This window comes from Parachlamydia sp. AcF125 (assembly GCF_018342475.1).
Classification (GTDB): Bacteria; Chlamydiota; Chlamydiia; order Chlamydiales; family Parachlamydiaceae; genus Parachlamydia.
On record NZ_JAEMUD010000003.1, the window covers coordinates 57,672 to 173,014 of the forward strand.

Annotated in this window: 92 protein-coding genes, 2 tRNA genes and 2 pseudogenes (2 of these 96 cut by a window edge); 41 read left to right on the forward strand and 55 right to left on the reverse strand. The window is 40.4% G+C overall.

Features of this window, described 5'->3' with window-relative positions; genetic code table 11:
* The 6 genes from PARA125_RS06505 to PARA125_RS06530 form a co-directional block, all read left to right on the forward strand.
* Window positions 1-113: the end of a M24 family metallopeptidase gene (locus PARA125_RS06505; protein WP_213157972.1), read on the forward strand. Its footprint begins 1,093 nt before the window's first position; 113 of the gene's 1,206 nt are visible here — the last part of the coding sequence; its start codon lies beyond the left edge, outside the window; its stop codon occupies window positions 111-113.
* A gap of 76 nt (window positions 114-189) precedes the next feature.
* Window positions 190-1,467, forward strand: a complete 1,278-nt coding sequence (locus tag PARA125_RS06510; RefSeq protein ID WP_213157973.1) for an amino acid permease — start codon at window positions 190-192, stop codon at window positions 1,465-1,467.
* A 14-nt stretch (window positions 1,468-1,481) separates the two neighbouring features.
* Window positions 1,482-1,982 carry a DUF2760 domain-containing protein gene (locus PARA125_RS06515; RefSeq protein ID WP_213157974.1) on the forward strand — a complete coding sequence of 167 codons (501 nt, stop codon included), beginning with the start codon at window positions 1,482-1,484 and terminating at the stop codon, window positions 1,980-1,982.
* An 11-nt stretch (window positions 1,983-1,993) separates the two neighbouring features.
* A complete protein-coding gene (locus tag PARA125_RS06520; RefSeq protein WP_213157976.1) occupies window positions 1,994-3,820 on the forward strand; it encodes an Hsp70 family protein in 1,827 nt (608 codons plus the stop codon).
* 96 nt (window positions 3,821-3,916) lie between these two features.
* Window positions 3,917-4,492, forward strand: a complete 576-nt coding sequence (locus tag PARA125_RS06525) for a hypothetical protein (RefSeq protein WP_213157978.1) — start codon at window positions 3,917-3,919, stop codon at window positions 4,490-4,492.
* A 516-nt stretch (window positions 4,493-5,008) separates the two neighbouring features.
* The gene (locus PARA125_RS06530; protein ID WP_213157980.1) at window positions 5,009-7,036 is read left to right on the forward strand and encodes a serine/threonine protein kinase; all 2,028 of its coding nucleotides are present in this window, start codon (window positions 5,009-5,011) and stop codon (window positions 7,034-7,036) included.
* A 219-nt stretch (window positions 7,037-7,255) separates the two neighbouring features.
* On the opposite strand, the gene PARA125_RS06535 is transcribed toward PARA125_RS06530, so the two are convergent.
* Window positions 7,256-8,776 (reverse strand): ankyrin repeat domain-containing protein, encoded by a 1,521-nt coding sequence (locus tag PARA125_RS06535; RefSeq protein WP_213157982.1) that lies wholly within the window; start codon window positions 8,774-8,776, stop codon window positions 7,256-7,258.
* Between the two features lie 877 nt (window positions 8,777-9,653).
* Here PARA125_RS06535 and PARA125_RS06540 point away from each other — a divergent pair.
* Window positions 9,654-11,591 (forward strand): serine/threonine-protein kinase, encoded by a 1,938-nt coding sequence (locus PARA125_RS06540; protein ID WP_213157983.1) that lies wholly within the window; start codon window positions 9,654-9,656, stop codon window positions 11,589-11,591.
* A 219-nt stretch (window positions 11,592-11,810) separates the two neighbouring features.
* Here PARA125_RS06540 and PARA125_RS06545 read toward each other — a convergent pair whose 3' ends face one another.
* Entirely contained in the window at window positions 11,811-13,331 is a 1,521-nt protein-coding gene (locus PARA125_RS06545) for an ankyrin repeat domain-containing protein (RefSeq protein ID WP_213157985.1), read from the reverse strand.
* A 391-nt stretch (window positions 13,332-13,722) separates the two neighbouring features.
* Entirely contained in the window at window positions 13,723-14,763 is a 1,041-nt protein-coding gene (locus tag PARA125_RS06550) for an FAD-dependent oxidoreductase (RefSeq protein ID WP_213157987.1), read from the reverse strand.
* A 592-nt stretch (window positions 14,764-15,355) separates the two neighbouring features.
* On the opposite strand from PARA125_RS06550, the gene PARA125_RS06555 reads away from it, so the two are divergent.
* Together PARA125_RS06555 and PARA125_RS06560 are read left to right on the forward strand one after the other, a co-directional pair.
* Window positions 15,356-17,566 carry a hybrid sensor histidine kinase/response regulator gene (locus tag PARA125_RS06555; RefSeq protein ID WP_213157989.1) on the forward strand — a complete coding sequence of 737 codons (2,211 nt, stop codon included), beginning with the start codon at window positions 15,356-15,358 and terminating at the stop codon, window positions 17,564-17,566.
* Entirely contained in the window at window positions 17,563-18,798 is a 1,236-nt protein-coding gene (locus PARA125_RS06560) for an adenylate/guanylate cyclase domain-containing protein (RefSeq protein ID WP_213157991.1), read from the forward strand. The genes PARA125_RS06555 and PARA125_RS06560 overlap by 4 nt, the downstream gene beginning before the upstream one ends.
* A gap of 282 nt (window positions 18,799-19,080) precedes the next feature.
* On the opposite strand, the gene PARA125_RS06565 is transcribed toward PARA125_RS06560, so the two are convergent.
* From PARA125_RS06565 to PARA125_RS06580, 4 genes are read right to left on the reverse strand one after another with little or no spacing between them, the layout of a single operon-like run.
* Window positions 19,081-20,490 (reverse strand): efflux transporter outer membrane subunit, encoded by a 1,410-nt coding sequence (locus PARA125_RS06565; protein WP_213157993.1) that lies wholly within the window; start codon window positions 20,488-20,490, stop codon window positions 19,081-19,083.
* Window positions 20,480-21,385, reverse strand: coding sequence for an efflux RND transporter periplasmic adaptor subunit (locus PARA125_RS06570; RefSeq protein WP_213157995.1), 906 nt, complete (start codon window positions 21,383-21,385; stop codon window positions 20,480-20,482). The genes PARA125_RS06565 and PARA125_RS06570 overlap by 11 nt, the downstream gene beginning before the upstream one ends.
* Complete coding sequence (locus PARA125_RS06575; protein ID WP_213157997.1) at window positions 21,382-22,101, reverse strand: ABC transporter ATP-binding protein; 720 nt, start codon at window positions 22,099-22,101, stop codon at window positions 21,382-21,384. Before PARA125_RS06575 ends, PARA125_RS06570 begins: the two co-directional genes overlap by 4 nt.
* On the reverse strand, window positions 22,094-23,233 hold the full coding sequence (locus PARA125_RS06580; protein ID WP_213157999.1) for an ABC transporter permease: 1,140 nt from the start codon (window positions 23,231-23,233) through the stop codon (window positions 22,094-22,096). The genes PARA125_RS06575 and PARA125_RS06580 overlap by 8 nt, the downstream gene beginning before the upstream one ends.
* A 99-nt stretch (window positions 23,234-23,332) precedes the next feature.
* Between PARA125_RS06580 and PARA125_RS06585 the strand changes: the two genes are divergently transcribed.
* Window positions 23,333-24,397, forward strand: coding sequence for a cyclic nucleotide-binding domain-containing protein (locus tag PARA125_RS06585; RefSeq protein ID WP_249274241.1), 1,065 nt, complete (start codon window positions 23,333-23,335; stop codon window positions 24,395-24,397).
* A 346-nt stretch (window positions 24,398-24,743) separates the two neighbouring features.
* Here PARA125_RS06585 and PARA125_RS06590 read toward each other — a convergent pair whose 3' ends face one another.
* From PARA125_RS06590 to PARA125_RS06600, 3 genes are all read right to left on the reverse strand, one after another.
* A complete protein-coding gene (locus PARA125_RS06590; protein WP_213158002.1) occupies window positions 24,744-26,186 on the reverse strand; it encodes a leucine-rich repeat domain-containing protein in 1,443 nt (480 codons plus the stop codon).
* Between the two features lie 975 nt (window positions 26,187-27,161).
* The gene (locus PARA125_RS06595; protein WP_213158003.1) at window positions 27,162-28,673 is read right to left on the reverse strand and encodes a leucine-rich repeat domain-containing protein; all 1,512 of its coding nucleotides are present in this window, start codon (window positions 28,671-28,673) and stop codon (window positions 27,162-27,164) included.
* A 508-nt stretch (window positions 28,674-29,181) separates the two neighbouring features.
* Complete coding sequence (locus PARA125_RS06600; protein WP_213158004.1) at window positions 29,182-29,898, reverse strand: superoxide dismutase; 717 nt, start codon at window positions 29,896-29,898, stop codon at window positions 29,182-29,184.
* 92 nt (window positions 29,899-29,990) lie between these two features.
* Here PARA125_RS06600 and PARA125_RS06605 point away from each other — a divergent pair, with 92 nt between their 5' ends.
* From PARA125_RS06605 to PARA125_RS06615, 3 genes are all read left to right on the forward strand, one after another.
* Complete coding sequence (locus PARA125_RS06605) at window positions 29,991-31,061, forward strand: cytochrome-c peroxidase (protein WP_213158005.1); 1,071 nt, start codon at window positions 29,991-29,993, stop codon at window positions 31,059-31,061.
* Between the two features lie 802 nt (window positions 31,062-31,863).
* Complete coding sequence (locus tag PARA125_RS06610) at window positions 31,864-32,226, forward strand: peptide chain release factor family protein (RefSeq protein ID WP_213158006.1); 363 nt, start codon at window positions 31,864-31,866, stop codon at window positions 32,224-32,226.
* Window positions 32,227-32,288: 62 nt separating this feature from the next.
* On the forward strand, window positions 32,289-32,717 hold the full coding sequence (locus PARA125_RS06615; RefSeq protein ID WP_213158007.1) for a YkgJ family cysteine cluster protein: 429 nt from the start codon (window positions 32,289-32,291) through the stop codon (window positions 32,715-32,717).
* Between the two features lie 9 nt (window positions 32,718-32,726).
* Here PARA125_RS06615 and PARA125_RS06620 read toward each other — a convergent pair whose 3' ends face one another.
* The gene (locus tag PARA125_RS06620; RefSeq protein ID WP_213158009.1) at window positions 32,727-33,500 is read right to left on the reverse strand and encodes a hypothetical protein; all 774 of its coding nucleotides are present in this window, start codon (window positions 33,498-33,500) and stop codon (window positions 32,727-32,729) included.
* 144 nt (window positions 33,501-33,644) lie between these two features.
* Here PARA125_RS06620 and PARA125_RS06625 point away from each other — a divergent pair, with 144 nt between their 5' ends.
* Entirely contained in the window at window positions 33,645-34,460 is an 816-nt protein-coding gene (locus PARA125_RS06625; RefSeq protein WP_249274242.1) for a response regulator transcription factor, read from the forward strand.
* 299 nt (window positions 34,461-34,759) lie between these two features.
* On the opposite strand, the gene PARA125_RS06630 is transcribed toward PARA125_RS06625, so the two are convergent.
* The gene (locus tag PARA125_RS06630; protein WP_213158011.1) at window positions 34,760-35,125 is read right to left on the reverse strand and encodes a (2Fe-2S) ferredoxin domain-containing protein; all 366 of its coding nucleotides are present in this window, start codon (window positions 35,123-35,125) and stop codon (window positions 34,760-34,762) included.
* Between the two features lie 281 nt (window positions 35,126-35,406).
* Between PARA125_RS06630 and tsaA the strand changes: the two genes are divergently transcribed.
* The 7 genes and pseudogenes from tsaA to PARA125_RS06665 all read left to right on the forward strand — a co-directional run bounded on the left by tsaA (window position 35,407) and on the right by PARA125_RS06665 (window position 44,653).
* The gene (gene tsaA / locus PARA125_RS06635; protein ID WP_249274243.1) at window positions 35,407-36,195 is read left to right on the forward strand and encodes a tRNA (N6-threonylcarbamoyladenosine(37)-N6)-methyltransferase TrmO; all 789 of its coding nucleotides are present in this window, start codon (window positions 35,407-35,409) and stop codon (window positions 36,193-36,195) included.
* A gap of 263 nt (window positions 36,196-36,458) precedes the next feature.
* Window positions 36,459-37,285: pseudogene (locus PARA125_RS06640) on the forward strand (IS5 family transposase).
* Window positions 37,286-37,633: 348 nt separating this feature from the next.
* Entirely contained in the window at window positions 37,634-39,694 is a 2,061-nt protein-coding gene (locus PARA125_RS06645) for a leucine-rich repeat domain-containing protein (protein ID WP_213158012.1), read from the forward strand.
* Between the two features lie 355 nt (window positions 39,695-40,049).
* Window positions 40,050-42,110, forward strand: coding sequence for a leucine-rich repeat domain-containing protein (locus PARA125_RS06650; protein ID WP_213158014.1), 2,061 nt, complete (start codon window positions 40,050-40,052; stop codon window positions 42,108-42,110).
* 351 nt (window positions 42,111-42,461) lie between these two features.
* The gene (locus PARA125_RS06655) at window positions 42,462-42,953 is read left to right on the forward strand and encodes a hypothetical protein (protein WP_213158016.1); all 492 of its coding nucleotides are present in this window, start codon (window positions 42,462-42,464) and stop codon (window positions 42,951-42,953) included.
* The gene (locus PARA125_RS06660) at window positions 42,950-43,834 is read left to right on the forward strand and encodes a leucine-rich repeat domain-containing protein (protein ID WP_349305711.1); all 885 of its coding nucleotides are present in this window, start codon (window positions 42,950-42,952) and stop codon (window positions 43,832-43,834) included. Before PARA125_RS06655 ends, PARA125_RS06660 begins: the two co-directional genes overlap by 4 nt.
* A gap of 306 nt (window positions 43,835-44,140) precedes the next feature.
* Entirely contained in the window at window positions 44,141-44,653 is a 513-nt protein-coding gene (locus tag PARA125_RS06665; protein ID WP_213158019.1) for a leucine-rich repeat domain-containing protein, read from the forward strand.
* A gap of 935 nt (window positions 44,654-45,588) precedes the next feature.
* On the opposite strand, the gene PARA125_RS06670 is transcribed toward PARA125_RS06665, so the two are convergent.
* Together PARA125_RS06670 and PARA125_RS06675 are read right to left on the reverse strand one after the other, a co-directional pair.
* Window positions 45,589-46,062, reverse strand: a complete 474-nt coding sequence (locus tag PARA125_RS06670; RefSeq protein WP_213158020.1) for a nucleotide triphosphate diphosphatase NUDT15 — start codon at window positions 46,060-46,062, stop codon at window positions 45,589-45,591.
* 146 nt (window positions 46,063-46,208) lie between these two features.
* A complete protein-coding gene (locus PARA125_RS06675) occupies window positions 46,209-48,488 on the reverse strand; it encodes a bifunctional SulP family inorganic anion transporter/carbonic anhydrase (RefSeq protein ID WP_213158021.1) in 2,280 nt (759 codons plus the stop codon).
* Window positions 48,489-49,412: 924 nt separating this feature from the next.
* Here PARA125_RS06675 and PARA125_RS06680 point away from each other — a divergent pair.
* The 4 genes from PARA125_RS06680 to PARA125_RS09990 all read left to right on the forward strand — a co-directional run bounded on the left by PARA125_RS06680 (window position 49,413) and on the right by PARA125_RS09990 (window position 55,026).
* Complete coding sequence (locus PARA125_RS06680; protein ID WP_213158023.1) at window positions 49,413-49,907, forward strand: DUF2267 domain-containing protein; 495 nt, start codon at window positions 49,413-49,415, stop codon at window positions 49,905-49,907.
* Window positions 49,908-50,481: 574 nt separating this feature from the next.
* The gene (locus tag PARA125_RS06685) at window positions 50,482-51,300 is read left to right on the forward strand and encodes a hypothetical protein (RefSeq protein WP_213158024.1); all 819 of its coding nucleotides are present in this window, start codon (window positions 50,482-50,484) and stop codon (window positions 51,298-51,300) included.
* A 495-nt stretch (window positions 51,301-51,795) separates the two neighbouring features.
* Window positions 51,796-54,582 (forward strand): HEAT repeat domain-containing protein, encoded by a 2,787-nt coding sequence (locus PARA125_RS06690; RefSeq protein ID WP_213158026.1) that lies wholly within the window; start codon window positions 51,796-51,798, stop codon window positions 54,580-54,582.
* A 321-nt stretch (window positions 54,583-54,903) separates the two neighbouring features.
* Window positions 54,904-55,026: a hypothetical protein gene (locus tag PARA125_RS09990; protein ID WP_283248338.1), complete on the forward strand. Its 123-nt coding sequence runs from the start codon at window positions 54,904-54,906 to the stop codon at window positions 55,024-55,026.
* Between the two features lie 486 nt (window positions 55,027-55,512).
* Here the strand turns inward: PARA125_RS09990 and PARA125_RS06695 are convergent, their stop codons facing one another.
* The gene (locus tag PARA125_RS06695) at window positions 55,513-56,922 is read right to left on the reverse strand and encodes a hypothetical protein (protein ID WP_213158028.1); all 1,410 of its coding nucleotides are present in this window, start codon (window positions 56,920-56,922) and stop codon (window positions 55,513-55,515) included.
* A 1,090-nt stretch (window positions 56,923-58,012) separates the two neighbouring features.
* On the opposite strand from PARA125_RS06695, the gene PARA125_RS06700 reads away from it, so the two are divergent.
* From PARA125_RS06700 to PARA125_RS06710, 4 genes are all read left to right on the forward strand, one after another.
* Complete coding sequence (locus tag PARA125_RS06700) at window positions 58,013-58,513, forward strand: SRPBCC family protein (protein WP_213158030.1); 501 nt, start codon at window positions 58,013-58,015, stop codon at window positions 58,511-58,513.
* A 177-nt stretch (window positions 58,514-58,690) separates the two neighbouring features.
* Window positions 58,691-58,816 (forward strand): hypothetical protein, encoded by a 126-nt coding sequence (locus PARA125_RS09995; RefSeq protein ID WP_283248339.1) that lies wholly within the window; start codon window positions 58,691-58,693, stop codon window positions 58,814-58,816.
* A 292-nt stretch (window positions 58,817-59,108) separates the two neighbouring features.
* Entirely contained in the window at window positions 59,109-59,570 is a 462-nt protein-coding gene (locus PARA125_RS06705; protein WP_213158032.1) for a helix-turn-helix domain-containing protein, read from the forward strand.
* Window positions 59,570-59,887, forward strand: a complete 318-nt coding sequence (locus PARA125_RS06710) for an ankyrin repeat domain-containing protein (RefSeq protein WP_213158033.1) — start codon at window positions 59,570-59,572, stop codon at window positions 59,885-59,887. Before PARA125_RS06705 ends, PARA125_RS06710 begins: the two co-directional genes overlap by 1 nt.
* A gap of 556 nt (window positions 59,888-60,443) precedes the next feature.
* Here PARA125_RS06710 and PARA125_RS06715 read toward each other — a convergent pair.
* From PARA125_RS06715 to PARA125_RS06745, 7 genes are all read right to left on the reverse strand, one after another.
* Window positions 60,444-60,525, reverse strand: a tRNA-Tyr gene (locus PARA125_RS06715).
* A 7-nt stretch (window positions 60,526-60,532) separates the two neighbouring features.
* Window positions 60,533-60,605: transfer RNA gene (locus PARA125_RS06720), tRNA-Thr, on the reverse strand.
* Between the two features lie 94 nt (window positions 60,606-60,699).
* Entirely contained in the window at window positions 60,700-61,740 is a 1,041-nt protein-coding gene (locus PARA125_RS06725; RefSeq protein ID WP_213158034.1) for a phospholipase D-like domain-containing protein, read from the reverse strand.
* The gene (gene recD2 / locus PARA125_RS06730; RefSeq protein ID WP_213158035.1) at window positions 61,737-63,920 is read right to left on the reverse strand and encodes an SF1B family DNA helicase RecD2; all 2,184 of its coding nucleotides are present in this window, start codon (window positions 63,918-63,920) and stop codon (window positions 61,737-61,739) included. The genes PARA125_RS06725 and recD2 overlap by 4 nt, the downstream gene beginning before the upstream one ends.
* Window positions 63,921-64,087: 167 nt before the next feature.
* Window positions 64,088-64,924 carry a hypothetical protein gene (locus tag PARA125_RS06735; RefSeq protein WP_213158037.1) on the reverse strand — a complete coding sequence of 279 codons (837 nt, stop codon included), beginning with the start codon at window positions 64,922-64,924 and terminating at the stop codon, window positions 64,088-64,090.
* A gap of 305 nt (window positions 64,925-65,229) precedes the next feature.
* Entirely contained in the window at window positions 65,230-66,174 is a 945-nt protein-coding gene (locus PARA125_RS06740; protein WP_213158039.1) for a HEAT repeat domain-containing protein, read from the reverse strand.
* A gap of 767 nt (window positions 66,175-66,941) precedes the next feature.
* Window positions 66,942-68,156 carry a multidrug effflux MFS transporter gene (locus PARA125_RS06745; protein ID WP_213158041.1) on the reverse strand — a complete coding sequence of 405 codons (1,215 nt, stop codon included), beginning with the start codon at window positions 68,154-68,156 and terminating at the stop codon, window positions 66,942-66,944.
* A 102-nt stretch (window positions 68,157-68,258) separates the two neighbouring features.
* Here PARA125_RS06745 and PARA125_RS06750 point away from each other — a divergent pair, with 102 nt between their 5' ends.
* Window positions 68,259-69,164, forward strand: a complete 906-nt coding sequence (locus PARA125_RS06750; RefSeq protein ID WP_213158042.1) for a LysR family transcriptional regulator — start codon at window positions 68,259-68,261, stop codon at window positions 69,162-69,164.
* Between the two features lie 42 nt (window positions 69,165-69,206).
* Here the strand turns inward: PARA125_RS06750 and PARA125_RS06755 are convergent, their stop codons facing one another.
* The 5 genes from PARA125_RS06755 to tsaD form a co-directional block, all read right to left on the reverse strand.
* Window positions 69,207-70,268: a thioredoxin domain-containing protein gene (locus PARA125_RS06755; RefSeq protein ID WP_213158043.1), complete on the reverse strand. Its 1,062-nt coding sequence runs from the start codon at window positions 70,266-70,268 to the stop codon at window positions 69,207-69,209.
* Window positions 70,269-70,390: 122 nt separating this feature from the next.
* The gene (locus PARA125_RS06760; RefSeq protein WP_213158044.1) at window positions 70,391-71,098 is read right to left on the reverse strand and encodes an ABC transporter ATP-binding protein; all 708 of its coding nucleotides are present in this window, start codon (window positions 71,096-71,098) and stop codon (window positions 70,391-70,393) included.
* 12 nt (window positions 71,099-71,110) lie between these two features.
* On the reverse strand, window positions 71,111-73,267 hold the full coding sequence (locus PARA125_RS06765) for an ABC transporter permease (RefSeq protein WP_213158045.1): 2,157 nt from the start codon (window positions 73,265-73,267) through the stop codon (window positions 71,111-71,113).
* Window positions 73,268-73,351: 84 nt separating this feature from the next.
* Complete coding sequence (gene rpmG, locus PARA125_RS06770; protein ID WP_213158046.1) at window positions 73,352-73,507, reverse strand: 50S ribosomal protein L33; 156 nt, start codon at window positions 73,505-73,507, stop codon at window positions 73,352-73,354.
* A 337-nt stretch (window positions 73,508-73,844) separates the two neighbouring features.
* Window positions 73,845-74,873, reverse strand: coding sequence for a tRNA (adenosine(37)-N6)-threonylcarbamoyltransferase complex transferase subunit TsaD (gene tsaD, locus PARA125_RS06775; protein WP_213158048.1), 1,029 nt, complete (start codon window positions 74,871-74,873; stop codon window positions 73,845-73,847).
* Here tsaD and PARA125_RS06780 point away from each other — a divergent pair.
* From PARA125_RS06780 to truA, 4 genes are read left to right on the forward strand one after another with little or no spacing between them, the layout of a single operon-like run.
* On the forward strand, window positions 74,854-75,444 hold the full coding sequence (locus PARA125_RS06780; RefSeq protein ID WP_249274244.1) for a hypothetical protein: 591 nt from the start codon (window positions 74,854-74,856) through the stop codon (window positions 75,442-75,444). The genes tsaD and PARA125_RS06780 overlap by 20 nt on opposite strands.
* An 11-nt stretch (window positions 75,445-75,455) precedes the next feature.
* The gene (locus PARA125_RS06785) at window positions 75,456-76,058 is read left to right on the forward strand and encodes a MarC family protein (RefSeq protein WP_213158050.1); all 603 of its coding nucleotides are present in this window, start codon (window positions 75,456-75,458) and stop codon (window positions 76,056-76,058) included.
* 7 nt (window positions 76,059-76,065) lie between these two features.
* Complete coding sequence (locus PARA125_RS06790) at window positions 76,066-76,671, forward strand: MarC family protein (RefSeq protein ID WP_213158052.1); 606 nt, start codon at window positions 76,066-76,068, stop codon at window positions 76,669-76,671.
* The gene (gene truA, locus PARA125_RS06795) at window positions 76,668-77,417 is read left to right on the forward strand and encodes a tRNA pseudouridine(38-40) synthase TruA (protein ID WP_213158053.1); all 750 of its coding nucleotides are present in this window, start codon (window positions 76,668-76,670) and stop codon (window positions 77,415-77,417) included. Before PARA125_RS06790 ends, truA begins: the two co-directional genes overlap by 4 nt.
* Here the strand turns inward: truA and PARA125_RS06800 are convergent.
* Together PARA125_RS06800 and PARA125_RS06805 are read right to left on the reverse strand one after the other, a co-directional pair.
* Window positions 77,400-78,635: a DUF368 domain-containing protein gene (locus PARA125_RS06800; RefSeq protein WP_213158054.1), complete on the reverse strand. Its 1,236-nt coding sequence runs from the start codon at window positions 78,633-78,635 to the stop codon at window positions 77,400-77,402. The genes truA and PARA125_RS06800 overlap by 18 nt on opposite strands.
* Window positions 78,635-79,087, reverse strand: coding sequence for a helix-turn-helix domain-containing protein (locus PARA125_RS06805; protein ID WP_249274245.1), 453 nt, complete (start codon window positions 79,085-79,087; stop codon window positions 78,635-78,637). The genes PARA125_RS06800 and PARA125_RS06805 overlap by 1 nt, the downstream gene beginning before the upstream one ends.
* A gap of 183 nt (window positions 79,088-79,270) precedes the next feature.
* Here PARA125_RS06805 and rnhC point away from each other — a divergent pair, with 183 nt between their 5' ends.
* Genes rnhC through recN form a run of 3 tightly spaced genes read left to right on the forward strand, consistent with a single transcriptional unit; the run spans window position 79,271 to window position 82,318 of the window.
* Entirely contained in the window at window positions 79,271-80,185 is a 915-nt protein-coding gene (gene rnhC, locus PARA125_RS06810) for a ribonuclease HIII (protein ID WP_213158055.1), read from the forward strand.
* 40 nt (window positions 80,186-80,225) lie between these two features.
* A complete protein-coding gene (locus PARA125_RS06815) occupies window positions 80,226-80,666 on the forward strand; it encodes a hypothetical protein (protein ID WP_213158056.1) in 441 nt (146 codons plus the stop codon).
* Window positions 80,667-80,680: 14 nt separating this feature from the next.
* On the forward strand, window positions 80,681-82,318 hold the full coding sequence (gene recN / locus PARA125_RS06820; RefSeq protein WP_213158057.1) for a DNA repair protein RecN: 1,638 nt from the start codon (window positions 80,681-80,683) through the stop codon (window positions 82,316-82,318).
* A 5-nt stretch (window positions 82,319-82,323) separates the two neighbouring features.
* Here recN and PARA125_RS09820 read toward each other — a convergent pair whose 3' ends face one another.
* Together PARA125_RS09820 and PARA125_RS09825 are read right to left on the reverse strand one after the other, a co-directional pair.
* A complete protein-coding gene (locus PARA125_RS09820) occupies window positions 82,324-83,163 on the reverse strand; it encodes a hypothetical protein (protein ID WP_249274246.1) in 840 nt (279 codons plus the stop codon).
* A gap of 85 nt (window positions 83,164-83,248) precedes the next feature.
* Entirely contained in the window at window positions 83,249-83,752 is a 504-nt protein-coding gene (locus PARA125_RS09825) for a hypothetical protein (RefSeq protein WP_249274247.1), read from the reverse strand.
* Window positions 83,753-84,214: 462 nt separating this feature from the next.
* On the opposite strand from PARA125_RS09825, the gene PARA125_RS06830 reads away from it, so the two are divergent.
* Complete coding sequence (locus tag PARA125_RS06830) at window positions 84,215-85,141, forward strand: hypothetical protein (RefSeq protein WP_213158058.1); 927 nt, start codon at window positions 84,215-84,217, stop codon at window positions 85,139-85,141.
* Between the two features lie 224 nt (window positions 85,142-85,365).
* Here PARA125_RS06830 and PARA125_RS06835 read toward each other — a convergent pair whose 3' ends face one another.
* The 3 genes from PARA125_RS06835 to PARA125_RS06845 form a co-directional block, all read right to left on the reverse strand.
* Entirely contained in the window at window positions 85,366-86,322 is a 957-nt protein-coding gene (locus PARA125_RS06835; protein ID WP_213158060.1) for a potassium channel beta subunit family protein, read from the reverse strand.
* A 131-nt stretch (window positions 86,323-86,453) separates the two neighbouring features.
* Window positions 86,454-87,359: a TIGR01777 family oxidoreductase gene (locus PARA125_RS06840; protein WP_213158062.1), complete on the reverse strand. Its 906-nt coding sequence runs from the start codon at window positions 87,357-87,359 to the stop codon at window positions 86,454-86,456.
* Window positions 87,360-87,381: 22 nt separating this feature from the next.
* Entirely contained in the window at window positions 87,382-87,963 is a 582-nt protein-coding gene (locus PARA125_RS06845; protein ID WP_213158063.1) for a thioredoxin family protein, read from the reverse strand.
* Window positions 87,964-88,757: 794 nt separating this feature from the next.
* Here PARA125_RS06845 and PARA125_RS06850 point away from each other — a divergent pair.
* Window positions 88,758-90,014: an F-box protein gene (locus PARA125_RS06850; RefSeq protein WP_213158065.1), complete on the forward strand. Its 1,257-nt coding sequence runs from the start codon at window positions 88,758-88,760 to the stop codon at window positions 90,012-90,014.
* 349 nt (window positions 90,015-90,363) lie between these two features.
* Here the strand turns inward: PARA125_RS06850 and PARA125_RS06855 are convergent, their stop codons facing one another.
* Window positions 90,364-91,785: a cryptochrome/photolyase family protein gene (locus PARA125_RS06855; RefSeq protein WP_213158066.1), complete on the reverse strand. Its 1,422-nt coding sequence runs from the start codon at window positions 91,783-91,785 to the stop codon at window positions 90,364-90,366.
* Window positions 91,786-91,794: 9 nt separating this feature from the next.
* Window positions 91,795-93,633 carry a hypothetical protein gene (locus PARA125_RS06860; protein WP_213158067.1) on the reverse strand — a complete coding sequence of 613 codons (1,839 nt, stop codon included), beginning with the start codon at window positions 93,631-93,633 and terminating at the stop codon, window positions 91,795-91,797.
* A 179-nt stretch (window positions 93,634-93,812) separates the two neighbouring features.
* Between PARA125_RS06860 and PARA125_RS06865 the strand changes: the two genes are divergently transcribed.
* Entirely contained in the window at window positions 93,813-94,709 is an 897-nt protein-coding gene (locus PARA125_RS06865; RefSeq protein WP_213158068.1) for a methionyl aminopeptidase, read from the forward strand.
* Here the strand turns inward: PARA125_RS06865 and PARA125_RS06870 are convergent.
* Window positions 94,706-95,242 (reverse strand): hypothetical protein, encoded by a 537-nt coding sequence (locus PARA125_RS06870; protein WP_213158070.1) that lies wholly within the window; start codon window positions 95,240-95,242, stop codon window positions 94,706-94,708. The genes PARA125_RS06865 and PARA125_RS06870 overlap by 4 nt on opposite strands.
* Before the next feature lie 34 nt (window positions 95,243-95,276).
* The gene (gene sthA, locus PARA125_RS06875; protein ID WP_213158072.1) at window positions 95,277-96,680 is read right to left on the reverse strand and encodes a Si-specific NAD(P)(+) transhydrogenase; all 1,404 of its coding nucleotides are present in this window, start codon (window positions 96,678-96,680) and stop codon (window positions 95,277-95,279) included.
* 188 nt (window positions 96,681-96,868) lie between these two features.
* Here sthA and PARA125_RS06880 point away from each other — a divergent pair, with 188 nt between their 5' ends.
* Entirely contained in the window at window positions 96,869-97,300 is a 432-nt protein-coding gene (locus tag PARA125_RS06880; protein ID WP_213158074.1) for a hypothetical protein, read from the forward strand.
* Window positions 97,301-97,325: 25 nt separating this feature from the next.
* Here PARA125_RS06880 and rpmB read toward each other — a convergent pair whose 3' ends face one another.
* The 17 genes and pseudogenes from rpmB to PARA125_RS06965 all read right to left on the reverse strand — a co-directional run.
* Window positions 97,326-97,610, reverse strand: a complete 285-nt coding sequence (rpmB, locus tag PARA125_RS06885; RefSeq protein WP_213158076.1) for a 50S ribosomal protein L28 — start codon at window positions 97,608-97,610, stop codon at window positions 97,326-97,328.
* A gap of 781 nt (window positions 97,611-98,391) precedes the next feature.
* Entirely contained in the window at window positions 98,392-101,241 is a 2,850-nt protein-coding gene (locus PARA125_RS06890) for a hypothetical protein (protein WP_213158077.1), read from the reverse strand.
* Window positions 101,242-101,536: 295 nt separating this feature from the next.
* Window positions 101,537-103,579, reverse strand: a complete 2,043-nt coding sequence (gene metG / locus PARA125_RS06895) for a methionine--tRNA ligase (protein ID WP_213158079.1) — start codon at window positions 103,577-103,579, stop codon at window positions 101,537-101,539.
* A gap of 14 nt (window positions 103,580-103,593) precedes the next feature.
* Window positions 103,594-104,247, reverse strand: coding sequence for a hypothetical protein (locus tag PARA125_RS06900; protein ID WP_213158080.1), 654 nt, complete (start codon window positions 104,245-104,247; stop codon window positions 103,594-103,596).
* Between the two features lie 11 nt (window positions 104,248-104,258).
* Window positions 104,259-104,555 (reverse strand): hypothetical protein, encoded by a 297-nt coding sequence (locus tag PARA125_RS06905; RefSeq protein ID WP_213158081.1) that lies wholly within the window; start codon window positions 104,553-104,555, stop codon window positions 104,259-104,261.
* Between the two features lie 54 nt (window positions 104,556-104,609).
* Window positions 104,610-105,230 (reverse strand): guanylate kinase, encoded by a 621-nt coding sequence (gene gmk, locus PARA125_RS06910; protein ID WP_213158083.1) that lies wholly within the window; start codon window positions 105,228-105,230, stop codon window positions 104,610-104,612.
* A complete protein-coding gene (locus PARA125_RS06915) occupies window positions 105,220-106,092 on the reverse strand; it encodes a YicC/YloC family endoribonuclease (protein WP_249274248.1) in 873 nt (290 codons plus the stop codon). The genes gmk and PARA125_RS06915 overlap by 11 nt, the downstream gene beginning before the upstream one ends.
* A 467-nt stretch (window positions 106,093-106,559) precedes the next feature.
* Entirely contained in the window at window positions 106,560-108,110 is a 1,551-nt protein-coding gene (locus tag PARA125_RS06920; RefSeq protein WP_213158086.1) for an F-box-like domain-containing protein, read from the reverse strand.
* Window positions 108,111-108,890: 780 nt separating this feature from the next.
* Window positions 108,891-109,496, reverse strand: coding sequence for an NADPH-dependent FMN reductase (locus PARA125_RS06925; RefSeq protein ID WP_213158088.1), 606 nt, complete (start codon window positions 109,494-109,496; stop codon window positions 108,891-108,893).
* A gap of 156 nt (window positions 109,497-109,652) precedes the next feature.
* Window positions 109,653-110,369, reverse strand: coding sequence for a ribonuclease HII (gene rnhB, locus PARA125_RS06930; RefSeq protein ID WP_213158089.1), 717 nt, complete (start codon window positions 110,367-110,369; stop codon window positions 109,653-109,655).
* A complete protein-coding gene (rplS, locus tag PARA125_RS06935; protein WP_213158091.1) occupies window positions 110,329-110,763 on the reverse strand; it encodes a 50S ribosomal protein L19 in 435 nt (144 codons plus the stop codon). The genes rnhB and rplS overlap by 41 nt, the downstream gene beginning before the upstream one ends.
* 39 nt (window positions 110,764-110,802) lie before the next feature.
* Window positions 110,803-111,456, reverse strand: a pseudogene (gene trmD / locus PARA125_RS06940) (tRNA (guanosine(37)-N1)-methyltransferase TrmD); the annotation flags it as partial.
* A 17-nt stretch (window positions 111,457-111,473) separates the two neighbouring features.
* A complete protein-coding gene (rpsP, locus tag PARA125_RS06945; protein WP_213158095.1) occupies window positions 111,474-111,806 on the reverse strand; it encodes a 30S ribosomal protein S16 in 333 nt (110 codons plus the stop codon).
* A complete protein-coding gene (gene ffh / locus PARA125_RS06950) occupies window positions 111,797-113,125 on the reverse strand; it encodes a signal recognition particle protein (RefSeq protein WP_213158096.1) in 1,329 nt (442 codons plus the stop codon). Before ffh ends, rpsP begins: the two co-directional genes overlap by 10 nt.
* A 54-nt stretch (window positions 113,126-113,179) precedes the next feature.
* Window positions 113,180-114,037, reverse strand: a complete 858-nt coding sequence (gene prmC / locus PARA125_RS06955) for a peptide chain release factor N(5)-glutamine methyltransferase (protein ID WP_213158097.1) — start codon at window positions 114,035-114,037, stop codon at window positions 113,180-113,182.
* Between the two features lie 5 nt (window positions 114,038-114,042).
* Window positions 114,043-115,107, reverse strand: coding sequence for a peptide chain release factor 1 (gene prfA / locus PARA125_RS06960; protein WP_213158099.1), 1,065 nt, complete (start codon window positions 115,105-115,107; stop codon window positions 114,043-114,045).
* Between the two features lie 63 nt (window positions 115,108-115,170).
* Window positions 115,171-115,343 carry the 3' portion of a type B 50S ribosomal protein L31 gene (locus PARA125_RS06965; RefSeq protein WP_213158100.1) on the reverse strand. 97 nt of this gene lie beyond the right edge of the window, so the window shows 173 of its 270 coding nt (coding positions 98-270); its start codon lies beyond the right edge, outside the window — the gene reads right to left on this strand; its stop codon occupies window positions 115,171-115,173.

The following is a 115,343-nucleotide window of genomic DNA, read 5'->3' on the forward strand; positions in this document are numbered from 1 at the left end:
AATTTGGCCTTCGTTTGGAATACAATGTCTTTATCCATCCTCACCATAAAGTGGAAGTCACAGGAAATGTGCAAAATCACCTCATTTGCCTCGGTAACGCAAATAATTTTTGATATCCTTTTAACTTGCATACAATTGAGTTTAAGATTAAACTTTTGTCCTTTTAGATAATCAACATAAAGGATTTATGTGGAGCAACAACAGCCCATTTCAAGAGGAAGTATTTTTTCAGCTATGCTGTTAGTGGCTGGAACCTGTATTGGGGGTGGAATGCTTGCCTTACCTGTGGCCACGGGCGTCAGCGGATTCGTGCCGTCGCTTTGTATCATGGCGATTTGCTGGTTAGCCATGACCCTCACAGCTCTTTTTCTGGTGGAGGTCAGCCTTTGGTTCGACGAAGGAGCCCATGTCATTACCATGACCAACAAAATTTTAGGTCCCTTGGGAAAAGGCGTCAGCTGGTTCCTTTATCTTTTTATTTGCTATGCTTCTATCGTGGCTTATACAGCAGGAGGAGGCATTCAAATCGCTTCAGCCCTAGGATCTTATTTTAATCTTCAAGTAAGCAAAGAAATGGGAGCTTTAATTTTTGTGGCCCTCTTCAGCTCTGTGATTTATTTGGGGAATCGGTTTGTAGGAAAGGTTAATACGATTTTATTTATAGCCATGATTGCGGCGTATTTTGGACTGGTAGTCGTCGGGATTGATGAAATCCAATCGGTGCTGCTAAGCCATCAAAAATGGGGCGTTTCTCTTTTCGCTGTCCCCTTTTTATTGACTGCTTTTAGTTTTCAAACCATGGTCCCCAGTCTGACTCCTTACCTAAAAAGCCATCCAAACGCATTGCGCTGGGCCATTATGGGCGGCACATCTATCGCTTTTATTATTTACGCCATCTGGCAATCTCTTATCTTAGGGATTGTCCCTGTCGGAGGACACAATGGACTAGCGGCGGCCTTGATTAAAGGAGAACTTGCCACCCAATGTTTGCATCAGCATGCCTTCGGCAGCTGGTTTTGCAATGTGGCGGAATTTTTTGCTTTTTTTGCTATCGCCACCTCTTTTTTAGGGATGACCTTGGGATTGTTCGATTTTCTTGCAGATGGTCTTTCGATCAAAAAAGAAGGCATGGGGAAATTTTTGCTCAGCATTTTAATTGCCCTTCCCACCCTTCTGTTAGCTGTCAAATTTGACCGTATTTTTATCGTGGCCTTAGAAACTTCAGGCGGCTTTGGAGACTCTATTTTAAATGGAATGCTTCCTATCCTCATGGTTTGGATTGGCCGTTACTGGATGAATTTAAAGGGTTCTTTTAAAGTTCCTGGAGGCAAACCTCTCTTGGCCCTCCTCTTTTTATTCTTTACATGTACGCTTCTTTTGGAAATTCTCATTCAAGGAGGCTGGATCTCTTCTCCTTACGAAGCATTTCATTTGCCTGAACTTGAGACCTTAATCAACGAAGCCTAACAATAGGAATTTACATGGGACTACTTACAGCGTTTAAAGTTTTTTTTAAAGCGTTTAAAGACCCTCAAGGAGCCCAACAATTCTTGGAGGGGCAAACTCCTCATAAGCAACTGCCACAGCAAGAATCGGATCCTTCTCATCTGCGATTACTGGCCATCTTGCAAAGGACAGGGAGATTTGTGGACTTTATTCAAGAAGACATTTCTTCTTTCGATGATGCTCAAGTGGGCGCAGCAGTACGGCAAATTCACCAAGAGTGTCAAAAAACCCTTGCTGATTTGGTGGCGATACGCCCCCTCTTGGATGAAAGTGAAGGCTCTAAAATTCAAATAACGGCGGGGTACGATCCTTCCATGTACAAGCTTGTAGGACACTTACAGGGCACTCCCCCTTTCAGCGGCACCATCATCCACCGAGGATGGAAAGCTTATAAAAAATCTTTGCCTAAAAAGGGTGACGCCCACTTGGACGAAATTATTTGTCCTGCCGAAATTGACGTCACTAGTAAGTCATAAGGGAGTTTAAAATGAGTGAGAAAAAAAAGTGGAGCATTGGAATTGACCTTGGTACAACCAATTGTACACTGGCCTATGCCGAATTGGATCCGTCTTTTTCTCCAAACACTCAACCGGTCATTCATCAATTTTTTATCCCTCAAATTGTAGCAGCTGGAGAAGAGCAAGAACTTCCCTTTCTTCCTTCTTTTATGTATTTCCCGTTGGAAGAAGAGCTAAAAGCAAAAAGCGTCGCTTTAAGCTGGAACCCAGAACAAACATTTTGCACCGGCACATTTGGTAGAGATCGTGGGGGAGAGCTTCCCGACCGACTAATTTCATCTGCTAAATCATGGCTTTGCCATTCTGGCATTGACCGCCGCTCCCCTATTTTGCCTCCTCATAGCGATGAAAGCCCTAAAATGAGCCCGCTACAGGTTACCTCTCATTTACTCAGGCATTTGAAAGAAGCTTGGGATATAAAAATGCCCGAAACTCCCTTTGCCGAACAGCAGATTTTAGTGACAGTTCCTGCCTCTTTTGATCCAAGTGCCCGAGAGCTGGTTCAAGAAGCGGCCCGTTTAGCAAACTATCCAGAAACTATTTTATTAGAAGAGCCTCAAGCGGCATTTTACGCTTGGCTACATCACCATCATGATACCTGGAGAAACAATTTGCTACAGGTTGGAGATAGCATTCTGGTAGTGGATATCGGAGGAGGAACAACCGATTTTAGTTTGATTTCTCTTTTGGATGAAGCTGGTAATTTAACCCTTAAGAGGCAAGCTGTAGGCTCTCATCTGCTTCTGGGAGGAGATAACCTCGATCTTAGTTTAGCTTATCTTGCTCAAAATAAATTGGAAGAACAGGGGCATTCTCTCGATGAGAGACAATTTCAAGCTCTGATCCAAACATGCCGAAAAGCAAAAGAGCTGTTAATGTCTGCGAATCCTCCCAAACATGTGGACGTCGCTGTGATGGGACGAGGAAGCAAACTCATTGGCGGATCCCTAAAAACCAAGCTTACTCTAGAGGAAGCAAAAGCTATTCTAGTCGACGGTTTTTATCCCTTAATTACCCCTCAGGATCGCTCCCCTACCGAAAAACGTTTAGGATTGCAACAAATTGGGCTCCCTTATGCGCAAGATCCGCGCATTACCTCGCAACTCGCTAAATTTCTCTCCATGACTGGTGAAGGAGATGGCGGTAGCATGGATGAGTTCGTTTTACCCACTAAAATCTTGTTCAACGGCGGAACGATGAAAGCGCAAGCTTTCCAAGAACGTGTGGTCGAGCTGCTCAATAACTGGGCTACTATTTTAAAAAAAGCCCCTGTTCAGCCCCTTCCCCACCCCGATCTCGATTTCGCTGTTAGCCGCGGGGCTGTGTATTACGGCTTAGCGCGCGAAGGAAAAGGGATCCGCATTAAAAGCGGAACAAGCCGCAGTTATTATATTGGGGTGGAAGATGCCGTTCCCGCAATTCCTGGAATGCCAGCTCCTCTTAAAGCCATTTGCGTGGTCCCCTTCGGAATGGAAGAAGGCTCAGAAAGAGAACTCCCCAGCCAAGAGTTCTCCCTTGTCGTGGGGGAACCCACCACTTTCCGTTTTTTCAGCCATGCCACGCAAAAGTTTGCCGATGGGACAGAGGCAGAAATGGGCACTATTATTAAACAGTGGAAACAAGAATTAACAGAGCTTCCCCCCGTTGAAACGTTCATTGAAAAAATGGAAGGAGAGGGAAAAACGATTCGAGTCAAACTCAAATCGCGGGTAACTGAATTAGGCACACTTGAACTGTGGTGCGTTGCTTCCCCTGGCCAACAATGGAAGTTAGAGTTTGATTTAAGACAAAAATAAAGAAACATTTTTATTTTCTTAATAAATTCCTAACAATTATTTGATAAATTATACCTCAGAATTAATTAGTTAGTCCTAATCAAATAAGGAGGTAGTATGAGAATTACAGAACAAAATATCCATAGTTTTAGTTTAGAATCTCTTGAAAATTATCACGCCATTGCCTACAAAGGGAATGAGGTTCAAATATTTGCCAATAAACCGACGAAAGGTTTTAAAAAGCTACAGTCTATTCAGATTCTCTCCGATCTTAAAAAGATGGCTGAAAAAAGCCTTTCTGCACAAAATATGGATAAAATTAAGGCAATTATCCATCACATCAAAGTGGAAAAAGAAAAACAACAAGTCTCTTTTAAGCCCATTCAAAAAATTATCAATTTTATCAGTAAACTGAGCAATAAATTGCGTGGTTACGAATTTAAAACTTCTTTGCAACTCGCTACCGAGATGCTTCAAGACGAAAAACTTAGCATCCCTCTACCTCCGCCGCCCCCTCCTTCTTATTCCCAGGAAAAAAAGAGAGAAAATTCTCTTGACGCACAAGGTTCTAAAAAGAGTCTTCAAGGCCCCCAACAGGCTGAAAAAACTCTGCAAGAAATGCTGCTCGATGGGATAGAAGAGAGATCGAAACGGCGAAACAAAGCTGCCGCTGCAGAGCAGAAAGACGCTTAATCCAAAACAAAGAACAGCCTTATCAAATAGCCAATAATTTTTTAGGAAGCTCAATATTGAGCTTCCTAAAAAATTTACTCGTCAAATTCTCACCTTTTTTTAAATAAAAATCAACCAAAATTAATCAATTAATTGGCCAGTTGCTGCGCCATTTTTGATTAAAATGCACATGAGCATTCTCATGATAAGGCCCTTGTAAAAATTCCCCTTCTCGTACGGCTATTTGTAAAGGAGGGTGTCCCCTACCCATAAGAAAAACTCGCCGTTGCAGCTGCTTTGCCCAGCCCTTGTCCGTTTTTTCAATTAAAGAAAGTCTTTGCTTATTGAAAAGTCATTTGCACTTTAGAGGAGAGGTAGTTTTTCAGTTAAATGTTAAAAATTTCTACACCTAGCTAGCGTTAATTTTTAGAAGTTTACACCTCAGACTTGCGTGATTTTTAATAAAACCACCATATAATTATATTTTTAATTTTATTTTTCGTTTTATAATTAAATCATAGTTAAGGAGGGTTAATTATGAATTTTAATAATAATAATTATGAAAACCTTTTAAACTTCTGGAAGGAAAAGGAAACGTTACCGGCTGCAAAGGATAAAAAGAGATCCGAGCAAAGGACACCTTCGCAAGCCAAAATAACTGAAAAAGCCACAGAGGCTATCTCTCCTAAAAATACGCCTATCACTAGCTCTTCTAAAAAACAGAAGATGCAAGGTAAGAAAGAGAGCTTTCGCTCAACGCGTCCTCAAAAAGGGCAAAAATTTGAAAAGTTGAGAAATTTGTTTGAACAAGCAAGGCCTACGCAGCCATCTCCTGAGCGAAAAGCCTCCCCACGAAGAATCGAAATCCCCCAAGTTTTTCTACAAGAGGAAGCTCAAAAGGAGCAATCTGTGGGATCTTCCCAGCAGAAAGGAAAAGCTGTTATTCCGCAGGCTTCTAAAAAAGAAGCATCTGCTCCTTCCCCAATAGAGGCAGAAAAAGAAGCAAGGAGGAAACTTAAGGGAAAGGAAAAAGAATCCATTGAGGAAACAGAAGCAAGGCTGAGGGAAGAACAACCTGCGGAAGAGCAAATTCTCCAGACTTTAGAGCAAAAGATCGCTAGATTACACCAAAAATTAGATGAGGATCCGAATGAGGAAGAGTTTGAAGCAATTCAAGAGAAATATAATGTTTTAATCGAGCTTGTTGAGGAAAGAAACATTAAATTAGGAGATTTGGAATCTGTAGTTGCTTATTTAGGCGCCAGAATCGCTGCACCCAAAGAAAGCATAGCGAGGCCATCCCGCCAACCAGCTCCTTTAGAAGTTGAGAACCCGGCCCCTGATCTTGCAGCGAAAATCTCAGTTGAGACGGAGGTAATCGATAGAACCAATCAAAAAATCACCACGATTACCCTCGCTGAAGAACAAGCCTTATTTACTCTTCAATCGATTGCAGAAGATGTTGAAACATTGAAATCCTTTCTTAAAGAGAATCTCGAGGTGTTGAAATCCTTTGCAACAAATATCGAAAACTCGAAAACCTTTTTTAAAGAGAATTCTGAGATATTGAAATCCTTTCTCAAGGAGAATCTCATGATTAGGGGTAAATTTTCTAAGAAAGTAACTGGTTTGAGCCGTTCTTACACCGTCTCTCCCAGGGGGCGTATTTCCGTGCACCTTAAAACGGAGGAAAAGGTTCAAATTGGGAAACTTGTCAAAAAAGGAAAAATAGGCGGCGGAGCCTTTAAGAAAGCTAAATTAATGCAAGAGGTGGACAAAGGTACATTTGAGGTCAGGGGAATTTTAGCTGAGGCATTAGATCCTTCTACTAGAAGCCGAGTATTTAATTTTATAAGGGATATGAGAGGGGAAGAGCATATTTGCCAAATGGACTACGTGCAATGGTTTTCTAAGAGAAAAAAAACTTCTTCTATTATGGATGTGAATAAAAAGGGGGGGAGAAAAGAAGCTTTCATCTCAGAGTTTTATCCATTTACAGGAGAAGAAGTTATCTCTCTCATCCAAGAGAACCGTATCCCGTCAACATTATATATACCTATAGCCCTTCAACTTGCATACGGGGTTCAATCGATGCATCAAAAAGGGTGGGTGCATCGAGATTTGAAACCTGGCAATATCTTTTTCCAATGGGATCCCTCAAACCCTACCGAAATAAAGGTGGCCATTGGGGATTTTGATACCGTTCATAAAACTAATGACGCGAATAGTACAAACGAATCTACGGGAACACCCGGTTATATTCCCCCTGAGTATGGGATTGAAGAGCTGATCTCAGATGCAAAACCTGCAGATATCTATGCGTTAGGAGTGACTTTGTTAGAAATGTTTATGACGCATGGACCGGCTCCTTGGAAAAAAGGTGCAGAAAACGTTGCTCAGCTTATGTACTTACCAATAAAAGGCGAATATAAACAAACATTGGAAGAATTAAGGCAAAATGCAACCACTCCATTTGAACGTTTAATTTTAGAGATGTGTCAAAGTGATCCGCAGGCAAGGCCTTCGATAGAAGAGGTCATAAAAAGATTGGAGTCTATGCTTTAGCCTCAGTTTCACGTAAGCTGCCTTTTTGCTGTATTCTGAGTTAGTTTTATTAAAAAAGCCTCAGTATACAGCGGCAATTAAAGGCGCGTTTAGGCGAATCTCTTTTTGATAGCTGGATAAAAGCTCATGTAGAGAGGATAAAAAGCTTAGGCGCGCCTCTTAAGCCAACTATAAATTCCTTGGCACAGGGGGATGGAATATATTTTAGCAAATTTCGAACTAAGTGGCAGCCCCTCCATTAGTAGATTTTTTAGACCTTTCCTCTCTACGCTCTTTAAGACTTTCTTCATTGAGATGACGCAAAAAAGCAAAAAATTTCGATAAATTTTGATTAGCATCTTTCTCTATCAGTATTTTTTTAACTGCCTTCAGCCGAGATTCCATTTTGGGGTTTTGAAGATAATGAACTCCTTGAATGCTGAGATGGCAGTAAGCGCTAACTCCGTTTTTATCTATTTTATTAATTTCTGCGCCGTTTTTAAGAAGATAGTCGACCATCTCATAGCGCCCAAGGCAAGCGGCTATCATTAAGGGAGTGCGCCCTTGATGGTCCTCACAATTAATATCTCCTCCCTTAGTTAAGAGGTGCTTTACGGCTGGAATGTTATTGCTTTCAGCGGCCAGATGGAGAGGTGTTGAGTTTTCGTCCGTAATGTGGGTGGGCGTTGTTTTTAATTGACGCTCGAGAACTTGATTAAGTGCGCTATTTGTAGTTCGGCACCAGATAGAAGCCATGATTTGAGGGTTTGTATTTTCTCCCTTCAAATACTCTTGCGCAGCATGCAGGCGATCTGCCTGGCTCCACTTTTTAAATTGCTCTTTTTCGTCATTTCCGCTTTCTAAAAAAAGCATGCCGCGCAACACCAACTTAGCTAAAGCCCAAGCCCAAAATCCTCCTTTTTGAGGGGTAGTGGGAATATAGTGTTGAGGAGTAAGGCCGAGTTCTTTATCGACTACTTTTTCAAAATAATAGAGGGGAATGTAGCAGCCTAGCATCTCTTGGATAAATTCTGCTGTAAAAAGAGAAGGATCATTCAATTTATAAATATGTAAGCCTGTTGGTTGGGTTAATCGTACCCCTTTGTTGAGTTTGATTAGGCAATCTCCTTTAAGAAGAAAGCCGCATCGATACCCCTCTCTAACATCTTTATCCGGCTTGGCTCTTAAAGCTAAAAAAATTATTTTTCCCTGCTGGTATTCTTCTAAAAGAGTCTGCGCCTTTTTATAGGTATCCCGTTCCTCTTCCATTTTTAGGATAGCCTGCAGATTGGATAGTATGGTTTCTTTTAGAGGAGAATCGAGGTGCCTTTCAAGTGAATCATAAAGAGCCTGAAAGGCGTTCCTATGATCAAGATTGTCAAGGGCAAAAGTTTGTTCATTGAGCTGGCTAGTTCCGCACAGGCTAAATCGATGGGCAAGAAGCTTAATATTATTGATGGAAGCTAGCTGAGCGTTTAATCGATATGAGGCTTCAATAGCCCTCAATCTCTTAAGGGCTTTAGCACCTTTTCTCAGCATAATCTCTAAAGCAGCTGCTCTTTTCTGCACAGCCTCTAAATCGTTAGCGAGAAGCCCCCACCTTTCGCAATAATTTTTTACAAAAATTTTGTCTTGAGGATTTGTTGCTCGCAACATCACCCTTGTAAAAGGGTCTAAATTAACGTCTTGAGGATCATTTTGGCTGAGATCAAAAGAGGGCGTAGCAACATACGGAGCTGGGGATATAGGTTGAACATTCATTTTACTTATCCTTTTTATTAAATTTATACCCTAAACTTTAAGTTGATATTTTTGCAACTTAGATAAAGAGATACGAGCAAAACTTTTGCGTAAAAAAACCTCTTTATAGTTTAAAAGCTTTTAATAACGACTAACAAGCTAAACATGTAAAGTCAAAATAATAAAAGCTATTAAATTTTACTATGCTTTAGTTATTTTGTGAAAGTTTTTTTTTAAGTCATAATGAAAAAGCATCTAATGAAGGCGAGCCGGCCTAAGAGAAGACTTAGATCTAAAGGATCTATAGCTGAAATGATGGAGCTTGTGATTTTATTTCCCCAACTCAGGCTAGAACTTTTAAAAACTTTTACAGCTAAATTAAGACTTGCTTCCAAAAAGTATTTCCTAAAGTGAGTCGGTAAGACCCTGATTTGCCAACATTGAGCTTCCTAAAAAATTTATTCGGCAAAACCCGGCTCTTCTTCAAACAAAAATCGAGCAAAGTTAATCAATTGATCGGCAAGCTGCCTCATTTTTTGGTTAAAACGCGCATGAGCATTCTCATGATAAGGCCCTTGAAAAATTCCCCTTCTCGTACGGCTATTTGTAAAGGAGTGTGTCCCCCACCCATAAGAAAAACTCGCCGTTGCGGCTGCTTTGCCCAGCCCTTGTCCGTTTTTTCAACTAAAGTAAGTCTTTGCTTATTGAAAAGCCATTTGCTCTGCAGAGGAGGGGCAGTTTTTTCAGTTAAATGTTAAAAATTTCTACACCTAGCTAGCGTTAACTTTTAGAAGTTTACACCTCAGACTTGAGTCATTTTTAATAAAACTACTATATAATTATATTTTTAATTTTATTTTTCGTTTTATAATTAAATCATAGTTAAGGAGGGTTAATTATGAGCTTTGATTATAATAATTATAAAAACCTTTTAAACTTCTGGAAGGAAAAAGAAACATTATCTCATGCCAAAGATAAAAAGAGATCCGAGCAAAAGACACCTTCGCAAGCCAAAATAACTGAAAAAGCCACAGAGGCTATCTCTCCTAAAAATACGCCTATCACTAGCTCTTCTAAAAAACAGAAGGCGCAAGGTAAGAAAGAGAGCTTTCGCTCAACGCGTCCTCAAAAAGGGCAAAAATTTGAAAAGCTGAGAAATTTGTTTGAACAAGCAAGGCCTATGCAGCTATCTCCTGAGCGAAAAGCCTCCCCACGAAGAATCGAAATCCCCCAAGTTTTTCTACAAGAGGAAGCTCAAAAGGAGCAATCTGTGGGATCTTCCCAGCAGAAAGGAAAAGCTGTTATTCCACGGGATTTTAAGCAGGCTTTTAATAGAAAAAAATCTGTTTCTTCCCCCCTAGAGGCAGAAAAAGAGGCAAGAAGAAAATTGAAGGGAAAGGAAAAAGAATCAATCGAAGAAGCCGAAGTAAGAGAAGGAGAAGAAAATCTTAAAGGAGAGCAAATTCTCAAAACTTTAGAACAAACGATCGCTAGATTAGAGCAAAAATTAGATCAGCATCTGAATGAGGAAAAGTTAGAAGCGATTTGGGGGGAATATGATGATTTACTCAAGCTTGTTGATGAAGGAGACATTGAATTAGGAGATCTTCGTTCTTTAATTGTTCACTTAAAAACCAAAATTAATGAACAAGAAAAAAGAATAGCGCATGAACCTTCACAACCTGCTCCATTAGGAGTTGAGACCCCACACCCTAGACTTGCAGCTGACGAGGTCATGGACAAAACACCTGAAAGGATCACCACAATCATTGCAGCTGAAGAAGAAGCGTTATTTACTCTTAGATCGATTGAAGAAGATATTGAAAAATTGAAATCCTTTCTTAAAGAGAAACCCGAGATTAGGGGTAAGCTTTCTAAGAAAGTAACTGGCTTAACCCGTTCCTACACTGTCTCTCCAAATGGACGTATTTCCGTACATGTTAAAAAGGAAGAAAAGGTTCAAATTGGGGAACTTGTAAAAAAAGGAAAAATAGGAGGTGGAGCCTTTAAGAAAGCCAAATTAATGCAAGATGTGAAAACAGGGGCATTTGAGGTCAGAGGAATTTTAACTAAGTTATTAGACTCTTCTACAAGAAGCACAATATTTAATTTTATTAAGGACATGAGGGGGGAAGAGCATATTTGCCAAATGGGCCACGTGAAATGGACTTCTAGAAGAACGGAATCTTCTTCGTCTTCTTCTATTATGAATGCCCATAAAACGGGGGGATTAAAAGAAGCTTTCATCTCAGAGTTTTATCCATTTACCGGAGAAGCAATCATCTCTTTAATCAAAGAGAACCGCATCCCGCCCAAATTACGTCTCTCTATGGCCCTTCAACTTGCACAAGGGGTTCAATCGATGCATCAAAAAGGATGGGTACATAGAGATTTAAAACCCGGTAATGTTTTTTTTCACTGGAATCACTCAAATCCTACCATAATAAAAGCGGCCATTGGAGATTTTGATACCGTTCATAAAACTGATGACAAGCCAAGGACTATGGATGCTATGGGAACAGGCGGTTATATTCCCCCTGAGTATGTATCTGAAACGGATGTTTTAGATGCAAAACCTGCTGATATCTATGCATTAGGGGTGACTTTGTTAGAAATGTTTATGACCCATGGACTAGCTCCTTGGAAAGAAGGTGTAGAGGATCCTTTTCAGCTTATGTTCTTAATAACACAAGACGAGTATAAGCAAACATTGGAAGAATTAAGGCGAAATGCAACCACTCCATTTGAACATTTAATTTTAGACATGTGTCAAAGCGATCCGCAGGCAAGGCCTTCGATAGAAGAGGTCATAAAAAGATTGGAGTCTATGCTTTAGCCTTAGTTTCACGTAAGTTGCCTTCTTGCTGTATTCTGAGTCAGATTTATTAAAAAAGCCTCAGAATACAGCGGTAATTAAAGGCACGTTTAGGCGAAACTCTTTTTGATAGCTGGATAAAAGCTCATGCAGAGAGGATAAAAAGCTTAGGCGCGCCTCTTAAGCCAACCATAAATTCCCTGGCACGTGGGGATGGAATATATTTTAGCGAATCTTGAGCTAAGTGACAGCCCCTCCATTAGTAGATTTTTTAGACCTTTCTTCTCTAAATTCTTTAAGATTTTCCTCACCGCGATGACGCAAAAAAGCAAAAAATTTCGATAAATTTTTATTAGCGCCATTTTCTATTAGTATTTTTTTAACTACCTTCAACCGAGATTCCATTTTGGGGTTTTGAAGATAATGATATCCTTGAATGCTGAGATGGCAGTAGGCGCTAACGCCGTTTTTATCTATTTTATTAATCTCTGCGCCGTTTTTAAGAAGATAGTCGACCATCTCATAGCGCCCAAGGCAAGCGGCTATCATTAAGGGAGTACGCCCTTGATGGTCCTCACAATTAATATCTCCTCCCTTAGTTAAGAGGTGCTGTACGGCTGGAATGTTATTGCTTTCAGCGGCCAGATGGAGAGGTGTTGATTTTTCATCCGTAATGTGGGTGGGCGTTGCCTTTAATTGACGCTCGAGAATTTGATTAAGTGCGCTATTTGTAGTTCGGCACCAGACAGAAGCCATGATTTGAGGGTTTGTATTTTCTCCCTTCAAATACTCTTGCGCAGCATGCAGGCGATCTGTCTGGCTCCACTTTTTAAATTGCTCTTTTTCGTCATTTCCGCTTTCTAAAAAAAGCATGCCGCGCAACACCAGCTTAGCTAAAGCCCAAGCCCAAAATCCTCCTTTTTGAGGGGTAGTGGGGATATAGTGTTGGGGAGTAAGGCCGAGTTCTTCATCGACTGCTTCTTCAAAATAATAGAGGGGAATGCAGCAGCCTAGCATCTTTTGGATAAATTCTGCTGTAAGGAGAGAAGGATCATTCAATTTATAAATATGTAAACCTGCTGGTTGGCATAATCGTCCCCCTTTGTTGAGTTTGATTAGGCAATCTTCTTTGAGAAGAAAACCGCATCGGTGCCCTTCTTTAACATCTCTATCCGACTCGGCTCTTAAAGCTAAAAAAATTATTTTTCCCTGCTGGTATTCTTCTAAAAGAGTCTGCGCCTTTTTATAGGTATCCCGTTCCTCTTCCATTTTTAGGATAGCCTGCAGATTGGATAGGATGGTTTCTTTTAGAGGAGAATCGAGGTGCCTTTCAAGTGAATCATAAAGAGCCTGAAAGGCGTTCCTATGATCAAGATTGTCAAGGGCAAAAGTTTGTTCATTGAGCTGGCTAGTTCCGCACAGGCTAAATCGATGGGCAAGAAGCTTAATATTATTGATGGAAGCTAGCTGAGCATTTAATCGATATGAGGCTTCAATAGCCCTCAATCTCTTAAGCGCTTTAGCACCTTTTTTCAGCATAATCTCTAGATTAGCTGCTCTTTTTTGCACAGCCTCTAAATCGTTAGCGAGAAGCCCCCATCTTTCGCAATAATTTTTTACAAAAATTTTGTCTTGAGTATTTTTTGCTCGCAACATCACCCTTGTAAAAGGGTCTAAATGAACGTCTTGAGGATCATTTTGGCTGAGATCAGAAGAGGGCGTAGCAACATACGGGGCTGGGGATATAGGTTGAACATTCATTTTACTTATCCTTTTTATCAAATTTATACCCTAAACTTTAAGTTGATATTTTTGCAACTTAGATAAAGAGATACGAGCAAAACTTTTGCGTAAAAAAACACCTCTTTATAGTTTAAAAGCTTTTAATAACGACTAACAAGCTAAACATGTAAGGTCAAAATAATAAAAGCTATTAATTTTTACTATGCTTTAGTTATTTTGCGATTTTTTTTTAATTCAGAATGAAAAACATCTAAAGGAGGCGAGTCAATCTAAAAGAAGCCCTAGTACTAAAGGATCTATAGCTGAAATGATGGAGCTTGTAATTTTATTTTCCCAGCTCAAGCTAGAACTTTTAAAAACTTTTACAGCTAAATTAAGACTTGCTTCAGAAAAGTGCTTCCTAGAAAATTTATTCGGCAAAACCCGGCTCTTCTTCAAACAAAAATCGACCAAAGTTAATCAATTGATCGGCAAGCTGCCTCATTTTTTGGTTAAAACGCGCATGAGCATTCTCATGATAAGGCTCTTGAAAAAATTCCCCTGCTAACACGGCTGTTTGTAAAGAAGTGTTGACCCCCATCCCATGAAAAAAACTCGCCGTGGCAGCTGCATCGCCCAGCACTAGGATATTTTTTTCAGGTAAAGAAAAAGCCTTTGCTTTTTGAAAAGCAATTTGAACATTATCTGTAAAGATAATCGGCTCTGTTTCAAGCTTTTCGGCTTCTAAAAACCATTCGCAGGCTTCTACTTTCTTTTTTAAACTCTTCAAGGAAACTTTTGCAAATAAAGTCGTATCCCCTACAAAGCTTTGCAAGAAGATGATACTTCCCATGGGAATTGAGATGCGGCGAATAAAGTAATTTTCTCTCTTTAAAATAGGCGATATATCGATTTCTCGAAAATGATCGGAGAAGGGAACAAACATCCATACTCCCACGGCGCGTCCTAAACATTCACACTTTATGCCTGCCTTATCACGCACTTGGCTGTGAGCCCCATCGGCTGCAATAATAAAGTCATAAGGGATAAGAGTATGTTCTCCTTCAACTGCCACAAGGGCGTCTCGTTTGCCCTCCTCTAATGCCAAGAAATCTCCCCGAATTTTTTTTATTCCCCGGGCCTTGATTCTTTCATTCAATCCCCTCTCTAAATATTTAATGCGAACCACGCCCATCTTTTCTTCTCCGAAATCCATCACTTTTAGTTGGGGAACCACCACCTCCCATTTGTCGAGAAGATCTAAAGTGGACTCTAAAAGAAAAACGAACTGAGACCTGGAATATCCTTCTCTTTTTTCAACAATCGTGACGCTTGCTCCTTTGTAGTGAACTTCAATGGCTGTCGCAAGTCCGGTTGGCCCACCTCCCACAATCAGTACCTCAGTCGCTTTTGCGCTATTCCAAATAATCGCTGTAAAAAACAAGGAAAAGAGAAGAAAAAAACGTTTCATAGCTGGTTGGAGCCTTTGAGGGTAAAGCACGGGAGTGTATCAAAATTATTCTAAAATGTACAATCGCTTTATCCGTTCAAACTGTGAATTTTTCCTCTTAGTAATCCCTTACTTTTAACTTAACTAGCGGATCAATTTGCTTGCAAACAACCCTTTACTCTCGAGGTGATGGCCAAAACCTTTGAACTTTCCTCGGCCAAAAAATTAAAATACAGGTTATTAAACGCCTATGCCCTGAAAACGAAAGATCCATTTGCTATTTTTAAAATTAAAGGTATATATAAAAATTAAGAGAGATTAAATGACCCCTTTAACAAGAATAGGCATACGAGCGGCCTTTATGATAAGGGGAAAAGCGAGATTTTAAGAGAGAGGAGGTAAGCACTATTCGTTTTTTTTCTTCCTAATTACTTAAGGCTCTATCCAGGTTCCTCTCCCCTTGCTAGTCTTTATTTAATTTTCCAGGAAACACCCACACGCATTAAAACTGGTCTCCACTTTTATCCAGGCGAATTTGTACGCTCTTTTGCCGCAAGAATTCAATTTTATGTGTTTGTGAAACAGCTAACCGAGATGTACCGAATCAACTTTTATGATTGAAGATGAAGAACTCAGAGATTTATTCGAAGTAGAAAGCGAAGAAAAAATTCACTCGATCGAATCCAATTTAAAAAAAATTGAAGCCAATTTTCGAAATGAGGCTGTTTGGAATGAACTCCTGCGAGATGTACATACCATCAAAGGATCTGCTCGGATGCTTAAAATCAAGTCCATTGAGATCGTGGCTCATCGATTTGAAGGGATTTTACAACATTTTAAAGATTCCAAAGCTCAAATTTCCCCTAGCCAGATAAAATTGTGTTACGAAATTTTAGATGCCATTCATTTACTTACTCAAGAAGAAATTGGGGGGCCCTCTGCAAACATCCATGTGGCCGCACTATTACAGAAAATTTCTCAGACAATCCAAGAAGAGTTCATTTTTTCCTCTTTTCCTGCCGAGCCAAAACTTCAACCACCTTTACCTAGCCTCTCTGCCCATAAAATAGAAAGAACGCCTAAAAGAAAAGAGTTTTTTGAAAAAACATCCAACCATTCTCATCCCTTTCCGAACCCAGAAATGCACATCTCAACAATACGCGTGAATGTGGATCAAATTAATCAGTTGATGAATGAAGTTACCGAGCTAAGTATCGTAAAAACAGCCATTGAACAACTCCACACTCAAATTGATAGCTTGGTGAAACAATGGGAAGAAAAAAAAACGTTGAGAAGGAGTGCAGATTTACAGCCACTTGATCTAACCCTTGAAGAAAAGCTAAAAATTTTACAAGGTCAAGCGCATGAACCGATCCATAAACTGCAAGGGATCTCATCCAAGTTAATTCATCTTGTTCGTCACCTCACTTTATTCCCTATCTCTAAACTTTTTGATTTATTTCCGCCCATGGTGCGCGAAATTGCCAGCAGCTGTGGCAAAGATGTGGACTTTGTCATCACAAGTGAAGAGATAGGGGTAGATCGCAAAATCATGGATAATCTCAAAGATCCCCTCACCCACCTTCTCCGCAATGCAATTTCCCATGGAATAGAGGCGGTAGAAATCAGGCAAACACTTGGGAAAAATCGTAGAGGAAGAATTGAATTAAAAGCTTTTCAAGCCGAGCAATCGATTGTTATCGAAGTTTCCGACGATGGTTCGGGGCTAGATTTTGAGAAAATCAAACAAAGGGCTCAAGATTCAAAACTTTTTAGCCATGAAGAGCTTGAGCATCAAACTCCCCAAGAATTAATGGAACTGATTTTTCTTCCCGGCTTTTCTACTTCTAAAAATCCTTCCGATATTTCCGGAAGAGGGATTGGCCTAGACATTGTGAAAAAGATGGTGCAGGATTGTTCTGGGCATATAAGTGTACGCTCACAAGCTGGAAGCGGCTGTACCTTTTCCATTGAACTTCCGCTTGAATTTGTCACCAACCGAGTTCTCCTTATCTCCCAAAACAAAGAAATTTACGCCATTCCTAGTGAAATGATTGACGCCTCCTTGCAGATCAAAGGGGAACAGCTTTTTTCGGTGGAAGGTCAGGATATGATCCACCTTTCTCAAAACCCTTATCCTGTTTATTTTTTTACAAATTTTCTGTGCAAAATTAAACCTCCCCCTGAATTGCCCCTGCCTTTAAATGCCCCTATTCCTTGTCTCATGGTTCGAAAATTTGAAAAGCATATCGGTTTAATCGTCGACGAAATACTAGAAGAGCAGGAGCTTGTCATTTTTCCAAATAAAATGCCCCTTTTTGACCAGAAGGGCATTATTGGAACTACCATCTTAAAAAATGGAAATGTATGCATGGTGATTGATCCCTTTGAATTTATCCATCTAACAGACGGCTCCCATAGGCCTTCTCCCCCTACAGAAACCCTTCATTTAAATAAAAAGAAATCGATTTTATTGGTAGACGACTCTAGCATTTCCCGTTTGATTCTTAAAAATGCCTTAGAAGAAAAAAATTATCAGGTTACCCTTGCTACAGATGGGCTACAAGCTCTTGAGCACCTAAATAAAATGAAATTTGATGCCATGATTACAGATATCGAAATGCCCCACATGAATGGGCTCGAATTAACTTCGCAAATTCGCACTCAACACTACAATTACATTCTTCCCATTATTATGATTTCCAACCTGTCCTCAAGTAAAGATAGAGAAAAAGGGTTAAAGGCGGGGGCTAATGCTTATCTTCCTAAATCAGAGTTAAATCAGCAGACGATTGTGGCTACTCTAGAAGAGTTTTTAAAATGAATGATGAGCTAAACAGTAAAACAATCCTAGTCGTCGATGACACCCCCTTGCAAGCGATTATGTTGCGCCGGATATTGATACAGACCAATTATAATGTCTTGACTGTAAAAAATGGGGCGGAAGCCCTAGAGTTTTTAAAAAAACAAAAATTTGACTTAGTCATCACTGATGTCAATATGCCCGTAATGGACGGCTTTAAGTTATGCCACTTCATTAAAACTGACCCTGTCCTTAAATCCATTCCTGTAATTATTTGCACGATCCTCTCTGCTCCCGAAGATTTAATTAAAGGGATTGAGGCAGGCGCGGATAATTATATCACTAAACCGTGGAATAACGACCTTTTACTCTTACGGGTAAAAGAGTGCTTGGGAAGAACCTACCAGCCGCAAATATTTTCCCCTACCGAGGAGATTATTTTTGGCAACAAAACTTACAACATCAGCACAAGCCGCCAATATATTCTCAACTTTTTACTCTCCACTTATGAACACATCCATCAGCAAAACTTGGAGCTTCAAGAACTCAAAGAAGAAATCCAGCACAAAAACTCGGAATTAAACCAAGCCCAAAAAGAGCAGGAGCAAATGATGTTTAACGTTTTTCCTCCTCCTGTTGCTCAAGAATTGCTCGCCTACGGTTCGGTAAACCCACGACGTGTTGAAAACGCTACGGTCGGATTTGTGGATTTCTCAGGCTTTACTGAGAGTTCCTCTAAGTTAGATCCCCCTCTCCTTCTAGAAGTTCTCGAATTTTATTTTGAAAATTTTGACCGTATCATGGAATCCAGACAGATTGAACGGATCAAAACCATCGGGGATGGATATATGTTTGCAAGCGGCGTCCTAGAACCTAGAGATTCTTCTGCCTTCGATTGCGTCAGAGCGGCTTTAGACATACGCGAGTTCATGAAAAAGGCAGAACCCTTTATTCAACAAAAATATCAGCTTGAATGGAAAGCTCGCATGGGGATTCACTCAGGTCCCCTCATAGCTGGAGTGATTGGGAAACAAAAGCTTGCGTACGACATTTGGGGAGATACTGTTAATATTGCCAACCATTTGCAAGCCCAAAGTGAGGAAAGTAAGATTAATATCTCTCAAGAAACTTATGAAAGAATTAAAGATATCTTCAGATGCACTTATAGAGGTAAATTGCCTATTCAAACTCGTAAAAAAACAACCGGCATTCTTATGGACATGTATTTTGTAGAAGAGATTCACCAAAAATAACTTTTCCTTCAGAAACTAAGTCATTCAATCCTTATTCTTAAATGGAGTGCACATTTTTTTAAGCTCACTTCTTCGTAAAAATCAAAACAAAGAAAATTTCTTAATATCATAAGTGGATAAATCCATGGCGCGAAAGAGAAAGCTATGAGTAAAAGCGTTGAAAAAATTTTAAAAAGCAGGCGTCAGATAGAGCTTGCTGCGCCCCCTCGCAACAAAAAGAGGGATTTTACTCCTATAATCGCTATTTACCCATGAAAATTCCGCCATCTCTCCCTCAAATATTTACGGAAGAGCCCATAACCCCCCAAGAGCCTTAATGAGATGAATAGTTGAAATATATTGGCGGCCAATCCGATTTACAAGGTCTCTTTTTAACTCTAGCTCAGTTCTTTCGCTATCCACAACTTCCAGATAATTAATGACCCCGTCTCTATAGCGTTCAGTAGTAAGATATACTGCTTCCTGAGAAGCTTTTACCGCTTTTTCTAAGCTGCGAATTTCCTCATCCTGCATTTTCAGGTTTGCTAAAGCACTTTCCACCTCTTCTAAAGCAACCAAAACTTGTTGTTGGTAGTGGGCATCAGCTTCTCTAAATCTCGCCCATGCCAAACTCAACTGAGAACGATTTCGGCCCCCATCGAAAATGTTTTCACTTCCTCTTATATCGATGGCCCACAATCGACTTTTCCTAGACAAAAAGTCATGCAAATCAGGACTGGAAAAACCGAGGGTATTTGTGAGGCTAAAGGAGGGAAAAAATGAGGCATATGCAGCTCCAACTAACGCATGCTCAGCAGCTGATCGCCTTTCGGCCTCTCTTATATCGGGACGTTTAAGCAAAACCTCGGAAGGAACCCCAGAAGGCACTTTTGGAGGCATTTTCACAACCGGAGAATAAGCCATGGAGACTTCTGTGGGAGACACTCCAATTAATAATGCAATCCTATTTTCGCTTAATGCACGCTGCTTAAGGAGATCAAAATACTGCGCATAAGCATTCTGGTATTGCCTCTCTGCTTGCAAAACATCGACGTAGTTGATTAAGCCTGCATGATACCGCTCTTGATTAATATCGATATCCTCTTTGCAAATCCCAATAAATTCTTTTAAAATATCCAGTTGAGCATCTAAAGAGCGCACTTGAAAATAAATGCTTGCAAGTTCAGAGGTTAAAATCAGCACACTCGCTTGAAAAGCCATTTCTTGAGCTTCATGCCGTCTCAAAGAAGACCAGTATTGGCTTTTCAACTTTCCCCACAAATCCAGCTCGTATTTTAAATTAAAGGGGAGCGCATAAAGCATTTGGTGGGCACGTAGAATCGGGGGAAGAGTGGCGGGTAAGCCAAAAACTTCCATTAATCCATTCGTGCTGCTGTAGTCTGGATCTAAATTTACTTGGGGATATAAATCAGCTTTATGAATTCCCGCCAATGCTCGGGTCTGGTGTACCCGAAATAAGGCTGCAAAAAGGTTTTTGTTATTCCGCATAGCTTGTAGCTCTAGGCTATCTAGAACAGGGTCTTCAAAAATCTCCCACCAATTCTCTACATCGGGGTTTGGAACTTCTTCTTGCTCCTCATATTTCCAATGCTCAGGCACCGGAGTACAGGGGCGCTGATACTTAGGCCCTACCACGCAGCCGTTCAAAAATAGAAGGGCGATGCAAAAATAAAGATAGATTTTATTCTTCATGGGCCTCTATCTGTGAATTTTCAATGTAAACGTCTGCTTGCTGTCCCACATACATCGCGTAATCTTTTGGCTCCTCAAAGGCATAAATCACTTGCAAAACACGCGTATCCACCCGTTCTTCAGAAGCTCCCGTTAAAGATTTCTTAGGGATCACATAAGGCTCAATTCGCACAAAGGTAAGAGGAATGCTCACGTGGGAATTATTTTTTGGAAATGCCACAGCAGGGCTCTTCGGGTCAAAAAGGCCTGCATTTTGCTCATCTATGTCAACCCTAATCTGCAGATGTTTTAAATTCCCGACCATAAGCAAAGGCTTATTTCGGCTAACAAACTCCCCCTCTCTCACTTCTTGTTTAAGAAGAACTCCCTCGATTGGAGAGCAAACGACTAAACGGTTTAATAATTCTTTTGTTTCCTCGACCTCTGCCTTGGCCGCTTTTATTTTCATTTCTGCCACACGTCTTTCATTTTCTCGCCTATTGATATCTTCTTGGCTGACAGCTCGAGAATCTTTCACCCTTTTAACCCTTTCAAATTGATCAATAGCTTTTTTAAGCACAGCCTCAGCGACTTCCACCTTTGCTTTTTGCACTTCTAACTTGGCTTTCAAAGCTCGGGTGTCCAATTGTAAAAGGGCATCTCCTTTGCAAATAGGATCGCCTACTTTGAACCATAATTTTTCCACAATACTATCCTCGGGAACTCCAATTTCAATATTTTTATCTATGGCTTCCACAATTCCGGAAGAGGCAATCGCTTGCAAAAAAGGGCTTCTAGAAGGTTCTTTAAGAGAAACTGCTTCAGGAGGCTCTTGTTGAAAAAGTTGGGACATCACGACAGTTAAAAAAATCCCTAAAATAGCTAAATAAAAACTGATGGTGTTGAAAATACTCATGCATAAAATCCTTTAAGGGGACGGGGGTTCTTGTATCCCATCATCACCCCATCTTCCATCATAGCCAGACAATCTGCATACTCAAAAATGCGATGATCGTGTGTGACCACGACGACACTCCGGTCAGAAGTTTTTCCAATATCTGTCAGGATTTGCATGATGCGGGCCCCATTTTCTGCATCTAAAGCTGAGGTTGGCTCATCGCATATCAAAAGCTTAGGTTCATGCACAAGCGCGCGAGCAATGGCTATGCGCTGTTGCTCGCCCCCCGATAAATGCGCAATGTGCGCCTTTTCTTTTTCTTTCAACCCTAGTTGCTGCAATAATTCTCTCGATCTTTCTACTGCTTCTTTTGTTGGGACGTCGTTTAAAATCAAAGGGATCATCACATTTTGCAAGACATTCAATGTTTTGATTAAATGGAATTGCTGAAAGACAAACCCTACGTTGGTTTTTCTAAAATGGGTTAATTCATCTTCATCTAACTTCGTCAGAGTAGATCCTAGAACGTTCACTTCTCCTTCTGTGGGTCTAACTGTTCCCGCAATAATGCTTAAAAGGGTGGTTTTTCCACTTCCCGAAGGGCCTGTAATCATGAGCATTTCGTTTTTTTTCGCGACTAGATCTATTCCTTTTAAAATCTCCAGATAAATCTCTCCCGAAAAAATGCCTTTGGTTACATTCTTTAGCTCAATCGCATGAGGCGTATCAGACACGAAACACCTCAGAGGCTTCTAAAGTTTCAATCTTTCTAATACTTAAGAAAGCTGAAAAAAAAGAAATCAAAACAATCATGCAAAACGTCACAAGAGGGATATGCCAGGAAAAATAAAAAGGAATACTCCCCCACCTCACCAAAGTTACCCCATTGAGAATAGTGATCCCTAAACCAATCCCATATCCCACAAAACCTGCAGCAAAAGCCTGACAAAATACCATGCGCCTCAGCAAGCGGTTATCTGCTCCCATAGCTTTCAAGGCACTGAAGTTCCCTAAGTTTTCATTCACAAACGAGTAAAAAGTTTGACCCGCTACAGCTATTCCTATTACAAAACCTAAAATAATCGTGGCCCCAAATGAAACGGGAATACCGGTGTTAACAAAGAACCATCTCATCGTCTTCCAAAAGAAAGTTTCGCTGGTATAAGCGCGCAGCCCGGTTTTCGTTTCAATAGATTTCGCCATTTGGTCGGGTAAAACTCCCGGCTTCGGCTTTACTAAAACAAACGACAGATTTTTTCTCATTCTTGGGGCAATTTCAATCGCCCGTTCGTAAGTAGTGTAAATGAAGGGATAGCCAAAAAATGACTGTTCCGCTTTCACTATGCCTACGATTTTGACTTCATGGTCATTGATATCAAAAAAGTCCCCGATATCTAGGGGTTTTTCCAGAGTTTTGCTAAGTTTTTTCAGCCCCTCTTCATCCACAATTACAGCCCCTGCTTGCCAAAGATCCTCTAAGCGCCCTTTAACAAAAACAGGTGGAACCCCTGTTAAAGTTGAGGAATCTACCCCCATTAACTGCAACGTCATAAAAGAACCGTTGTAAATTTTTCCTTCTAGTAGGAAATAATAAAACGGAAGGGCCCAATCTACGCCAGGAACTGATCGGACGCGCATCAGATCCGTATCTCTTAAGGGTTTTATATCGGTAATCTGCTCGACGTGAGGATCTACTACCCACACAGGCACATTGGTATTGCGAAGCATGGTAGTTGTCCAACGCATCACTCCCCAAAAAATAGAGGATTGTTGCGTCATTAAGAGAGTGGAAAAAGCTAATCCACTGATTAAAACAAGGTATTTAACTTTATCTCCTAGCAGCATTTCTATGGCAATTTGAAGCATACTCGATTGAGCTCATTGTGGTAATAAAAAAACATAGCTTTTTATTCTCTGATGTCTATTTTAAAGATTAAATTTTGTCAAACTTATTCCCCGATTTTTATGGATATACAACAGCAAAAAGAATTGGAATTTCTTAAAGCACAATCCCTACTCAAGGGTTTGTCAGAAGAAAACTTAAGGGTATTGCAAAGATGTCTCTTAAAAGAAAGCTTTAAGCCTAACGATACCATTATTGAAGAAAATAGCACGGGAACGGAGCTTTATTTAATTCAAGAAGGTGAGGTCTCTGTTTTAAAGTGGGATGAAGAGCGCTTTTCTCAAGTTCTCTTAGGCAAGTTATCGAAGGGCGAAATGTTTGGTGAGATGTCATTTATGGATAACTCGCCCCGTTCTACTACTGTCAAAGCGATTAGGCCAACTGTGGTGTACAAGCTTTCTAAGAAAGCGTTATCCACTCATTCTACTCCTGAAATACAAAACAAGATTTTCGAAAACATCGCGGTTGCCAACATCCATCGATTACGCCACTCTAACCAATTATATGTCAAGAATGTGCAAGGATATCAGGCTCTCTTACATGAGAAACACTCAAAGGGACATTTTTTTATTTATGAAAGCTTGCTTCTTGCCTTTTCCGTGTTATTTGGTTGTTTTTCAACAGAGTCTCGCAATGATTTGCCTTGGATGATTGCTTTCATCCCTTCTTTGCTTCTTATGAGATTTTATCGCTATCCTTGGGAACATGTAGGCCTCCATTTTAAAGGTTGGAAGACCCATTTATTGAGTGCCTGCATAGCTTCACTCTTTGCCCTAGGAGGATTGTATCTTTCTAAAGAGTTTTTAAGTCTCAAGCTATTCCTTAATGTTCCTACGCTTTCACAACTTGCTTTTATCGCTGTTGCCACCTTTGCTCAGGAGCTCATCGGCAGAGGAATTTTTCAAACAGCCGTACAAGATTTTATGGACGATAAGAAAGGCTATCAAAGTGTCTTGATTACTGCATGCTTTATTTTGATTTTTTTCCTTCCATTGGGATGGCAAACGAGCCTGTTATTTTTTTGTGTCAGCTTTCCTATGGGGATATTGTTTAATCAGCAAAAAAGTGTATGGGGGATATTCCTCCTTCACTGGGTTTTAAGAGCAGGGGGAGTTATTTCTATGTAAATTTTTAGACGGAGCCAACTTGGATAAACTCCCGAAAAACAGAGGAAGATTGGCAAGGCGAATCCCTTGTCTATTGTTACGTAGATTAAACTGGGCTCAAATTTTGCATTCAAAAAAGGGGAAATATGAAGAATGCAAAAAGGGTCCCATAATAGAGCAGATATAGCAAACCACTTGCTTTCACTGCTCTGACCAGGCGACTACAACTTCGCCTAGACTATCTTCTTAGAAGGAATTAATTTAACTGGCTATGAATCCTTCCTTGGCACCCCTCTTTTTACTTAGCGGAAGCACTATTCCCAGCTCCCATACAAAAAAGCATGAAATGAATTTTATTCCGGATATTTCATAGAGGATTCCCCTCCCACTTAACCTTCTTTAACTTAGATGGGTGCTTTATTTTCTCGGAAAGGCTAGCAAGTGGGTTACAGCTTAAATCAAGCTTTTTTAGCTGGGGCAATTGCCCTATTTCTACCGGGAGGCTAGCGAGCTCGTTATCTTCCAAATCAAGCTCTTGCAACTGGAAAAGCTGGCCTATATTTTCAGGAAGATTAGTAAGCTGGTTTTGGTCTAAGTATAGCCATTTTAGTTGGGTCAATTGTCCTATCTCTTTAGGAAGGCTAGTGAGCTGGTTTCGGCTTAAGCCAAGGCGCCTTAGCTTGGACAGCCGGCGTATCTCTGTAGGGAGGCTAGTGAGCTCGTTATCTTCCAAATCAAGCTCTTGCAACTGGAACAGCTGGCCTATATTTTCAGGAAGATGGGAGACCTTATTATAGCTTAAGTTAAGCTTTTTTAACTGGGTCAATTGCCCTATCTCTATTGACAGGCTAGTGAGCTGGTTGTGTTGTAAGTTAAGATACCGCAGGCGCGATAGCTGGACTATCTCTTCAGGAAGGCTAGAGAGCTGATTGTGTTGTAAGTCAAGACGCCGCAGGCGCGATAGCTGGACTATCTCTTTAGGAAGGCTAGTGAGCTGATTGTGTTGTAAGTAAAGTTGGTAAAGCCACGATAGCTGGCCTATCTCTTTAGGAAGGCTAGAGAGCTGATTGTGTTCTAAGTTAAGATGCTGCAGGCGCGATAGCCGGCCTATTTCTTTAGGAAGGCTAGAAAGCTGATTTTTGCCTAAGCTCAGCCTTTCTAGCCGGGTTAATTGTCCTATATAAGCAGGAAGGGTAGCGAGCTTATTATATCTTAAGTCAAGCTCTTTTAACTGGGACAGTTGGCCTATTTCTGGCGGTAAATAGGTTAGGCCTGCTTGAAATAAAACTAGCTTGGCTAAGTGCTCGCAATTTTCTCCTATCCATTCTCGGAGAAGCCCTCCTTTTTTTTCCAAAGATAAAGTTTTAATTTCTTCGCGCCTCAAGTATTCCTCCCCGCCAGGAAGTTTTTTCCAAAGCAAAAGACGATTAATGTTTAGAAGATAAGAAGAATAGTTAGCCAGTGTTAAATCCCTTCTTTCTTCTATTGCCTGTCTAAATTCCTTAGAAGATAAAGAGCCTGCTAAACTAAAAACTTGCTTAAAAATTTGTTTCACTTTTTCTGCAGGGGTAAGCTCAGATTCTAGTTGGTAAATTTTATCCAATATAAGCGCTTTGGGTATGTCATTCTTTCCCTGGGGAATATGAAGAGCGGCTATTTTTTTATAAAGATTAGGCATGACAGCATTAGCTAGCAGAACGCGCCAACTTCTACAGACGTTAAATAAGGAAGGGGTTGCGCAAGCCTCTAAAATAGGATAAAGCAATTCATTGGGCAAGCTTTCTATGGATAAAAAAGAGTTAGAATTCATTTTTTACGTCATAGTTTGATAATTTTCAATCTTTTATGTTTTTAAAGTAGTCTAACAGACTATACAAGTAAAGTTAATTTCAACAAGCTTTGCCAGATTTTATAGAATCGTTGTGAGGATTTATTGCTAATTGCCTCTTAAATTGAGCCCGGATCCACCATCGGCTCATCCCTTTTTTAGCTGCTAATAAAAACATTTTTCCTTCTACACCATTTCTTCGCTAGCCTTTATCCAACTAGACAGCATCGAGTTGTCTATTGCGACTAGCTCTCCATTTGCTTAAATCTGCTTTCAAGTGTATGTCTTCTAGGGATTTTATAAACTGTTCTCCTTCCCAAAGTTAAATCCTCTTTTTTTCCAATCCTAGAGGTTTTACGGCCAAATTCCTTCTCTTTTGGAAGAATATGAGTGCACCGCCTTGATTACACAAAGCTTTAGCAGATAATTTCTTATCCGTTTGCCTTAAGGAAAACTTGTAAGCATTGATCATTCTACCAACTTAAAGAAAGTTGACGGGAATTAGCATGACGATCCCTTAGAGGTTAATTAAAAGATCACACCTATTGGTACTAAATTAATTCGAAATTTTGCATTCAAAAAAGATGGCAATATGAAGAACGCAAAAAAGACCTCATAATAGAACAGATGCAGCAGATCATTTGCTTGCTCCAATCTGAATAGGGCAGCTACAGCTATGTCTAGGCTATCTTTCTGAAAGGAATTTGTTTTAACCGACTATGAACCCTTAACGCAGTTTTCAAATCCTAACACCCCTCTTTTAACAAACCCAGATAACTCCTTGTTACTGTCTAACTCTATTTCACCTCTTTTATTCCGAAAAAAGCAAGATAGCAGATTGCTAAGCTAATTCACGCAAACACCTTTTTCAAGTTTAGAAATGGGGGCAAACTTAATAGGGAGCCCTATTCCATGCTCACGTGCAAAAAGCATTGGATGAATTTTATTCCGACTGTTTCATAGAGGAGGCTCCCCCCAACTAAGTTTTTTTAATTTAGGCAGCTGCTTTATCTCCTCTGGAAGAGCTGGTATCCGGTTTTCAGTTAAATCGAGCTTTTCTAGCTGGGACAACTGCGCTATCTCTGCAGGAAGGCTAACGAGCATGTTATCCTGTAAATTAAGTTCCTGCAGCCGAGACAGCCGCCCAATACTGCCAGGAAGATCGGTGAGCTGGTTGCTGTTTAAGTCAAGACTTTTAAGACAGTTCAGGTTTCCTATCTCTGCAGGAAGGCTAGTGAGCTTGTTACCTTGTAAATTAAGCATTTCCAGCTGGGACAGCTGCCCTATACTTTCAGGAAGATTGGTGAGCTGATTGGAGTTTAAGCAAAGCAGTTCAAGGCAGCGCAACTGCCCTATCTCAGCAGGAAGACTGGTGATCTGATTGAAAATTAAGTTGAGTGTTTTCAACCGCAACAGCTTTTCTAAGCTTTCAGGAAGGTTTTTGAGCTGATTCAAGCCTAAACGCAGACACTCAAGCAGGGGCAACTGCCCTATTTCTACAGGAAGGCTAATGAGCCTGTTATCTAGTAAATTAAGCTCCTGCAGCTGGGAAAACTGCCCAATACTTCCAGGAAGATCGGTGAGCTGGTTGCTGTGTAAATCAAGGCACTTAAGACAGTTGAGTTGTCCTATCTCTGCAGGAAGGCTAGTAAGCTCATTACATCCTAGCTCAAGCCCCTGCAACTGGGATAATCGCCCTATATTTTTAGGGAGATTAGTTAATCGGTTGCCATTGACGTCAAGCTTTTTTAAATGAGACAGCTGTCCTATACTTTCAGGGAGACTAGTGAGTTCGTTTGCGAATAAGCAAAGCCTTTTTAGCTGGATCAATTGTCCTATTTCTACGGGGAGGCTAGAAAGCTTATTTCTTTGTAATTCAAGAATTTGCAGATGGGAGAACAGGCCTATTTCGGGCGGTAAATAGGTTAAACCTACTTCAGATAAATCTAGTTTTGTTAAGTTTTCGCAATTTTCTTTTATCCATTCTCTAAGGAGACCTCCTTTTTCTTCCAATGATAAAGGTTTCATTCTTTCGCTGTTTAAGTATTCCTCCCCTCCGGGAAGTTTTTTCCAAAGTAAAAGGCGATTAATGTTAAGAAGGTAAGAAGAGTAGTTAGCGATTGTGAGATCTTTCTTTTTTTCTATTGCCAGCTGAAACTCCTGAGGAGATAAAGAGCGAGCTAAGCTAAAAACTCGCTTAAAAATTCGCTCTACCTTTTTTGCAGGGGCAAGCTTAGGTTTTAATTGGTAAATTCTGTCCAATATAAGCTCTTTGTGGATATCATTATTTCTCTGAAGAATATGAAAAGCGGCTATTTCTTTATAAAGATTAGGCATGACATCTTTAACTAGCAGAAAATGCCAGCGTTTGCAGACGCTAAATAAGGAAGGAGTTGCGCAAGCCGCTAAAATAGGATAGAGCAATTCATTGGGCAAGCTTTCTATGGACAAAGAAGAACTAGAATTCATTTTTACCTCATAGGTTGTTAATTTTCAATCCTTTATGTTTTTTAAGGTAGTCTAAAAAAACTATGAAAGTAAAGCTAATTCCAGCAAGCTTTAACAGATTTTATAGGGTCCCTGTGAGGATTTATTGCTAATCGCCTCTTAGATTGAGCCCGGATCCCCTATCGACTCATCCCCTTTTTAACTGCTAATAAAAACATTTTTCCTTCTACACCATTTCTTCGCTAGCCTTTATCCAACTAAGCGATACCCATTTGTCTGTTGCGGTTAGCCCCCGCGATTTGCTTAAAACTTCTTTCAAGCGCATATGTCGATTGTAGTGATTTACAAACTGCTCTCCTCCCTAAAGCTAAACCTTCTTTTGTCTCACCATCCTAAAAATTTTACAGCCAAATTTCTTCTCTTTTAGAGGAACGCAGGTGCACTGCCTTGAGTACACAAAGTTTTACCCAGATAATTTCTGGTCAGCTTGCTTTAAGGGAAATCTGTAGGTATTGACCATCCTAAGGCCCTAATTGGTTTGCCCACAAAGTGTAAGCCTAATCGCTTGAAGTGACTTTTGATAGCGTTGAAACACCACCTCCCAATCAATATTATCGAAAAAAATCTGAATGTATTTGGCCCTATCTAATCCAAACTGAGTAATATAGGCATGCTCAAATACATCCATGACTAGTAAAGGCTGCCCTCCCGAGAGATGCCCAACATCGTGTTCATTAATCCAAGTGTTCACTAATCTCCCCTGCTTCGGATCTATGTATGTGATCACCCAACCAATTCCCCTGATGGCCCCAGTGGCTTGAAAATCAGCTTTCCAGCTTGCATAACTTCCAAAATCTTGGACTATTTTTAAAAATAAGGGGTTATCTTGCTTGAGTTGATGGTTTTTTCCTCCCAGGTTTTCAAAATAATACTCATGCAGTATCATCCCATTAAATTCCCATCCTAACATATGTTTAAAACCCGCAACTTCAGGACTTTGGCTTTTACCTGCCTGGCTGAACTCCTCAATCTTTTGGAAGAGAGTATTGGCGTTATTAACGTAGCCTTGATATAGCTTAAAATGTAACCTCAATAACTCGTCATTTAATCCTTTTATTTTCCCCAGCAAATGATCAAAATTGCGCGCTTCATATTTTTTAATCGAGGATGCAGCAGGTTGATCACTTATCCCCACTTGCGCAAAACTCATCCATATACTCATCGCTAACAGCCAAATGTTTCTCATCTTAACCTCATCTTTTTTGATATCAATGCTAGCTTAATAAAAATAAATTTTTTATAAAAAGGTTTAGCTAAAAAAAAGAAAAAAAGAGGGCTATGAAAGGGTTTTTCTATCCAGTTGTCTGTATCCTGGCTTTTTTAAGTCTACTTTGGGGCACTTTTCAAGCTTTGCAATTTTTAAGACCAAAGCCATTACTCACTCAAGAGCAAGAAAGTTTTTCTGTGCCTTTAGGATTACCCCCGTTGCCTTGGCCTGCAAATAACCCCTATGATAAAGCAAAAGCTGAATTAGGACGCCTTCTTTATTTTGATAAACGTCTCTCTTCAGATGGAACTGTTTCCTGCGCGACTTGCCATTCTATTCAAGCTGCTTTTGCAGATCATCAAGCCGTTTCTCAAGGGATAGATGGTAGGCAAGGCAGCCGAAATTCTCCTACCGTCATTAATTCGGCTTATCACAATTTTCTATTTTGGGATGGGCGAGCCGATTCTCTAGAAGCTCAGTGCAAAGGCCCCTTGGCAAATCGTAAAGAAATGACGCTTGCACAAAGCCCTGATGATGCTCATCGAGAGTGTCAAGAGCGGATTCGAAAAATACCAGGCTACAAGAAATTATTTAAATCCGTATATGGCAATGACGACTGCAGTATCGACGATATAGCAAAAGCAATCGCCACTTTTGAAAGGACAATTCTTTCGGGAAACTCCCCTTATGACCGTTACATCGTCAATAAAGATAAATCTGCCATGTCAGCCGAAGCTATTCATGGCTTGACAGTTTTTAAGCGCAGCGGCTGTGCCAATTGCCATGTAGAACCCCTTTTTGCCGATGACCGCTTTACAAATATTGGAATTGGCATGGATGCTAAAGAACCGGATCTCGGGCGCTATGCGATCACGCATAATCAAGCGGATTGGGGAGCCTTCAAAATTCCTACCTTGCGCGATGTTGAGCATACATTTCCTTATATGCATGATGGAAGTCTCAAAACCTTAGAAGAAGTAGTGGAGTATTACAATCAAGGGGGCATTCCGAATTCCAATTTGCACCCTCTTATGCGGCCTCTCAATCTATCTGAAAGTGATAAGAAAGCGCTTGTAAAATTTCTACAATCTCTAAGTGGAGAAGGATGGCAAATTCAAGAACCGAGCAAATTTCCAGATTGAAGAGATCAATCATTTTAGCATCCAAGCTTATGAAGAAGCGGCTACGCTCGAAGCCGCTGAGTACCTCACCTATTTCTTTGCGAGCTTTGGTATGCCATGAGTATATAAATTCATTTTACCAAAATGGTTTTTCCCTAAGCCGATCTAAGCTCTCCATCGCCCTTCCAACAGGTTGGCCTCCTAAAAATTCAAGCGATGACAAAGCAATTTACACGCATACCTCCAAATGTTTGCAAAATCTCAGACGCAATTTTTTGGAAAATGTTTTTACTCCAGTATTTACTCCCAATGCAAGAAAGTCAACAACTTGCAAAACAAAATTGGGTTAAAGACTTTTAAAAGGTCGAAGTCTTCTCCTCCCCCTTAGCATTTGACTAGACGATAGGGAAGCTTTAAAGCCGTAGAAAAACTAGAAAGTGCCCACCCCCATCACAGCGCTCGCGTAAATTTAATTATCCAAAGATACAAAAAGACTGTACAAGAATGGTTATGAAAAGTTATACACCCCCATTTTAGATGAGCCTTTAAAAGGCTCCTATTATTGGAAACCTCTTTTAAAATTTACGAGGAAGTAAGAACTTATTAGAGTTAGGCAAAAGAGATTGAGCGGGTTTCCCAAAAATCAGCGGATGAATGACTTATTACCATTCAAGTTTTAAGCCATGCCCAATTAAAAAGGAAAGCCGTGTTTCATTTTTCTGGCCCAGCCGAGCTCGTTCGCAAGTTTCAAAACGAGAAATTAAAATAAACCAACAAGAAAAACTTATCCTTAATTACTTTTACCAAAATGGATCTTTGACGCATGACTAAGATTTTTCTTCCCCTCCTTGATGAAGACCTTTTAAATGAATGCAGTATTTCTGCCTACTACGCTCGAGGAAGCGAGAATAGACAGCAACCTAATACCCCAGCTAGCGCCATTCGCTTAACACACAATCCTTCTGGTATTGTGATTAAATGCCAAGTACACCCTAGTGAACATTTGAATAAAAAAGAATGTCTCTTGAAATTACGCGAAGAAGTAGACAGACGCAATTATCGAAAACCTAAACGGCCCGCTATAAGCCTCTTGCAGGCGGTGGTGGTGAAAAATAAGGCAAACAAAGCAAAAGGCTTTGATAAAACAACGTTGAGCACTTTTCCACCTGCACCAGAAAACAGATAATGCTTTTATCTTTTTGTAGTTATTTGGTAAAATTTTCTGCTTTTTAAAAAATTGAGGCACGTATGACAGATTCAAAACCTCTTCCGTGGTATAAAGAGGGCTTAAAATTCAAGTGCACAGAGTGTGGCCAATGCTGCACCGGGGCGCCAGGTTTCGTTTGGGTAACAATCGAGGAGATGGAAAGAATGGCCCAATTGCTCAAGATTACCTTAGCGCAATTCAAAAGAACTTTTGTGAGACAAAGAGATAATCGGTATGCTCTTATTGAGAAAAAAAGGGAGAACAACGCCTGCATTTTTTTAAAAGATAAGCGGTGCCAAGTTTACACTGCCAGGCCTTCTCAATGCCGAACATTTCCTTGGTGGAAAGAAAATCTCCATACAAAAGAAAGCTGGGCCCTTACCGCTAAGCAATGTGAAGGGATCAACGATAAGGCTCCGCGCGTTTCTTTTGATGAAATTCGAAAAATTCTAGCCGAGCAAGAAAGCTAAATAAAATACTCAAACTTCTACAGCTGAAAGGTTGTGCGGGATGATTGTCTTCTTTTCAATGGTAAGAAAAACATCTATCCAAGAAATGCGATTATCTTTAGGGACAAATATGCGGTTCACATACTCTGTAGATGCGCATGGCTTCCCTGGATAAAACTGAAATTTATACCCCTTATTAACCAACACTAATAAGCAAGCACACTGCTCGATTAAATCTTCTACGGCCTTTTCGATAAATAAGGATTTGTTAATAAAAGTTGTGCCACTACGCCGACTTTCCCCTTCATAGCTAATTTCCGCATCTTCATGCAGCAGCTTTCGAAAGATAAGATCGGTGGAATAAAGGCTTTCCAGACGATCTACAAATTTTTTAAAATAAGGATCCTGGCAGATGTAAGAATGCCAATAAACCACATTGCAGTTTTCAAAAAGGGGTTCATACCTTTGCACAAGCATATTTGCACTTTTTAAACATTCTTCAAAGGCTTTTTCAAAATTGTTGGAATATTTGAGGCTGAATGTTTTAATGTGTGCTTTTTCCGTTAATAAAATGGTAATCCTTCCTTTAACATGCCTTTTTATCGTTGAGATGAAAGCATTCATCTTAAAATCCCCTTGAATTCCCTCGTGGAAATTAGAATGGATACTAATCGGTAAAATTACAGGGGCACTTGTTTCTAACCAACTAATATCTTTTGTTTTAAAAGCAAGCTTTCCCCGGACAGTTTTCTCTTGATCGGTAAAGGTTGCCGTAAAGTTTTGTCGCCAAATGTAAGGATTCATATATAACCACTCGTTAAAAATAAGCTATTATAAATGCGGGCTCTACTATCTAAAAGAGTATTAAATCACACATTAGTAGAGTATAAAATGCTTATTAGCAAAATTTTTGTTGAAAAAATCAATTACCTTAAATAAAATCGGGCCATGAATTGTTATAATGAGATGCTCAAAAAGATTACTTCTTCTCCCTATCATCATAAGATGTTGCAGTTTGCAGCACCTTTAAATGACCATTTGGGAATTAACCATTTTTGGTATTATCGCATTACTTTTTCAGGTCATTATTGTTACGTTGGCACAAACAGTGCCTGGAACGAATTCTGCTTTGAAAACCAAATGTATATTCATTTTCCCTGCTTACGTCATCCCAAAACATTGCAAAACGGCCTCAGCTTGATGAAGGCCAGCGAAGACCCAAGCTATCAAGATGTTTTAAAAACAGCCTGGGAAAAATTTAACATTAATTTTAATATTAATCTTCAAAAAATTACGCCCTATGGAATCGAAGCATTTGGCTTTGCAACTCGCTTTAATGATTTAAAAGCTGAAGAACGTTTAATTAATGACCTCCCTGTGCTACGCAATTTCATTAAAGTTTTTAAAGAAAGAAACGAGAAACTTTTTTGCTTACTTGATGAATGTCAGCTTCACCTTCCGTCACAAGTGGGCTCGAAATTTTATGAGCAGCCTAAAACTCTCATTTTTCCCAGCCAACATCAACTCTTTATGGAAAAGATAGGATTCCGCCCTCCCCTTTCGCTAACCCCACGAGAAAAAGATATTCTAAGGTTTATTGCCAGCGGATATCCAGCTTCCTATATTGCTGAGCAGCTACGCTTAAGCCAAAGAACCGTCGAAAATTATATTGCGACTTTAAAATGCAAGCTTTCCTGCTCTTCCAAAGTTGAGCTCATTCAAGAAGCGCAAAAATTAGCTCTAACCGAGTGCGATTCGATATAGAACAGCAAGGCTGCCTGTAAAAGCGGATATTTAGATTTTTAAATATTTAAGTAAACCTAGGGTGCCGATTAGTGACAAGGGTTTCATTTCATCCGGACAATATCCACTTTTCACTACCTTTTTAAGCACTTAAATGCTTTTTTTCTTGCAAGATTCTTATGCGGAGAAGAGCCTATCAAACAACAGATTTTTTTTCTAGCTGCTTTCTATTTATCCAGTAGCATGAGCGGTTGGGAGACCTAATGAGAGAATTTGCCGCCGCAAACCTTACTTTGCCTTTCATTAAGAAAAAAACACAGCTAGGTCGCTCGACATCTAGCTAAGACGTATTCTTCAACAGGATTGCCCTTGATAAGATGTTCCTGAATGATCCTTTCAAGAACTTGGGGCGTGCATGAATGATACCATATACCGTCTGGGTAAACAACCGCGATAGGCCCTTTCGTACAAACTCTTAAACAATCTGCTTTCGAGCGATAAATCCCGCCGGATTCGCTTAAGTTGAGTTCTTTTAGCCTGTTTTTGAGATATTCCCAGGATTCAATCCCTTCTGCAGTTTGACAGCATTTGGGATTTTTGGGATCGCAACATATAAAAATGTGCCGCTTAATTTGGTTAATTCCTAATCTTTCCAAAATAGCTTCGAGCTCGTGCTGTTGTGTCATTTTGGGACTCCTTTAAATCCAAGAGAGATTATTTTACCGGATCGAGATCATCCGATCAATCTTTAGAACAGCAAAGTTTGGGTCTCCTCTATCTCCATCGATCTCTTCTAAATCCTCCTGCTTGATATTCCAACTGCTTATAAGATCTATAGGTTCAGCGAAGCCTCAAAGTTAAGGCAATGTTTGATGGAATCTATTAGTAAAATTGACTAAAATAGACTTTGTAAAATTTTCCGTCTCCTCAACTAAATCTGGAACGTGAGGAAACGCTCAAGTTAAAAATGATGTCAAATTTTATGCAATTTAAACCGATTGGCTATTTTTTTTCTTCTCAGCATGAAAAATACATGGTTCCGCGCCAAGCTGAATTAGGTTCACTTAGCGGATACGTGTTACTGGAACCCGGCCAAAATTTTGACCAAGCTGTGGAGGATCTAGCCGGCTTTGAAAGAATCTGGCTGATCTATTGTTTCCACCTTAATCACAGCTGGAAACCTAAAGTTAAAACCCCTCGTGGAGGCCAAAAACGGGGAGTGTTTGCCACCCGTTCTCCTCATCGCCCTAATCCTATCGGCCTCTCATGTGTCGAGCTGTTAGCGATTCAGGGGAGAAAATTGATGATTGCTAAAAGTGATCTACTCAATGAAACTCCTATCCTAGATATTAAGCCTTACATCTGTTATGCAGACGCTTTTTTAAACATCCAGCAGGGATGGGCTGGGGATTCCAAGCCTCCCAATCCTCCGTTTTCAATCAAATGGTCGCCCCTTGCCATTCAACAAGCCGCTTTTATTGCCAAAGAAACCTCTTTTGATCTACAAAAAGCGATTGAATTCCGTTTGTCAGATAATCCTTATCCTTTTCCCAACCACCGCATCACCCATATAAGTGAAAATCGATTCATACTAGCTTGTAAAACCTGGCGTATCCAATACACTATCACCGATTTTGAAATCTTCATCGAATTTATCTATTCGGGTTATGACCCAGAAACCCTGGCAGGACTTAAACCCTCAAAATGGGAAGATGTCTATCTCCACCGCAAATTTATTCAAATTTTTTGCAAATAAAACCTACTCGCAAATTCGTTTGCCCACCTCTACCATGGCAGCCTGTAACTGAAACATTTTTTTGGATATTATCCTTTCCCTGAGGAATATGGAGAGTAATTATTTTTTTATAAAGAGCCGGCATGACAGCATTAACTAGTAGGAAGTGCCAGTGCTTGCAGACGCTAAATAAGGGAGAAGTTGCACAAGCCACGAAAAACTAGAGCTCTTTCGAAATTAAGTTCATTTAGTATACTCGCCTTATTTTAGGTGAGCGAGGTGCAATGAAATTTGAAATAGTAAAGGATTTAAACGATGAAAAGTTTCGTCGTCTAACGGGTGTTAAGCGATCTACATTCAATAAGATGGTAAACATCTTAGAACAATCAATAAAAAGCAAAAATTTTAATAGCGGAAGGAAAAAGAAGCTTAGTCTGGAAAATGCGTTGCTTATGACCCTAGAATACATGTGAGAGTATAGAACCTATTTTCATCTTAGCCAAAGCTATGGCGTAAGCGAAAGCAGTGCCTACAAAACAGTCAAATGGGTTGAAGATACCTTGTTTAAACATCCGGAATTTGCTTTACTAAGCCGTAAAGCACTTTTAAAGAGCGACATTGAATATGAAGTTGTCCTGATTGACGCCACAGAAACGCCTATTGAAAGACCAAAAAAAAGCAAAAGCATTTCTACTCAGGCAAAAAGAAAAAACACACCTTAAAGACACAGGTGGTAGTAGACAAGAAACGGCAGCAAATCATTTGCACCGCATTTTCCTTAGGGAAGCGGCATGACTTTCGGTTGTTCAAAGCGTCAAAAATTCGAATTTCTCCCTGTGTAAGTGTATTGGCTGATAGTGGATATCAAGGGCTGCAGAGATTACATACTAAGACGCAAATGCCCAAAAAAAGGAGGAAAAAGCATCCGCTCACAAAGGAGGACAAGCAAAATAACCGCCAACTTTATAGCGAACGTGTGCTTAATGAAAATATTATCGGCAGCCTGGAGCGATTTAAGATCATCTCTGACCGCTATAGAAACAGACGGAAGAAGTTCTCTCTCCGTTTTAATTTGATTGCAGGGATTCATAATCTGGAACTAACCCATTGAATTTCGAAAAAGGTCTAATGAATTTTAGTAAGATTCTAAAGGGAAATTTTCAACACAGACGGTCTTTTCCCTAATAATTGAACCCAATTATTCTCCTCACTTTAAGATAAATGTTAATTCAACTTTAATAATAAAGTTGAGCTTAAATACACTTATAAATTAGTGTCTTTTTTAAAAGAGCGATGAAAGAGAATAAAAGTTTTAAGTAAATATATTAACAAAAAACCCATATTTTATGTTTGTTTTTACAAAATAGTTCAAAGTTTATTGGAATTATTTCTAATTCCCTAGTTTTTTTAGACTATCCTAAAAAATAGAAGGCTGAAACTATCAACTTAAGAGGTAAAAATGAATTCTAACTCCTTTTCATCCATAGAAAGCTTGCCCAATGAGCTGCTTTCTCCTATTTTAGAGATTTGTATAACTCCTTCTTTATTTAGCGTCTGCAGAAGCTGGCGGATCCTGCTAGTTAATGCTGTCATGCCGGCTCTTTATAAAAAAATAGCCGCTCTCCATCTTCCCCAGGGAAAGAATGACATACCCAAAGCGCTTATATTGGATAAAATTTACAAACTAGAATCTGAGCTTACCACTGCAGAAAAAGTGAAACAAATTTTTAAGCAAGTTTTTAGCTTAGCTCGCTCTTTATCTCCCCTGGAATTTCACCTCGCCATAGAAAAAAAGAAAGATTTAACAATAGCTAACTACTCTTCTTACCTTCTTAACATTAATCGACTTTTGCTTTGGAAAAAGCTTCCTGGAGGGGATGCATACTTGAGGCGCGAAGAAATTAAAACTTTATCCTTGGAAAAAAAAGGAGGGCTTCTCCGAGAATGGATAAGAGAATATGAAAACTTAACTGTGCTAGATTTATCTCAAGCAGGCCTAACCTATTTACCACCAGAAATAGGCCAACTGTCCCAGTTAAAAGAGCTTGACTTAAGATATAACAAGCTCGCTACCCTTCCTGCTTATATAGGAAAATTAACACGGCTAGAAAGGCTGAGATTAGGCAAAAATCAGCTCTCTAGCCTTCCTAACGAAATAGGCCAGCTATCGGGCCTGCAGAAACTTAACTTACAAGACAACCAGCTCTCTAGCCTTCCTAAAGAGATAGGACAGCTATCGCGCCTGCAGGATCTTGACTTACAATATAATCAGCTCTCTAGCCTCCCTGAAGAGATAGGCCAGCTATCGGGGCTGAGAAATCTTTACTTACAACACAATCAGCTCTCTAGCCTTCCTGAAGAGATAGGACAGCTATCGGGACTGCCGGATCTTGACTTACAACACAATCAGCTCTCTAGCCTTCCTGAAGAGATAGGACAGCTATCGGGCCTGCAGAAACTTAACTTACAACACAACCAGCTCTCTAGCCTTCCTGAAGAGATAGGACAGCTATCGGGCCTGCAGAAACTTAACTTACAGCACAACCAGCTCTCTAGCCTTCCTGAAGAGATAGGACAGCTATCGGGCCTGCAGAAACTTAACTTACAACACAACCAACTCTCTAGCCTTCCTAAAGAGATAGGACAGCTATCGGGGCTGAGAAATCTTTACTTAGAACACAACCAGCTCTCTAGCCTTCCTGAAGAGATAGGCCAGCTATCGGGCCTGCCGGATCTTTACTTACAACACAACCAGCTCTCTAGCCTTCCTAAAGGGATAGGCCTGCTATCGAGGCTGAGAAATCTTTACTTAGAACACAACCAGCTCTCTAGCCTTCCTGAAGAGATAGGCCAGCTATCGGGGCTGTACCATCTTTACTTAGAACACAACCAGCTCTCTAGCCTTCCTAAAGAGATAGGACAGCTATCGGGGTTGGACCATCTTAACTTACAGCACAACCAGCTCTCTAGCCTTCCTGAAGAGATAGGCCTGCTATCGGGGCTGAGAAATCTTTACTTAGAACACAACCAGCTCACTAGCCTTCCTGAAAAGATAGGCCAGCTATCGGGGCTGTACCATCTTTACTTAGAACACAACCAGCTCTCTAGCCTTCCTAAAGAGATAGGACAGCTATCGAAACTGGGAACTCTTAATTTACAATACAACCAGCTCTCTAGCCTTCCTAAAGAGATAGGACAGCTATCGCGCCTGCGGTATCTTGGCTTACAACACAATCAGCTCTCTAGCCTTCCTAAAGAGATAGGCCAGCTATCATACCTACAGCATCTTTACTTACAACACAACCAGCTCTCTAACCTTCCTAAAGAGATAGGCCAGCTATCGCGCCTGCAGCATCTTGAGTTACAACACAATCAGCTCACTAACCTTCCTGAAGAGATAACGCAGCTGTCTCAATTAGAGAAGCTTGTTTTAACTGAAAACGCGCTCGCTAACCTTTCTGTAGGGATAAAGCAGCTACCTGCATTAAAGGAGCTTAATTTGGAAGAAAACCTGTTATGAAATATTCGACATAAAACCCGTTCAATGCTTTTTTGCATGTGAGCTTGGAATAGCGCTCCCTGTTAAGCTTGCCCCCATTCTTAATCTCCTGTGCCGCTCTTTAGTGCAAACGCTAGTATCCCTACGCAAATTGCAGATAGGGTAAAAACCAAAACAAGGGGTCTATTGGCCATTAACGAAATGAAAGATAAGGGTAAGAGTGAAAACAATAGCATATTGGCCGCAAGAAATTCTCCTTTAAGCTTGTTTTTACGAAATACGTTAAAGCTTGCTGAAATTGGCTTTACTTTTTCTATTTTTTTTAGGCTATCCAAAAAATATCCAGATTAAAAAACCACCAAGTTAAGAGGTAAAAATGAATTCTAACCCTTTTTTATCCCTGGAAAGCTTGCCCAATGAGTTGCTTTCCCCTATTTTAGAGACTTGTGCAACACCTTCCTTATTTAGCGTCTGCAGAAAATGGCGGGTCCTGCTAGTTAATGCTGTCATGCCAGCTCTTTATAAAAAAATAGCTGCCATCCATATGCCCCAGGTAAAGGATGATATCCAAAGAACGGCTATGTTGGATAAAACTTACCAACTAAAATCTGAGCTTACCCCTGCGGAAAAAGTGAATCAAATTTTTAAGCAAGTTTTTAGCCTGGCGTGCTCTTTATCTCCTCAGGAATTTCAACACGCCATAGAAAAAAAGAAAGATTTAACGATAGCTAATTACTCTTCTTACCTTCTTAACATTAATCGCCTTTTGCTGTGGAAAAAACTTCCTGGTGGGGATGAATATTTGAGACGCGAAGAAATTAAATTTTTATCCTTGGAAAAAAAAGGAGAGCTCCTCCGAGAATGGATAGGAGAAAATTGCGAGAACTTAACTGAGCTAGATTTATCTCAAGTAGGCCTGACCTATTTACCGTCAGAAATAGGGCAACTGTCCCATATACAAAGGCTTAATTTACAAGGGAACAGGCTTGCTACCCTTCCTGCGGAGATAGGACAATTGGCCCAGCTAGAGGAGCTAAGCTTAGACCAAAACCAGCTCACCAACCTTCCAACAGAGATAGAACAGCTGGTTGAGCTGCAAGGACTTTTTTTAAACCAGAATCAGCTAACCACTTTTCCTGCAGAGATAACACTGCTGTCCCAGTTGCGAGTGCTTGATTTAGAAGATAACAAGCTCTCTAGCCTACCGCTAAAAATAGGACAGCTGATCCAATTAGAACAGCTTTGCTTAAGCCAAAATCAGTTTACAGATTTTCCAGTAGAGATAACGCAGTTATCTCAGTTGCAAGCACTTGATTTACAAAGGAACAAACTCATTAGTCTTCCAACGGAGATTGGGCTGCTATCTCAGCTTAGGCAGCTTAGCTTAAGCCAAAATCAGTTCACCGATTTTCCCTTAGAGATAAGGCAGCTATCTCAGTTGCAAAAACTTGATTTACAAGGAAACAAACTCATCAGCCTTCCAGCGGAGATTGGGCTGCTATTTCAGCTTAGGCAGCTTAGCTTAAGCCAAAATCAGTTCATAGATTTTCCCTTAGAGATAAGGCAGCTATCTCAGTTGCAAAAACTTGATTTACAAGGAAACAAACTCATTAGTCTTCCAGCAGAGATTGGACTGCTATCTCAGCTCAGGGAGCTTCATTTAAAACATAATCGGCTTGCTATCCTTCCTGAAGAGATAGGGCAGCTGTCTCAGCTGCAAGTGCTTGACTTGCAAGGGAACAAACTTACTACCCTTCCAGTGGGAATAGGGCGGTTGCCTCAATTGCAAAGGCTTGATTTAGAAGATAATCAAATCGCTATCCTTCCCACGGAGATAGGGCGGCTAACTCGGCTGATTCAATTTCGCTTAAAACATAATCAGCTCGCTATCCTTCCTGCAGAGATAGGGCAGCTGTCTCAGTTACAAGTGCTTGATTTAGATGATAATAATCTCACTGACCTTCCAGCGGAGATAGGGCAGCTGTTCCAGCTAGGGGTGCTTAGCTTAAGCCAAAATCGGTTAAGGACCTTTCCTACAGTAATGCAGCTGTCTCGGCTGCTAGTGCTTGACTTAAGCTATAACCAGCTCACTAGTGTTTGTGAAGAGATAAAACATCTGACCCAGCTAGAGGGACTTGACTTAAGAAAAAACCAACTTGCTAGTCTTCCAAAAGAGATAGGACAGCTGACTCAGTTAAAGTGGCTGGACTTAAGCCAAAACCAACTCACCAGCCTTCCAGAAGAGATAGGACAGCTATCTCGGTTGCAAGCGCTTATTTTAAAAGATAACAAGCTCACTAGCCTTCCTGAAGAGATAACGCACCTGTCCCAACTAGAAATACTTGATTTAACTGAAAACACGCTCGCTAACCTTCCTGTAGGGATAAGGCGGCTACCTGCATTAAAGGAGCTTAATTTGGAGGAAAACCTGTTATGAAGTATTCAGCACAAAAGCCGCTCAATGCTTTTATGCATGGGAGCGTGGAATAGCGCTCCCTGTTATGCTTGCCCCATTCTTAATCACCTAAGCCGCTCTTTAGAACAAGCGCTAGTGCTTACATAAGTGGTAGATAAGGTAAAAGACAAAAAAAGGGGCCTATTGGCCATTAACGAAATGAAAGATAAGGGTAAGAGTAAAGCCAATAACATATTGTCTGCAAGAAAACCTTGTTTAAATTTGCTTTTATGAAATGCGTCACAGCTGGTTGAAATTGGCTTTACTTTTCTTTGTTTTTTTAGGCTACCCAAAAAATATACAGATTAAAAACCATCAACTTAAGAGGTAAAAATGAATTCTAACCCTTTTTTATCCCTGGAAAGCTTGCCCAATGAATTGCTCTATCCTATTTTAGAGACTTGCGCAACCCCTTCCTTATTTAGCGTCTGCAGAAGTTGGCGGATTCTGCTAGTTAATGCTGTCATGCCGGCTCTTTATAGAAAAATAGCTGCTCTCCATATTCCCCAGGGAAAGAATGATATTCAAAAAACGGCTATATTGGATCAAATTTACCAACTAAAATCTGAGCTTACCCCCGCAGAAAAAGTGAACCAAATTTTTAAGCAAGTTTTTAGCTTAGCAGACTCTTTATCTTCTAAGGAATTTAGACAGACAGTAGAAGAAAGGAGAGATTTAACAATAGCTAACTATTCTTCTTACCTTCTTAACATTAATCGCCTTTTGCTTTGGAAAAAGCTTCCTGGCGGGGAGGAATATTTAAGCCGTGAAGAAATTAAATTTTTATCCTTAGAAAAAAAGGAGAGCTTCTACGAAAATGGATAGGAGAAAATTGCGAACACTTAACCGAGCTAGTTTTATTTCAAGCAGGCTTAACCTATTTACCACCAGAAATAGGGCTGTTGCCCTACCTACAACATCTTGAATTACAAGAAAACAGTCTCACTAGTCTTCCTATAGAGATAGGACAGTTGACTCAGCTAGAGTGGCTGGATTTAAGCGAAAACCAACTCACCAGCCTTCCAAAAGGAGTAGAACAGCTGTCCCAGCTAGAAGGGCTTGGCTTAAGAAAAAATCAACTCGCTAGTCTTCCAAAAGAGATAGGGCAGCTGACTCAGTTAAATTGGCTGGACTTAAGCGAAAACCAACTCACCAGCCTTCCAAAAGAGATAGGACAGCTGGTCCAGCTAGAGGGGCTTGGCTTAAGAAAAAATCAACTCGCTAGTCTTCCAAAAGAGATAGGACAGCTGACCCAGCTAGAGGGGCTTGACTTAAGAAAAAACCAACTCGCTAGTCTTCCAAAAGAGATAGGACAGCTGGCTCAGCTAGAGGGACTGGACTTAAGCGAAAACCAACTCACCAGCCTTCCAAAAGAGATAGAACAGCTGGCCCAGTTAGAAAGGCTTTACTTAAGCTGCAACCAGTTCCTCAGCTTTCCAAAAGAGACGGGGCAGCTGCCTGGGTTGATAAAGCTTGGCTTAGAGGGTAACAAGCTTTCTAGCCTCCCAGTAGAAATAAGGCAGCTATCGAGCCTGCAGCATCTTGACTTACAACGCAATCAGCTCTCTAGCCTTCCTGCGGAGATAGGACAGCTGTCTCAGCTACGAAAGCTTGATTTAAGCCATAACCGGATCGCCAATCTTCCTGCAGGGATAAGGCAGCTACCTGCATTAAAGGAGCTTAATTTGGAGGAAAACCTGTTATGAAATATTCGGCATAAAACCCGTTCGATGCTTTTTTGCATAAGAACGTGGGATAGCGCTCCCAGTTAAGCTTGCCCCATTCTTAATCTCCTGTGCCGCTCTTTAGGGCAAGCGCTGGTGCCCATACATAAATTACAGATAAGTTAAAAGACAAAAAGTGACCTTTTGACCATTTGAGAGATGGGATTGCTAACTGCCAGTGTGACCCTCACAGGGGAAGTAAAGGTAAGGGTAAAATCAATAACATATTGGCCGCAAGAAATCCTCTTTTAAACCTGTTTTTGCGAAATACGTCACAGCTTGTTGAAATTGGCTTTACTTTTTCTATTTTTTTTACAAAAAAACCAGCTCACTAACCTTCCTGTAGAGATAGGGCAGCTGTCTGAGTTGGAATATCTTTATTTAGAAGATAACCAGCTCACCAGCCTTCCCGCAGAAATAGGACAATTGATCCAGCTACAGTGGCTTGATTTACGAAGAAACCTACTCACCAGCATTCCAGCAGAGATAGGGCAGCTGCGTAAGTTGCAAGTGGCTGAATTAAGCCATAATCAGCTCACCAGCCTTCCAACAGAGGCGGTTCAGCTAGCCCAGCTAAAACTCTTTTACTTAGACCACAATCAGTTAAAGACTTTGCCAGCAGAGATAGCACAGCTATCTCTGCTTAGGCAGCTTTGCATACAACATAACCCACTCACCAGCATTCCTATAGAAATAAGGCTGCTGTTCCAGTCACTATGTGTTGATGCAGAAGATAGCGAGGGCGAAAGCATACCCGAAGCCCCTTCTAATTCGAGCAAAAAAAGAAGACTAAATTTTTAAGCAAGCTTTTAACTTAGCTCGCTCATTATCTTCTCAACATTCATCCCCTTTTGCTTGGAAGAAAACTTCCTGGAGAATACTTAAGCCACGAAGAAGTTAAATCTTTATTCGCGGAAGGAAAAGAAGGGCTTCTTAAGTAAGATATAACAACTTCTCTAGCCTTTATGAAGAGATAAGGCTGTTGTCTCAGTTAAAAGTGCTTAAATTATAGGATTTTAATTTTAAACTTACCCAATCGCTAAAAAATGAATGACTAGACCCCCTAGCAATCGAGCGATTTTTTTTTTAAGCTTTCCCTAATCTTATATTTTAAGTTGGTTCAAAATACTGCGAGGAGGTTCATACTTGGCGAGCAAGGCGGCAAAAAACCTTTCCCCACATAAGTTAGCATTGCCTAGGATATCAGCTTGATCAACTTTTATTTTTGGAAATAAATAACGCACTAGCCAGAAGTTAAGTAAGGATGCCGCATGGTGCTTGACAGCAAAAAGGGGCGATGTTATTAAAACCCACTTTGGCAGAAATGAAACTGTCTCTATGATGGCGTTTACCTGCAATGGAGTAAATACACGCTTAACAATAATAGGCCTAGCAGAAGATTTGCCGGCCCGCTTTCATTGATTTACAATCGATTTTAATCGGCATCTTTTATTTCCGTCTTATCGATCTCCATTTTCCCTGCTGAAACTTCCTAAGCTTCCTGGCTCTGCTCTTCCATAAACCATCCCAAGAAGCAAAAAATTATCCTTTGTCGCTACATACGCCGCTGCAACGTCTATCTTAAAAGAAAATCCTTCTAATCTTTCTTCTTAAACAAATGTTTCTGCATGCATCCTACTTACTAATTTTAAGTCGGCCAATTTCCTCTTCCAAAACCATCAACGCAACTATTCGAGCGCTTATAAGACCTTTAAGGCTTTTAGATCCAGAGCTCATTAAAACTGACAATCTAATAAATCATTTAGTGGAAATTTATCTCTTAAAGAAACAATTGTCGGAAAAAGCGGTGAAGGAGGATCCTCCCAATCAAACCACTCCCATCCCTCACATTTATGAGGTTCTAACAATTGGGGTTCCCCGCTAAAACGATCCACCAAGACAAACAAGGTAATATAATGGTTTTGGCCTTGTTCCATCACATTTTCAATCCAAGGACCAAGCCTTAAGGAGATCGCATCTAGGCCTGTCTCTTCCTTTAATTCCCTACGGGCACAAGCTTCCACACTTTCTCCAAATTCCAGATGTCCTCCCGGACAAGCCCATTGCCCCTCTCCAAGAGAGCCTTTTCTTTTTCCCAACAAAATTTTTTGGTTTCTCAAGACAATCGTAGCAACTCCAATTAAAGGTCGTCTCTTTTCTGCTTGAGCACTAGTAAACCTGTGCAGGCCTAAAACTTGATCGCTTTCCATCTGGCACTTCTTTTTGGCTAAACTATTTAATGTAGAAAGGAGCAAAATAAGCTGCATGTTTCAACAATGGGCGATGGATATGTTACAAGATTGTCCCTTAGACAGAAACGATTTTATTAAAATAGTTGCACGCTTTGCTCTGGTACTTATGATTGATTTTCTTGTTGCCTTAAGCAAAGAAAAGAATCCGGCTCTGAAGCTTGAAAAAAAGAAACTTCAGCTGTACTAATATCATACATCGCTCCAACAAGAGCAATTTTCCTTTGCCTAATGAGTGCATCTAAAGTAGAGCTGTTTTTACGAATCTCTTGCATGGTTTGAAGAACATTTTTATAGGCGATTTCATTAAAATAATTTTCTTTCTGCTCAGGGCTCCAATGAGCAAACCCTTTGCAGTCGTTCACGTCAATTGACTTTTGAATCTCCATGATCAAAGAATCCAAATTCATACACCCTGTAGCTTCAGCTGCCGTCTGTTGCTTGCAAACAAAATCAACAGAGGCCTTAACAGCCCCGCAGGAAGTGTGTCCCATGACCAGAATCAACTTTGCTCCAGCTACTGCACAGCTATATTCGATACTTCCCAAAACTTTAGGGCTCACGACATTTCCAGCAATGCGTACGCTAAAGATATCGCCTAAGCTCAAATCAAAAATAAGCTCCACCGGAGAGCGAGAGTCGATGCAGCTTAAAACCACTGCCATAGGAAATTGCCCTCTGGAAGTCACATTGAGTTGCCGATCTAAATCCCGGGTTAGGCGGGTTCCCTCCCGAAAACGGAGATTGCCCTCCTGAAGGATTTCCAGGATGCGATCTGGCGTTAAATTTTTTTGCATTTCTGGGCTGCTAACATCCACATATCGGATGCGATCTTCTAATTGGGGATATTTATTTTTAAATCCTATCAGGCTGACGGCCACTTTGCGCGTTGTGGCTGTCGTATTCTGAAAATCGGTAAGTAAGTCCAAAATATCGGGGTCAATGTAATCGGTGTTATTTGCATCAATTAATACATGTCCCCCCGCAGGAATGTTTTTTAAGGTATTTTCAAGAGAAGCCCGGTTGAAAAAGCTCACTTGATTAGGCAGCTCAATATGTAACACTTCATCGCCTGTAGCATGCTTCTCTATAACTTTTTTGATAGGGCGCCTAATATTACTATGTAAAATGAAGCAAATGGAAATGCCTAAGCCAATCAAGACACCCATTAAAAGATCTGTAAACACAATCGCACTGACCGTGATGATAAAAGGCAGAAATTGATTTTTTCCTTCCCTCCACATCTGCATTAAAAGTTTTGGGCTAGCCAGCTTTAGCCCTGTAATTAAAAGAATGGCAGCTAAAGCAGAAAGAGGAATTTGGTTTAACCAATTAGGGATTAAAATCACGCTAGCCAAAATTAAAAAGCCATGCCAGATTGCGCTAAGCTTAGTTCTTGCTCCGGCATTAATATTCACCGAGCTGCGTACAATCACGCTAGTAACAGGCAACGCCCCTATAAGCCCTGCCACAACATTCCCCATTCCCTGGGCAAATAATTCCCGATTAGGCGGGCTTATGCGCTGTAAAGGATCGATCTTATCTACAGCTTCTAAGTTTAGTAATGTCTCCAGAGAAGCAACTAAAGCAATCGTCATAGCAGCCACGTATACGGAGGAATTTTTTAGAATACTCCAATCGGGGAAGGTGAAAAAAGCAAAAGCATTATTTGCAGGATCGACTACGGGCACTTGAACGAGATGACTAGAATCTAGCATCCAATACCCACCATATTGCCTTAAAAATAAGCTGGCTATAACGCTTAAAACAATAACAACTAAAGGGGCTGGAATTTGGGAGTTCTTTAAGACCTGAAATTTGTCCCAAAATACTAATAAAAAAATTGAAAGGATACCGATCAAAGCGGCTCCTGGATGCATATCAAAAAAAGTTTCAAAAATTCCGGAAAAAGTATTTTGATTGTTAGCTTGCATAAAAGATTTATTGCCTATGGGATCCGCGTCATGGCCCAGGAGATGGGGGATTTGTTTCAAAACTAAAATAACCCCGATAGCCCACAACAAACCTTTGATTACACTAGAAGGGAAAAAAGCAGCAATAAAACCCAATTGGCTAATACTTAAGATAATTTGGATAACTCCAGCAATAACGACGGCAGCAAGGAAGGCTTCAAAAGTACCCAAATGGTGGATTTGAGCTGCTACTACAGCAGTTAATCCAGCTGCCGGTCCGCTTACACTTGTACTAGAGCCACTAAATGCACCAACGATAATCCCCCCTACAATTCCCGCTAGTATGCCGGAGAAAAGTGGGGCATTGGAGGCCAAAGCTATCCCTAAACACAAAGGCAGCGCAACAAGAAAAACGACCAGCCCTGAAATTAAATCGTATGAAAGAGTTCTCGAGAAGGAATAACGCGCCATCATTGTAAAAATTCTCCGACGAATTGCAGATAAAGCTCAATTTTTTATAAATAATTTATTTGAATCGTCTTTGTCTACCCCTTTTTTTCAAGTATTTAATCACGCCTTTAAAGAGAAAGGATTACATGTCGAAAAAAGGAAAGAAGTTGATCTTAGGGAGGAAAGAGCTATCCCCTCCCCCAAGCTCGTTAGACGAAAGGGAGAAGCGATTGCTAAAACGTCCATAAAAGCAGGTGGAGAAAAAGTAAACAAGCTGCCTATTTGATCGATCTCTCCGAATATGAAAAAGAAAAGGTAGCGCTTATCTACCTTTGTGAAAAATTGAAAAAAACCTAGAGAAAGTGGAGGGTAATTTCGAAAAATCCTAAAACAATTTTGTGCATAAATTCAGGCGTGAAAAAGTGCACTTTTTTACAAACTTTTTATTAACGCGCCAGGATTGATTAACAGTGGGGATAAAGGAAGCGAGCTGTCATTAAAGGGAATGGATAGTAAATGTTTATTTTTCTATTTTCTTAAGGTGGCTAGACCCACTTTTCTTCCACTTCTGGAATTTTTGAATATTTTCCACCGTTTTCTCCCTCATATAGAGGCTAATCACCCCTTGGCTAGCCAAGAAGGAGGCTTCCTTTAATTCCCATTTTGCATTGCCTATTCTTATTTTCCTTTTATGGGAAGATACTGTAAATTCATCCTATTTTCGTCATTCTCATTAAAGCGCACCTACCCAATTTAATAACCTCATAATTAAGATTAAAACCCCATTAATTGTTTGCCTATAAATGACAATATAAATAAAAGTAAAATAGTCCAACTAACAAAATTGCGGTAGCTTCAATTAATTCTATTATTTTCTTTACCCTTTCTTATAAGAATAATTCTTAACGAGAGAGTAAGGGATAGTCACACTGTTAAAGGAGGTTATATATGGCAGTCCATGTGTTTGAGACAACTGCTCAAAAAACTTATGAATGGCTAAAAGATCTAATGAAACAACTTGGATGGAATAATGAAGAAAGAGCTTATCTAGCTTTAAAAGGCACATTGCAAGCTTTAAGAGATCGTCTACCCGTGAATGTATCTGCAAAATTAAGCGCCCAATTGCCTATGCTAGTCAGAGGATTTTATTACGAAGGATGGAAACCAGCCATTACTCCTGTTAAAGTAAAAACATCTCAAGAATTCTTAGATTTTGTGGCGGCTCATTTTAACAATACCACCTTGGCAGAAGATAACGTGGAAGAGATTGTACGATCCGTTTTTCAATTAATTTCCAATCATGTTTCTGCTGGAGAAGTGAATCATCTTAGACAAGCCTTACCTCTCCCCATTGCAGAGTTTTGGCCTTCTTCTGACCATCGCGAAACCCAAGAAATGGGAAGAAGTGAAACAAAGCAAGTATATAGGCAGCAAGAGTCCTGATTTTGAAGTAACATGCCTATGCCAAAAGAGCAGATGTCTGACGGCTGGGGTTTTAATAGAAGGGTGAAGGAGCGCCTCTTAAAAGGTATGAGTAATCAGAGGAAGGCATTCCTAAGGCATAGAAAACGGACTTCCTCTCTTGGCTCTTTTTTAACTTGGATTATGGGATGTTTGTTTGGATTTACTATAAGAACATGAATGGAAGTGAAATATCCCTCAAAGAAGAATCCGTACGAAAATCCTTTCACATTGGAAGGGATGCAAACAATGAATAGAAAAACAAAGACTATTCTCAGAATAGGTTTTGATCGTTTTGTCTTTTTAAATTATTTTTGATATTATCGAATAGAGGACTGTCTACTCGAAATTGGCCTAAGCTAGCTCCTTGCTCAATCGCATCCCAATCTTCCTCATGAAACTTACAGCTCCTAACTTATAGTCCATAGTATATGTCCTCACAATCCTCGCTAAATGATTAAAAAGCTCAAAAGTAGCACTGATTTAAAATTTACTTTTTTGCAATTATTTTTTTACTAACAAAAATAAGGTAAATAATAAAAAAAGAGGTGGATAGATGAATAATTTAGGGCCAAGTGTATTAGATTTTTTTGATGTATGGGAAGACATAAATGTTATCTATAAGTCACCCAAGATCACTGATATAAAAGATGCAAAATACGTTTTAATTGGTGAAGATCATTTAAACAGCCTTGCCCGAGCAGAACATTCGAAAATAATTGATCAAAATGTTGTGCCTGGAAGTATATTGCTTGTAGAGGGTTTCTCAGCCTTAATGGAAGTAAACGGAAAAAACCGAGAGAGTGCCTTACGCATGTATCAGATATCTGAATATGCTCAAAAAATGTTAACTGTTATTGGATGGGATCGATTTAATCATATAGCAAAACCAAGAAAGCATGTTTATGTATGCGATTATAATAAAGATTCTGGATATTCATCTGTTTCTTTGGATCCTGAAATATTGACTTTAGCAGATAAATTATCCCTATTAAAAGAAGCGAAATCTTATAAAAATGTTGAGTCCGAGGAATTTAAGAATTTAGAGGAGGTTATGAATTCAAGGGAAGAGGTCCTACAGGAAGCAAGGGAAAAATATGACGAAGAGATTGCTGAAACGTTTCCTATTAGAACCTCTGCTATGACTCATACGCTTAAAATGATAGAAAAGCAAAGATTACAAGGGAAAATAAAGGGCAAAGTTTTTCTTATTGCTGGGCGATCGCATGTACAAGAAAAAAAAACAATTAACGATCGAAGGTTCTCCCTTAATTCTTTATATGGTGAACTTCAATGCATTCCCGCGGTTGTTTTAGCAAGTAAAACTATTGATCGACCAAGAAGTGATTTAGAGAAACTCCTCGACAGGGGCTGAAAGTTCTCAGAGTATGTCATTTTTGTTGAGTAATTGAAATTTCAGTCATTTTATTCTCCATTTTGAGAACCACAATAACTTTTTATCTCTTTCAGAACAACCAGCACCTTAGCTGGTTGCTTAACTTGTCACAAAAACAAAGCAAAAATTTTAGTTAACTGTCAATTATCAGAAAGGACGATTACAAATTGACCGCAATCTTTAAGCAAACCTCCCTTTGATGAAGATTAAAATGTATCCTTTCTTACGCTTATCTCCATGAAGATTTAAAGTATGCGGCCCCTCTTGCAAAAATATCCTCCAAATAGATGGATTAGCTTTAAAATTTTTGGTTGGAGAAGTTTAAGCATTTGCTCTATAAATGTTTTAGAGATAAAAATTTAAATTTTACACTTCCCGAGGAAATAAAAATTAAAAAATAGGTAAAAAAAATACAAGTAATGGAATCTCTCTGTAGGTTTTCGAAAAAATCAATTTTTAAAGTCAAAATTTATTATGAAACTTCTCCTATTTATTTGTGTGCTGCTTGCAGCTGCATTTTTAATAACGTTTCAATTTTCCTCTTATAGTAAATCTCGTGAATCCTCTGCAGAAAGGACAGAAATGATCGATCATTTCCTTCAAAAGATCCCCTCTCTTCCTAGATATGTAGAGGGAGGTTATTCTCCACTAGGACGCTCTCCTGTGATCGATGTACTCTTAGCTGATCCTCTTTATATGCCAAAATATGCGGACGCGGTGTCAAAATTGATTAAAAACCATTCCCAGTTCAACCATGTTTTCTCATTGGGAACTTCCCTATTACTGGCCGGCGGAATTCCCATAACGCAGGTTAGTAGAGAAAAGATCCTCGCATTTCCCCGTAAAGTACCCGATCAATTTTTGCAAGCATTCCCCTCTTCTACTGCTCGGAAAATTTATGGCTACTGGGTAGCTTTTATGCACATCCAGCAAGAAGTGGAAACAATCTTAAACGTGCTCTCCGAAGAGGAAAAAAGCTGGATAAAAGAAAATTACAATAGATTTTTTTTTGGAAGCCAGGAAGAGGAGGCCGATTATGACTTTTTCACAACGGAGAGCCCTTATCCTTTAAAATTTTTTAATTTAGCTGCGCGAATAGACCTGGCAAAACTAGCGGATTGCGCAAGAAAATTAAGCCTGATCGCTGAGGATTTCTATCAATGTCGAGAAGAGTTCTCGCACGTTATTTTAGAAGAGGATTTTATCTGGGAAGAGAGCAATTTAAAGCTCTTTATTTCTCAAAAAAGTTATGCAACGCATAATGAAAACGCCGATTTTTTTATCGACCTAGGTGGATATAACACTCTACACACAAATGCTGGGGGCACGGCAGGAGCGCGTTTACTAGCCTTGCACATCGATTTGAAAGGTCATAACACTTATCATGGCCAAAATTTTGTGCAAGGAAGCGGCTTTCTTGGGATAGGCATGCTTGTAAGCTGTGCTGGAAATAACGTCTACCACGCGAAGTCCTATTCTCAAGGGTGCGGATTTTTTGGGGTGGGCTTTTTGGTGAATTTAGCTGGTAATAATCGCTTTGTATTGAATTTTGGCGGGCAATCATTTGCTTTATTTGGCTCTTCGATATTGTGGAATAAAGAAGGGGAAAATGAGTATCTCGCAAACCAAGGAATGGCTCAAGCAGCTTCAAGCACCTTAGGAGTGGCATTCCTTATCGATAATCAAGGAGGCAGCTCTTATACTGCAGGAGTTTCGGGCAAAAGGGGAACAACACGCTATGGGGGAATCGGTCAAGGAGGATCCTCAGGAGTAAGAGCTGATCCATGGCTGAGCAATCCCAGCTTTTATGGAGGGTTATCTTTTTTATACCTCGGAGGAGGCTTTAATAAACTTAAGACAGTTTGGCTTGGACAAGGCTCGGCCTATTTTCTAGGGGCGGGAATAGTAGTGGTAGAAGGCTCTCACAATATTTTTGAAGCTGATTATGACGCTCAAGGCCAAGGGCTTCATTTAGCTGCAGGACTGGTACTGAAAAAAGGAGAGCATGACATATTTAAAGGAGGCTGGGGATCTTTAGGAGTAAGTGGAGACCGTTCAATAGGGATGTTGATTAGTATAGGAGGAAATAATCGCTATGAAGGGACTAACCAAAGTATGGGATCCTCAAGAAAGCCTAAATCTGTAGGGGTTTTTATTCAACTGGGCGGCCAAAACACCTACTCCTTCCAAAAACTCAGCAACGCCAGCCTCCAATTTCCTCAATCCCCTAAAGAGTGGTCAAGTGCCCTTTTTTTAGAAGTTGGCAGAGATAGCTCCTATCCGGCCAACGTAGATGAATTCACAAGAGGAAATGATAAGCAATGGGGAATTGAAAATCACAGCCTAGGTATCTCTATCCCCTCTTTAAATGAACACTCCACAGAAGCCCTTTTTGCTAAATTTCACGATTTCCCCCAAACCTCTTTCCTATTTGATCCTATCCATGGATGGCTGAGCAATACCTCTTATCAACCGCTCATTTACAAGCCAGAAGAGGCTCAAGATTTAGCTCAAGAAATTTTAAGGGCAAACTACGATAGAAGACGCCAAATTTATGAAACTCTCGATCTTATGCGCTTTAATGATCGAACAATCGAATACGATCTTTCCTATCTGCTACAAGATCCTGTCAATATCGCAGAAGATGCTTTTAATTATGCGGTCCTATGGGCCCTTCGAAATAAAGATAAAGCCGATCTTAAAGAGATTAAAAAGGCTTTAAATTCAGAGAGCTTCACTTCCGAATACTCCAGAAAAATGGCTGTTTCGCTTGTCGGAACCTTTTGGACTCCCGACGCTACTCCTCTTTTGGCGTCTATCATGCTCAACGATCAGTCAGAAGAAATTCGCTATTATGCGGCTCTCTCTCTGGCCCTCCATTTATCTGCAGATTCAATAGGCATCTTAGAACAAGGTGTAAAAAGCGATTCCGAACTGGTTCGATATGCGATCGCTAAAGGATTGCAAGAAAGCCCCAATTCTTCTGCCTTAAGATTGGCTACTTCTTTATTCCATGATGACAGTTTTTATGTGCGTAGAGCAGCTGGCTTAACAGCCATTTCTCTGGGCGATAAAAAAGGGGTGTCTGTTGTCTTAGCAACGCTTCAATATGAAACTCTAGATACGGAAGACAACTATGGAAATAACATTTACAAACAGCTATCTACCTACTTAGGGGCCGATTTTGGACTCGACAAGCAGGCATGGATCAATTGGTGGAACCAAGTAAAAGAGGATTTTCAACTCCCCCTTCACCAATAAAAGATTTTACAAAAAAATAAGTGAGATTTACCAATAAATTTTTTTATTCAAAGGCTTATTCATTTCAACTTGATTTCTTGCATGCTTGGTGTACACAGCCGTTTGTGGCAATCCTTTTTAGGACAGCAATACGCTCACGCACCATCCTCATTAAATTAAGCGCTAAGCCTTTCTATCCGGGGTTTTATTTTTATATAGCCTAGCGAGTAAAATTACTCTACAGGCAGCTTTCAGGCATTTCAGCCCACTTCGGGAGCGCCCCTCGATAAAAATGCCTTTTATAAGGTTGCAGGGCCATCTTTTTTCTTCGAGAGAAAATTTATGGATAAAGATAAAAAAATGCTTTTAGAATATGCTGAAGATATTCAAATTGTGGAAGAAAAATACCCTGACCTACGTATCCCATTAGCCGAGAATATTAAAATTAACGGTTTAGGTAAATGAATAAAAGGTGTCGAGCAGATTTGACTACCCTAAAACGCGACATGCAACCTTGGAATTAAAATGGCTATAGGGATTTTCTCCATCTAAAAAAGGGAAAAAATTCTCTTCACCTTTCTGGACCTGGAACTACTTCCTCTGTGTGAATCCATGCCCTCCGCAGCCCCTTTGAAATTCTAAGGAGGGTATGCTAGAGATTTCTAGAGATATGAAAGACGGCTACCGAAGCAAAGCAAAAACCTAGGGCTTAGCTATAAAAATTTCATAGGTAAAGTCTCCTCCTTTTAACTCGCAAATCTGGGATAGAAAAGCTCCTCCTAAAATTTTTGCTCGTCTTGCATTCCTATTTGATGCATCGGGAGATTTGCCCCCACATATACGTCCTAAAAAAGCCTTCGGAACGAAAACTATCCAAAAAAACTCCAGCTATTTTTCACAACTTAGTACAAAATTTTTCGATAAAATTATCCAATGAGAAACAGAAGCTTATCACCTGATCTCTAACCTTTGATCCTCTCTGTCATTGTTTTGGCGAAATATTTCTCCTTTCGGATAAACGATGTAGGTAATAGATTGTGAGTTCAGAAAGGATAAATATTCTTTGGAAATAAATTCATTTTCGAGCGATCCAGTAAACAGAAGATCACACTTTTTATTTTGCTGATCGTGAAAACTGATTTCAACATATGTAGCCGGAAAAAGAACTTGCATCATTGCTTGGAAATGCGGAGCCCCATCTTCGCCTCTACGTTTAAGGCATGTAAGCGAAATTTTGCGATAAGGCCTAGAGGATTTTTCTACTGCAAAGGCTAGAGCCAAAATCAATGAATGTGATGCTCCTGCAAACTGGAGACTCGGAAGTCCTACTGTAAGTTCCTCTTTTTGTGGAAGTTGTTGAGTTAGGTCGCTAGCTAAACTATGAACAACCGAACGACGAGGGCTAAGTTCAATTGTAGCCATTTGTGGGCCAGAAAGAGTATCTTCTTTGCTAAAGCCTAACCCTAAAAATCCACTTACACTCAGACGACGATAAGCTTTCATGAGGTCTCCCGTGCAAGTGAGACGCTTATTGAAATCAAAAGTAAATAGAGAATCATAATCAACAGCAAGCACCGCAGAGTATCCGATTTTTTCTGCTGGTACTTCATCAATGTTTTTATAGGCTTGAATTTCGATTGAGGCTTCAGGATACTTGGCGAAAAATTTTCGGATCCTTTCAACTCGACCAGCATCGATGCCTATGGGATCAACACAGTCAATCGCGATCTTTTTGAACCCTTCCAGGACGAGCTTTTCTAAGGTAAGGAAGTCGGACATGAGTCCGCCGCTTCCCATACTGAGTAATTGAATGGGCTGACTTTTATCGAGCCGGCTATCGGCTAGGCGCTGAACAATGGCGTTTTCCAGATTATTTCTTCGAGGAGAATGGAAGCGATGAAACTCTCTTGTCTCCATGCAGGAGCATTCATATAAATTAAGTGGTGTAAATACGAGCACTCCGAAGCGTCGAGTGAGATCTAATACAAAACGGGCGGTTGAATGAACGTGCTCGAACATCTCGAATAGCTTGGGATGACAAGTTGGATTTTGGGAAATTTTCTGAACGCAAAAAGCCCTATAACTTTGTTCTTTCAAGCAAATAAGCTTTACAAGAAACCCTACCGCTGCAAGAGGTAGCTGGATGAAGGCTAATACCTTACGGGCGCCTCTCAGCACTCGATTCGATGAAAGAGGACCTACTTGTTGTTCGCCAACCTGCATCAAATTATTTTGAAGAACGAAGACTCGTTTGCCACCAAAAAGTACTCTAGCAGGAGTTAGGAGCAAATCTCCTGTCCTTTCAAAGGCCGAGGGGGTATCCACTCGGGACGCAAGAAGAAAATTTGTAACTGGCTGCATGTTAAACCTCCTTGTAGTCAAATACTTTGAATAGATAAACAGCAATGACAAAGTTTTTATTTTTCAAAAAACCGCTTTGATATTATTTTGATATTAATTTGTTATTAAACCTTAATAATTTATTCATTAATTTTATTCAATCTTGTTCGGGAAAGGTTAGAATTAGATCGAATTGGAAAATTTTTTGAGAGCGTAAGCGATAGGGCGTATTCTCAAGCTTTAATTTAAGCCAAAAAGGTTTAAAAGATGTAAGTAAACTTCTTGCCAAGCATCTACAAAGGGTAGAGTTGCCTTTTTCTCGGAAGTGGCTAGCAGGCTTTGCGAGTTTTATGGAGTTCATCCAGACAAATCCCCTCTTAACCTAGATTCTCGAGACGGTAAAAAAAAGAAAGAGATGAAGCATACGAACCTTTAATTTGCCATTTAAAAGTTCTGTTTGAAGAGAGCAGAAAATGCTTCGAAGAAATGTAAATGGCGGTAGGGACTAAGAACGATGTAAGCTCCAAATTCCCAGACTTTTGAAATTCAAGTTTAATTCAAAAAAAACTCTAATTATTTTTTTTAAATTAGAGTCGCTCTATTATGAATTTTTTAAGGATTATGTCTCTCTTTTACAAACCCTTGCACGAGATGACGCAAATGTCTTCATTTTCGAATCTTGCACCTTAAGCTGTATCAAATTGCAAGAACAGTCCGCCTAAATATTGATCCTTCTTTTTTTACGTCCCTTCTGAACTGCAAACAAGCTAGTGAAATTCTTTCAGCTCAACGCGCTACCTCCCTTTGGAGCCGCTCGCGCTAGAAAAATCTTCGAAAGTTCTGAAGCGGAAGAAAAACGTCCATTGTTGAATTTCGTATTTCCGAATTTAAAATTAGAGGGGAAACTTTACTCATACAGGCCTATGAGCGGTTTGCTATTATAGTGAATTATAAGGAGCGTCCAAAAGAGTGGGGGCGATTGGACGGTTTCAGAACTTTTCGATGGGAAAATTTCTCTATGTCCAATACACTCATTTCAAAAATTCGACCTAGGAATGTGATTCATGTCTAATGGAGAAATAATCTTTTACACTACAGAAGAAGGAAAAAAATGGAAAATAAAGACTTTGTAATAGAAAGAACGTTTAATGCTTCTCGTGAGCTGTTATTTAAGGTTTGGACCGAGCAAAAACATATCGAAAAATGGTTTGCTCCAAAGGGTCTGACAGTTCAGTACTTAAAGTTTGAACTGAAGCCAAACGGTGTCGCGCATTATTACATGTCATCACCTGATGGACACAAAATGTATGGCAAAGTTGTTTATAAAGAAATCTCACCGACAACAAAAATAACTTACCTCCAACACTTCTCAGATGAAAAAGGCGGTATTACTTCTCATCCCATGAGTTCTACGTGGCCAAAATCAATCCTCACAACCGTTCTTTTTAACGAGGAAAGTGAAAATAAAACCAAGATTACTCTAACCTGGACTCCAGTCGACGCATCAAAAGAAGAAATGGAAGTTTTCGTCAAAGCAATAGCGGGAATGACTCAAGGGTGGAATGGAACATTTGAATCTCTTGACGGCTATTTGAACGAACATAGTTTTTGATTGTCATACAATTTTCGTCTACTAATCTCTTCATATTGGAGCCCAGCGAATAACCCCATACGAATTAAGCTAAGGAATTAAGATTTTTAAAATAAAATTTTATAGTTTTTTTTTAAGAAATGAGAGCAAAAAAAATTCCCCATCGAGACCCTACTAGAGGCCAAGGTGGAGAATAAGATGCAAGAACTAATGTTTATTGGTGGTGGTATTGCAAATGACTGGAAAGACCCGCAAGAAGAGGTTTCTTTTTATAAAGGTTATGGAAATACTGGTATTAATATTTCAATCTTAGCTTATTTATAGGCACGAAAGAATAGTAGAAGATATTGCTGAGTATGAATAAGCTCTACTTCTGGCAATCTTTGACAATATCCATAAAAATAGATCAGAAATGTACAAACAATTTATCAGTATGTTTGATTCCCAAGGGGTAGTAGATATAGCCTTTAAAACTGATTGGTTATACCTATAGGCTTAAAATAGACAAATAAATGCATTTAAGGCATAAATTTTTTCTATTTTTATGCCACGGGGGCATAACTTTCGTTGATTTATATTTTATATGTGCTATATTCAGATTCCATGAGGTGAATTTATGAAATCCTATTCCCCTTCAGAAAGAGTTCTTATTGAAGAAGTAATGGAGGCATCGCAAAAAATAAAGACAACCATGAGGGGTCTTTCTATTGGAGCTTTGATTAGAGTGATACGCATGCAGCTTGGAATGTCTCAAAAAAATTTAGCCAAACGCGCAGGAGTTCCTCAATCCACCATATCACGCCTTGAACAAGGACAGCGTGACACAAATCTATCAACCCTAAATAAAATCGTTGGAGCAATTTCATGTGATTTAGTCGTTGTGCCCTTACTTCATGATTCAATTGACACCATTCGCCGCAAACAAGCGCGAAAAGCTGCCGAAAAACGATTAAAGTATCTTAAGGGGACGATGAACTTAGAGAACCAACAACCTGACTCTCGGTTCATGAAAGAACTGGTCAAACAAGAAGAAGATCGCCTCTTGCATGAGCCAAATACCAAACTATGGGAAGAGTAATGGCCAAACACTTTGATTTCCCCGAAGGCGCAACACCGATTGATGATTGCAGCGGCCTCATTCCATCATGGGTTCATAATCTCAATGATCTCAATCGCATAGAATCGGTCAAAGCAAGCTTGGATGAAATCGTTAAGATTCTAATTGCTGCAGGAGCTGAAGTCGATACCAAGGATCGAAGCGGTCTTACCCCTTTTCAAGTGGCTGTTCTTCAGGGAAACAAATTGCTTGCCGATTTTCTTCTATCGCAAGGAGCTAGGCAATGCCCCCCTCCTGGATCCGTTTTTGCAAAATATTGTCGTTTGTATCCTGACTGAAGTCGAAAAAGTATGAAAGATGTAAGCGAAATTTTGTAAGAAAGTCTATATACGTGGGGAACCATTGGTTGAGTCGCTATCTCAGTATTTTGTCCATATTGCCTTAAGTGAAGAGCAAATTGCTGAGGTGACAAGCTATCTCAAGAAGATCCACGAATCAGAAAGCCTTTTCCATGCTGAAAGCTTGACAGCTCTGCGAAAAGAGCAAGATCGCATCCAAAAACGAATTCACCAGATGTACGATGATAAGCTGGATGGTCTTATTGACGAGAGGATGTATCTCGATAAGGTTAGGGACTACAAAGCTCGCCAGGCAGAAATCATCGATCAGATGGCAAGACATGAAAAAGCTGACCACAATTTCTACGTAACGGCCAATATGGTCATGAACTTGGCCGCTCGCGCTAGAGAGATCTTTGAGGGTTCTGAAGTGGAAGAAAAACGTCAACTTTTGAATTTTGTATTTCAAAATCGGAAATTGGACGGCAAAAGCCTGTCTATACAAGCGTGTGAACCATTTACTACTCTAGAGAACTATAAGAAACGTCCAAAAGAATGGGGGCGGCTGGACTCGAACCAGCGAAGCCCGAAGGCGAGGGAGTTACAGTCCCTTGCAATTGCCGCTATGCGACACCCCCAATAAGATGCTGGCAGTAGGAATTGAACCCACAACCGTCCGATTACAAGTCGGGTGCTCTACCAATTGAGCTATGCCAGCGATGTGAATGCTAAATTCTAGCAAAAGGGCCTTTTTCTATACAACACAAAAAGATCCATACTCTCATCTCTTTGATAATGAGTGAAATATAACGCTATATTTCTTCTGATTCAAGGACAATTATGTCCCACAATGCTTCAATTTTAGCTCGCTGCTCTGCAATTAAATCGTAAATGATCATAAAACAATCGTCATTTTCCGCAAAAGCCCCTTTAGTCCAATTTGTAGAGCCGTTTACTAAAATTTTGCGGTCAATGTACGCAAATTTATGATGCAACATAGGCCCAGGCAGGCTCAAAGAGGCAGGTATCCCCTCTTGCTTAAACAGCTTGACGATAGAAGCTCCAGCTCCCTTGCCTGCTTTAGCATCAATGACAACCTCCACGCGTACCCCTCTTTTAAAAGCATCTACAACAGCTAAGGCAAGCTCGCGGTGCGTCCACGTATACATCGCGATGCGAATTTCTTTTTTGGCTTGATGAATTAAATGGATGAGCTGCTTATCCGCTTGAGGATTATCTGGTAAAAACCAAAATTCCACCTGCTGGCTACCCACGGCAAATGCTTGCTTAGGGACAGGCTTTCTTTGGGCATCTATAGAAAATTCGTTGACTTTTTGAAGAATATGCTTAGCAAATTCAGGATGCACCATGCCAACCACCAGATTTCCATACATCCTAAGGGAATCTGTCGTCATATTTGAAGAACCAATCCAAATTTGCTCCTCATCTATCATCAGAATCTTCTGGTGCATTAATCTTCTACTTTCGATTTTAATGATCTCAACATGGGGGCCTAATTGATACAGGACAGAGTTTTTAACCCCTACATCGCAAAAAATTTGCACCCGAGCCCCTTCAGCTGCTTTTTTGCTCAAAGCTTGTAATATTTTTTGATCTTGTAATGAGTAGATAATTAAGATGACCGATTTTTTTGCTTGTGAGATGGCTTTGCAAAAAGTGAGCTGTAAATCATCTCGAATTTGGTTCGCATAAATTTTGATGTTTTGTCCGTGTTGGGGTAAATCCACCCAAACAAGCTTTTGCTCGATTTGAAAAAAGCCATAAGTGGATAAACCAAAGAGAATAGCCCACAAGCACTTCTTTAAGGTGTTCCCATTAAAATAAGTGTTCATATCGAGGAAACTGAGGTATTTAATTCTACTAAAGCTTGCCTAAGCCCTGTATATCGCTTTTTGATTTCATCGTTCTTCACTGCGATCGCTAAAGCCTTTTTCGTCCCTACTAACACCACGAGTTTCTTTCCCCTCGTCACAGCCGTATAGAGAAGATTTCGATACAAAAGCTTAAAATGGCTAGTGTGCACGGGAATCACCACGCAAGGACATTCACTGCCCTGATATTTATGGACAGAGACTGCATAAGCCAAAACGATTTCATCCAGCTCAGAAAATTCATAACAAATTTCCCGCTCTTCCATTTTTACCACCATCTGCTGCTCCACATGATCAATGTCCACAATACGTCCGATATCTCCATTAAAAACTTCCTTGTGGTAATTATTGCGGATTTGCATCACCTTATCATTGACCATCCATTTTTTCCCCTGCCGAATCAAAGGAGTTTGGTGAGGATTCAAAGTCTCTTGTAAAATCGCATTTAAGTGATCGATGCCGATATTTCCTTTCTTCATCGGGGCTAAAACCTGAATATCATCGGAAGGATGAAAATCATATTTTTTAGGCAAACGCTGCGACACCAAGGCTACAATCTGTTTTAAAACATCTTCGGACTCTTGTGCTTCTACAAAAAAGAAATCGCTTTGGCTGAGGTTTCGGATATCTGGAAACATTCCTCTGTTAATCCTATGGGCATTAGTGATGATAAAAGATCCGGCGGCCTGTCGAAAAATTTCATTTAGCGTGGTCACGGTCACCACTTGGGAGGCAATTAAATCTTGTAAAACGTTTCCAGGCCCCACACTTGGCAGCTGATGAATATCCCCCACAAAAATCACACGAGCATTATCGGGAATAGCTTTAAGCAAGCTATACATTAAAAAAGTATCGATCATACTCGATTCATCGATGATCAACAAATCACATACTAAAGGAGAGGAGCGATTGCGTTTAAACCCTTTTTCTTTAAAATCATACTCTAGCAAACTATGGATGGTTGAGGCTTTCTTGCCCGTAATTTCGCTCATCCGTTTGGCAGCTCTTCCCGTAGGCGCTGCCAGAAGAATCTTTGAGGTCAATTTTTCGGTTATCCCCAAAATAGCTTTTGTAATCGTACTTTTTCCCGTTCCCGGCCCACCGGTAATGATATGAACCTTTTGAAATAAGGCTTGGGCAACTGCTTCTTTTTGATTGGCAGCTAGCTCTATGCACTGCTCAGCTTGAATCCATTGCACAGCTTTAGCCACATCAACCTCTCGCAAAAGAACTGGAGAAGAAAGAAGTCGATGGATTTCACGAGCAATCCCTACTTCAGCGACAAATAAAGGTTTAAGCCAAATAAATTGCAGGGGCTCGCCAGCATGGATCAATTTAAATTGTTCCACACGCCCTTGCTCTTTTAAAAAGGAAATTCTTTCCTGGATTTTCTCTTTCTGAATTTCTAAAACTTTATTAGCCTCTTCAACAAAAAGATCCACGGGATAACACACATGCCCTTCATTGGCTAGCTCTGAAAGCACAAACTCTATTCCAGCATCTGTTCGGATACTTGATTTGGAATCTATTCCTAATTTTTGCGCGATTAAGTCTGCTGTTTTAAATCCGATCCCAAAAATATCCCTGGCAAGATGGAAAGGATTCTCCTTAACTTTTGCAATGCTATGCGCCCCATATGCTTTGAAAATTTTCTGGGCATAAGCTGGGGTTACGCCGTGGGCTTGTAAAAAAATCATCACATCGCGAATCGACTTTTGCTCAGCCCAGCATGTCTTAATCATCTCAATACGCTTGTGACCCAAACCTGGTAACTCTGCAAGCCTATCGGGAAAACGGTCGATAATTTCCAGCGTTTCTATTCCAAATCTCTCTACAATGCGTGCCGCATACTTCGGCCCAATCCCTTTGATTAGCCCTGACCCCAAATACTTTTTAATCCCAAGAATATCTGCGGGAGCCTCAACTTGATAGCGCGTAAGTTCGAATTGATTGCCATGAATTAAATGTCTTTTCCACTGCCCCCAACAGCGAACCGTCTCACCCGGTTGTAAAGCAGGCATAATTCCAACGACGCAAACTAAATCTGTTCGCTTTGCTTCCTTAAGCTGAGCAACGGTATAACCTGTCTCCGGATTTTGAAAAGTAATCCGTTCAATGTACCCTGTTAAAATTTGCTGCATGCAAGAACTCAAATAAAAAAAATTGAAAAAAAGTGCCTAAGAAGACAAACGAAATTTTATCAATAAAAAAGAAAAGAAACAAAGAGAAATGACGGAGGAAATCTTTTTAAAATTTTGGAATAAACCGAGAAAGTTTATTTTCTCGGTTTATCCATAGGGAGTCTAGGCTAAAAAGAAAGCTGAGGCCTTTGAGAACGTTGACGCTTCAGCCGAGGGGCTTTGACCGCTATTTTTAATTTAGGTGATAAACCTATTTTAAAAGCTTTTTGGTTGGTCGAATGAGCTTTGCTTGCTTTTATTCCCGTTCTCGATAAGGATTTTCCTAAAACTTTAGGCTGAACAGGCACTCTTACTTTGTTTTTGGGAGAGCGGACTGTTTTTTTGGTTTTAAGGCTCGGAGCATTTTTTGTTTTTGTCAAGGGAGCGTTGAGAACTAGTTGAGCGCCAACTCCCTTTTTTCTTGAAGGGCGTGTCTTTTTTAATTTGGCGCTTGTCTTAGAAGCTGCTTTTGCGGCATTAACTGTTTTTTTTGCTTTGAGATTTGCTTTTGAAGGTTTTGAGGGGGATGAAGCTTTTTGTCTAGCTGCAGAAGACTTTAAGGGTTTTTGAGTGTGTTGCATATACTCGTGCAAATCTTTTTGTATTTTGGCATTTAATGCTTGGTGAAACTCTCTTTCAAGCTCCTTTTTTTCATTTGAACCTTTAACGTGGCTTGCTATTTTTTGAAATAGCTTGTGGGCTTTTTTTGCAGAAAGAAGGTCATTCACTTGGTTTTTATGAATTCTAATATAGCGAATATAAGCCTTAGCCACCTGCTTTGCATGAGAAAGAGGTGCATTTCTTTTTGATAGCGGAATATGGGTAGCTACTTGATTTAAGAAAGCTTGGGGGAGCTTTCCCGTTTTTCTTTCACTTTTTACGCCCCCCATTTTTTGTTGAGAACCTAACAGCCCCTGCAATTCTTTGAAATTTTGTTTAAAATTTGCTTTTTGAATACCGACCATAGCGTCTCCTCCTTGATGGATTAATGATAGCCGGTGGATAGCAAAAAAAATGCCAATAATCCCAAAACTCGTTAAATATTTTTTATTTTTCTTAAAATAAGCAAGTTATGTTTTAAAGTTTTTTTTCTTTAGCATTGTTTGAAAGGGGAATTTTTTTCTTTTTTTACACTTTTTTCCAGGGAACTTTTTTACCTCCCCTTTTCAAGTGGGACTTAACACTCCAAAGCCTACAAACAAAACCAGCCTAATTTCAGGATGGGAGGGAAAATAGAAAGGCGGGATTTTAATAAAGAGACCCGTCCTTTTTAGTAGGAGGTGCGATCGGTAGAGCCAATTTGGCTGAGACTATCTAATTTTTCCCGCCATACGCTAAACTCCGTAGGTAGCTTTTTTTTGATTTCTTCGTAGCTAAGCTCTATTGTAGGTTCAGATAAATAAGATTTTATTTTATCGGAAATTTGGAATTGCTGCCCTTTAATTGAAAAGCTATCCTCGAAAAAGAAACAAATGTTAGCGTTTAAAGAAAACGCCTCATTGCTTATTTTAGCAAAGTGTTTTTTCTTAATAGTTTTTAGAGTCCTTATTACTAAAGATTTTTTCAAAGAACTGGGCTCCTGCAGGACTTGAACGAGAGCATTTAAAGCTTCTTTAGCGGATTTCCCCCCTTGTTCTATCACTGCTTTTAAAGCATAGATAACACTCTCTGATTCTTTCTTTTTATGGAGGTGGATAAGAGCATCTACCGCTTCTTTAGGGAGGCTATCTCCTCGCTCTGCTATCATTCCTAGGATATAGGCAGCAGAAATTGCGCCATGAGAATTATCCTCTTTGAGAATGTAGGTGAGTGTGTCGAATGCTTCTTTAGGAAACTTACTTCCTTGCCTTACTATTGCTCTTAGAACATAGCCGGCAGCATGCTGAGCAGCAACAAAATCGTCTTCTTTGAGCATACGAACGAAAATAACTGACATTTCCTCAGGAAACTTGCCTCCTTGCTTTGCCACTTCTTGTAAAGCAAAGGAAGCCGCAACTTTGGCACCAAAATTACCCACTTCAAGAACTTGAGCAAGAGCATACAGCGCTTCTTTCGGAAGCTCGCCTCTTTGTTTTGCGATTGCCTCTAGGGCGCCAGCAGCATAGTCTTGAATCCGCCCCTCACCTTCTTTAAGGACGCGGCCTATGTCTGTAGCACTCCCTTCAACTTTAGCTTGATACCTACTTTTAGCAAAATCGTAGATTGCGATTCCCACATTTCCTATCACAGGGATTAACAGCACAATACAGCGAGAAAAGCTTTTTTGCTTTAAGCGAGTACATTAATGGTTTTTTGAAATATTTGCTTTTTGCTTCGGTGAAAGCCCCACGCATTTTTGGAATAGATCAATCAAGTTAGTTAGGGTACTTATTAATGGAATGTAGTCAGATATTTGATCTGCTTGTACTAAAAAACTAACCGTATTGGTGTCCATTATGATTGCCTTATTTTAATTATTAGATAAACATTTTACAAAGAGACAAGTTAAATACCAATGGCAATTGGAAAAATGGAAAACAAAATCCTGAATGTCTTAGCTAAAAACTATACTTTGGCATAAATCTTCAAATGTCACTACCAGACGTAAACAAGAGCTTTGTCAGTTATTAGAAAGAAAACTTATGGCTCTTCCATCAGTTAGGAAAATAGAGGCGGGCCATAGGGATCAAGGCGGCCTCTAAAAAAATCGCTTTTTACTTATAGGGTTGAGCTTGAATTTGTTAAAAGGCCACCTGGAAGGTTTCGCATTTATCATGAAAAGAGGGACGCTGAATGGATTCTTATTCAATTAAAATGAAACGCTTCTTAAGGAGGGCATAGGCAGCCGAACGAACATTTGCCTGGCTTGAAAAAGGTCGCAGAATGAGTAAGGATGGGGAATACCTACCTGGCCTCAACGAGCCAAGCAGCGGCTTTTATTTGGAATGTTAAGATAATGCCCAAGCGCTTAGGTAGAAGAGGATAGAATTTTAAAATATCCTTCTATTCATTTTGCAGGCAAGGTAAGTTCACCATGGCAAAACCTCCCAGCAAAAAAAGACTTAGGGCTATAAAGTATAAAGGTAAAGGAAGAACAGTGCCCGTATGAATCATCCCCATAATGGCTGTTAAGCAGGCAATCACAATGTAATAAAATAAACCAAAAAGGGAACCGGCTATCCCTCGTGCCTCTTGGTAATCTACCAAGGCTAAGCTTAAACTGTTGGAAATGATTAATCCTATTCCAAAAAATAAGAGGATTAAAGGCATAAGTAAAGCGGCTAAAGCTATGCCACCCCACTTCAGGGCAATCCAACCACTCACTGCATTAAAAGTTAGAATGCTAGAGCCTGCTAAAACAATCCCGCATCCTAAAAGAATAATCTGTTCTCCTTGTAACTGTTTATTCAAACGATGTGAGATAAAAGAGGCGAAAAAAAAGGGAGCTGCGACCGCTATTCCCAATAAACCATATTGCCCCGCCGTGAGCTTAAGCAAATCGATAAACAGAAAAGGAGCTTCGGCATAATAGCTGAATAAAATCCCATTGCTTCCCCCGATTAAAAAAGTATATCCCCAAATTTTGTAATCCCCCACCATTTTTTTAGCCGTTCGGACAACCATTTCCACTCCTTGCCCTGAGCCGTTTGTGGGTCGGGTTTCTGGGAGTGATTTCCAGCAATAAATCAAAATACAAACGCCCATGATAAGAAGTGCGTAAAAATTGGCATTCCACCCAAATAGCTGATCCATGTACCCTCCCACCAATGGGCCGATAGCAGGAGATACAGCTAAAGGGGCTGCAAGAGCGGAAAACAATTGATTTCGCGCTTTTCCTTCATACGTATCTCGAATCATTGTTTGAGTGACTACAGATCCGACACTTGAGCCCACGGCCTGAATCCACCGAAAGATAAGCAAATGGTAGACTGAAGGGGCTAAACTGCAAAGCCCTGTGCCAAGTAAGTACACCATCAATCCTGCTAAAATCGCAGGGCGGCGTCCCACAAGGTCGGCCAGTATCCCCCAAAAGAAAACTCCCATAGCAAACCCTATAAAGAAAACGCTTAAGGTTAACTCCACTAAACTGTCTGTAGTTTGCAGGGAATGCGCAATGTCGGGCAAGGAAGGGGTATAAATGGTTTCGCTAATTTGGGGAAATCCTAAAAGTACCGTGAGCAACAAAAATGAGGGAACTTTTCTTGTAAGCTTTACCATCTCTTTCTCCTGGTGAACTTCCAGTATATTTTATTTACTTAAATTAAACAATTTCCCGAAAAGTAAATTTTTGTTAACTTATTGTTAACAATAAGGAAAAAGATGAGTAAATTTGACCAAATTTTATATTTTATGACGATTGTGGAAACGAATAGCTTTGCCAAAGCTGCTAGAAAATTAGGGGTGTCGACGGCAGCTGTCAGCAAGCAACTGCATCTTTTGGAAAAACATTTAGGGGTTGAGCTGCTCCATCGTACGACTCGCCGTCTGGAGCTTTCAGAATCAGGGAAGCTTTATTTTCAGCATTGTAAAAAAATTATGCACGAAATAGAGGAAGCCGATAAACTAATTTCTACGATTCACGCAGAACCAAGAGGGCATTTATCAGTGATAAGTGGAAGGCACTTTGCGCAACGCTATATTTTGCCTTTCCTCCAAGAATTTATTCGGGCTTTTCCCCATATTTGCCTGAATTTAGAATTAGCCGAGAGAATTCCGGACCTTTATGAAGAAAAAATCGACCTCGTGATCGGGTATTCTATTCCAGGCCCCGAAAGTGTTGTGCAACGCAAAATCGCCACCACTTCCTATGTCTTATGCGCTTCGCCCCAATATTTACAAGCTCATAAAATTCCCCAAAAGCCCTCCGATTTAACCGAGCATGTTTTTATTACGCATAGCATGCGTCAACCTAATGATCGTTTATCGTTTGCCGATGGAAGTGAAATTCATCTTAAGCCTATGTTAAAACTGAATGACTCCTATGCGCTCGCTCAATGTGCACTTGCCGGATTAGGAATTATTAAAGTACACCATTATATCGTAGCTGATGAGCTTGAAAAGGGATTACTTGTCGAGGTGTTAGCAAACTACAAAGAGTCCGAAACCCCCCTTTATCTTTATTACCAAGAAAGCCGCCATGTGCAACCAAAAATTCGGCATTTCATCGATTTTGTTTTAAACCATCTATCTAAAGCGCGGAAAATAGGCTCCATTCCTATGATTTAGAGCGGTGCATACATGCGTGTAGCACATGTATGCACTCATTTTCTAGTTGGACAGAAGATTAATTGCCTTTAAGACGTTCTCCTGTGTAATCTCTTCGCCTGTTAATTCTTTCTCTTTTTTAGCATCCGAATTGACGACAACAAGCATAGGTGTTTTATTGACATTAAACTGCTTTCCTAACTTTTTGAAATACTTATGGCCGACATCGATATCGGCATAATTCAATTCGACAAATTTTTGCCCCAATTTGCGCATCTCGGTTTCGATTTGCTCTTGCGAAGGCGTGACGGTTTTTTGAGAAATATCCTCCAACATTTTACGCAATTTAAAATAGGCAGGCTTGTTATGCACCATAAACGACATGTTGTAAGGAGTAAAATTCATGCTTGTATGATGCACGGCGAGATCGACAAAATAAATTTTGGCTTTTTCACCTGCTACCTTGTAGATTCCTTCTAAACGAGGTTCAATATATCGGCAAGCAGGACACTCCCAATCGGTAAAAATATAAACTTCAATTTGACTATCTTGATTTCCAAACGCTAAATTATCCTTTAAAGATTTCTCTGCTGCTTGCAAAGGATTGAATTTTGAGGTTCCCAAAAAAGCAAGCATAAATCCCAAGCAAAAAATTGCGCAGCTAAAAGCTCCTTTCCAGATGTTTTTCATGATCTCTCCTCTATCTTCTAATTTAAGTGCTTCTCGAAAGTGGATCCCATATTCAACCAAAATGGGCAAGGCAGCTATGCCGATAGAAGCTGCGATTCCCAAGCACACTGGGCACCATACTCCTATTTGATACTTTTGTATCAGAATAAAAAATAGTTCAGCTCCTAGCCCACCCGCGAGGAGAAGAGCTGTTATAAAGCTCCATCTAGGGCTGCGCAAAGATAATAAATGCACTGCTGCTGTCCCTGCAAAAAAAATTCCCCCTAGAACCTCAAAAGGAAACCCAAATAAAAGGTATTGATGTCCTTCCGAGCACTCAGCAGTGCACAGCTGTAACCAAGACACAACGGTTAAAATCATTCCTGAGACAAGCGCAAGGGAGACAATCAAAAAGTTTAGACTAAAAGCGCGAGTAGTTAAAGAAGACTCCGACATCTTACCTCCCTAAAGCTAAATCCAATATAATCAGTTTAACTAATTGAACGATAATTAGGTTGACCAGATAAATTAACCCTTTTTGCATCTTGGGTTAGATGTTTTTTTAAGTCAAGGGATGTTTACAAAGACATGGAAGGGATGGACACAAGATAGCCATTTTGCAACATATATTGCTTGTCGCACAAGTTCGCTAAAGAATGGTCATGGGTCACGACAATCAATGCCTTACCTCTTTCTTTTGCAAACTCCAATAATAAATCATGAATCACAACAGAAGTTTGCTTATCTAAATTGCCTGAAGGCTCATCTGCTAAGATAATGTCTGGATTGTTGCATAAAGCGCGAGCGATTGCCACACGTTGCTTTTCCCCTCCAGATAGGCGTTTAGTGTCGAAGTGGAGCCGATGAGAGAGCCCGACATATTCTAAAAGGTCGCACGCGTGCTGATAAGCAACACTCCCTTTTTTAACCGATTGACGCCCAATCCTCGCAGGCATTAAGACATTATCGAGCACGGAATAATCTTCTAAAAGATGAAAAGATTGAAAGATGAAAGCCAGATGTCGATTTCGCATAAAAGTCTGGTTGGCAGAAGTCACTTTCTGGCCTAAAATCTCTATCTCTCCGGAGCAAGGCTGTTCCAAAGTTCCCAAAATTTGAAGCAAAGTACTTTTGCCTTCTCCAGACCGCCCCATAATTGCGACAGACTCCCCTTGCATCACCTGAAAATCAACCCCGCGCAAAATCGGCACTTTAACAGGGATATAAAACGATTTAACTAACTTTGTCGCGCGTAATACGACACTCGATAAAAGAGGTTGATTCATATTTCCTTCTTTTTATTCTGATCGTAAGATAGCAGATGGGCGAAGCATCGAAGCTTTTACTGCGGGCACAATTCCTGCCAACAAAGAGATCACAAGCGTTGTCACAAAGACAAAAAACAACGCTTCGACACTCATTTCGTTGGGAAGCGCATGTCCAAAAAATACGGGATTAAATGCTTGATAACCCTGAACTTGGCTAATGAGATCTACCAATACTTGTAAATTGCTGAGGGTTATCCAAGCCACTAACACCCCCATTAAACTGCCTGCAAATCCCATTACCACTCCACAAAACCCAAAAATCATCGCAATACTTAAAGAGGAGGCTCCCATCGATCGCAAAATTCCAATTTCCATTTTTTTGTCATTGACTAGGATAATTAACATCGAAATGATATTGGAACAAGCTACAATAATAATGACTGTCGCAATCAAAGTCCACAAGGTGCGTTCAGTCCCCAGTTGCTGAATTAAATCTCGCGTGAATTCATACTCTCGGAAGGTTTCGATTTTCCAATAGGGAGAAATGCCTGCCTGAGAAAACGCCTTTTCAAGCGCTTCTTTCACCTTAGGAGCTTCTTGCAATTGATCAAAATTCACATTAATGCCATTACTGGATAACATTTCATGTGGATTTTGGGAAGTTCGAATCAAACTTGTCATTTCTTGATTCACTAAAACGAACTTGCCCCCAATTGGAATAATCCCGGGATCATAAAAACCCGCCACAAATACGGGAGCTCGTTGTTCTTGTAAAGCGCTTACAGTGGGTGAAAAATAAGCCAGGTACCCGGCATCCCCAATTAACACCCCCGCTTCTTTAAAGCTTTTGGGCAGCAAAATTCCTTGTCCTCTTTCTTGATCCATGGGAAGGACCAGCTTTTCCTTTTTGCCCGCATTTACTGTAAAAAGCCAACTAGGAAAATCTTGAGGGAGCTGCGCATAAGCAGTTGGGAAGTCTGCCTCGTCAATGGCCAAATTTTGGAAGGGAATTACTCCTTTCCAAAAAGCTCCTTGAAGATGAAATTCAATCTGAAAGCGCAAGTCAGATACTCTATGCGCCTTTTCAAGGGAAGTTGCCACAAGCTGAGCGGGAAAGGAAAAATTTTCTTCCAATAAAATGGGCACTTTGGAAGAAAGAAGCCTTTCAGATTGATCCTCGGGAAATTTTAAGAAGAAACGACTCCCTTCCTGCTGCATTTCTACTCGAAGTGTGGCGGGAACAATCTTTCCTGCGGCTGCCATACTTTGCCTATCCTTCTTAGGATTGGAAACAATCCAAACCGATTTAGGCTGATCCTGTTGCTTTTCTACCAGAACAGCAAACTCTCCCTTCGAAGGAAACAAAAACCTTGGAATCACCCAGCCACCTGTGCGAGTTTTGAGCTTTCGAATTTTAACAGATTCAAAAAAAGACCGAATCCGTTTTCGAACCGTTTTTGCGTCTACTTTTAAAATCTCCTCTGCGTGCTCTTCTCGAGCAGGATTTAAAACATAGTCGCTTGTTGTTAAAACGTTCGTTAAATCGTGAGAATCAACCGGCAGCAAAGCTTGCAATAAATTGAGTTGATCTGCATCAAAAGAGCCTAACCAGGTCGGCTGTGAGAGGGCAGACTGAAGCGGGTTTGATTTTTGATAAGCGGTAGAATAAGGCGGAGTAGCGGAAGGGGTTCGAATCATATGCAGCTGCAAATTACCGGCAGCCATTTCATAATCTTTGGCTCGTAAACCTGTAACCCCTCGCATCTCTTCTAGGATTGCGAAAGCTTTTTTAACAGGGTCGTTTAAGATCCCATCTTGAAGCCTATCTGCAGGCGGCCAAAGAACAGGAATTTCTTCATCTTCTTCGGGATTGTAAGGGTCGGAATCAGAGGCCACCCTTTTTTCCCCAATAGTTTTATGCGTATAGTCAGAGTTCGCGCTAATCCCATCTACTTGGTAATAGTAAGAGCGATAATAATTTTCTGTAGGAGTGATGCGAATAGGGGCTGTCAAAGCGACGAGCTTTTGCGTCCAAATTTTTTCTAACCCATGCGTGATGGATAAAAAAACCACAATCAGCCAAACGACAAGCGAAATAACCAGGATGGAGATTAAACTAATAATTGAGACCGATAGCTGCCGCCATCTTGGTAAAAGATATTTTAAAGCAACAGAAAGTTCAAACATAAAGCCGGACTCAATAATAGTAAAAAAACAGAAAAAAGGATTTGCAGGAGTTTTAAGCGCACTCCTGCCCTTTTCTGAGAAAACTTATTTAGTCTCTTTAAATTCGACGTGTTCTCTTACGATTGGATCATACTTTTTCAAACTTAAACGATCTGGAGTTTTCGTTTTATTTTTGACGGTATAATAAAAGTAGTGGCTTTTTGAACTTTTAAGTTTAATTTTTTCTCGTTTAGAGGCCATGAAATAGACTCCGCTATATTAGTTTACAAAGTTGGAAAAGCTAATCTTAACGAATCAGCCCAATAAAATTCAAGGTTTAACATCAAAGATAAACGCAGGGGGAAAAGAAAAACCCTTATTTCCTAAACAGCAAGAAAAAGCAGCGATTAATTTGTTTAAATTTACCCCTTAAAATATTTAATTTTAATAATAGTTCAATCATACCCCTCCTAACACTCTACTCAGCGCTATCTTATCGAGTTTCTGAAAGCTATCCCTTCAAATTGAGCGGAAGAATTTAAGCCTACTTGAAATTTGCATCAGCTGCCAGCCTCAATAAATAGAGCCCCTAAACATTTCACCGGGAATAAAAAGGGGTGCGGGTTTTAGCTTCCAAATCCAGGGTATCGCCCGCTCCTTTCTGTAAATAAACATGGTAACCAAGACCTGCAATCATCGCCGCATTGTCTAAGCTTAGCTCGTTTTTTGGCCATACCAAATGAAATTCAGGGGCGGTTTGTTGAAATAAGGCTCTTAAATATTGATTGTGCGTGACCCCTCCTCCTAGCACTAGGGTGTGACAATTTTCTTGTTTAGCAGCCAAAAGGGCTTTTTCCACCACATCCCTAAAGGCCGTTTCTTGAAAAGACGCACATAAATCGTTTTTTTGTTGAGCGGACAAAACTCGCTGTTCCTCCCTTTCATTTTGTCCTTTAACAGCATATAAAGCTTGGGTCTTCAATCCACTAAACGAAAAATCTAGCGCTCGACCTTTGACTCGACCTGGTTTAAAGGGATAAGCGGATGGATTACCCATTTTAGCCAGCTTTTCAATATGAGGACCGCCCGGATAAGGTAACCCTAGTATTTTAGCAGTTTTATCAAAAGATTCACCGATCGCATCATCTATAGTTTGCCCAAGCAACGTATAATTTCCAATCCCATTCATCTTGATTAAACACGTATGCCCACCAGAAAGCACAACTCCTAAGCAAGGAAATACAGGAAATGCAGGCTGCGACATTAAGGCCGCATAGAGATGGGCTTCTACATGGTTAACACCCACAAAAGGTTTTCTTAGGGCTATTGATAAGGTTTTTGCCGCATTTAATCCAATAAGCAAAGCTCCAATCAATCCCGGAGTATGCGCGACAGCAATTAAGTCAATTTCCTCTAAAGCCACTTTAGCCTCTTGAAGAGCTTTATCAAGTGTTGGGAGTAAAAGATCTACATGTCGCCGGCAAGCTAGTTCCGGGACAACCCCTCCATACTCATTATGTAAATCTATTTGCGATGAAACCACATTCGCTAATATTTCTGAGCCATTTCTCACAAGCGCGCAAGCGGTCTCATCGCAGGTCGTTTCAATGCCTAGTACTAATGTCATTATTATTTCCAAAAAAAAAATGCTAAGTTATACGGAAATTGGAGGTTACAAAACAATGGAAAATGTTTTTCGCTTTCGCCCTACTCAACACCCGATGCCTTTCGATCGATTCGAAAAAATGGGTTCAACTTTTTGGAATGGTTTTTTAATAACCACCCAAGCCGTTTACAATTCCACTGCGCTTTCGCTTATATTTGTGATTAGTGGGATTGCATTAACTGTTCTTTGCCCCCCTCTTGCTCCTCCATTTTTAACCATGGGAACGATGCTTTTTACAACAACCCTTGTGGTAAAAATTTTAGATAGGTATCATTTTGCTATCGTTGAAGAGTTTAAAGCTAAAGCATGCACTTTTCAAACTAAATATGCAAAACTTCACCTGATTTCCTGTGTATTTGCTATGGTCATCTCCCTCATTTCAACTGTTGCAGGCACACTTGCTGGAGGAATGATTGGAATTATAAGCGGGTTAGTTATGCAGGATGAACGCTTAAGACGTTTGAGAAAGATACATGCAGAAAACATAAAGAATTCAAAGCCCAAAGTTGAAGAAAAAATGGGGTTTGTTTAAAGGTTTCATCCATGTCAGGTCAGTCTATTTTTTCAATTGCACTCACCCTGTTTTTAGTGACCAATCCTATAGGAAATGCTCCCGCAATTATTGCCTTGATTAAAGATTTTGACTTTTCCCGTCAAAAAATAATCATGCTGCGGGAGGCAATCTTTTCTCTTATTCTAGCTCTTTTCTTTCAGTACGGTGGAGAAGTTTTTTTAAATACTTTATCCATTGAACGCTATACTGTTTCTCTGTGTGGGGGAACATTGCTATTTCTGATTTCCCTGAGTATGATCTTTCCCTACCTACATGAGGAAGCGATTAAAGTAACCAAGCATGAGCCTTTTTTTGTTCCGATTGCCACACCCATTCTATCAGGTCCTGGCTTGCTATCCATTATTATGCTACTCTCTTCACAAGTCTCTAGCAATTTCGAGATGTCCCTTGCCATTTTACTTGCTTGGGTCGGAGTATCTTTTGTTCTTCTAATTGCTCCTTATTTAAATAAAGTTTTAGGAAAACGGGGGCTAGTAGCTCTAGAACAGCTGATGGGGCTTGTACTTTCTATCCTTTCAACAGACATGCTTATCAAAGGTATTGAGCAATTCATTTTATCAATTCGAGGTTAAATTCTTCATGGAAGATCTTTCACTTTTTTCTATCACCTTAGTCCTATTTTTAATTATGGATCCTTTAGGCAATATCGCTCCATTTAGGGAAATGCTAAAAAAAATTGAACCCCAGAAGCAAAAACAGGTTATTCTCCGAGAAATGCTGATTGCTTTGTTTGCAATCCTAGTCTTCAATTTTTTGGGCGAAGTCATCTTTGAATATTTGCAAGTCACAGGAACAACTGTGCAGATCTCCTCTGGAATTATTCTATTCTTGGGAGCTTTAAAAATTTTATTCTCCTCCAGAGATAATCCCAGAAGCAACCTCCCTCAAGAAGAGCCTTTTATCATCCCTTTAGCAATCCCTTTGGTTGCCGGCCCGTCCCTTTTAGCAACAGTTATGCTCTACGCCGAAATGCAAACGAGCATTCCTCTGATGCTTGGAGGGATATTTATCGCTTGGGGGCTTGCCTCCACCATCCTTCTCTTCTCTAATCGGCTACATGCTTTGCTTGGAAATAGTGGATTGATAGCTTGTGAAAAGCTGATGGGAATGGTGCTAATTTTATTAGCGATTCAACGCTTTCTTGAAGGAGTTGAAAATTTTATTAAAACATTACCCCCTGCATGATAAATATTCGCTTAACAATCTCCTATGACGGGGGACGTTTCCTTGGCTGGCAAAAGACCTCAATAGGTCCTAGTATTGAAGAAAGCTTAGAAAATGCCCTCCGCCAAATTCTGCAAGAAACCATCGCCTTGCAAGCTGCAAGTCGCACGGATGCCGGAGTACATGCCCACGAGCAGGTGGTGAATTTTTTCACCGCCAAATCCCTTGATTTGAGGAGACTTTCGAAAAGCTTAAATGGTTTACTTCCTAAAGATATCGTGGTACTCGACGCACAGCTCGCCCCGCATAATTTTCATCCAACTTTAGATTGTCTATCGAAAGAATACCGTTATTCCATTTCAACAGGGCCTATTCAATCTCCAGATCGCAGATTCTATGCTTGGCATTGCCCTGGTTTTTTAGATAAAGAGCTTATGCAAAAAGCGGCCATGCACCTGGCTGGCGTTCATGATTTTTCGGCTTTTTGCAACTTTAAAAAAAACGAAGGATATACCCACTACGTGAGAGAGGTCTCGAGTATTCAAATCTGTGAGACTTCCTCTGATGATTTTTACTTTCAGGTCATTGGAAAATCTTTTTTATATAAAATGGTGCGAAATATTGTAGGCACCTTAATTTATGTAGGCAAAGGTAAGCTGCAGTGCGACGATCTTCCCCTTTTATTAAAAGGGGGAGATCGCACGAAAATAGGAATGACCGCTCCGGCTCATGGCTTAACCCTCTATCGCTTAAGCTATTCGAACTGACTGCTTAGATTTTAAATAAGAGACACCTAGTTCGATCCCCCCAACCAAGGCGAAGGTCGCACAAGCAGTTCCAAAACCGCTCCAAAATAAGGCAGAATCTAAAGCTGGCATAAAAGGTTCAGTTGGGCTTAGCTGGATCCCTTTTTCCAAATGCAAGGGCAAAAGAAAGTAGTGATAGTGCCAAAAAGGCCAAATTGTATGGCTCGCCCCCAACATAGCCCCTGATAAAAAGGCTATTGAGCTTTGATAATAATGGAGCAAAAGCCAACTCAATAGCCTGCAAAAGAGCATCCCCCCCAGCAAAATTCCTAAACCCAGGTTTAGAAGAATATAAAAAGCCTCTGAGTCAAAGCTAAATAACCTTAAGCTTTTGACAAAGTCTGCCACAGCAGCAATAGCGGTGGGGTAGACGCCTAAAACAGTCAAAATATAGCTACCCGAAATACCGGGAAGCAGCATGGCGCTAATCGCAAGCATCCCAGCAAATATTAGCCAAGGATCTATCCATGAGCGAGATGAAACCAGCTGTAAATCTTTCAACTGAAAGGACTGCTGTAATTCCCGATCAAGCACCCATGTTTTTTCATCGATCATTTTCTTCGAGGCCATCGCAGAAAGCGTGGCAGAGGGAACACACGTTAACACATGAGTAGAGGGAATATAATTTTGAACCGCTCTAGTATCTACTTGGATTTGGATAGACTCGGGCAAAAACACGTCAAAGAGTTTTTCACCCGCCTTTGGGAGAGGGAGGGGGCCTGTTAAAAAATAAGCCATAAGCAGCCCCAAAAAAAGCGTTAAAGCATCCTGCCATCTCCATGGAGCTATTTGTTTGAGACAAAAATAGGCCGAAGCAGCAATCAACCCGCAAAAGCCCGCATATAAAAAAGTGCGGTAACTTTCATGATTTAAAATACAATCAAAAATCTCAGCTAAAGAGGCTATGGCGAGACCCATTCCCCCCAATAAAGGCAACAAAAAAGGCCAAGCAACCGCTTGAAAAAATGCCTGGAATTCACCCCGAAGTAATAATTTAAAAGCTGAAAAGTTTAAACTTTTAATACTCTGAATAAGCTGCGCATAAAACCCCATTAAAAAAGCAACCGTACCGCCAGAAATGCCTGGAACGAGATCGCAAGCCCCCATGCAAAACCCTGACAGCAAAATCTTTAGCCCTTTTTTCCAGTTCATGCTCTTTGCAATAGGGTTAAAAGCCATTAAAGAACCTCAAGGACCTTCGCTAAATACCAAGCAGCGCCTAAAATGGCAATAAACGCGCCCACCCACATGGCATTGGGAAACCACTTAATACCAGCTCCAGGATTGCCTCGCATTTCCAAAGTTCCGATTCCATAAGAAAATTCTTGAGAAATCCCTTTGTTAAAAATATGAGGGAATTCCTTAACTAACTTTTCTCCATCTACTCCCAAAAATGAAGCATATTGCTTAACAAACCCTTGGGCATAAATAGGAGAAATGACTTTTTGTAATTCCCCTTCCTCGATAGCTTGTAAATAACTCATGCGAATGGAAGTTCCATTTTCGACTTCTTTAAGCGAAAGATTTAATTCTTTTCGTTTGTGTTTAAAAATTTCACCCAAATTTTTGGCTTCTTCTTTCATGTGATCTATCAGTAAAACTGATCTCCTCTCCTGGTTAAAATTCTGCATTCTTTCTATTCCTAATCATTTATACAGGAAAATGAATTAATCTTAAACCAAGTTGCTTTTGTTAGGGTGTAAAAAGGGAGGTTTTAACTTTTTGTGGCAATACAGAACCCTTTTCTCCATTTTTCACATGGAACCAAATTAAGGATTCTGTATACTGGCTGAAAACCTTATTCTCTTTGGTACATGCAAGATAAAACCCATCCCCATACGTTCGTTACGGCTATCGATCTTTCTTTAGCAAAGCAACTGCAAAGCGACCTTTTAGAGCAAGGCTTTGAGCTGTCAACACCGCCCTATACCCTTTTTTCTGCGAAAAAAAAGGGGGTTTCCTGCACCCTCTATCAATCAGGGAAATTGACCGTCCAAGGAAAAGATAAAGGCCCTTTTATCGAGTTCTATCTCGAACCTCACTTTTTAAAAACTTGCGCTTACACCTATCCTGAACAGGTCGTGACGCCCCATGAAAACCTCCTTGCCCGTATTGGAGTAGATGAATCCGGAAAAGGAGATTTTTTTGGCCCTTTATGCATAGCGGGTGTTTTTGCCCAAGGCCCAGACATCCCCCGCCTTAAGTCGCTTGGAGTCCGAGATTCCAAAATGATTGCAGATAAAGAGGTCTTAAAAATAAGCTCTAAAATCCGAGAATCCTTTCTCTATCATATCGTGCGCATCAACCCCCTAAAATACAATGAACTGTATGGAAAATTCCTTAATCTTAATCGCCTATTAGGGTGGGGACATGCCACTACCATTGAGAATCTAGTTGAAGTAACCCAGTGCAAAGAGGTGGTGATCGACCAATTCGCTGCTGAACATGTGGTAATCACAGCCTTAAATAGAAAAAAACTTTTAATCAATCTTACCCAAAGACATCGAGCCGAAGAAGATATCATTGTAGCCGCGGCCTCCATTTTGGCGCGCGCTGCTTTTTTAGAAGGGCTCGAAAAGTTACGCCAAGAGTTCAATCTTCCTTTCCCTAAAGGAGCTTCTTTTAAAACGATCGAAGTGGGAAAACAATTTGTTAAGCAATATGGAAAAGAGGCTTTAGAAAAAGTTTGTAAACTTCATTTTAAAACGCTTGACTCAATTTTAAATTAACCTCAAAATTAAGAAAAACCCTTTAAATAAAGACAACTCCATGAACTCGCAGACACTTTGGCTCATGACTTTGTTAGTTTTAGTAGGAATGGGCATTTTATTTTTAATGAATTTTACCCCTGCCCTTCATCAGGCAACTCTTGAAAAAAAACAGCTCGATTTAAACGATATTAAAACGATTACCATTGAGCGAGAAGGGAAGCCTCATACCTTAAGTCTTGAGCAACAGATTGAGTTAATTAAGTATCTAAATCTCGCACATCCTGTTCAAAAGAGCCCCCATGAAAATCAGCTCGATCCCATAGACTTTGAAAAAATTACTGTCTATCGCTTTAAACATCCAGAGCTTACCATTATCCCTGTGGGCTACATGGGGCCAAATCTTCTCTTTTCCTCTCTCGAATTAAACCCTTCCGGTTATATGCGCGACTCTAGCGAGGGAAAATTTAAAAATTTTATCGCACAATCTATAGAAAAATAGTGATATTTGCTTTTATGCTAAAACATCTTATCATTCGTAACCTTATCCTTATCGAATATGTTGAAATCCCTTTTGAAAATCATTTAAACGTTCTTTCAGGAGAAACGGGCGCAGGGAAATCCGCCATTATGCATGCCCTTGCCTTGATTGCAGGTGCCAGAGCTGATTCTAGCTTTATTAGAAATGGGACAGAAAAAGGCAGCGTGGAAGCCATATTTGACATTGAGCGTTTGCCCACCGTCTGCCATCTTTTGGAAGAAGCTGGGATTGAGCACACTCTAGAAGAAGAGCTTATCATTCGACGAGAAATCTCTCCTCAGGGAAAAAGTAGGGCGTTTATCAACAATCAATTTGTGCAACAAGCCTTGTTAAAGAAAGTTGGCGAGCAACTGATTGAAATGATTAGTCAACACGCCACTCAGGACCTTTTTTCCACCGAACATCACCGCTCGGTCTTGGATCTTTACGGGTCTCATCATCTCTTACTTAATCAATTCCAACAGAATTGGGACAAGGAGAACGCGCTTAGGAAAAAAATTGAGCAATTAATTTCAGCTGAAGCCCAAAGGCTGCGCGACATTGAGGTCTGCCTGTATGAATTGGAAGAGCTGGATGAAGCGCGCTTAAAAAATGGGGAAGATGAAGAGTTATTTGCCGAGTACTCGCTCCTTTCTAACAGTGAAGAGCGTTTATCTAAAAGCCAAACTGTTTATCAAGGCTTGCAATCTAAACGAGAAGCGGTGCTTCCCCTTCTGAATCAATATGTGCTTGTCTTAGAAAGATTGGCTTCCTTGGATCCAACCACGCAAGAAATTTATCAATCCTGCCACCATGCGCGCCTGGAATTGCAAGAAGTTGCTTATTCTCTCCAAGCTTACATAAATAAAATCGATGTTTGCCCTGAAAGAATCCAAACGATTAATGAACGACTAGCCCTCATTAATAAACTGAAAAGAAAATATGGCTCTTCCATTGAAGAAATTCAAGCTTACCAAGAAAAAACCAAGCAGAAGCTGCATGCGCTAGAAAACGTGTTGAGTGAAATAGAAATTCTGCAAGAAGAGGTGGCTAAACTCACTGAAAGTAATACCGAACTCTGCCAAAAACTTTCCACGCAAAGAAAAACTACCGCCAAATTATTAGAAGAGGCTCTGGAAAAAGAGCTTCGCACTCTCAATATGCCGAAAGTTAAATTTCATGTGAGAATTTCCCCCCAACTGAGAAACCGAATGGGGGATGATCATATTGAATTTTTCCTCTCTCCCAATATTGGGGAAAAAGAGATCGCCATTCGAGAATGTGCCAGCGGGGGTGAGCTTTCAAGATTAATGCTAGCCTTGCAAACGCTGTTAGCTGGCCGTGGACAAATTCCTACTTTAATCTTCGACGAAATCGATGCGAATATTGGAGGAGAAACAGCCTCTATTGTGGGAGAAAAGCTGAAAGAAATTGGGCAAAAGCATCAAGTATTATGCATTACCCACTTTCCACAAGTTGCCCAGCATGCCTTTGCTCATTGGCATATCTTTAAACAAGAAAAAGAAGGGCGCACATACTCTTCTATCGAGCGGTTGGATAAGAAAAAACGGCAAGCAGAGCTTGCACGCATGGCCGGAAAAGGGCAAATCAAAGACGCCCTAATTGGCGCCTGAGTCCTTTAGCAAGCGATTTTTGCATAATGGTAATGCATGCGCAATTTATAGCGATGAATCAGCCCTGCCTGAATCAAAGCTTTACTGACTTCTTCTAAAACATCTTTGAAAAAAGGAGTGGGATCTTTTGGGTCGATTTTGACATAGAGGAGCCTGCTGCCGTGATGGTTTTCCCAAATTTGGTGCACTTTTTTAGCTAACTCATCGTGGATATTGATTGACAATGCCACCACCCTTCCCTCTGGGAGTGAATAATTACGCGACTTCTCCAGTTCCTGATTGATCGATTCCACCAGGACTTTAGCTAGCTGTTGTCGACAGGCATCTTTAAAAAGAGCGGGCAAAGCGGAATTAATTTGTTGGTTTGCCTCAACAATTTGATGAGATGAAAGGTATTGGAGATAAGTTTTTCGCTTGCTAAGTTTGCGTGCCAAGTTTGCTTTAATATCTGGGACCTTAGCTTCAAGGATACGATAATCATCCGATTTTAGTTGCGCTTTGGCCGCTTCGAGATAGGACTCCCCTAACTCTGCAGGGATGCTATTGAAAAGGCCGTTTTTCTTTCTGGCCCCTCCCTGCGTCAAGCCTGGACTAGGAGAATGACCCTTATCGGGATCGATTAAAGCGATGCGGCCTTCCCGCTTGAAAGGAAGGTTATCGTATTTAACATCTCTAAAGTTGGTAGCTGAAATAAATATAAGAAGCTGCGAATAATTAAGCTGTGTATATTCTCTAAGTTCCGGCTCATTCCAACTATAAAGATGAATCCCTTTCTGTCCCTCATAACTGCTTGAAAAAAGGCCTACCCTTTCTTGCACAGCTACATATGTGCCGTTTACTTCCACGGCCTCTGCTTTTGGAATATGAAGGGCATATCATTTTTTCTCGGCAACCACTTGTAGCGCCTGATTTATAATATTGAGATACTCTTCAGCCCTTCGTTGATCTTCCAGCGGTTTGAACACGACATTTGGCATACGATCTAAAAAGAAGACAGTGTTTACTCCCCCTTCGAATCGCTTTTCCATTCACAAGACGACGTGGATTATTCCACTCAATCTTTTGCAAATATTCTTTTTGCTCCGGGCTCAAACCTAAGTCTGTCGCTTCTTTTACCTCTCCTGGCTGGTTGAAAATACGTAAAACGTTACTTTTAAAATGTCTAATTTCTTCAGCTATCTCTTGAATCTTTTGCGGATTGGCAGCTGGTAATTTTGTTTTTGGCTCTGATTTTTTTGGAAGCTCAGGTTGCGATGTAGGAGGAGAAATTTGAGGAGCGACAAAAAAGCGATGTTGACGACGGGCAATCCATTTGCCAATCCCCATGATAAGAGGGATAATCCCTGTGAGAAAGCTTACAGCTTTCAATAGATTGAGGGGGACGTTTGGTTTTACTTGAATCTGTTCAACTTTATGTCCTTCTCTACCCTTCACTATACAAGGCTCTATGACACGCTATCTTCTTCCTGAAAAGGAAAAATAGGCATCAAAAAAAGCTACCGATTTAAAACCAGAATCAAAATTAATCGCACAACTAAAATTTAAAGGAATTACTTAAACAACCTCTCATTGTAATTATTTTTTAAAAGAATGATTTTTATGCTAAAAAAAGAAAGGGAATTTACAGGCTAGAATGGTTTGCTTCTGAGCCCATATATTTTTACTTTTGAAAAATTAAAGAGGTAAAAATAACTAGGGTTAAAGCAAGCAAATCGGCTCCCCACTCTTAAGCTTAGTAAGCAGATAGCCTATTAAAGCTAAAATACACTCAACGAGTTATCTTCTTTACCTTTTCTTCAAAAAGAAAAGAAAGAAGCCTCATCTAATTCTTGACGAGATGCTTGACTTCGTATACAAATAACTACTTTTAGAACCTTTACCAAGTGGAGCTTTCACGTGAAATATCTAGTCCGCTTTATCCTTCCAACCCTTCTTGTTTGCCTATCAACTGTACGTGCTGATGTGGAAGAATCTGCGATTTCAACAGAACAAATAGCAAAAGATGCAGATTTGCAAGAAACACCCTTTACACTTGTAGCTCGTTTTGATGCTTTTGCTCCTGCAAAGTTCTCAAAAGGCGAAATCGATCACCAAAAACTTCAATTTCAGCAAGGTGAGGCCTCGCTCAACGCAGTGGTTTATTATGATCGCCTCAACGAAGAAGGGCTAGCTGTCGGGGTTGGCTATACCTATAACAAAATAGCCTGGGATCAAAATCCTTTTTTCGATCAAAAAAATTTTAACGCTGCTAACGTCTTGTTAACAGGATTTAGCAAACGTTTGCCCGATTGGGACTGGAAAGCTCAGATTATTTACACCTTAAATGCAGATTATCCAAACTTTGACGATTATTCCACCTGGGATTTACTCTTGTGGGGCCGCTATACTTATTCTTGTTTAACGGGAATCCACTTGGGCTTTTATGCCCAAACAGGGATGAAAGCAGATCGGGTTGTGCCAGTTTTAGGTTTTGATTGGCAATTTAGTCGTGATTGGAAGCTCAACGCGGTTTTCCCGATGAAAATGTCGCTTGTTTATACTTTTGATCCCCATTGGCATACTCTTGTAGCAGTCCGCTTTTTTAGTGCAAGGTGCCGCGTCGGTTCAAGCCACCCCTTAGCAAGAGGAATTGTGGAATATCGCAACGTGGGTATCGAGTGGGCGTTAAAATACGAATGGGATCCTTACATTACCGCAGATGCTCATATTGGCTATAGCACTGGTGGAAGGCTCAAAATTTCTAACCGCAACCATAACCACGCCACTCATCTAAAGTTTGACGGTGCCCCTTATATGGGAGCCATGCTAAACTTCAATTTCTAGTCATCCCCTCCCCTTCCCCTTGTTGTCCATCAAGGAAAAAACCTCCTGGTGGACAACCTATAGGCATTCAAGCTTCCTGCACAATGTTTTCTCTCCTCGTCTGTGGTGCATTTTTAGCACCCTGAAATCAGAGGATTGGAATCGAGGGATTGAATGGATGGCATTCATTGACCCCTTGTCGCCATAATCTTTTAGCCTTGAAATTTCTTTTAACAGATTATCATTTAAATTTGAGAGATAGGGTTTTTTAATATCTCTTCGATAGAATGGATGACCTCATCGGTAAGCTGCTGCTTTACTTGCTCAGCCTTCAAGTTTTCTTGCAGCTGAGGAAGAGACGAAGCTCCCAAAATGACTGAGCTAACGTGTGGATTTTTTAAACACCAAGCAATGGCTAGCTGCGGTAGGCTACAGGAAAGCTCATGCGCCAATTTTTCTAAGGCTTTTACTTTGCAAATTTTTTCCTTGGTTAGCCGATGGCGCAATTCTTCATGCCGAGATAACCGACTTGCAGGAGGGATTTCTTCATTATACTTGCCCGTCAATATCCCGGATTCTAGCGGGCTCCAAATGGTAGTCCCCATCCCATATTTATGATAAAGGGGTGCATATTCTTGTTCTACACGCGTGCGGTGAAATAGGTTGTATTCAGGTTGTTCCATAGAGGGCGGAATGGCGTGAATGGCATGGGCAATTTGATAGGCTTCTTTAATATCTTCTGCAGACCATTCGGAGGTTCCCCAATAAAAAGCTAATCCTGAGCGCACTAAAAAATCCATAGCCCGAACTGTCTCTTCAATAGGAGTCGTGGGATCGGGCCGGTGACAGAATAAAAGATCTACATAATCGAGTTGCAATCGACGCAAAGAACCTTTGGTTCCTTCTACTAAATGCTTCCAGCTTAACCCTGTTGCATTTGGTCCTTTTCCTCCCCAAAAAATTTTAGTCGAAATGACTAAATCTTCCCTGCGGAAATCTTTAATGGCCTCCCCCATCAAAAGCTCGGAAGCCCCATTCGCATAAACTTCGGCATTATCAAAAAAATTGACGCCTGCTTCAAAAGCCACATTTAAACATTGTCGAATGTTGTTTAAACTTAAATTACTGCCAAATGTAATCCATGAACCAAAAGATAGCTCACTGACCTTTAAACCCGCTTTACCTAATCGTCTATATTCCATCTAAGCTTCCCCTCTCTATTGGTAGCCTGAACTGCTAGTAACCCATTAAAGTTTTAAATTAATAAAAGGCTCTATTTTATTGTAAGAGGCCTATAAACGACGTCAAGCTCTTTGACAGTCTCTTCTGCCGATCAAGCATGAGGCCCATCTTCTAATAATGCGTGCATGGCTTCTTCTAACTTTGGATGCGTATAGGTAAAAGAAGAATTTATAAGCTGCTTAGGCTCTACACGCATGCTACTTAATAATAGCTCCTCTGCCATTTCTCCAAAAATGAGGCGAGCAGCAAAAGCAGGCATGGATAAAACGGTTGGGCGATTTAAGACCTTACCTAAGACATGGGTAAATTCTTGGTTGGTCACCGGGAAGGGGGTGACCATATTCACAGGCCCTTTTAAAGAAGGGGTTTTTATAATGTGATCGATCGCACGAACGAGATCTTGCATTGTCATCCAGCTCATGTATTGCTTTCCTGTTCCTAATATGCCTCCTAAACCAAGTCTAAAAGGCAGAAGCATTTGTTTAAGAGCTCCTCCTTTTGGGGTCATAATCAAACCAAACCTGGTATAGACTGTCCGAATTCCTGGAGGAGCTTGTGCGGAAGCTTCCCACTCTTTACAAACTTTTGATAAAAAGCTTGTGCCTGCCGGTGTGTTTTCATGGACGATCTTGTCATCTTGATTCCCATAGTATCCGATTGCAGAAGCATTGATCCATAGGCTAGGAGGCGATTTTAAGTGGTGTAAAGTTTTGCTTAACAGCTGAGTTGTTTTCAAGCGGCTATTTAAAATTTTTTTCTTCTTGAAGTCATTCCACCTGCCATGCGCAATATTTTCTCCAGCAAGATTGATTAGCACATCTGAACCCTCAAGAAGTTTCGAATCTATAATGCCAGTTTCTGGATCCCAACCAATTTCGTCGTGCGCTAGCCCCCCTTTTTTACGAACAAGACGCTTAACAAGATGTCCTTGTTCTCTGAAAAAGGTGATTAAGGCTGTTCCAATCAAGCCCGAAGAACCTGAAATCACAATATTCATTCATTCACTCCAATGTTAGAATTCAAATAAGATCGCATGCATCATCAGGCATCCAATGGGCATCTTTTCCTTCCCATTTAATGTTGCATCCAATGGGGTTCAAGATGGGTGTAGAGATGGGCTTTCCAGATAGAAATTCTGTTAACACGCGATCTAAATCATTTTCTTTCATTTCGTTTGTATTGCGAGGACGGTCAACGCCTCTTCCGGTGTAGACTAAAGCCCTATTTTTGTCGAATACATAAAAATGAGGGGTGCGCAGGGCTCCATATTTTTTTGCCACTTCTTGGCTCTCATCGTACAAGTACAACCAAGGAAAATGATGCTCATGCATCCTTTGGACCATATGCTCAAAAGAGTCTTCAGGATAGGTATTTTTGCTATTAGAGTTGATCCCCACAAAAATAACTCCTTGCGACATAAACTTCTCTGCTGTCTTGCGAGTTACCTCATCCGAACCTATTACGTAGGGGCAGTGGTTGCAGGTAAAAAAAAGCACAAGAACCGGATATTTATCAAAATCTTTTAGCGCATAAGTTTTCCCATCTGTTGCCGGCAAAGAAAAGTCAGGTGCTTTTCCCCCGATAGGTAGTGTAAAAGGCATACTTTTTCTCCTAAAAATCTCTATAAAGTTTGATTTAGGGCGCATTATTTCTGTTTTTCGCAATCTTGTCAATTTGGTGATTTAACTTTTTTTACCTTTCATACATTCCAGCAAGGCATAAATGCTAACGATCTTTGCTTATCTTCCAAAAGCGCCCTCTAATAAGGAAGAAAAATTTGAAATAAACCCGAAGCTTTAATCCTTCTCTACCTCTAAGGTTTGCATAACAAAGGTCAAAGCCGGATATGCTTGAGCCTTTTGATTGGACTGTAAAAAGCTCTCATACCTAAACCCATCAAGTTTGCGGTCAAAAGCAAAAATTCTTGTAGAGCTCTTAAAGTCCCCTAATAAAGTATTCTGTTTAGCAAACTACAAAGGGGGCTTCGTCCAAATATATTGGAGAGCGCCCTTTCTCACATGTATGATTGGTTGGTCGCCATTGCTGAATAACAACTTTTGAAACCCAAAAAGCAATGCTTCCAGGTTGAATAAGAGATTGGTTATACTGCGACCCCCTTTATATGCGATATCGATTAATGAAACGGCTCTGCCAATGTCGCGGTTAACTTGCCCACGCTACTTTATCTCTTCTAAAAATTTTTTCTTTATCCTAACTGCTTAAGCCTCACCCTCGGTGTATTTAGGCAACAAGGCGTATTGAAGTGGCAAAAGGGCAAAAAATAGATCAAATAAATTAGATTATTGCGTGGATTTGCATTTTATATTAAAATTGTAAATTTTATATTAAATTTACATCTTAACGATTATTTTTATTTAAGGATTAACTTTCTAGCATGTTTAACAACCTTCTTTTCCACTTTAATCACGTGATTGTCTCCAATCATAACGGCTACGATCGGTGGGCAAAAACCTTTTTGTCTCCTGCTCGCAATCTTGCCTCGTTATATGGGAACAGCAAGACTATTCGTTATTTCAAAGTGAATAATGAAAGTGGCAAAATTAACGAAATTTCCCACCTTGGTCCAATTTTGCCCAAAATTCTTACCATAGCCAGCTATATTCTATGCGCTCTTCCTGGACTACTGATTGGAGGCTGTTTAATGAAACTTGCGCTTAGAGATAAAGATGTTAAAAGATCTTTTTCTCTATTAAAGATGTGGCTTCCAAATGAAAAAGGAAACGAGGCTCAAGAAATTTTCCCTATCCCTAACGAGCTTTTTGATAAGATTGTTTTTTTCTTACCTGAAAAGGATAAAGTTAATTTTCGCTCTGTAAGTCAATCAGCAAAAGCAATAATGGATAATTTCTATCTAAAAGCCTTAGATCGAAAACTTTTAAAAGGCTTAACAAAAGAGACAAATGGCGACTTTTCTATCATGAACTTAACAGCTGATTGCTATGAGTATCAAAAAAAATACCACTACGCAGAACCTGTTATCCAAGTTTTTGGAGGATTTAAGAATATTTTAACCCTTCCCTTCGTTACATTCAAAAAAGTTTTCTCTAAAAAAAATGAAGATATATTTACCGAATTTGATTCTTGTGCTCAAAGCCCAAAATTTGCTAAGTTTCCGAATATATTTCGCTACTTCGCCCAATTTTCGGAAAAAAAGGCAGCAGAGTGGATTATCATTAAATATACTCTCCTGGTTCCCAAAGAAATGTCTATAGATGGCCAAAAACATGTTTGGCATGATTACTTAATATGGAAGCCTGGTGGGGACGAAAAATACTGGTCTGCAGTAGATGCAAGAGCTGAAGATAAAATTCAAACCTCACGGGGAGGAAAATCTTTTTCAAAAGCTGTTAGAGAAAATGTCTCATTTGAGATGCGAGAGAATTGGAAGCGGCCTATTGTTTTTTGGGAAGACCGTGAGAAAAGCTTAAATAAAATAAGATCCTTAATCCACAACGAAAAACTCCCCTTTTCCTATCTTGCGCTCAATGAGGTTCCTCCATCTAAAGCTGTATTCACTCCATTGCCCAATGGAAGTTTCTCTTCGCATAAATTACAATACACCTATAAAGACCGGTTTGAGACAACCTTTTGTAAACTGGGACACTTAACATTGAAAGAGATGCAAAATTGAACTGCGTCTTTTGATAGAGTGGCACCTACCCATCTCTGCTGTAAGTAAAATGTCGGCAATATTAGCCCGATTGGGATTAACGGAGAGTGAATGTACGGGTAAAAACTGCCAAAGATCACCAAGAAGCAGAAGTAGCCGAGCAAGAAGAAAACCGTAGCAGCAGAAGATAAAAAAAAACAAAAGCGAGCAATCTCTTTCGAGGGGCAGTGGATGGAAATGTGATTGGCGATCTAAAAATTACAAGAGATCGTTCCAGAAATCGGAGAAAAAGGTTTGCTTTACAATACTGCCCTGGCTCGTGCAATAACAGACCTTTTTTAAATACGACGACAATCTTATCAAAGAAAACCTAGCTAGTCTTTATTTCTTCAAAGGCCTCTAACGCCTTTAAACGCGCCTCTTCATGGTTGACAATAGGGTAAGGATAATCTTCTCCCAGTTTTATCCCTGCTTTATGCAGCACTTCAGGAGGAGCTTCCCAGGGTTGGTGTATCCATTGATCCGGCAGGTTTGCAATTTCGGGGATCCACTTTCTCACATAGTTGCCTTCAGGATCAAATTTTTTACCTTGAGTGGCTGGATTGAATATGCGAAAATAAGGGGCAGCATCTGCTCCACAGCCGGCTACCCACTGCCATCCTAAAGTGTTGTTAGCTAAATCTGCATCTACCAACATATCCCAAAACCATGCGGCACCCTTCTGCCAAGGGAGAAGCAAATCTTTAACTAAAAAAGACCCTACCACTAAGCGGGCTCGATTATGCATCCAGCCAGTCATCCATAGTTGCCTCATCCCTGCATCTACGAATGGATAACCTGTTACCCCTTTTTGCCAGGCTTTTAAAAACTTTTTATTTTCTTTCCAGGGGAAACTGGCAAATTCTGGGCGCATCGGCTCTTGCAGAGTATGAGGAAAATGGTAGAGCAAATGATAAGCAAAATCTCGCCATCCTAACTGCCTTAAATAAGGCTCAGCTACCTGAAAACCTACTCTGTCTACCACTTCATGCCACACTGTTCTTACGCTAATCTCTCCAAAATGCAGATAAGGGGATAAGCGGGAAGTTCCTGGCAAATCGGGGCGGTCGCGCCTTTCATGATAGTCCCGCACACTGCCTTCTAGAAAGTAGGCCAAAAATTCCTTGGCATAAGCACTTCCCGGTTTCCAGGTATGGGCAATCCCTTCATCCCAGGGAGTTCTCGGAAGTAAGTTTAGATCTTCTATATCCAGAGAATCGACCTCAATGACTTGCCCCTTTACGCCCATGGGAGCAGGCAAAGGATCAAGCGGCTTTTCTTTAGCTAAACAATTTTTCCAAAAAAAAGTGAAAACCTGAAAAGGTTTGCCTTGTTTATTTTGGATGGTCCATGGTTCATACAAAATATTCCCCGGAAAACTCTTAACTAAGACCCCTTCTTTTGTAAGCTCTGCCTTAATTTGAATCTCTCTTTTAATGGCATACGGTTCATACTGCCTGGACCAAAATAAAGCATCTGCTTTTGCTTCTTTAATCACCTCTTTTAAACACTCAAGGCTCTTTCCTTTTCGAATGATAAGAGGCAAACCTAAAGATCGAAGATCATTTTCCAGACGCTTTAAAGAATGATGTAGCCACCACCTGCTCGCTCCTCCTAAAGGGCAATGCCCTTCTTCCTGAGGCGACCAAATATAAACAGGAAGGACGCTCCCCCTTTGGGCAGCAGCGTTTAAAGCAGGATGGTCTTCAACGCGTAAATCTTGCCGCATCCATACGATAGAGACTTTTCCCATGTTTGTTCCTTATGCTTGCACAAACGGCCCCACAGAGAGTGTCCCTATTACGGTCCCCTCTTTAATTTTGTGGTGCAGATAACCAGGCAAATAAATTTTAACTTCTCTCATTTTCTCTAACACTTTTACCATGGAGGTTGTCTTTATTTCTCCATTTTCCAAAGTTTCCATCTTTCGAAAAGAGCCAAACAAGAATAAGAGTGATTTTATCAGAGAAGATTGAATTTTTTTAGGGGTGCTAGCCACAATTTTTATTAATTTTTTCAAAAGAGGGTTAGAAGGCGAGAGATTAAGAACCGAAATTTCGTAATTATTTTTAACAACTCCTCCTTCTCCTTCTTTCCCAAATACATGGATAAGTTTGTGATAAGCCCATTGAGAACAATTTTGCCAGGAAAACTGGAAAACCAAATTATTCGCGCGCGAAGCAAGGATATCTAACCGAATTAACTCCATTAATTTCTTTCCCTGTCCTTCTGCAGCTAAATAAGCAACCGAAGCGTGCTGCCTGCGAAAATAGCAATGATTTTCATCGCCAAATGCAAGGCGGCTTTCAAAAGTTCCCATGATAAACTTCAATCGGCCAAAAAATCCTCTGGGAAATTTCCTTGCAAATTTACCTATCGTCACCAAAGTGTACTGATCGGGCCCCGAAGGGATGTATATATCTAAATATCCGTGGTTTGCATCTAAATCTAAACCAGGGGATTCCTTGGATGCCTTTTCAATAACTAACCATTGCCCTGAATTTAAATGAGCATTTGCCTCGACAACTTGCCCCTCTTTATTGATAACTTGGGGATGACGCCGGATCAGTTCCGCACGATCCACCGTTTCAAATACAGGATATTTTTCCCACCAAGCGCTGTTAGGCTGGGTCAAATCAATAGGGTCATATTTCTTTGTAGCAGGGTTATATCGATCGTGAACATGCGCATTAAAACGGGTTACTCCGGATGGTCCAAAAACGGCAAAATCACCCGGTTCATCGTTTTTAGCTTTAAAAACATTTAACACAGTTTTGATGTCAACTTTGAGGTTTCCGTCAAAGGTCACTCGACTTTTTTCATCCAAAATATTGACTTTCTTACCTTCCATTTTGAGTGCAACAACTTTCCGTTGCACAATCCCCACTTGCTCTGTTTCAACCGAGAAAAATTGCTTACCAAAACGCCCTACCCACCCTACAAGCAGACACTCTTCGAGGCGTTTATAAACCGAGTAAAACTCAATAAACTCCTGAACGCCGTAACGATCCCGCAAAAGTCTTTTAAAACACTCTTCTTGCTGGCAAGGATCCTTCAATACCATTTTAACAAATTTAGGATACTGGCAGATATTTTCCAGAATATTTTGCTCCCATAAAGACAACGTCTGATCGTGATAAATAGTTTGCTTTTTTTTCCAAGCTTGGAAAAGCGCTGTTAGGTTTTGTAAAAGCTGTTCATCAATTTCACCCTTCTTTAGGATATCGGTTCCCCCTAATTCTGTTCCAATGCGATATTTCAAGGCAACTACACGCCTTTTTAAGGCTTTTAAGGCGGCTTGATTTTGTTTTAAGCTGTTTGCTTGCAATTTTTTCTTAATAATTTTTGAAGCTTTTAGTAAATCTGCAAACTTCTTTTTTTGCTCAGGAGCCCCATTTGCGGAAAGGATAACTGGAATGCGTTCTTGCCTATCAAGAAAGGCATTAAAAGCTTTAGCAACTTCAAGGCTGCGTGTTTGCTCTAAGGTAAAAACGCGTTGAGGCCATTTTTCGATATACCACTCATCTTTTTGGCATCGAACAGCTTTTCCTTGACCTAATAGATTGACAAATTCTGATAAGTGTTCATCTATTTTCATCATTTTAGTCTCTTTAAATGTAATAGTTGATCTATTTATGTTTTAAGCAATGAAATTTAAGCAAAAAAGGTAAATCTTTTTCAAGAAAATCTCGCTGGAAAAAAGCAGAAACAATAGAAAGATGAAAAAAATAAAAGATTCGGCTAAACTATTGAAAACGAAAATAATCTAAGGTTGGCCTGATGATCGGAAGAAATGATCCCTGCTGGTGTGGGAGTTGGAAAAAATGGAAGAAATGTCATTACCCAGTTGAACGAGGAGACTCTATACAAGCCCTACCTAAGTCGGTTGCAGAACAGTACTACCATGAATACGATATCATTATCAAAACGGAAGAGCAAATCGCAGGCATTCGTGCCTCTAGCCGCTTGGCTGCTAAGATTCTCGATGCTACCTGTGCACTTGCTAAGGCAGGAGTTACCACGCAGGAGCTAAACGATTTTGCTGATAGAATGCATCGAGAAGCTGGTGCCATTCCCGCCCCTCTTAATTATGGGCACCCCCCTTTTCCGAAAAGCATTTGCACATCTTTAAATGAGGTCATTTGCCATGGAATTCCCAATGACATCCCCCTGCGCGAGGGTGACATTGTCAATATAGACGTAACTTGCATTTTAAATGGATATTATGGAGATTGCAGCCGCATGGTGGTAATCGGGGGAAAGACAACCCCAGAGCGGCAATTGGTGGTGGATGTGGCATACGAATGCTTAATGAAAGCTTGTGCAATTTTAAAACCGGGGATATTTATCTCGGATATTGGCAAGGTCATTGAACCTTATGCGATTTCAAGAGGCTGTTCTGTTGTCAATCAATTCGTCGCACATGGGATAGGAATTGAGTTTCATGAAGGCCCCCAAATCCCCCATTATCAGAATTCGATGCATATCCCCTTAGTTCCAGGAATGACTTTTACGATTGAACCGATGATCAATGCGGGTGTGCGCGCCGCTGTAGTTGATCGCAATGACCAATGGACAGCGAGGACGAAAGATGGCAAAGCCAGCGGGCAATGGGAACATACCCTCTTGATTACCCAAACTGGCTATGAAATTTTAACCCCTTGGACACGGGATTAAAAAGGAGAGGCATTGCCCCTCCGACTTTTCATCATTTGTTCTAGAAAGCTATTATTTAGCTCTTCCCCTTGTAAAACAAAGTACATTAAAATAATGCCAAAGCCAAAGGCTGGACTTAAAGTTGCCGTGAATAGCCCTAGGGCTATCACCGTGGCTTTTTTTAATTGTTTCCAGTAGCGAATCGTTTGTCTATTAAAAGGTTCAAACTTTCCTAGTAATCCAACTGCAAATAGCGCATTACAAAGCACAACCACCAGCAAAAAAGGAATGGCAACGAGAAGAAATAGGGAAGCAAAAAAAGTGATTGCGCGCAAAACCCAGGGATAGTGTTTTTTTTCTAATTGATTAATAGAGGAATAAAGCTTTTCTTCCCCGGGATTCTTTCTTATCTCTTCCTGTTCAGCTCCCCTTTGAAGATCTTCGATATAAATAAATTCAGGGAGTTTTTGAGGAGTCGATCCTCCGGTTTGATGGGGATTGCCCTTTTGCGATGAAGGGTCTTGATTGCCCGATGGAAATTCATACCGTACCATAAAGCGCCTCGGAAAGTTAAAAGTTAGAAATTCTCTATACTTTACTCTTTAAGCGGATTTTATTCACTCCATTTAATGCCGCCACACGATATCCCTCTGCATAGGTGGGATAATTAAATACATGATCGATGAAATAATCGATACGCGCTCTAAAACTCATGGCTATTTGCCCAATATGAATGACCTCTGTTGCACTTCGCCCAATGACATGCACTCCTAAAATTTCTAAAGTCTCGGCGTGAAATAAAATTTTAAACATTCCCGTATTGCTACCTGCAATATGGCTGCGGGCGATTTCGTAATAATAAGCCCGCCCCACTTCATAGTGAAATCCCATTCTCTTTAATTGCTCTTCTGTATAACCACAACTTGAAATCTCAGGAATGGTGTAAATGCCAATAGGATAAACAGCTGGAAAATAATGGGTTTGCACCCCACACGCATGTAGGGCAGCCAAACGCCCTTGTTCCATGCTGGTAGAAGCCAAGCACGGTCCCCCAATGACGTCTCCTATCGCATAAATATGAGCTGCTTCTGTTTGAAAAAGAGAATTAACAGGAATATATCCTTGCCCATTTAACTTAAGGCCGGCATTTTCTATCCCCAAAGTATCCACATTTGCTTTTCTTCCCAAAGCGTAAAGTAAACAGTCAGCTTTACAGACTGTGCCATCCTTGAACTTAACCTCAGCCTTATCATCCACTCGGGAAATTTGTTCTGGTTCTTTCCGCCCCATAAATTTTAGGCCGATATCTGTTAAAGCCGTTTGTAAATGAGTTCCTATTTCAGCATCCACGAACGGAAGAATATGTTCTTTTTTATCGATAATCGTCACTTCCGTTCCTAAGGCCGCAAAAAAACTGGCATATTCAGATCCAATAATTCCTCCGCCTAAAACAATCATGGTTTTAGGAACACGGTCTAAGCCTAGCAAGCGGGTAGAATCTAGTATCACCTCATCATCAAAAGGGACTTCGGGTGGATTGCGAGGTTGGGAGCCTGTAGCAATCATAAACTTTTCGGCTTTAATATGATACAATTGACGAAATTCAGCATCCGTGATAGTCATCCGATTGGAAGCTTCAAAATAAGCATTGCCCTGGATGAACCGGATGTTATTTTTTTTAAATTGCCTTTGCAACATATGCTTTTCTTCGTCAATAACTTTAAAAAGCCGGTTATTTAAGTCATGAATGGAAACTTCGTGAATGAAACTTGCATCCCCGTAAAAACTGCGTTCATGGTAGCCAGTTAAATCGATAATCGCTTCCCGTAAAGTTTTAGAAGGAATGGTGCCAGAGAACAAACAATTTCCGCCTGGCTCAGGAAGCTTTTCAATGACCACCACTTTTTTTCCCAGCTTAGCAGCTTGAATCGCGGCTTTTTGTCCTGCAGGCCCAGCTCCAATCACAGCAAGCTCCACATTCATCTGTTCCATATTCCTATTCCTGTTGTGGAAATGTTCGAACCACCACCAAAAGTTGCAGCCATTCATGCCCTTGGTATAATCGTGATCATCCACATTCAGTTTTAATCTTCAAGTTTTTTTTATATATTTTGCTATATCGCATATTCTCCTCTTTGTTATAATAAAATTAGAGAAAAATGGTTGAGCGAGGAGAGCAAATGGCTAAGACAAACTTTACAAAAGTTGAAGAAGCACTAACCGAGGGGTTGCGCCAAATGACAATTAGCAAGCTCTTAAAGGAAACGGAGGAAAGTAGCACCCCAAAACAAAAGCAAGCTAAAGACGCTCTTTCTCTTTTAGTGGCATCCCTGCGCCATGAGTTCGGCTGGTTTGCCAAAAAAGACCCTTATTTTATTCCCAAGCTAAAAGTTGAAAAGGAGCGCATTAAGCAACTGTTTAAGCAAAGAGAACCTTATACTCAAGAGCAGATAGCGGAACTAAAAGATTTAAAAACCAAGATTGAAGCGTACAAACAAAGCGTAGCTGCAGAAGATTCAAGCTCTGAAAACGAGCGTATTGTTGAAACAGAATTAAAGCGGCAAAAAACAAAACGTTTTAATATTCGGGATAAATGGCTACCTTTACACTAGAGCCGAGCAAAGCTCGGCTTTAGTATTAGCTAGCTTTATGCTGAGCGCGCAATTGCCGAACATACGCAGCAACTCCGCCTTCTTTCTTCTCAAGAGTGCGTAAGCCTGCAATAGAGAGATTGGGAATGCTAACAAACCGATTTTCCTCTGCAAGCCACAATTTACGGTCGGCTAGATTTGCTTTAAAGCGACGTTTTGTCTTGCCAGTCACTTTAAGACCAATCCCTTTTTTCTTTTTCGCAATTCCACGAATAGCGTATTTATATCCGCGCGTTGTTTTTTTTCCAGTTACTGGACAAACCTTAGACATGAAAATCTCCAGAATAATAGCGTATTTTATATGTAAAGAGCGTAGTGTAACATAAAGACTCTTAGCAAACAAGTAGTTTTGTTAAGAGAAGCAAACAAAGGGCTAATCTTTCCTCCGACGCTTATCACCTTTTCCATTTCTTTAGAATCTATCTCGCGGAGCTCGAAAATTCTATCCTATCGCTTAGCCACGCCCCTTCAACTTTCCGAGTAGCTATACTCGCACCGCAGGCAATTGCAGCAATAAAGAGAAGGTACCCTGGTTTACTTGCCATTAGCTTGGCAACCGCTTCGGCATCGCGAAAATAATAACTTCAAAATAAAGGGAAGTCAGATCCCGTTCCCTCTTAAATTTGCTATCAAAGCCAACTTATCGAATCTAGTAAATAAAATGTTAGAAGCTTTTTTGGAAGCTTGAATAACCCTTATTCTTTCCCTCACCTGATTAAGAACGTGCTTTTTTCCTACCCCGCTACTGAGGACCTTTGTTATTTTAAGGCTTTCTACAATTTTTCCGTGTTCATGCTTTGTGACAATAGTTCGCCTGCCTAATTAATTGCGTGCAATTTAGAGATAGAAACTGCTACCCCCTACCGGTTAATTTCAATTGGATAACAACTCCGGAGTCCCCATTTAATCGAATCAAACAGGCTCAGCAAAACAAAATTAGAAATCAAAACAATTCTAAAGCTAAAGGCCTCTCAAAACAAAAAAACTACAGAGCAAATGCAATTCCTGCTTGCCCTGTAGCTTAAATTAACTTGAGCCTTTCGGCCTACCATCTACATGCGCTGCCATTCGGAAAGATCCTCGTCGTCGTCAGACTCATCCCAGAAAGTACTTCTTTCTAGGCTACCTTCTTCCATAAATCGACTTGGAATTTGTGAGGGCTGATCGAAGTTAATTTTAGATTCCTTCATTAAGTTTTTAATTTCGTCAATAAAGGATGTTTTTTTAGTCCCTTTTTTTGATCCAGCCTCTTCTAATTCTTTTGCGAGTCTTTCTAATCTTGCTAAATTACTTAACAATTTTTCTTGATTTTTCTTCAGTTGATTCGACTTTTCAACTAATTCTGCCATTTTGTTTTTCAGAACATCTTGGCTGTCTAAGTATTTCTTTAAGGTCGGCAGCTTTTCTTCAAAACTCCCCAATGATCTCCACAAGGCAATTCCCTCTCCTTGTAGCTTCTTTTCGTTACGCTGCTTAGTATTTAAGGTTTTTTCAAATTGTTCAAAATTTTCTTTAAGTTCCTTAAATGAATTCACTACTAAAGGGGTAAATTGATCAAGCGCTCTACCTTCGTCTAAAAAAGCTTGGTTGTTTAAAAAAGGGCTTACCACATTTAAAGTTTCTTCTACGATAGAGGAAGACAGGCTTCGGCTTGAGCTTAGATCCTGCTCGGTTAGACTTTCTTCGAGCAGGCTTGCATCTATCCTTAAGTCAGCTCGGCGTTTTAACACACGTTCTAGCAAATGTTGACCAGATTCTTCTTTGTTTTTAGCAAATTTCTCTTCTTGTTGTTTTAATTCCTCTTGCTGAGCTGCGAGCTTTGCACGTTGCTCAGCAGAGAGTGCTTCTAGACGGGCATTTTCTTCTTCTTTAGCTTGTTTTTCTGCTTTAATCTTTTCATTGATTTTTCTCTCTCGTTCATCAGCTTCCTGCTCCAACTGTGGGTTTGCTCGCCTGAATATTGCCTCCCTAAGTTGTTGATCCGCCTCCATTGTCTGCCTAGAAGCTGCCGGTTTACCCTTATTAAGGAAAGCTGGCGCGGGTGGAACCTGGCTTACAGGCGATGGTGCAGGAGAGAGAGGGGGAGGAGGCGGAACCTCATCAACAGGCTCGGGCCCCGCTAACACTTCAATAGGAAATCCTAAACCTTGATAAATTGAAAAATGCTTTTCTTTTTTAAAGGCCTTTAATAAAGCCAAAATCTCTTCAGACTCACCTGTGAGAGCAGAAAAATCCTCTTGCGTGATTTCTGTTTTAAGTTTTTTTATAATCTCAGTTGCTCGGCCTTTTTGTCCTTCACATAAGTAGAGAGAAGATAGGTGCAGCATTGCGGCCGGATGATTGAGTTCTGCGGCACGCGCATACCATCTTTTAGCCTCTTGTAAGCTATCTTTACTAGGCGCTGCTAGAACTACTTTTTCTTTTGCATACATTTTGCCTATTTCATAGATCGCCTTAGAATCTTCTGAATTTAAAATCCTTTCTGCATAGTCGTCTAAATCACTCCCATTATTGCTTTGCATAAAGGCCTGCAAATCCATGAAATTACCTTGCATTAGCTCTTCGCGCTTCTTTTTTTCAAGCATGAAAAGCTCAACCAAAGCGGGAAGATAGCTTAATTGGCCTGCAGATTGTAAACATTCATTTGCTAAATGCTTTATGTACTCGCTAACATTAATTTGAGGCGTCTCATAGGGATTTAAAAGCTCATATACTTTAAAGAATAAGATGGGGCTTTTTCTTTCCTTAATTAAAGTCACTATTTCAGAAAATTTTTCTCTTATAACCCTATCCTCTAAATAGAAAGTTTCCTCTAATTCTTTTAGCCGCGCAGAAATTTCAGTTAAAATTTGCCCCTCACTCCACTCTTGGCGAAGATCCCTTTTTTCAACTTTGATGGTTGGAGGGACTTCTGTTGAAGAAGTGCTCATCAGCTGGGGAGTTTGATCCTGCTCAGTTTCCCGCGGCGTGGGAGAAGAGGCATCCTCAACCGGCTGCTCTGCCATCCCTGCTGCGGGTTTACTCCTCACATACGGGTTTAAATTTAAAGCTCGCATGCTTAGTGGCTCATAGGGTTGCTGTTTGAGAAACGGCGCATGCCTTAAATCTTCTGATGATTTGCTGCGTCTAAAATGGCGCTCCGGCAAAGACGGCTCACTTCCTTGGCTTGAAGATCCAGATTGCGTATCTTCTCCTGCTGCAAGATCTTTCCCTTCCTTATGGCTAGCTTCATCCTCTTCTCCAATGAGGGTGGAGGAATCAGTTCCTGAAGAGGAAAAAGATGAGGAACCAGTATCGTTCGGCTCATCCTCTTCTTCCGCTCGCTGAGTAGGATCATGGATGTGACTTTGAGGACCACTTGGCGGAATGTCAGGAGACGGGTTGCCAGCTTTTTCTGAAGCTGCACCAGGGGTTCCCCCCTTTCCTTTGGAGTTCTGATCATATCCATGGATCCATTTATTCTTGGACTCTAAGGACTTATACTCTTTTTTATGGGATAAATAAAAATTTTCAACCGCTTTGTCTATCTTCTCTTTTTCCGTTGCCTTGATCAGATTTTGAAAGTTTCTATTATCCTTTTTGTTTTGGTTGATCCCTACCCGCTTGGCTAGATCTTCTATTTTTTTAAGCCTATCTGGCGAGAGTGCCCCTTCTTGTTTCCCATAGGCAATGAAATGCAAGGCGCGCAGCCGAACCAACTTCTTCATGTCTCTATAAAAAAAATAAAATAGGCTTTTAAAAAAACCTACTTCTTGAAGAGTACCGTCTTTTTTTACAATAAGAGAGCCGAACAGTTTTCTTTTGGAAAATTTATCCAAATCTTGCCGATAATTTGCCTCGCGACAATTTTTTTTTGGATAGATAGCGTTAAATTTATAGTCCCCGTAATTAAAAGTAGCCATAGAAAAATCCTTTAAAAAGACCCATTACGTTTAGACAAATTTCAAATAAGAATGCATGGAACATGCCAAATTTGTAGCAAAAAATTTATGATTACGTAATAGGATATCATTTACTAATCTAGCTTGCAATCATAAAAATAAACATACAAAACAAAGCGATTTTATTTTTTGTGGGTTTTTTGAGAAAAAGCTTCAGATCAAGATCGGGGAATTTTTAAAACTCGAGGGAAGAGGGATAAAGAGAAAGGATAAAAGACGATCGAGCTGAGAAAAAATTTCTCAGCTTCTTCTAGGATTAGGAGACCACGCTGCCTGGCGCTAAATTTGCGATAGAAAGCACTTCGAGTGAATCGTGCCCTTGGCCAGCTAAAACCATCCCTTGGCTTTCAATTCCCATCAAAGTGGCAGGCTTCAGATTTGCCACAACCACGATTTTTTTCCCAACGAGCTCCTCTGGTTTATAAGCCAAGTGAATGCCAGAGACAATGGTTCTTTTTTCAAATCCCAGATCGATAGATAGCTTAAGCAGTTTTTTACTTTTAGGCACAGGCACAGCCTCGATGATTTGCCCCACTCGCAAATCAAGTTTTTGAAAATCCTCAATCCCAATCGATTCTTTGAGAGAGCTAAACTCTTGTGGTTTTGGAGCAATAATAGCTGTGGCGGGTTTCAATTTCTCCATTTCCTGCTGAATCTGCTCATTTTCAATTTTTTGAAATAAAATTTGCGGCTGTTCTAAAAGCTGCCCCGTTGGAAGAGGAGCCTGAGTAATGAGATTCCACTCCTGCTCACTTAGCGCAGAGCTATACCCTACCATTTTCCAAATCCGCTCAGCTGAGGTGGGAATAATAGGAAAGGAAATAAGAGCTAAAAGCTTTAAAGATTCTAAACAGCAAGCGATGGTTGTTTCCATCCTCTCTCGAGTCGATTCTTCACGCGCATCTTGCCAAGGTTTTTTTGCATCAAAATAGACATTTCCCAGCTGGGCGAGTTCCATAATCAACTGACTCGCTCGGCGTAACTTAAAAGTTTCATAGCTTTGCGCAGCCTCAGCAACTAAACGTTGCATATTATCCAAAAATTCTAAATCAAGCGGCTGCAAATCGCTTTTGTTAGGTACGCGTCCTCCACATTGCTTATGAGCAAACACGAGCACGCGGTTGACAAGATTTCCATATTTGCCGAGCAACTCAATGTTGCAGCGCTGTTGAAAATCTTTCCAAGTAAATTCTGAATCAGATGTTTCAGGGGCATTGGCTGCGATGGTGTAGCGAATTTGGTCGGCCGTGTACCTTTGAAAAAAGTCCTCCAAATCGATATACCACCCCTCCGATTTGCTGAATTGCTTTCCTTCTAAATTATAAAATTCATTAGCAGGCAGCTCATCGACTAACTTATAAGGTTGGTTTTGCCCCATGGTCATGGCGGGGAAAATCGCAGCATGAAAGGGAATATTGTCTTTTCCAATAAAATGCACAAGTTGCGTGGCTGGCTCACACCAATACTCTTTCCAAGCTTCCGGCGCGCCTTGCAACTCGGCCCACTCTTTGGTAGCTGAAATATAGCCAATCGGAGCGTCAAACCACACATATAAAACTTTTCCTTCCGTATTGGGCAAAGGAATGGGAACACCCCAAGTAGAATCGCGTGTAATCGCCCTTGCATGAAGATCTTGAATGTATCCTTTTGCAAAATTGATCACATTGGGTTTCCAATTTTTAGTTTCGCTCCACTCTAAAAGGCGTTCTTTAAAGCGATCGAGAAGCAAAAACCAATGTTTGGTAGGTTTTAAAACGAGAGAAGCACCTGTCAGTTTAGAGCGTGGATGTTTTAAATCGGTCGCTTCATAGCTAGCGCCACATTTTGTACATTCATCCCCCCGAGCATTCTCATAGCCACACCGAGGGCAATTTCCTACCACATACCTATCTGCTAAAAAACGGGAGTCTGTCTCAGAATAAAGTTGCTCCGTGGTTCTTTCTTCAATATACCCATTGGCTAATAAGTCTAAAAAGTATTGGTGGACGGTTTCAGCATGCCCTTTCCAGGTTGTCCGGGAATAATGATTAAAAGAAAAATTGAGTTTTTTAAAGAGGTTTAAATTAATTTCATGAAATAGATCGACATGTTCTTTAGGAGTTCTTCCCGCAATTTCGGCGCTCATAGTAATGGCCACCCCATATTCATCCGAACCGCAAATATATAAGACTTGGTTTTTTTGGAGGCGTTGGAAGCGGGAATAACAATCCCCTGGTAGATAAGCACCGGCAATGTGACCAAAATGCAGAGGGCCGTTTGCATAAGGAAGCGCAGAGGTAACAAGTATTTTTTTTGTCATATTTATTTTACAGGTTAAGTATCTTCAGGTAAAACTTTAATCTCTAAGGCTTTAGGTTTTTGCACAATTAAAACTTCCATTCCTGTACTCGGGATTTCTTTCCAGCCAATCAGGATATAGGTGTTAACATCCGCATACAAAGGACCCGGCACACTAAAGGCATATTCAGGAGTGATGGCTCGCGGAGCTGGATGAGGACAGGAGTGTTCAGTCTGAAAGCCATCCAAAGTGGTATGCTTATCTCGAATGATTTCTTGTTGCGTTTTGGTTAAGCTACCCCAGGAGACATAGTTTCCCGGATATCTTTTTTTTAAAAAGGTCCAATCTAGCGAAATTTTTCCAAACCAGGTCACGCTATTAGGGAAAATGCGCCCCGTTTCACGGCAAAAGGCTGCTCTGGAAAACTCGAAAATGCGATTATCATACTCGTGAAGACTGTAGAGGTAGCGAACAATTTTTTCTTTTGTCTCCAAACTTAAATCTCGAGCGTACCGCAAAGGCAGCCCACTATAGGGACTTACACTATCGGGCTGCCTTGAAATCCATATGCCAATACCACCTAAGACTATGAGTAACATAAAAACGCCTAGGATGGCGGAGCTAAACAAAATCACATCATTAGGCGCTACGAGAGCAAAATAAAAAATAATCGCGTAAACCGAGAGCATCTAAAGCCCATTTAGATACTTTTTTTAGACATTTTTTTTGCGGATTCTGCTTTCGAATTTGCTTGAGAGCCAGAATGGTTGCTGCTTAAATCGATAGGATTGACGATTTCATCAAAGCGGTCTTTATTTTCAGCAATCTCGGCTAACACTTGTAAAGCGCGGTTTTGGCTTTCTGTTCTCACGCGCGCATCCCGGCCTGTTTTAATCATATTTTCTGCTAGCTTAATCGCATAGTTAACAAGATCAAACTGATTCCCAAACTTGCGGCTGATCTTTTCATTGGTTAACGAACTTTTATTACGCTCCATGGATTCTCCTTTACCCTTAACCTAAAAAATTTACAGAATACAATCAAGTTGGCGCTAATCCCGCTCAATACGGGGAAACTTAGCGCGATTTTTATACATTTCGGCTATTACAATGCTCCTTAAAATATCATAGGCATCGTCTAAATCATCATTAGTCAATTGATAATCATAAAGAGAGGCAGCCTTCAATTCATCTTTTACAATCGCTAAGCGCTTTTCAATCGCGCTACTTTCCTCTGTGTTTCGCCGAATTAGCCTTTCTCTTAAAACCTTCAGAGAAGGAGGTAAAATAAAAATAAAAGTGGCTGAAATTTTGCCCATTAGTTGCTTAGCACCTTGCGTATCAATGACTAAAACAACATGTTTGCCTTCTTTTTGTTGATTTGTCATCCACTTTAAGGAAGTCCCATAATAATACTCATAAAGCTTAACATATTCAAGAAATTCCCCATTTTTTACCGCTGTTAGAAAATCTGCCTCGTTAACAAAATGGTAGTGAATTCCGGGGATCTCACCTTGTCGAGGGGGCCGAGTAGTGGTGGAGATACTTTGAACAACGTTGGGAAATTCTTGAACAAGCTTTTGCACAAGCGTTGTTTTTCCTGCTCCCGCGGGAGCGCTTATGATAAAGATTAACCCATCATTTGAAGGGGATTGGGAAATGTTACTCAACATTTTGCAACTGCTCGCGGATACGTTCTAATTCGGCTTTACAATCCACCACTAAATGAGATACCTGTACATCAGCTGTTTTTGATCCGATAGTATTAATCTCTCGATGCAATTCTTGCAGAATAAATTCCAAATTTTTTCCGATTCGAACATTAGAGGATAGAAATAATTGCCTACATTGGTCTAAATGAGATTGGAAGCGCACAATTTCTTCCGCAATATCAATGCGATCTGCGTAAAGGCAAACTTCACGCAAAATACGCTCTTCATTTTCCACACTTCCCGGCAACACTTCCTCTAAGCGCTCTTTTAACTTTTGACGGTATTTCTCCGTCGCCTGCGTGGAACGCTCTTTAATTTCGCAAATATTTTTTTGAAGTATAAGGAATCTGCCTTCTATCTCTTTTTGTAAAGACTTTCCTTCAATCCCTTTCATCTCTACCAATTTCGCTAACGCGGCTTCCACCGCCTCCTTTAGGGAAGAGCGATAAATTTCGAGATCTATAAATTCTTCATCATGAATAACCATCCCAGGGAAATTTAGGAAAAATTCGGGAGTTATTTTTTGATCACCTAAAGGCAGCGCACTTTGGAGAGCTTGACAAACAGAGTGTAACTGCTGCGCAAGCGGGAGATTTAATTTTAATTTGCGAGTAAAGTTTTCTTCAAAGGAGGCAGATAATTTAAGGTTTACTTGTCCGCGGGAAACTTTTTCAGCCACCCATTTTTTGATATCGCTATCAAAGGGGAGAAACTCGCGCGGAAGATTGGTTTGAACTTCCAAATGTTTCCGATTAACAGATTGAATTTCGACAGCCAAAGTCCCAATCGGAGTAGAAGCTTTGCCGCGCCCGTAGGCAGTCATACTTTTGAGCATGCATTAACCGTTTATCGTACCTGAATTTTCACAAACAAAAACCTACAGTCCAGACTGTCAATCATTTTAGGCTAGCATACCCCCTAGAAGGCATTAAAATCTAGAAAAAAAACAGGGATAAAATCCAAAAATTAACTTAATCTTCCGAAATAAACTTAACCGTTATTATATGTTGCCTCCTTGTGAGCAAAAGGCGTCAAAACTTTGCCCGTGCGCATACAACCCTCACCTCTCTAAGGAGAGACGATTACGGCGATCCGATTTTTAAAACCGCAATCTTCAAATCAAAAAGCCTTCCCTTTCGATCCTTTGACTTAAAAGAAAAAAAGGGAATGATCGAGGGATTAATTTTTTTTAAGAGAGACGCAAGAGGCTGAAGGCTTAACCGAAGATCGTGCAATCAAGGTCTTCAAAAAGTTTAAATTTTTTTGCTCTCTCGCAAAAAGTCTCTCTTCCTAGTCAAAAACAATGTCCAAGGTGGAATCTAGTCCCTCTTCTTGCTCTTTAGCTTCAGCTTCTTCCTCTACATCCTTATCCGTTTCCCCATAAATGGTTTCTAAATTTCCTTCAATCACCCTTTTCGGATCGGCCGCATGTTCGGTATTTGACAAAAGGTATAAAACTGTGTGCTCTTTCCCACTGTGCCTGTTAATTTTATTAGCCAATTGAATAAATTCTTCTAAGGAAATATGCAGCTCCTCCAAAATAACCAGAAAACTTTCTGGCGTCCCCTTTAACAAAGCAAAGCGACCAATTTCATAATCCATCGTTTGCTTTACCTTTTGCCATTCTTCAAAGGAGGTATTTGTCTTTATGAACGGAGGAATCTCCCTTTCTCTTTTTCGAATAATTTTTTTAATCCTCGCAAAGTTTTGCTCAAAAATTGCTTTTTGCAGCTTTTTTGCCTTTACGTCGATGGCAAACCATCTTTTCCTTAAATGGTAGTTAAGCGCAACCTGTGGTAATAAGCTTCTTAGGCTTTCTTCCATAAGCTCTTGCATGTCTTCTTTAAAGTTTGCTTGCATGAATTCTTCAAGAGAATCAAACAGGCGATGCAAAACGGAAAGAAAAATTTTAGGTGTTCCAGCAGTTAAGGCATAGCAACACAGTTCATAACGGTTATCTTTTGTATTAATATCATTGCGCAGTTTCCAATTGCTTTCTTCCACTTCTAAGAGTTGATCCCACAAGGGTTCTTTAAGAATGTCTTGGGCTTTTTTTAATTTATGCTTTTTAATTGCTTGGGAAAGTTTTACAATTTTTTTGGTAATTTTTTCCAAGCTTATTTTATTTTGGTTGGAAAGGTTTTCTAATTCCCATTGAATTAACTCATCTTCTTTGGCCAAATTTTTAAAAATCTCTAGGGATCCAAGTGTTTTTTCAAGCACTAGCTGAAAAATTTCAGGTGTTCCGTCTGTTAATGCAAAACAACAAATTTCGAAGTTTTTGACAATAGCGACAGTTTGGAACTTATCTTCTTGGAACTCGGCGATCATCCCTTCTCTATACCAGGGAGCCTCGGGATCTCTGGAACTAAGCAAAATGTCAACCAATTCTTTATCTCTCTTGCTAATAGCACGATATAAATTTTTGATATCTGATTGAGCCCCACACTTTAAAAGTATTTTCACAAATTCAATCGGTTGCTCTTCTACATTTAAATACGAGGAAAGCTCCCTATTTAAGCTTTCTTTTTTTAAAAAATTGGAAAACTCTTCATAAACTATTTTGATTTCTGGGAAAAATTTCTTGGCACATTTAACCACTCGCAATACTTTGGCATGGACTGTGGGGTGGGAACGTTCTATTTCCTTTATTGAAAAAACTTGCGATTGAGTAGCAAAATCATGTGTGCATACATCGGAAAAAAATTTAAATTTTCGACATACCCACGTGCAGCTCCTCACGTCACGTGGATCTAAACAAGAGAAAATTTTCAGAAAAGGAATATCCGGAAGATCAATTAAATTTAACTGAGAAGGCGTGGCCTGTGAAAGAGGTTGCATATTTCTCCTTATAAAACAATTTGCTAACTTTTTTCATCGAGAAAAAAAAAGATGCCCGTTGAGATTAATTATTCAAAAGTATGGGGAACAAAGAATTTTTAGCAAATCTTTTCCAGCACCTGCTAAAATTCCCCCCCACGATTTGTTTCCTTAACCCTTTTACTATCCTTAGATTCATCAGTTGTATTAAATGGCTCAGGCTACTTAAATAAGCTTTAACCCTTTTAACAGCAAAAGTAAGGGGCTTTTTCAGCTAAGCAAAAGTTTAATTAAACCCAAACTTGTTTTTATGCATCATAAGAGATGTATGATTGAAAATAAGATTTTCAAATCGAAATAACTGCTGAAATGTGAATTAAATAAAAACCGATACGCCTAATAAGCGAATAAAGGAAGACAGTGGAGCTCCTCCCCATTGCCCTTCTTCTCACCCTTTTCTATACCCCCCTGGCAAGAATTCCTCAAAAAAACTGAGGTACACTTATCTTAGCGGTAGCCACAATCGGCCTGCTTGCCACAGGGATCTTATCCGCTAGTCGCTTCGCTGAATTTGTAGGAAGAAGGGAACTTGGCAAGAAAATAGGAGTCGGAATTGCGTTAAAAAACTTTGCAACGGCTGTTGCTATTGCCTTAGAAATCTTAAGTGAAGCGGTAGCTTCGACTTATGAAACCTTTTTATTAAAGAAAGGGATTGCTTATTTAACTTGAATGGTATTCACGATCGTTATTCGCTTTAAGTGAATAGGAGGGGTACCTCCCCTCCTCATTTACTAGGCCTCTCTACCGGATGACTTGCTGCACAAGGTGCTTCAATTCCGCTTCCTTTTGAGGATTTTTAAGTTTACCTTGAGAATCAAACGCTTCATAAGCATTCGGAATGACGAGTTGCTGCGAAATAACTTTCCCCCCTATTCCTTCTAGTATAGAGCGTAAATGGGCAAGACTTCGGGCTCCCCCGCCTGGGCCTGGCGAAGCACTCATCACGACAAATGTTTTTCCCGTAAAAGCTTCAAAAGAGGGAGCACCCGCCTCGTTGCGAGAAGCCCAATCTAGTACATTCTTCAACACAGCTGATAAAGAGCCGTTATATTCAGGAGAAGCAATGAAAATCGCTTGGTTTTGAATTATCAATTGGCGCAAGTGTTTGGCATTCGCAGGCATCCCTTGCTCCCGTTCAAGGTCCTCGTCGTAAAACGGGATGGGATAATCCTTTAAATCGATAAAGGTGACATTTGCCCCCAGCTGTTTTGCCAAGTTTCCAGCTTCTTTGACCAGTTTCTTATTGACCGAATCGGTCCTCGTACTTCCAGAAAAAGTCAGGATGTTCGTCTCTGCCGTAAGCATGGTGGTGGACAGCAAACACAAAGCTAAAAATAATTTTCCCATATAAAAAACCCTCTTTATTTAAACCAAATGGCGCTTAGCATAGTCGGAAGACCCCTCTTTTTTAGAAATTCCCAAATAGACAGATCTAATCTCCTTCCCAATCTTTCAGGAGGTTTTAATCGCTATTTACTCCACTAAGAGAGACGCATGTTTAAATTAGCACATCGGCCCATTTAAAGCTTCTACAAACAGGGATTTGATAGGTTCAAATGTTTTTCGATGAATAGCGCACGGCCCATGCTTTTTAAGCGCTTCTAAATGTTGCTGTGTTCCATATCCTTTGTGCTGAGCAAACCCATACTCAGGCCATTGCTGGTCGTACTCCAACATCAACCGATCTCTAGTTTCTTTTGCTAAAATAGAAGCTGCTGCAATACAAAGAGAAAGAGAGTCCCCCTTAATAATTTTTTGGCAAGGAATGGTCGGATGGGGCAATTGCAATCCATCGACTAAGAGGGCGTGGGGTTGGCTGGAAAGTTGAGTCACAGCCTCTAGCATGGCTTGGATGGTTGCTTGTAAAATGTTAATCCTATCAATTATCTCTGTTGCTACAACCCCTATCCCATAGGTGACTTCAGGATGCTGCGTAATTTCTTGAAATAATTGAGCACGTTTTTGCGCAGTTAACTTTTTACTATCATTAACTCCTGGAATATGAAAACGAAGAGGAAGGATACAAGCAGCCGCAACCACAGGCCCAGCGAGAGGGCCTCTGCCAGCTTCGTCGATTCCTGCAACAAGCTTGTATCCTTGCTGACGAGCTTTTTCTTCATAAATTGCCATGGTACGCAATCTTTTAAGTTCTCGCTCATCAACGGGGTGAGAATTTTCTTTATTCTTCTGTTGCGGAGGCACTTGCAGTCGCTTCAACATTTTCTTCGACGCCTTTTGCAATAGCTTCTGCTCGTTTGCTGCCACCCATTTTGCCTTTAACTTTAGACGCTTTCCCTGAAGTACCGATCAAATAGTACAGCTTTGCACGTCTAACATCGCCTTCTTTAACCACCTCGATTTTGCTGATTCGGGGGCTATGCAAAGGAAATACACGCTGCATCCCTTCGCCGTAAGCAATACGATGGACAGTAAAAGTTTCTGCTGGGCCACTTCCTTTACGGGAAATCACTGTACCTGTAAAAATTTGCGTACGTTCTTTTTGGCCTTCGATAATGCGGATGTGCACACGCACTGTATCGCCCACTCTAAAAAGGGGGATATCTTGTTTTAACTGGCTTTCTTCCAGCTTGCTAATGAGAGCTCGTTTGCTCATGAGTGTTTATCTCCTCAATTTCATTCAATCATTTTTGAGCAAGTCTGGACGGACTTGCTGGGTTTTTTTCATTGCTGTCATTTCCCGCCAGTGTGCAATTTTTTGATGATCTCCACTGAGCAATACAGACGGCACTGCCTGCCCTTCAAAAACTTCGGGTCTTGTATAATGGGGGCAGTCTAATCGTTTCTTTTCAAATGAATCTTCGGCTGCGGCGGATTCATGCCCCAGTATGCCAGGGATAAATCGCACACAAGCGTCTACTAAAACAATTGCTGCTAAACATCCATTTGTTAATACATAGTCGCCAATGCTGATTTCCTCATCGACTTCGCTGTCTATCACTCGCTGATCAATCCCTTCGTAATGACCACAAAGTAGAACAAGATGAGAATAGCCAGCTAATTCCCGACATTTTGCAGCTGTTAGGAGTTGTCCTTGAGGAGAAAGATAAATCACTCTCGTTTCGGCCTGCTTTACACTATGAATCGCTTTTTTAACAGGTTCTGGCATTAATACCATGCCAGGCCCCCCTCCATAAGGGCGGTCGTCTACCTTTTTATGTCGATTATCTGCAAAATCTCGGATGTTTATCAAATGGATGTCAAGCAATCCCTTTTTCCGCGCCTGCATGATGATACTTTCGTCAAACGGCCCTTTAAAGTAATGGGGAAAAAGGGAAAGGATATCGATCCTTGTTTTAGACAACCTTATTCAGCTCCTTTTTTGCGCTGTTTACGCTTTGCAGCATTTTTTGCGCGAAGGGCTAATTTCTTTTCAGTTTGCTCACGCAGAATGCTTGGCGCAGCTTTTGCCACAAGGCTTTCTGTTTTTTCTGTCAACTGAGCTCCAAGATTTAACCAATGTTGCACCCGATCTGCGCGAATGAGCAAGTTTTTATCTGCTTCAGTTTCGCCTGGATTGTACCAACCTAAATCTTCTAAATATCGTCCGTCGCGCGGAGAGCAACAGTCTGTTACGACAACGCGATAAAATGGACGATTTGTCCGACCTTGTTGTCGTAAACGAATTTTTAACGCCATAGGGATCCTCCCATCATCTTTTCTAAAGTTTTCATATTTGGTAATTTTTTAAAAAATTGTTTAGCTTGCTTAAAAGATTTCACCAAGCGATTAATGTCATCCATTGTGGTTCCACTTCCTAAAACAATCCGTTTGCGCCGAGGAATGGATAATTCCACTTTTTCAAACCGTTCGTCAGGAGTCATCGATTGGATCATTGCTTCGACTTTAAAGAATTCTTTTTCCTCAAAATCCTCCAGTTTTAACCCACTCATCCCTGGAAACATGCCGAATAAGCTTTTGAGAGACCCCATTTTTTTAACCATTTGGATCTGATTCAAGTAGTCATTATAAGTAAAAGTGGCAGAACGGATCTTTTTTTCTAAATTTTTCGCTTCTTCTTCGCTGATATGTTCCTGAGCTTTTTTCACTAAATTGATCGTATCTCCCATTCCTAAAATACGATCTGCCATAGAGATGGGGTTAAAAACTTGAATATCGTCTAGCTTTTCTCCGATCCCTTCAAACTTGAGAGGTTTTCCAGTTACTTCCTTGATTGAAATGGCAGCTCCTCCACGAGTGCTTCCATCCAGCATCGTTAAAATAGTACCCGTCACCGCTATACGCGCATTGAACTCAGCCGCAACTCTTACTGCGTCTTGCCCTGTGGCGGCATTGGCTACAAATAAAATTTCACCCGGTTGAAGGGTATCGCGTACTTTTTCAAGCTGTCTCATCAGCTCTTCATCCACGTGTAGGCGACCTGCAGTATCGACAATCAGGACATCGTGATTTTCTTTTTTTGCCTGCTCTAACGCTTGCTGGGCAACCTTTACAGGATCTTTTTCGCCTGGGATCGTAAAAACAGGCACATTTATTTGCGCACCCAGCGTTTGCAATTGGTTAACTGCAGCTGGTCGCTGTAAGTCACAAGCGACAAGTAGAGGGTTTTTGCAGTTGCCTTTTCTTTTGAAGTATTTAGCAAGCTTAGCTGAGTGAGTCGTCTTTCCACATCCTTGTAAACCACAAAGCATAATAACAGCTGGATTTCCGGAGAAATTAAGGGTGGCTTCGCTTCCCCCCATTAAGGCGACTAGTTCATCGTGCACAATTTTGATAAATTGCTGCCCAGGGGAAACAGATTTTATTAAAACATCCCCCACCGCTTTTTCTTTTACTCGTTTCACTAACGTTTTGACGACAGAATAATTGACGTCAGCATCCAACAGAGCTAATCGCACTTCTGTCACCGCTTCTGCGATATTCTCTTCGGTCAACGTCTTTTTTCCAACGAGCTTAGAGACCAAACTTTGCATTTTTTCTGTCAATACGCCTAGCATAAATGCCTTCCGTCTTTATCTCCTGTGATAAAAGGGAGTAGGATAATCAAAAAATCATTCATTTTCAAGGAAAAAGAATCGGTCATTCTCAGACCAATCTCTCTCAAAGCGACAAACTTTCCATGTATACCCTCTTGAGTTTTGCTCAAACAACTTTTGTACGTCTGCTCCTTGATTAAAACCAATCTCCATCCAGGCTTTTCCTGAGGGTTTTAAAAAAGATGGCAAATCGGCCATTAACCGTCTGTAAAACTGCAATCCATCTACGCCACCTAAAAGAGCCTCTTTGGGTTCATGTTTGACTTCCTCTTCCAAAGCTTCCCAGTCAGATTCTGGAATATAGGGGGGATTACACACAAGGAAATCTACTTGAGACCCTCGGAAAGGCTCCAATAGATCGCCTAGCACAAATTCTACATCCACCTTATTGAGAGTACTATTTTCTTTTGCGACGTGCAACGCCTTATCTGAAATATCTGCAAGGATCACCCGCAATTGAGGGAATTTCTTTTTTAAAGCAATGCCTAAACATCCCGATCCACAACACACGTCCCATAAAGTTTTTCCAGAAAGATCTTGTTGGCTTAAATTTTTAGCAGCTAAGTCAGCTAAGATCTCTGTCTCCTGTCGAGGAATCAAAACAGCTGGACTGACCTTTAAAGAGCAGCCGTAAAATTCAACTAGCCCCCTGATATACTGCAATGGCTCTCGTAAACCACGTCTGCGCAAAGCTTCTCGACACTTTTGTAGCTCTTCCTTTTCTAACGGACGATCAAATTGCATATAAAGATCGATGGGAGCGACGTGTAAAATATCGCTCACTAATTGAATGGCTTGCTGCCTTGCATGAGAGATTCCCTGCTTGGAAAGATAATCGGCCGAAAGGTTGAGAACCTCTAAGATAGTTTTCATGCTTTTTATAACTTCAATTTTTCTTGATGAAAGTGAGACACCAGCGCCAAGGCAATCTCATCTAAATCCCCTTCCATCACTCGATCCAAGTTATAACGCGTTAAATTTATGCGATGATCTGTAATTCGATTTTGTGGAAAATTGTAGGTGCGGATCCGCTCCGAGCGATCTCCAGAACCTACTTGCTGCGAACGATTGGAAGCAATTTCTTCTTGCTTCTTCTTCTGTTCAACTTCTACAATTTTTGCCTTTAAAAGACGCAAAGCTTTTTCTTTGTTCTTATGCTGGCTACGCTCTTCTTGGCAATACACCACAATCCCTGTTGGAGCGTGTGTCAAACGTACCGCACTATCTGTGGTATTTACGTGCTGGCCGCCAGCCCCGGAAGAGCGGTAGGTATCAACCCTTAAGTCTTTTTCATCGATGACAACATCCGTGTCTTCGTCTGGTTCTAATAAAATAGCTACCGTAATAGCTGACGTATGGACACGCCCTTGAGCCTCTGTTTCCGGCACCCGCTGAACGCGATGTGTTCCCCCTTCGTAATGAAGGAAACGGTAAACATTTTGCCCCGACAAAACCATGACGTATTCTTTATATCCCCCCATTTCTGAAGGAGTACAAGAAAGCAGCTCATAGCGCCACCCCTTAGAATCGGCATACAGCTTGTACATGCGCACGCAATCTCCTACAAAAAGTGCAGCTTCATCTCCGCCTGTACCTGCCCTCAATTCTACGATAGTATTGCGATGGTCATTCGGATCAGGGGGAACTAGGAGATTTTCTAAGTCCACCTGTAACTTTTCTACTAAGCTGCGTAAATGGCGCGTGTCCTCTTCCAAAACTTCTTTCAACTCGGCATTCGCCTCGTCTACAAGCATCTCCTGGTTATCTTCAATCTGCTTTTTGGATTTAATCATTTTTTCCCAAACAGATTTAAGCTCGGTCAAATATGCATGTTCTTGGGTCAAGGCCCGATATTGCTTTTGGTCTTGAAAAATCTCGGGCTTTCCTAGGGTTTCTTCAAGGTCGGGCAACTTTGAAAGAAGTTTTGTGATTTTAGCTTCCATTACATTTTTTTGGTTGATTGATTAGCGAACAAAGCTCATTAAATTCATGAAAGCTTTAAAAGTCTATTGCTCATCCGCATTAGTTTTCTGAGCTTTTGCCATATAACGTTTTTTAAACTTATCCACACGGCCTTCCGAATCTACCAACTGCTTACTTCCAGTAAAAAAAGGATGAGAAGCTGAAGAAACAGGCACGCGGTACACAGGGTATTCCACCCCTTCGAACACTTCTTTTT

What these genes read in the sequence shown, in the direction of transcription:
- PARA125_RS06515 (WP_213157974.1), top strand. Translation starts at nt 1,482, where the DNA reads ATGGGACTACTTACAGCGTTTAAAGTTTTTTTTAAAGCGTTTAAAGAC.
- PARA125_RS06520 (WP_213157976.1), top strand. Translation starts at nt 1,994, where the DNA reads ATGAGTGAGAAAAAAAAGTGGAGCATTGGAATTGACCTTGGTACAACC.
- PARA125_RS06525 (WP_213157978.1), top strand. Translation starts at nt 3,917, where the DNA reads ATGAGAATTACAGAACAAAATATCCATAGTTTTAGTTTAGAATCTCTT.
- PARA125_RS06530 (WP_213157980.1), top strand. Translation starts at nt 5,009, where the DNA reads ATGAATTTTAATAATAATAATTATGAAAACCTTTTAAACTTCTGGAAG.
- PARA125_RS06535 (WP_213157982.1), bottom strand. Translation starts at nt 8,776, where the DNA reads ATGAATGTTCAACCTATATCCCCAGCTCCGTATGTTGCTACGCCCTCT.
- PARA125_RS06540 (WP_213157983.1), top strand. Translation starts at nt 9,654, where the DNA reads ATGAGCTTTGATTATAATAATTATAAAAACCTTTTAAACTTCTGGAAG.
- PARA125_RS06545 (WP_213157985.1), bottom strand. Translation starts at nt 13,331, where the DNA reads ATGAATGTTCAACCTATATCCCCAGCCCCGTATGTTGCTACGCCCTCT.
- PARA125_RS06550 (WP_213157987.1), bottom strand. Translation starts at nt 14,763, where the DNA reads ATGAAACGTTTTTTTCTTCTCTTTTCCTTGTTTTTTACAGCGATTATT.
- PARA125_RS06555 (WP_213157989.1), top strand. Translation starts at nt 15,356, where the DNA reads ATGATTGAAGATGAAGAACTCAGAGATTTATTCGAAGTAGAAAGCGAA.
- PARA125_RS06560 (WP_213157991.1), top strand. Translation starts at nt 17,563, where the DNA reads ATGAATGATGAGCTAAACAGTAAAACAATCCTAGTCGTCGATGACACC.
- PARA125_RS06565 (WP_213157993.1), bottom strand. Translation starts at nt 20,490, where the DNA reads ATGAAGAATAAAATCTATCTTTATTTTTGCATCGCCCTTCTATTTTTG.
- PARA125_RS06570 (WP_213157995.1), bottom strand. Translation starts at nt 21,385, where the DNA reads ATGAGTATTTTCAACACCATCAGTTTTTATTTAGCTATTTTAGGGATT.
- PARA125_RS06580 (WP_213157999.1), bottom strand. Translation starts at nt 23,233, where the DNA reads ATGCTTCAAATTGCCATAGAAATGCTGCTAGGAGATAAAGTTAAATAC.
- PARA125_RS06585 (WP_249274241.1), top strand. Translation starts at nt 23,333, where the DNA reads ATGGATATACAACAGCAAAAAGAATTGGAATTTCTTAAAGCACAATCC.
- PARA125_RS06590 (WP_213158002.1), bottom strand. Translation starts at nt 26,186, where the DNA reads ATGAATTCTAACTCTTTTTTATCCATAGAAAGCTTGCCCAATGAATTG.
- PARA125_RS06595 (WP_213158003.1), bottom strand. Translation starts at nt 28,673, where the DNA reads ATGAATTCTAGTTCTTCTTTGTCCATAGAAAGCTTGCCCAATGAATTG.
- PARA125_RS06600 (WP_213158004.1), bottom strand. Translation starts at nt 29,898, where the DNA reads ATGAGAAACATTTGGCTGTTAGCGATGAGTATATGGATGAGTTTTGCG.
- PARA125_RS06605 (WP_213158005.1), top strand. Translation starts at nt 29,991, where the DNA reads ATGAAAGGGTTTTTCTATCCAGTTGTCTGTATCCTGGCTTTTTTAAGT.
- PARA125_RS06610 (WP_213158006.1), top strand. Translation starts at nt 31,864, where the DNA reads ATGACTAAGATTTTTCTTCCCCTCCTTGATGAAGACCTTTTAAATGAA.
- PARA125_RS06615 (WP_213158007.1), top strand. Translation starts at nt 32,289, where the DNA reads ATGACAGATTCAAAACCTCTTCCGTGGTATAAAGAGGGCTTAAAATTC.
- PARA125_RS06620 (WP_213158009.1), bottom strand. Translation starts at nt 33,500, where the DNA reads ATGAATCCTTACATTTGGCGACAAAACTTTACGGCAACCTTTACCGAT.
- PARA125_RS06625 (WP_249274242.1), top strand. Translation starts at nt 33,645, where the DNA reads ATGAATTGTTATAATGAGATGCTCAAAAAGATTACTTCTTCTCCCTAT.
- PARA125_RS06630 (WP_213158011.1), bottom strand. Translation starts at nt 35,125, where the DNA reads ATGACACAACAGCACGAGCTCGAAGCTATTTTGGAAAGATTAGGAATT.
- tsaA (WP_249274243.1), top strand. Translation starts at nt 35,407, where the DNA reads ATGATGTCAAATTTTATGCAATTTAAACCGATTGGCTATTTTTTTTCT.
- PARA125_RS06645 (WP_213158012.1), top strand. Translation starts at nt 37,634, where the DNA reads ATGAATTCTAACTCCTTTTCATCCATAGAAAGCTTGCCCAATGAGCTG.
- PARA125_RS06650 (WP_213158014.1), top strand. Translation starts at nt 40,050, where the DNA reads ATGAATTCTAACCCTTTTTTATCCCTGGAAAGCTTGCCCAATGAGTTG.
- PARA125_RS06655 (WP_213158016.1), top strand. Translation starts at nt 42,462, where the DNA reads ATGAATTCTAACCCTTTTTTATCCCTGGAAAGCTTGCCCAATGAATTG.
- PARA125_RS06670 (WP_213158020.1), bottom strand. Translation starts at nt 46,062, where the DNA reads ATGGAAAGCGATCAAGTTTTAGGCCTGCACAGGTTTACTAGTGCTCAA.
- PARA125_RS06675 (WP_213158021.1), bottom strand. Translation starts at nt 48,488, where the DNA reads ATGATGGCGCGTTATTCCTTCTCGAGAACTCTTTCATACGATTTAATT.
- PARA125_RS06680 (WP_213158023.1), top strand. Translation starts at nt 49,413, where the DNA reads ATGGCAGTCCATGTGTTTGAGACAACTGCTCAAAAAACTTATGAATGG.
- PARA125_RS06685 (WP_213158024.1), top strand. Translation starts at nt 50,482, where the DNA reads ATGAATAATTTAGGGCCAAGTGTATTAGATTTTTTTGATGTATGGGAA.
- PARA125_RS06690 (WP_213158026.1), top strand. Translation starts at nt 51,796, where the DNA reads ATGAAACTTCTCCTATTTATTTGTGTGCTGCTTGCAGCTGCATTTTTA.
- PARA125_RS09990 (WP_283248338.1), top strand. Translation starts at nt 54,904, where the DNA reads ATGGATAAAGATAAAAAAATGCTTTTAGAATATGCTGAAGATATTCAA.
- PARA125_RS06695 (WP_213158028.1), bottom strand. Translation starts at nt 56,922, where the DNA reads ATGCAGCCAGTTACAAATTTTCTTCTTGCGTCCCGAGTGGATACCCCC.
- PARA125_RS06700 (WP_213158030.1), top strand. Translation starts at nt 58,013, where the DNA reads ATGGAAAATAAAGACTTTGTAATAGAAAGAACGTTTAATGCTTCTCGT.
- PARA125_RS09995 (WP_283248339.1), top strand. Translation starts at nt 58,691, where the DNA reads ATGCAAGAACTAATGTTTATTGGTGGTGGTATTGCAAATGACTGGAAA.
- PARA125_RS06705 (WP_213158032.1), top strand. Translation starts at nt 59,109, where the DNA reads ATGAAATCCTATTCCCCTTCAGAAAGAGTTCTTATTGAAGAAGTAATG.
- PARA125_RS06710 (WP_213158033.1), top strand. Translation starts at nt 59,570, where the DNA reads ATGGCCAAACACTTTGATTTCCCCGAAGGCGCAACACCGATTGATGAT.
- PARA125_RS06725 (WP_213158034.1), bottom strand. Translation starts at nt 61,740, where the DNA reads ATGAACACTTATTTTAATGGGAACACCTTAAAGAAGTGCTTGTGGGCT.
- recD2 (WP_213158035.1), bottom strand. Translation starts at nt 63,920, where the DNA reads ATGCAGCAAATTTTAACAGGGTACATTGAACGGATTACTTTTCAAAAT.
- PARA125_RS06735 (WP_213158037.1), bottom strand. Translation starts at nt 64,924, where the DNA reads ATGGTCGGTATTCAAAAAGCAAATTTTAAACAAAATTTCAAAGAATTG.
- PARA125_RS06745 (WP_213158041.1), bottom strand. Translation starts at nt 68,156, where the DNA reads ATGGTAAAGCTTACAAGAAAAGTTCCCTCATTTTTGTTGCTCACGGTA.
- PARA125_RS06750 (WP_213158042.1), top strand. Translation starts at nt 68,259, where the DNA reads ATGAGTAAATTTGACCAAATTTTATATTTTATGACGATTGTGGAAACG.
- PARA125_RS06755 (WP_213158043.1), bottom strand. Translation starts at nt 70,268, where the DNA reads ATGTCGGAGTCTTCTTTAACTACTCGCGCTTTTAGTCTAAACTTTTTG.
- PARA125_RS06760 (WP_213158044.1), bottom strand. Translation starts at nt 71,098, where the DNA reads ATGAATCAACCTCTTTTATCGAGTGTCGTATTACGCGCGACAAAGTTA.
- PARA125_RS06765 (WP_213158045.1), bottom strand. Translation starts at nt 73,267, where the DNA reads ATGTTTGAACTTTCTGTTGCTTTAAAATATCTTTTACCAAGATGGCGG.
- rpmG (WP_213158046.1), bottom strand. Translation starts at nt 73,507, where the DNA reads ATGGCCTCTAAACGAGAAAAAATTAAACTTAAAAGTTCAAAAAGCCAC.
- PARA125_RS06780 (WP_249274244.1), top strand. Translation starts at nt 74,854, where the DNA reads ATGCCTAGTACTAATGTCATTATTATTTCCAAAAAAAAAATGCTAAGT.
- tsaD (WP_213158048.1), bottom strand. Translation starts at nt 74,873, where the DNA reads ATGACATTAGTACTAGGCATTGAAACGACCTGCGATGAGACCGCTTGC.
- PARA125_RS06785 (WP_213158050.1), top strand. Translation starts at nt 75,456, where the DNA reads ATGTCAGGTCAGTCTATTTTTTCAATTGCACTCACCCTGTTTTTAGTG.
- PARA125_RS06790 (WP_213158052.1), top strand. Translation starts at nt 76,066, where the DNA reads ATGGAAGATCTTTCACTTTTTTCTATCACCTTAGTCCTATTTTTAATT.
- truA (WP_213158053.1), top strand. Translation starts at nt 76,668, where the DNA reads ATGATAAATATTCGCTTAACAATCTCCTATGACGGGGGACGTTTCCTT.
- PARA125_RS06800 (WP_213158054.1), bottom strand. Translation starts at nt 78,635, where the DNA reads ATGGCTTTTAACCCTATTGCAAAGAGCATGAACTGGAAAAAAGGGCTA.
- PARA125_RS06805 (WP_249274245.1), bottom strand. Translation starts at nt 79,087, where the DNA reads ATGCAGAATTTTAACCAGGAGAGGAGATCAGTTTTACTGATAGATCAC.
- rnhC (WP_213158055.1), top strand. Translation starts at nt 79,271, where the DNA reads ATGCAAGATAAAACCCATCCCCATACGTTCGTTACGGCTATCGATCTT.
- PARA125_RS06815 (WP_213158056.1), top strand. Translation starts at nt 80,226, where the DNA reads ATGAACTCGCAGACACTTTGGCTCATGACTTTGTTAGTTTTAGTAGGA.
- recN (WP_213158057.1), top strand. Translation starts at nt 80,681, where the DNA reads ATGCTAAAACATCTTATCATTCGTAACCTTATCCTTATCGAATATGTT.
- PARA125_RS06835 (WP_213158060.1), bottom strand. Translation starts at nt 86,322, where the DNA reads ATGGAATATAGACGATTAGGTAAAGCGGGTTTAAAGGTCAGTGAGCTA.
- PARA125_RS06840 (WP_213158062.1), bottom strand. Translation starts at nt 87,359, where the DNA reads ATGAATATTGTGATTTCAGGTTCTTCGGGCTTGATTGGAACAGCCTTA.
- PARA125_RS06845 (WP_213158063.1), bottom strand. Translation starts at nt 87,963, where the DNA reads ATGCCTTTTACACTACCTATCGGGGGAAAAGCACCTGACTTTTCTTTG.
- PARA125_RS06850 (WP_213158065.1), top strand. Translation starts at nt 88,758, where the DNA reads ATGTTTAACAACCTTCTTTTCCACTTTAATCACGTGATTGTCTCCAAT.
- PARA125_RS06855 (WP_213158066.1), bottom strand. Translation starts at nt 91,785, where the DNA reads ATGGGAAAAGTCTCTATCGTATGGATGCGGCAAGATTTACGCGTTGAA.
- PARA125_RS06860 (WP_213158067.1), bottom strand. Translation starts at nt 93,633, where the DNA reads ATGATGAAAATAGATGAACACTTATCAGAATTTGTCAATCTATTAGGT.
- PARA125_RS06865 (WP_213158068.1), top strand. Translation starts at nt 93,813, where the DNA reads ATGATCGGAAGAAATGATCCCTGCTGGTGTGGGAGTTGGAAAAAATGG.
- PARA125_RS06870 (WP_213158070.1), bottom strand. Translation starts at nt 95,242, where the DNA reads ATGGTACGGTATGAATTTCCATCGGGCAATCAAGACCCTTCATCGCAA.
- sthA (WP_213158072.1), bottom strand. Translation starts at nt 96,680, where the DNA reads ATGGAACAGATGAATGTGGAGCTTGCTGTGATTGGAGCTGGGCCTGCA.
- PARA125_RS06880 (WP_213158074.1), top strand. Translation starts at nt 96,869, where the DNA reads ATGGCTAAGACAAACTTTACAAAAGTTGAAGAAGCACTAACCGAGGGG.
- rpmB (WP_213158076.1), bottom strand. Translation starts at nt 97,610, where the DNA reads ATGTCTAAGGTTTGTCCAGTAACTGGAAAAAAAACAACGCGCGGATAT.
- PARA125_RS06890 (WP_213158077.1), bottom strand. Translation starts at nt 101,241, where the DNA reads ATGGCTACTTTTAATTACGGGGACTATAAATTTAACGCTATCTATCCA.
- metG (WP_213158079.1), bottom strand. Translation starts at nt 103,579, where the DNA reads ATGACAAAAAAAATACTTGTTACCTCTGCGCTTCCTTATGCAAACGGC.
- PARA125_RS06900 (WP_213158080.1), bottom strand. Translation starts at nt 104,247, where the DNA reads ATGCTCTCGGTTTACGCGATTATTTTTTATTTTGCTCTCGTAGCGCCT.
- PARA125_RS06905 (WP_213158081.1), bottom strand. Translation starts at nt 104,555, where the DNA reads ATGGAGCGTAATAAAAGTTCGTTAACCAATGAAAAGATCAGCCGCAAG.
- gmk (WP_213158083.1), bottom strand. Translation starts at nt 105,230, where the DNA reads ATGTTGAGTAACATTTCCCAATCCCCTTCAAATGATGGGTTAATCTTT.
- PARA125_RS06915 (WP_249274248.1), bottom strand. Translation starts at nt 106,092, where the DNA reads ATGACTGCCTACGGGCGCGGCAAAGCTTCTACTCCGATTGGGACTTTG.
- PARA125_RS06920 (WP_213158086.1), bottom strand. Translation starts at nt 108,110, where the DNA reads ATGCAACCTCTTTCACAGGCCACGCCTTCTCAGTTAAATTTAATTGAT.
- PARA125_RS06925 (WP_213158088.1), bottom strand. Translation starts at nt 109,496, where the DNA reads ATGGGAAAATTATTTTTAGCTTTGTGTTTGCTGTCCACCACCATGCTT.
- rnhB (WP_213158089.1), bottom strand. Translation starts at nt 110,369, where the DNA reads ATGTTGAAGCGACTGCAAGTGCCTCCGCAACAGAAGAATAAAGAAAAT.
- rplS (WP_213158091.1), bottom strand. Translation starts at nt 110,763, where the DNA reads ATGAGCAAACGAGCTCTCATTAGCAAGCTGGAAGAAAGCCAGTTAAAA.
- rpsP (WP_213158095.1), bottom strand. Translation starts at nt 111,806, where the DNA reads ATGGCGTTAAAAATTCGTTTACGACAACAAGGTCGGACAAATCGTCCA.
- ffh (WP_213158096.1), bottom strand. Translation starts at nt 113,125, where the DNA reads ATGCTAGGCGTATTGACAGAAAAAATGCAAAGTTTGGTCTCTAAGCTC.
- prmC (WP_213158097.1), bottom strand. Translation starts at nt 114,037, where the DNA reads ATGAAAACTATCTTAGAGGTTCTCAACCTTTCGGCCGATTATCTTTCC.
- prfA (WP_213158099.1), bottom strand. Translation starts at nt 115,107, where the DNA reads ATGGAAGCTAAAATCACAAAACTTCTTTCAAAGTTGCCCGACCTTGAA.